At 67.6% G+C, this 115343-nt stretch carries 88 protein-coding genes, 1 pseudogene and 1 riboswitch (1 of these 90 running past the window's edge); of the genes and pseudogenes, 50 read left to right on the forward strand and 39 right to left on the reverse strand.

All coding sequences use genetic code 11. The annotated features are described in order from the left end of the window. A partial coding sequence (locus AC5Y7V_RS22395) for an NAD-dependent epimerase/dehydratase family protein (RefSeq protein WP_499882218.1) occupies positions 1–511 on the forward strand: 511 nt, incomplete at its 5' end. Here AC5Y7V_RS22395 and AC5Y7V_RS22400 read toward each other — a convergent pair. Continuing rightward, positions 508–1170, reverse strand: coding sequence for an FkbM family methyltransferase (locus AC5Y7V_RS22400; RefSeq protein ID WP_499882219.1), 663 nt, complete (start codon positions 1168–1170; stop codon positions 508–510). The two genes, AC5Y7V_RS22395 and AC5Y7V_RS22400, sit on opposite strands and share 4 nt — an antisense overlap. 225 nt (positions 1171–1395) lie before the next feature. Here AC5Y7V_RS22400 and AC5Y7V_RS22405 point away from each other — a divergent pair, with 225 nt between their 5' ends. After that, positions 1396–2367 carry a methyltransferase type 11 gene (locus tag AC5Y7V_RS22405; protein ID WP_499882220.1) on the forward strand — a complete coding sequence of 324 codons (972 nt, stop codon included), beginning with the start codon at positions 1396–1398 and terminating at the stop codon, positions 2365–2367. A 10-nt stretch (positions 2368–2377) separates the two neighbouring features. Here AC5Y7V_RS22405 and AC5Y7V_RS22410 read toward each other — a convergent pair whose 3' ends face one another. Genes AC5Y7V_RS22410 through gmd form a run of 3 tightly spaced genes read right to left on the reverse strand, consistent with a single transcriptional unit; the run spans position 2378 to position 5093 of the window. Beyond that, positions 2378–3109 (reverse strand): glycosyltransferase family 2 protein, encoded by a 732-nt coding sequence (locus AC5Y7V_RS22410; protein WP_499882221.1) that lies wholly within the window; start codon positions 3107–3109, stop codon positions 2378–2380. Beyond that, positions 3106–4074 (reverse strand): GDP-L-fucose synthase family protein, encoded by a 969-nt coding sequence (locus AC5Y7V_RS22415; RefSeq protein WP_499882222.1) that lies wholly within the window; start codon positions 4072–4074, stop codon positions 3106–3108. The genes AC5Y7V_RS22410 and AC5Y7V_RS22415 overlap by 4 nt, the downstream gene beginning before the upstream one ends. Further along, the gene (gene gmd / locus AC5Y7V_RS22420; RefSeq protein ID WP_499882223.1) at positions 4071–5093 is read right to left on the reverse strand and encodes a GDP-mannose 4,6-dehydratase; all 1023 of its coding nucleotides are present in this window, start codon (positions 5091–5093) and stop codon (positions 4071–4073) included. Before gmd ends, AC5Y7V_RS22415 begins: the two co-directional genes overlap by 4 nt. A gap of 194 nt (positions 5094–5287) precedes the next feature. On the opposite strand from gmd, the gene AC5Y7V_RS22425 reads away from it, so the two are divergent. Beyond that, positions 5288–6124, forward strand: coding sequence for a class I SAM-dependent methyltransferase (locus tag AC5Y7V_RS22425; RefSeq protein WP_499882224.1), 837 nt, complete (start codon positions 5288–5290; stop codon positions 6122–6124). A 33-nt stretch (positions 6125–6157) separates the two neighbouring features. Here AC5Y7V_RS22425 and AC5Y7V_RS22430 read toward each other — a convergent pair whose 3' ends face one another. Both AC5Y7V_RS22430 and AC5Y7V_RS22435 read right to left on the reverse strand, forming a co-directional pair. Continuing rightward, complete coding sequence (locus tag AC5Y7V_RS22430; protein ID WP_499882225.1) at positions 6158–7249, reverse strand: glycosyltransferase family 4 protein; 1092 nt, start codon at positions 7247–7249, stop codon at positions 6158–6160. After that, entirely contained in the window at positions 7246–8211 is a 966-nt protein-coding gene (locus AC5Y7V_RS22435; protein WP_499882226.1) for a GDP-mannose 4,6-dehydratase, read from the reverse strand. Before AC5Y7V_RS22435 ends, AC5Y7V_RS22430 begins: the two co-directional genes overlap by 4 nt. A gap of 252 nt (positions 8212–8463) precedes the next feature. Between AC5Y7V_RS22435 and AC5Y7V_RS22440 the strand changes: the two genes are divergently transcribed. Both AC5Y7V_RS22440 and AC5Y7V_RS22445 read left to right on the forward strand, forming a co-directional pair. Continuing rightward, positions 8464–9216, forward strand: coding sequence for a GAP family protein (locus AC5Y7V_RS22440; protein WP_499882227.1), 753 nt, complete (start codon positions 8464–8466; stop codon positions 9214–9216). Between the two features lie 16 nt (positions 9217–9232). Further along, positions 9233–10186 carry a glycosyltransferase family 2 protein gene (locus tag AC5Y7V_RS22445; RefSeq protein WP_499882228.1) on the forward strand — a complete coding sequence of 318 codons (954 nt, stop codon included), beginning with the start codon at positions 9233–9235 and terminating at the stop codon, positions 10184–10186. Here the strand turns inward: AC5Y7V_RS22445 and AC5Y7V_RS22450 are convergent. After that, on the reverse strand, positions 10139–11476 hold the full coding sequence (locus tag AC5Y7V_RS22450) for a hypothetical protein (protein ID WP_499882229.1): 1338 nt from the start codon (positions 11474–11476) through the stop codon (positions 10139–10141). The two genes, AC5Y7V_RS22445 and AC5Y7V_RS22450, sit on opposite strands and share 48 nt — an antisense overlap. A 139-nt stretch (positions 11477–11615) precedes the next feature. Between AC5Y7V_RS22450 and AC5Y7V_RS22455 the strand changes: the two genes are divergently transcribed. Next, positions 11616–13370 carry an AMP-binding protein gene (locus AC5Y7V_RS22455; RefSeq protein WP_499882230.1) on the forward strand — a complete coding sequence of 585 codons (1755 nt, stop codon included), beginning with the start codon at positions 11616–11618 and terminating at the stop codon, positions 13368–13370. A gap of 95 nt (positions 13371–13465) precedes the next feature. Here the strand turns inward: AC5Y7V_RS22455 and AC5Y7V_RS22460 are convergent, their stop codons facing one another. Continuing rightward, the gene (locus AC5Y7V_RS22460) at positions 13466–17185 is read right to left on the reverse strand and encodes an MMPL/RND family transporter (protein WP_499882231.1); all 3720 of its coding nucleotides are present in this window, start codon (positions 17183–17185) and stop codon (positions 13466–13468) included. A gap of 212 nt (positions 17186–17397) precedes the next feature. Here AC5Y7V_RS22460 and AC5Y7V_RS22465 point away from each other — a divergent pair, with 212 nt between their 5' ends. From AC5Y7V_RS22465 to AC5Y7V_RS22475, 3 genes are read left to right on the forward strand one after another with little or no spacing between them, the layout of a single operon-like run. After that, positions 17398–18150 (forward strand): phthiotriol/phenolphthiotriol dimycocerosates methyltransferase, encoded by a 753-nt coding sequence (locus AC5Y7V_RS22465; RefSeq protein WP_499882351.1) that lies wholly within the window; start codon positions 17398–17400, stop codon positions 18148–18150. Positions 18151–18166: 16 nt separating this feature from the next. Then, entirely contained in the window at positions 18167–19414 is a 1248-nt protein-coding gene (locus AC5Y7V_RS22470; RefSeq protein WP_499882232.1) for a glycosyltransferase, read from the forward strand. Beyond that, complete coding sequence (locus tag AC5Y7V_RS22475) at positions 19414–20247, forward strand: glycosyltransferase family protein (protein ID WP_499882233.1); 834 nt, start codon at positions 19414–19416, stop codon at positions 20245–20247. The genes AC5Y7V_RS22470 and AC5Y7V_RS22475 overlap by 1 nt, the downstream gene beginning before the upstream one ends. Before the next feature lie 8 nt (positions 20248–20255). Here the strand turns inward: AC5Y7V_RS22475 and AC5Y7V_RS22480 are convergent, their stop codons facing one another. Genes AC5Y7V_RS22480 through pks2 form a run of 3 tightly spaced genes read right to left on the reverse strand, consistent with a single transcriptional unit; the run spans position 20256 to position 29341 of the window. After that, positions 20256–21506: a glycosyltransferase gene (locus AC5Y7V_RS22480; protein WP_499882234.1), complete on the reverse strand. Its 1251-nt coding sequence runs from the start codon at positions 21504–21506 to the stop codon at positions 20256–20258. Positions 21507–21555: 49 nt separating this feature from the next. After that, positions 21556–23001 (reverse strand): condensation domain-containing protein, encoded by a 1446-nt coding sequence (locus AC5Y7V_RS22485; RefSeq protein WP_499882235.1) that lies wholly within the window; start codon positions 22999–23001, stop codon positions 21556–21558. Between the two features lie 58 nt (positions 23002–23059). Beyond that, positions 23060–29341, reverse strand: a complete 6282-nt coding sequence (gene pks2, locus AC5Y7V_RS22490; protein WP_499882236.1) for a sulfolipid-1 biosynthesis phthioceranic/hydroxyphthioceranic acid synthase — start codon at positions 29339–29341, stop codon at positions 23060–23062. Positions 29342–30331: 990 nt separating this feature from the next. On the opposite strand from pks2, the gene AC5Y7V_RS22495 reads away from it, so the two are divergent. The 6 genes from AC5Y7V_RS22495 (at position 30332) to AC5Y7V_RS22520 (ending at position 37947) form a co-directional block, all read left to right on the forward strand. Beyond that, positions 30332–30895 carry a carboxymuconolactone decarboxylase family protein gene (locus AC5Y7V_RS22495; protein WP_499882352.1) on the forward strand — a complete coding sequence of 188 codons (564 nt, stop codon included), beginning with the start codon at positions 30332–30334 and terminating at the stop codon, positions 30893–30895. 39 nt (positions 30896–30934) lie between these two features. Continuing rightward, positions 30935–32059, forward strand: coding sequence for an NAD(P)H-dependent flavin oxidoreductase (locus AC5Y7V_RS22500; RefSeq protein WP_499882237.1), 1125 nt, complete (start codon positions 30935–30937; stop codon positions 32057–32059). Further along, the gene (locus AC5Y7V_RS22505; protein ID WP_499882238.1) at positions 32056–32694 is read left to right on the forward strand and encodes a TetR/AcrR family transcriptional regulator; all 639 of its coding nucleotides are present in this window, start codon (positions 32056–32058) and stop codon (positions 32692–32694) included. Before AC5Y7V_RS22500 ends, AC5Y7V_RS22505 begins: the two co-directional genes overlap by 4 nt. 113 nt (positions 32695–32807) lie before the next feature. Next, positions 32808–32977: riboswitch (M-box (ykoK) riboswitch) on the forward strand. A gap of 304 nt (positions 32978–33281) precedes the next feature. Next, the gene (locus tag AC5Y7V_RS22510) at positions 33282–33503 is read left to right on the forward strand and encodes an Rv1535 family protein (RefSeq protein WP_499882239.1); all 222 of its coding nucleotides are present in this window, start codon (positions 33282–33284) and stop codon (positions 33501–33503) included. 297 nt (positions 33504–33800) lie between these two features. Continuing rightward, a complete protein-coding gene (gene ileS, locus AC5Y7V_RS22515; protein ID WP_499882240.1) occupies positions 33801–36926 on the forward strand; it encodes an isoleucine--tRNA ligase in 3126 nt (1041 codons plus the stop codon). A gap of 127 nt (positions 36927–37053) precedes the next feature. Continuing rightward, positions 37054–37947: a hypothetical protein gene (locus AC5Y7V_RS22520; RefSeq protein WP_499882241.1), complete on the forward strand. Its 894-nt coding sequence runs from the start codon at positions 37054–37056 to the stop codon at positions 37945–37947. 68 nt (positions 37948–38015) lie between these two features. Here the strand turns inward: AC5Y7V_RS22520 and AC5Y7V_RS22525 are convergent, their stop codons facing one another. Both AC5Y7V_RS22525 and AC5Y7V_RS22530 read right to left on the reverse strand, forming a co-directional pair. Then, the gene (locus tag AC5Y7V_RS22525; protein WP_499882242.1) at positions 38016–38498 is read right to left on the reverse strand and encodes a hypothetical protein; all 483 of its coding nucleotides are present in this window, start codon (positions 38496–38498) and stop codon (positions 38016–38018) included. Next, positions 38498–39067 (reverse strand): class I SAM-dependent methyltransferase, encoded by a 570-nt coding sequence (locus AC5Y7V_RS22530; protein WP_499882243.1) that lies wholly within the window; start codon positions 39065–39067, stop codon positions 38498–38500. Before AC5Y7V_RS22530 ends, AC5Y7V_RS22525 begins: the two co-directional genes overlap by 1 nt. A gap of 34 nt (positions 39068–39101) precedes the next feature. Here AC5Y7V_RS22530 and AC5Y7V_RS22535 point away from each other — a divergent pair, with 34 nt between their 5' ends. Beyond that, positions 39102–40505 carry a DNA polymerase IV gene (locus tag AC5Y7V_RS22535; RefSeq protein ID WP_499882244.1) on the forward strand — a complete coding sequence of 468 codons (1404 nt, stop codon included), beginning with the start codon at positions 39102–39104 and terminating at the stop codon, positions 40503–40505. Here AC5Y7V_RS22535 and AC5Y7V_RS22540 read toward each other — a convergent pair. Beyond that, on the reverse strand, positions 40470–41423 hold the full coding sequence (locus AC5Y7V_RS22540; protein ID WP_499882245.1) for an asparaginase: 954 nt from the start codon (positions 41421–41423) through the stop codon (positions 40470–40472). The genes AC5Y7V_RS22535 and AC5Y7V_RS22540 overlap by 36 nt on opposite strands. Before the next feature lie 43 nt (positions 41424–41466). Between AC5Y7V_RS22540 and lspA the strand changes: the two genes are divergently transcribed. Continuing rightward, positions 41467–42060 carry a signal peptidase II gene (gene lspA, locus AC5Y7V_RS22545; RefSeq protein ID WP_499882246.1) on the forward strand — a complete coding sequence of 198 codons (594 nt, stop codon included), beginning with the start codon at positions 41467–41469 and terminating at the stop codon, positions 42058–42060. After that, entirely contained in the window at positions 42057–42983 is a 927-nt protein-coding gene (locus AC5Y7V_RS22550) for an RluA family pseudouridine synthase (protein ID WP_499882247.1), read from the forward strand. Before lspA ends, AC5Y7V_RS22550 begins: the two co-directional genes overlap by 4 nt. Here the strand turns inward: AC5Y7V_RS22550 and AC5Y7V_RS22555 are convergent, their stop codons facing one another. Next, the gene (locus AC5Y7V_RS22555; protein ID WP_499882248.1) at positions 42984–43742 is read right to left on the reverse strand and encodes a class I SAM-dependent methyltransferase; all 759 of its coding nucleotides are present in this window, start codon (positions 43740–43742) and stop codon (positions 42984–42986) included. 88 nt (positions 43743–43830) lie between these two features. Here AC5Y7V_RS22555 and AC5Y7V_RS22560 point away from each other — a divergent pair, with 88 nt between their 5' ends. Both AC5Y7V_RS22560 and AC5Y7V_RS22565 read left to right on the forward strand, forming a co-directional pair. Further along, the gene (locus AC5Y7V_RS22560; RefSeq protein WP_499882249.1) at positions 43831–44211 is read left to right on the forward strand and encodes a YciI family protein; all 381 of its coding nucleotides are present in this window, start codon (positions 43831–43833) and stop codon (positions 44209–44211) included. 13 nt (positions 44212–44224) lie between these two features. Continuing rightward, the gene (locus tag AC5Y7V_RS22565) at positions 44225–45430 is read left to right on the forward strand and encodes an RNA polymerase sigma factor (RefSeq protein WP_499882250.1); all 1206 of its coding nucleotides are present in this window, start codon (positions 44225–44227) and stop codon (positions 45428–45430) included. Here AC5Y7V_RS22565 and AC5Y7V_RS22570 read toward each other — a convergent pair. Beyond that, positions 45427–45831 carry a group I truncated hemoglobin gene (locus AC5Y7V_RS22570; RefSeq protein ID WP_499882251.1) on the reverse strand — a complete coding sequence of 135 codons (405 nt, stop codon included), beginning with the start codon at positions 45829–45831 and terminating at the stop codon, positions 45427–45429. The genes AC5Y7V_RS22565 and AC5Y7V_RS22570 overlap by 4 nt on opposite strands. A 197-nt stretch (positions 45832–46028) precedes the next feature. Between AC5Y7V_RS22570 and AC5Y7V_RS22575 the strand changes: the two genes are divergently transcribed. Together AC5Y7V_RS22575 and AC5Y7V_RS22580 are read left to right on the forward strand one after the other, a co-directional pair. Continuing rightward, entirely contained in the window at positions 46029–47048 is a 1020-nt protein-coding gene (locus tag AC5Y7V_RS22575; RefSeq protein WP_499882252.1) for an SDR family NAD(P)-dependent oxidoreductase, read from the forward strand. Between the two features lie 4 nt (positions 47049–47052). After that, positions 47053–47856: an SDR family NAD(P)-dependent oxidoreductase gene (locus AC5Y7V_RS22580; RefSeq protein ID WP_499882253.1), complete on the forward strand. Its 804-nt coding sequence runs from the start codon at positions 47053–47055 to the stop codon at positions 47854–47856. Between the two features lie 15 nt (positions 47857–47871). Here AC5Y7V_RS22580 and AC5Y7V_RS22585 read toward each other — a convergent pair whose 3' ends face one another. Continuing rightward, the gene (locus AC5Y7V_RS22585) at positions 47872–48519 is read right to left on the reverse strand and encodes a hypothetical protein (protein WP_499882254.1); all 648 of its coding nucleotides are present in this window, start codon (positions 48517–48519) and stop codon (positions 47872–47874) included. A gap of 115 nt (positions 48520–48634) precedes the next feature. Here AC5Y7V_RS22585 and AC5Y7V_RS22590 point away from each other — a divergent pair, with 115 nt between their 5' ends. Beyond that, positions 48635–49066 (forward strand): type II toxin-antitoxin system Rv0910 family toxin, encoded by a 432-nt coding sequence (locus AC5Y7V_RS22590; protein WP_499882255.1) that lies wholly within the window; start codon positions 48635–48637, stop codon positions 49064–49066. Here AC5Y7V_RS22590 and AC5Y7V_RS22595 read toward each other — a convergent pair. The 3 genes from AC5Y7V_RS22595 to AC5Y7V_RS22605 all read right to left on the reverse strand — a co-directional run bounded on the left by AC5Y7V_RS22595 (position 49014) and on the right by AC5Y7V_RS22605 (position 53126). Further along, entirely contained in the window at positions 49014–51950 is a 2937-nt protein-coding gene (locus AC5Y7V_RS22595) for an MMPL/RND family transporter (protein WP_499882256.1), read from the reverse strand. The two genes, AC5Y7V_RS22590 and AC5Y7V_RS22595, sit on opposite strands and share 53 nt — an antisense overlap. After that, positions 51947–52393 carry an MmpS family transport accessory protein gene (locus AC5Y7V_RS22600; protein WP_499882257.1) on the reverse strand — a complete coding sequence of 149 codons (447 nt, stop codon included), beginning with the start codon at positions 52391–52393 and terminating at the stop codon, positions 51947–51949. The genes AC5Y7V_RS22595 and AC5Y7V_RS22600 overlap by 4 nt, the downstream gene beginning before the upstream one ends. A gap of 127 nt (positions 52394–52520) precedes the next feature. Next, positions 52521–53126, reverse strand: a complete 606-nt coding sequence (locus AC5Y7V_RS22605; protein WP_499882258.1) for a TetR/AcrR family transcriptional regulator — start codon at positions 53124–53126, stop codon at positions 52521–52523. Positions 53127–53227: 101 nt separating this feature from the next. On the opposite strand from AC5Y7V_RS22605, the gene dnaE reads away from it, so the two are divergent. Then, the gene (gene dnaE, locus AC5Y7V_RS22610; RefSeq protein ID WP_499882259.1) at positions 53228–56764 is read left to right on the forward strand and encodes a DNA polymerase III subunit alpha; all 3537 of its coding nucleotides are present in this window, start codon (positions 53228–53230) and stop codon (positions 56762–56764) included. Here dnaE and AC5Y7V_RS22615 read toward each other — a convergent pair. Further along, a complete protein-coding gene (locus tag AC5Y7V_RS22615) occupies positions 56761–57711 on the reverse strand; it encodes an MBL fold metallo-hydrolase (protein ID WP_499882260.1) in 951 nt (316 codons plus the stop codon). The genes dnaE and AC5Y7V_RS22615 overlap by 4 nt on opposite strands. After that, a complete protein-coding gene (locus AC5Y7V_RS22620) occupies positions 57708–58154 on the reverse strand; it encodes a PPOX class F420-dependent oxidoreductase (protein WP_499882261.1) in 447 nt (148 codons plus the stop codon). Before AC5Y7V_RS22620 ends, AC5Y7V_RS22615 begins: the two co-directional genes overlap by 4 nt. Before the next feature lie 61 nt (positions 58155–58215). On the opposite strand from AC5Y7V_RS22620, the gene AC5Y7V_RS22625 reads away from it, so the two are divergent. The 11 genes from AC5Y7V_RS22625 (at position 58216) to AC5Y7V_RS22675 (ending at position 70650) form a co-directional block, all read left to right on the forward strand. After that, positions 58216–58617: a helix-turn-helix domain-containing protein gene (locus AC5Y7V_RS22625; RefSeq protein ID WP_499882262.1), complete on the forward strand. Its 402-nt coding sequence runs from the start codon at positions 58216–58218 to the stop codon at positions 58615–58617. 17 nt (positions 58618–58634) lie between these two features. Next, positions 58635–59108, forward strand: coding sequence for a VOC family protein (locus AC5Y7V_RS22630; protein ID WP_499882263.1), 474 nt, complete (start codon positions 58635–58637; stop codon positions 59106–59108). A 39-nt stretch (positions 59109–59147) separates the two neighbouring features. Further along, positions 59148–60974 (forward strand): fatty acid--CoA ligase FadD11, encoded by a 1827-nt coding sequence (fadD11, locus tag AC5Y7V_RS22635; RefSeq protein WP_499882264.1) that lies wholly within the window; start codon positions 59148–59150, stop codon positions 60972–60974. 14 nt (positions 60975–60988) lie between these two features. After that, positions 60989–62878 carry a lysophospholipid acyltransferase gene (locus AC5Y7V_RS22640; RefSeq protein ID WP_499882265.1) on the forward strand — a complete coding sequence of 630 codons (1890 nt, stop codon included), beginning with the start codon at positions 60989–60991 and terminating at the stop codon, positions 62876–62878. Between the two features lie 252 nt (positions 62879–63130). Then, complete coding sequence (locus AC5Y7V_RS22645) at positions 63131–63952, forward strand: DNA adenine methylase (RefSeq protein ID WP_499882353.1); 822 nt, start codon at positions 63131–63133, stop codon at positions 63950–63952. Beyond that, a complete protein-coding gene (locus AC5Y7V_RS22650; protein WP_499882266.1) occupies positions 63949–65187 on the forward strand; it encodes a metallophosphoesterase family protein in 1239 nt (412 codons plus the stop codon). The genes AC5Y7V_RS22645 and AC5Y7V_RS22650 overlap by 4 nt, the downstream gene beginning before the upstream one ends. Next, positions 65184–66920 (forward strand): ORC-CDC6 family AAA ATPase, encoded by a 1737-nt coding sequence (locus tag AC5Y7V_RS22655; RefSeq protein ID WP_499882267.1) that lies wholly within the window; start codon positions 65184–65186, stop codon positions 66918–66920. The genes AC5Y7V_RS22650 and AC5Y7V_RS22655 overlap by 4 nt, the downstream gene beginning before the upstream one ends. Continuing rightward, positions 66920–67834, forward strand: a complete 915-nt coding sequence (locus tag AC5Y7V_RS22660; protein WP_499882268.1) for a hypothetical protein — start codon at positions 66920–66922, stop codon at positions 67832–67834. The genes AC5Y7V_RS22655 and AC5Y7V_RS22660 overlap by 1 nt, the downstream gene beginning before the upstream one ends. Before the next feature lie 180 nt (positions 67835–68014). Beyond that, entirely contained in the window at positions 68015–68452 is a 438-nt protein-coding gene (locus AC5Y7V_RS22665) for a nitroreductase family deazaflavin-dependent oxidoreductase (RefSeq protein WP_499882269.1), read from the forward strand. Positions 68453–68475: 23 nt separating this feature from the next. Continuing rightward, positions 68476–69756 (forward strand): threonine ammonia-lyase, encoded by a 1281-nt coding sequence (ilvA, locus tag AC5Y7V_RS22670; protein WP_499882270.1) that lies wholly within the window; start codon positions 68476–68478, stop codon positions 69754–69756. A gap of 9 nt (positions 69757–69765) precedes the next feature. Next, positions 69766–70650: a phosphatase PAP2 family protein gene (locus tag AC5Y7V_RS22675; RefSeq protein WP_499882271.1), complete on the forward strand. Its 885-nt coding sequence runs from the start codon at positions 69766–69768 to the stop codon at positions 70648–70650. Here the strand turns inward: AC5Y7V_RS22675 and AC5Y7V_RS22680 are convergent. Next, complete coding sequence (locus AC5Y7V_RS22680; protein WP_499882272.1) at positions 70642–71292, reverse strand: pyridoxamine 5'-phosphate oxidase family protein; 651 nt, start codon at positions 71290–71292, stop codon at positions 70642–70644. The genes AC5Y7V_RS22675 and AC5Y7V_RS22680 overlap by 9 nt on opposite strands. Before the next feature lie 40 nt (positions 71293–71332). Between AC5Y7V_RS22680 and AC5Y7V_RS22685 the strand changes: the two genes are divergently transcribed. Then, positions 71333–72646: an aminotransferase class I/II-fold pyridoxal phosphate-dependent enzyme gene (locus tag AC5Y7V_RS22685; protein WP_499882273.1), complete on the forward strand. Its 1314-nt coding sequence runs from the start codon at positions 71333–71335 to the stop codon at positions 72644–72646. Here the strand turns inward: AC5Y7V_RS22685 and AC5Y7V_RS22690 are convergent. The 4 genes from AC5Y7V_RS22690 to AC5Y7V_RS22705 all read right to left on the reverse strand — a co-directional run bounded on the left by AC5Y7V_RS22690 (position 72624) and on the right by AC5Y7V_RS22705 (position 75228). Continuing rightward, on the reverse strand, positions 72624–73214 hold the full coding sequence (locus AC5Y7V_RS22690) for a mismatch-specific DNA-glycosylase (protein WP_499882274.1): 591 nt from the start codon (positions 73212–73214) through the stop codon (positions 72624–72626). The genes AC5Y7V_RS22685 and AC5Y7V_RS22690 overlap by 23 nt on opposite strands. Further along, on the reverse strand, positions 73215–74510 hold the full coding sequence (locus AC5Y7V_RS22695) for a DUF2786 domain-containing protein (RefSeq protein ID WP_499882275.1): 1296 nt from the start codon (positions 74508–74510) through the stop codon (positions 73215–73217). 66 nt (positions 74511–74576) lie between these two features. Continuing rightward, entirely contained in the window at positions 74577–74999 is a 423-nt protein-coding gene (locus AC5Y7V_RS22700) for a PIN domain-containing protein (RefSeq protein ID WP_499882276.1), read from the reverse strand. Next, positions 74983–75228, reverse strand: a complete 246-nt coding sequence (locus tag AC5Y7V_RS22705) for an AbrB/MazE/SpoVT family DNA-binding domain-containing protein (protein ID WP_499882277.1) — start codon at positions 75226–75228, stop codon at positions 74983–74985. The genes AC5Y7V_RS22700 and AC5Y7V_RS22705 overlap by 17 nt, the downstream gene beginning before the upstream one ends. Before the next feature lie 239 nt (positions 75229–75467). Between AC5Y7V_RS22705 and AC5Y7V_RS22710 the strand changes: the two genes are divergently transcribed. Together AC5Y7V_RS22710 and vapC are read left to right on the forward strand one after the other, a co-directional pair. Further along, a complete protein-coding gene (locus AC5Y7V_RS22710; RefSeq protein ID WP_499882278.1) occupies positions 75468–75677 on the forward strand; it encodes a type II toxin-antitoxin system VapB family antitoxin in 210 nt (69 codons plus the stop codon). Then, complete coding sequence (vapC, locus tag AC5Y7V_RS22715) at positions 75677–76081, forward strand: type II toxin-antitoxin system VapC family toxin (protein ID WP_499882279.1); 405 nt, start codon at positions 75677–75679, stop codon at positions 76079–76081. The genes AC5Y7V_RS22710 and vapC overlap by 1 nt, the downstream gene beginning before the upstream one ends. A 6-nt stretch (positions 76082–76087) precedes the next feature. Here vapC and treZ read toward each other — a convergent pair whose 3' ends face one another. From treZ to ripD, 5 genes are all read right to left on the reverse strand, one after another. Further along, positions 76088–77821 carry a malto-oligosyltrehalose trehalohydrolase gene (gene treZ, locus AC5Y7V_RS22720; RefSeq protein WP_499882280.1) on the reverse strand — a complete coding sequence of 578 codons (1734 nt, stop codon included), beginning with the start codon at positions 77819–77821 and terminating at the stop codon, positions 76088–76090. Further along, a complete protein-coding gene (gene treY, locus AC5Y7V_RS22725; RefSeq protein WP_499882281.1) occupies positions 77814–80114 on the reverse strand; it encodes a malto-oligosyltrehalose synthase in 2301 nt (766 codons plus the stop codon). The genes treZ and treY overlap by 8 nt, the downstream gene beginning before the upstream one ends. A 3-nt stretch (positions 80115–80117) precedes the next feature. Then, positions 80118–82313, reverse strand: coding sequence for a glycogen debranching protein GlgX (gene glgX / locus AC5Y7V_RS22730; protein ID WP_499882282.1), 2196 nt, complete (start codon positions 82311–82313; stop codon positions 80118–80120). Positions 82314–82350: 37 nt separating this feature from the next. Continuing rightward, the gene (gene sucT, locus AC5Y7V_RS22735) at positions 82351–84507 is read right to left on the reverse strand and encodes an acetyltransferase SucT (protein WP_499882283.1); all 2157 of its coding nucleotides are present in this window, start codon (positions 84505–84507) and stop codon (positions 82351–82353) included. Positions 84508–84625: 118 nt separating this feature from the next. Continuing rightward, the gene (gene ripD / locus AC5Y7V_RS22740; RefSeq protein ID WP_499882284.1) at positions 84626–85369 is read right to left on the reverse strand and encodes an NlpC/P60 family peptidoglycan-binding protein RipD; all 744 of its coding nucleotides are present in this window, start codon (positions 85367–85369) and stop codon (positions 84626–84628) included. 417 nt (positions 85370–85786) lie between these two features. Between ripD and AC5Y7V_RS22745 the strand changes: the two are divergent. Next, positions 85787–86626: pseudogene (locus AC5Y7V_RS22745) on the forward strand (type IV toxin-antitoxin system AbiEi family antitoxin); the annotation flags it as partial. Between the two features lie 76 nt (positions 86627–86702). Here AC5Y7V_RS22745 and AC5Y7V_RS22750 read toward each other — a convergent pair. Beyond that, entirely contained in the window at positions 86703–87149 is a 447-nt protein-coding gene (locus AC5Y7V_RS22750; protein WP_499882285.1) for a hypothetical protein, read from the reverse strand. Between the two features lie 63 nt (positions 87150–87212). Here AC5Y7V_RS22750 and AC5Y7V_RS22755 point away from each other — a divergent pair, with 63 nt between their 5' ends. The 3 genes from AC5Y7V_RS22755 (at position 87213) to AC5Y7V_RS22765 (ending at position 89980) form a co-directional block, all read left to right on the forward strand. Continuing rightward, entirely contained in the window at positions 87213–88517 is a 1305-nt protein-coding gene (locus tag AC5Y7V_RS22755) for an adenosylmethionine--8-amino-7-oxononanoate transaminase (RefSeq protein WP_499882286.1), read from the forward strand. Positions 88518–88618: 101 nt separating this feature from the next. After that, complete coding sequence (locus tag AC5Y7V_RS22760) at positions 88619–89086, forward strand: hypothetical protein (protein WP_499882287.1); 468 nt, start codon at positions 88619–88621, stop codon at positions 89084–89086. A 357-nt stretch (positions 89087–89443) separates the two neighbouring features. Next, complete coding sequence (locus tag AC5Y7V_RS22765) at positions 89444–89980, forward strand: PE family protein (RefSeq protein WP_499882288.1); 537 nt, start codon at positions 89444–89446, stop codon at positions 89978–89980. Positions 89981–89998: 18 nt separating this feature from the next. Here the strand turns inward: AC5Y7V_RS22765 and AC5Y7V_RS22770 are convergent, their stop codons facing one another. From AC5Y7V_RS22770 to AC5Y7V_RS22785, 4 genes are all read right to left on the reverse strand, one after another. Then, positions 89999–92914, reverse strand: a complete 2916-nt coding sequence (locus AC5Y7V_RS22770) for an MMPL/RND family transporter (RefSeq protein ID WP_499882289.1) — start codon at positions 92912–92914, stop codon at positions 89999–90001. Between the two features lie 139 nt (positions 92915–93053). Continuing rightward, positions 93054–95924 carry an MMPL/RND family transporter gene (locus AC5Y7V_RS22775; RefSeq protein WP_499882290.1) on the reverse strand — a complete coding sequence of 957 codons (2871 nt, stop codon included), beginning with the start codon at positions 95922–95924 and terminating at the stop codon, positions 93054–93056. Further along, positions 95921–96337: an MmpS family transport accessory protein gene (locus AC5Y7V_RS22780; protein ID WP_499882354.1), complete on the reverse strand. Its 417-nt coding sequence runs from the start codon at positions 96335–96337 to the stop codon at positions 95921–95923. The genes AC5Y7V_RS22775 and AC5Y7V_RS22780 overlap by 4 nt, the downstream gene beginning before the upstream one ends. 320 nt (positions 96338–96657) lie before the next feature. Then, a complete protein-coding gene (locus AC5Y7V_RS22785; protein WP_499882291.1) occupies positions 96658–98046 on the reverse strand; it encodes a hypothetical protein in 1389 nt (462 codons plus the stop codon). A 376-nt stretch (positions 98047–98422) separates the two neighbouring features. Here AC5Y7V_RS22785 and AC5Y7V_RS22790 point away from each other — a divergent pair, with 376 nt between their 5' ends. Then, entirely contained in the window at positions 98423–99691 is a 1269-nt protein-coding gene (locus AC5Y7V_RS22790) for a glycosyltransferase (RefSeq protein WP_499882292.1), read from the forward strand. Between the two features lie 46 nt (positions 99692–99737). Here the strand turns inward: AC5Y7V_RS22790 and AC5Y7V_RS22795 are convergent, their stop codons facing one another. Next, positions 99738–101387, reverse strand: a complete 1650-nt coding sequence (locus AC5Y7V_RS22795; RefSeq protein WP_499882293.1) for a GMC oxidoreductase — start codon at positions 101385–101387, stop codon at positions 99738–99740. 117 nt (positions 101388–101504) lie between these two features. Continuing rightward, positions 101505–102629: a glycosyltransferase family 4 protein gene (locus AC5Y7V_RS22800; RefSeq protein ID WP_499882355.1), complete on the reverse strand. Its 1125-nt coding sequence runs from the start codon at positions 102627–102629 to the stop codon at positions 101505–101507. Between the two features lie 141 nt (positions 102630–102770). On the opposite strand from AC5Y7V_RS22800, the gene AC5Y7V_RS22805 reads away from it, so the two are divergent. The 7 genes from AC5Y7V_RS22805 to AC5Y7V_RS22835 form a co-directional block, all read left to right on the forward strand. Next, a complete protein-coding gene (locus AC5Y7V_RS22805) occupies positions 102771–103766 on the forward strand; it encodes a Gfo/Idh/MocA family protein (protein WP_499882294.1) in 996 nt (331 codons plus the stop codon). 285 nt (positions 103767–104051) lie between these two features. Continuing rightward, positions 104052–107528 (forward strand): PE family protein, encoded by a 3477-nt coding sequence (locus AC5Y7V_RS22810; protein WP_499882295.1) that lies wholly within the window; start codon positions 104052–104054, stop codon positions 107526–107528. A gap of 115 nt (positions 107529–107643) precedes the next feature. Then, complete coding sequence (locus tag AC5Y7V_RS22815) at positions 107644–108573, forward strand: ATP-binding cassette domain-containing protein (RefSeq protein ID WP_499882296.1); 930 nt, start codon at positions 107644–107646, stop codon at positions 108571–108573. Next, positions 108570–109331 carry an ABC transporter permease gene (locus AC5Y7V_RS22820; RefSeq protein ID WP_499882297.1) on the forward strand — a complete coding sequence of 254 codons (762 nt, stop codon included), beginning with the start codon at positions 108570–108572 and terminating at the stop codon, positions 109329–109331. The genes AC5Y7V_RS22815 and AC5Y7V_RS22820 overlap by 4 nt, the downstream gene beginning before the upstream one ends. Then, the gene (locus AC5Y7V_RS22825) at positions 109328–110119 is read left to right on the forward strand and encodes an ABC transporter permease (protein ID WP_499882298.1); all 792 of its coding nucleotides are present in this window, start codon (positions 109328–109330) and stop codon (positions 110117–110119) included. Before AC5Y7V_RS22820 ends, AC5Y7V_RS22825 begins: the two co-directional genes overlap by 4 nt. 25 nt (positions 110120–110144) lie before the next feature. Next, entirely contained in the window at positions 110145–111419 is a 1275-nt protein-coding gene (locus AC5Y7V_RS22830) for a glycosyltransferase (RefSeq protein WP_499882299.1), read from the forward strand. A gap of 31 nt (positions 111420–111450) precedes the next feature. After that, a protein-coding gene (locus AC5Y7V_RS22835; RefSeq protein WP_499882300.1) for a fatty-acid--AMP ligase crosses the window boundary here: on the forward strand, positions 111451–115343 show its 5' portion. It continues 2671 nt past the right edge of the window; only the first 3893 of its 6564 coding nucleotides appear in the window; its start codon is at positions 111451–111453; its stop codon lies beyond the right edge, outside the window.

Genomic DNA, 115343 nt, shown 5'->3' on the forward strand with positions numbered 1-115343 from the left:
CTGCTACGAGGAGGGCAAGCGGGTCGCGGAGACACTGATGCTCGAGTACGCGCGCCGCTACGGCGTCCGAATCAAGGTCGTGCGCGTCTTCAACACCTACGGTCCCAGGATGGACCCCGAGGATGGCCGGATCATCTCCACCTTCATCGTCCAGGCGCTGCGGGGCGAACCGATCACGATTTTCGGGGACGGCACCCAGACCCGTTGCTTCTGCTACGTCGACGACCTCGTCGACGGGCTGGTGCGGATGGCCACGAGCGACCCCTCGTTCACCGGACCCGTCAACCTGGGTAGCCCGGCCGAATTCACTATCGTCGAGGTCGCCGGCGTCATCAAGGAGATGACCGGATCCCCTTCGGACACAGTGTTTTTGCCGCCGCGGCCGGACGACCCGCGCAGGCGCAAGCCGGACATCGGCCTCGCCGAATCCGCGCTCGGCTGGCGCCCACGGCTATCCTTCGAGGAGGGGGTCGCGCGGACCATCGAGCATTTCAAGGCCGGCTTGGGCTAGTCCTCGAGCTGATAGAAGACCGTGTTGGCGGTCTTGGCGATGGGGTGGTAACCGACGGACGCCATGAATGACGCAACGGGCCCCTGCATCACTTCCTCCATGGTCGTCCCAACGCTTTCCGCGAGAACGTAGGTCGGTCGAAAGGTCGACCAATCGTTGGATCTAAGGGCCTCTAGATCCCTGCCTTCGACGTCGACGGTCAAGAAGGACGGTAAAGTCTCGCGAGGCAATCGACCGCGCAGCACTTCTTCGAGCGGCGACACGTGAACATCGATGATCTTTTCGATCCTGTACGGACCGACGTCGCGGCTCTCCGACAGCTCTCGATCGAACGAGTTGAGCGCGGGCTCGTTGAACACATAAAACGGAATCGTGGCCGTCTCAAGCCCGATGCCGGCCTCGATGTTCGTGTCGCGGGGGCGGTACTTGTCGAACAGGCGCATCGAGCCGGGCATGGCGTCGATGTTCACACCGCGCCATCCGCGGCGATAAAACAGAAAGGTGTTGGAGAACCGTATGGGATGGTGGGCGCCGACGTCGACGTAAAAGCCCTTTGGCGCCGACGCCAACAGCCGGTCGAGAATCCGGTCCTCACCTTCCTGGGAGTAGGAGCGCACCCCCTTGATCAATCTCGCCCTGTCCACTGCGTCCGCCACCATCGTTCTCGACGCTCGCAGCGGCCGCCTGAGTGATCCAAATTTCTCTGTCATGGTGCGTCGGAGCCTACCGGGGACATTCCTGACAGGATGCCGATCGGGTCGGGGTCCGGGACGGCGCCTCGGCGACTTCTGTAGGGTCAGCACTCGTTTCGAGGACGGGCGCCTTCCCGGGGAAATAATCCGCATTTGGCTGACGCGTCCCGGAGTCGCCGCAAGGATGGGGCTGTGACAACGACGCTTCCGGTCATCTTCATCATCTTCAACCGGCCGGACACCACGAGGCAGGTCTTCGAGACGATCAGAGCCGCCAAGCCGCGGCAGCTGCTGGTGATCGCCGACGGCCCCAGGGCTGATCGGCCCGGCGAGGCGGAGAAGTGCGCGGCGACGCGCGCAATCATCGACGGAGTCGACTGGGACTGCGAAGTCCACAGGAACTTCTCGGAAACGAACCTGGGCTGCGGCCGCCGGGTCTACACCGGCATAACCTGGGCCTTCGAACTCGTCGAAAAGGCGATCATCGTCGAGGACGACTGCATGCCCTCCGCATCGTTCTTCGACTACTGCGCCGAGTTGCTCGATCGCTACGAGGGCGACGAGCGGGTCATGATGGTCTCCGGGAACAACCACCTACTCGGACGCGCCGAGACCGCGGAGAGCTACTACTTCTCGAGATATCCGCATCTGTGGGGCTGGGCCACCTGGCGGCGAGCCTGGGCGAAGCACGACCCCCACATGACGCACTGGCCCGAGATCAGGGACAGGAAGCTCTTCGACCAGTACCTTCCGGCGCAGAGCGAGCGCTACCGCTGGGAGTCCGCCTTCCAGAGCGTTTATGACGGCAAGATCGACACCTGGGACTATCAATGGGTCTACAGCATATGGGCGAACGCAGGCCTTTGCGCCGCTCCCGCCCGAAACCTGGTGCGAAATATCGGCATGGACCACGCCGAGGCGACCCACACGCAGGGGGAGACCGTTTACTCTTCGCTGGGCGCCGAGGAGCTTGACCTGCCACTGACCCATCCGGCGACCGTTCTGGCGAGCTCGGACAAAGACGAGCTGGACGCACGGCTCTGGCAAGCCCACTTAACGGTTCTGCCTTATTTCCTGACCAACGCGGCCGCCGCGCTCAAGCTCCTCGTCGCAAGGGCGACCCGGCGTGCCCGCAATCGCCTTGCGCGGCGTCGCGCGCCGTAGCGCGAATACGTCAGCGGCCGACCACTTTTCGCCTCGAGGGCAGTTTTCGGCGAATCATCTCCTTGGCCGATGCCCCGATGAACCTCGGCAGCAACTTCTTGAACTCGTCGTCCTCGCGCTTGCTCAGCCCGGACAGGTCGTTGTAGTCCGCGACGACGATGTCCATGTACCGGGTGACCAGCGCCGGATTGGAGAAGCAGCGGATATTGAAGTCCCAGTCGGCCCAGAGCGGGTAGCGCAGGTTATAGGGCCCGATGCCGGCGAATAGTTCGCGGCGGTAGAAGATCGCCTGATGGCAGATGTTCTGCTCGAATAGCAGACGATCCAGGTCGAATGCGCCGGCATAGCGCGACGACTTCGAGCGCAGGATCACGTCGCCGTACACCAGGTCACTGTGCTCGTGCTCACCGATGAACGCGGCCACCCGCGCCAGGGTGTCCGTCTCGTGCAGGGTGTCGTCGGCGCCCAGGAAGAGTAGCCAAGCGCCCGAGGCCAACTCGACGCCGCGGTTCATGGCGTCGTAGGGGCCCTGATCGGGACCGCTATGAATTACCAGACGCCCGTCGAGGCTGGGGGAGTAGCCGCTCGCGATGTCGGGAGTTCCGTCCGTCGAGCCGCCGTCGACCAGCACAAGCTCGTAGTCGTCGCAGGTCTGGGAAGTGATGCTGGCGAGGCAGGCCGGCAGCGTCGTCGCCACGTTGAAGGTCGGGACAACGATCGAAAACTGTCGTGCCGCAGTCATTTCCTTACCGTGGCTGCGTTCTCGCGATACCACGCGACCGTTGCCTCGATGCCGTCGCGCAGTGCGATCGCCGGCTGCCATCCCGTGTCCCGCAAAACCGAAACGTCGAGCAGCTTCCGTGGTGTTCCGTCGGGCTTGGTTGGGTCCCAGCGGGTTTCGCCGGTGTAACCCACCGCCGTGGCGACCATGTCGGCGATCTCGCTGATGGTGTGGTCCACGCCGGTACCCACGTTGACCTGAGTCGGCCCGTCGAAGTGTTCCAGCAGGTACAGACACGCGCTCGCGAGGTCGTCGACGTGCAACAACTCACGCCGGGGGGTTCCGGTGCCCCAGTTCGTCACCTCCGGTGCGCCACCGGCTTTGGCCTCTTCATACCTTTGGATGAGCGCCGGCAGCAGATGCGACCCGGATGGCGAGAAATTGTCGCTGGGTCCATACAAGTTGGTGGGCATCGCCGAGATCCACGGCAGGCCGTATTGGCGCCTGACCGCCTGCACCTGCAGGATGCCGGCGATCTTGGCGATCGCGTAGGCGTCGTTCGTCGGCTCCAGCGGCCCGGTCAGCAGCGCGCTCTCGGTGATGGGTTGCGGGCTGTATTTCGGGTATATGCAAGACGATCCGAGGAACAGCAGCCGCGGCACGCGCGCGGCCACGGCAGCGTCGAGCAGGTTGACCTGAATCTGGAGGTTCTCCGACAGGAAGTCGGCGGGATAGGTGTTGTTCGCCATGATGCCGCCGACCCTCGCCGCGGCGTCGATGACTACCTGGGGCCGTGATTCGAGGATGAAGTCGAAGGTCGCGGCGCGATCCGTCAGGTCGACTTCGGCGCGGGATCGCACCAGGAGATTGGTGAATCCCGCTGCCTGGAAGTGTCGCAGCAGGGCGGACCCGACCAGCCCGCGGTGTCCCGCGATAAATACCGGAATCCCGCGGTCGAGTTCGCCGATTGGTGCGTCCGCGCTCATGTCCGACCGGCGAGCGTCGGCTTGTCGATCCACGGCTTGCCCTCGCATTCCAGCGCCGCGATGTCGGCGTCGACCATGAGCCTGGCCAGGTCGCCGGTGTGAACCGATGCCGTCCAACCAAGCGTTTCGGCCGCCTTCGACGCATCGCCGATGAGCGCATCCACCTCGGTGGGGCGCAGGTAGCGCTCGTCGAACTTGATGTGCTTCTCCCAATCCAGGCCGGCATGCTCGAATGCCGCCTGGGCGAACTCCCGCACCGTGTAGCCGCGTCCCGTCGCGAGAACGAAGTCGTCCGGCTCGGGCGCCTGCAGCATCCGCCACATGCCTTCGACGTACTCCGGCGCGTACCCCCAGTCGCGGACCGCATCCAAATTGCCCATGAACAGCTCGGACTGAACGCCCGCCTTGATGCGGGCCGCGGCCCGGGTGATCTTTCGGGTGACGAATGTTTCACCACGCCTTGGGGATTCGTGGTTGAACAAGATGCCGTTGACGGCGAACAATCCGTACGCTTCCCGGTAATTGCGAGTTGCCCAGTACGAGTAGACCTTTGCCGCACCGTACGGCGAGCGCGGATAGAACGGCGTCAGCTCGTTCTGGGGTGGCGGCGACGCGCCGAACATCTCCGACGAGGACGCCTGGTAGAAGCGGCAGTGCACCTTGGAAAGCCGGACGGCTTCGAGCAGTCGCATGGATCCCATGCCGGTGGTGTCGCCGGTATGCACGGGTTCGTCGAAACTGACGCGCACGTGCGACTGCGCCGCGAGGTTGTACACCTCGTCGGGTTCGATGGTGCTGAGCAACGTGACCAGGCGGGTTCCGTCGATGAGGTCCCCGTAGTGCAGGAACAACCGAGCGTCGGGGTCGTGCGGATCGACGTAGAGGTGATCGATCCGTGAGGTGTTGAACGTGGAGGCTCGACGTATCAGCCCGTGAACCTCGTAGCCTTTGCTGAGCAACAGTTCGGCGAGGTAGGAGCCGTCCTGTCCCGTTATTCCAGTTATGAGCGCTCGCTTCACCAATTTCTCACCTCTGTCGATCCAGACCCCTCCCCGAATCTCATGGATCGTGGGGCCTACTGACCCTACTCCGACGCCACGGGCAGGCACTGCCGTCGCTTCATATTAGAGGCCGAACGCACCGCTAGTTGGTGCTACAGCTGCGTATTCGTCCGGGCAAACGTGCGACGAACGACCGCCCGGTTGGATAGATTATGGAGACGATCGATCGTCGTCGGGCCGGGAGGGAGGGTATGCACGTGCGGTGCCGAATTTGCGATTCCCCTGCCAAGATCGCGTTCGATCACAAGGTGCTCGGCAAGCATGATTGCAATTACTACTATTGCGCCGGCTGCGGCGCTCTGCAGACCGAAGAGCCCTACTGGCTGGACGAGGCCTATGACAGCCCCGTGGCCTCCGCGGACACGGGGATTCTCGTGCGCAACCTCGACCTTGCGCGAGTGACTTCGCTGGTCTTGTTTTTCCTGTTCGACCACCGTGGTCGCTTCCTCGACGCCGCCGGGGGCTACGGCATCTTCACCCGTCTGATGAGGGACATCGGCTTCGACTATTACTGGGCGGACAAATACAGCCCCAACCTGGTCGCGAGGGGCTTCGAGATGGTCGAGGGAGCGGACTCGCCTTACACCGCGGTCACGGCCTTCGAAGTCATGGAGCACCTACCGGACCCGGTGGCCTTCGTCGATGAGATCCTGACCAGCTCGGGTACCGATACGATCATCTTTTCCACCGAACTGTTTGCTGGGGAGCCTCCCGCACCTGATGAGTGGTGGTACTACTGCTTCGCCACGGGGCAGCACATCAGCTTCTATCAGAAGCGCACGCTCGAGCTGATCGGGCAGCGCTTCGGCATGCGGCTGTACAGCTCGGGGGCATATCACATCTGGACACGAGCCAAAATCAACCCGCTGGCCTTGCGTCTCCTGATGTCGCCGCGTGTTTCAGGTGTTCTGCACTGGTTGCCGCGGCGCGCCCTCGCTTCTCGAGTCATGGCTGACCACGAGCGCCTGATGGCGGCCGTCAAGGACTAGAACGTCGCTCGGGAGCCGCGTTTCGAAGGCGGCTTACAGCACGTCGCGATAGATTTCCGCAGTCGCCGCCGCGCAGTCGTCCCACGAGAACGCTTCCAGCCGGGCGTGGCCGCGCGCCCGCAGATCCGCCTGCAATTCGTCACTTGTCACGACGCGCTCCAGGTTTTCCCGCAAGTCCTCGACGCTGTTGGGATCGAAGTACGCGCCGGCGTCCCCAACCACCTCCGGGATCGGGCCCGAATCGCTGCACACGACCGGGCATCCGTAACTCATGGCTTCGAGCGGAGGAATCCCGAACCCCTCGTACTTGGACGGATAGACGAACGCGGTAGCCGACCGGTAGCGAGCGACGAGCTCACGGTCGGACCCGGATTCGAACCGCACCCGGTCGGAAACACCGAGTCTTTCGACCTCTTCGACCTCTTCGGGCGCGACAGGCCTTCCGCCGAACGCGACGAGGTCGAATTCCCGCAGTGTGGGAGAGCTTGCGAACGCCTGCAGCAGCGCCGTGAAGTTCTTGTAGCCGTAGCGATTTCCCACGTAGAGAAGCGACGGCCGGTCGGTGTGTTCGTGCTCGCCGGGCGACTCCACGTCCACCGAATAGCCCAGGTGGACAACGCTCGTGCGCGACGGGTCGATGCCGAAGAGGCGTACCAGATCCGCGCGGGTGTTTTCGGAAATGCAGATCACGTGGTCGGCGCGATTGACGGCCGCTCGCTTGGCGGCGGTCGCCTGCGCGGCATCGGGGAACTCGTCGGAGAACAGCTCGTGGATCATGTCGTAGACCGTCACGACGCGCCGGCGCGCCCTGCCAACAGGTTTGGTGGCGTAATAGGTCTCGTGCAGGATGTCGGGGTTTGCCTTCCGCAATGCGATCGGAGCGGCGAACTTGTTCACGACGCCGACAACACGCGCGGTGTCTTTGAAGGAGTCAGGCACGTACCTGCCACGCGTGAAGCTGCGGGCGGAATCGGCCGTCAGGTATTCGTTGACGTGTAACGGAGCCACGATGGACACCTCCGACACGCCGTGGGCGGGTAGTCGGCGCGCCAGCTCGAAGAAATAGCGCGAGATGCCTCCGTACCGCTGGATAGAGAAGATCTGGTGGTCGAACGCGACCCTCACAGGTGCTCACTCAAAGCCCACTCGGCCTCTACCATCGCCTTGACGACATCCGGCATCCGGTACGTCGGAGACCAGCCGAGGATTTCGCGGGCTCGGGAGGCATCGCCAAGCCCTTCCGCAAGATCCGTTGGCCGCATCAGGGCCTCGGAAAGGTCCGTATGCTCGCGCCAGTCGAGCCCGACCTGGGCGAAAGCCGTCTGGGCAAAGTCTTCGAGCGTGTGGCTCTCGCCAGTGGCGATCACGAAGTCCGACCCGGTGGGCTGCTGCAGTATGCGCCACATTGCGTCCACGTATTCCGGCGCCCACCCCCAATCTCGTTTGATACGAACGTTGCCCAGCGTCAGACGCGAGCGTTCACCTTTAGCGATGCGCACCGCCGCCGCGACGATCTTCTTGGTCACGAAACGTTCAGGGCGCAAGGGGGATTCGTGGTTGAACAGCACGCCGGTGCTCGCGTGCAGCCCGTATGCGTCGCGGTAATTGGCAACGAGCCAATGCGCCGTCGCCTTCGCCACCGCATAGGGGCTACGGGGGTGAAAGGGCGTGTCTTCTTTCGCTGCGCGGCCTCCCGTATCCCCGAAGCACTCACTAGATCCGGCGTTGTAGAAGCGGATCGGCTCGTCGAGAAAACGTATCGCCTCAAGCAGATTTAGCGTCCCCGCGGCGATGCTTTCGAGCGTCTCCACCGGCTGCTCGAAGGAAAGGCCCACTGAGCTCTGCCCGGCCATGTTGTAGACCTCTTGGGGAGCGGTTCTGCGCAGCACGTTCAGCACGCTGCGAAAATCATTCGCTGCCATGGACTCCAGGTGCACGCGGTCCCGGATGCCGAGCCACGCGAGATTCGCGAATCCGCCGATCTGTGCGTCGCGTGATGTGCCCCACACCTCGTAGCCCTTGTCGAGCAGCAGGCGCGCCAGGTACGCGCCGTCCTGGCCTGAGATGCCGCAGATCAGCGCTCTCATGCCGCCCTCCTAATTTCCGGCGTCGGATACCCGTGAGATGGCGGAACGGGCACGGGTATGGCCGCCATGGCCCCTAATTGAACCATCTGGGGCAGCGCAACAAGGGCGACATCTCCTCGGATGACATGAAGTCCCAGGTAGCTTTGGTCAGGCCGGCGTCGGCGCGCCGATCGGTCGCTCAACGAATGAATTCGCCAGTAACGCCACGAGATACGCCGCGGCAAGGTAGCGTCCCAACTGATGTGGGCGATAGTGGTGGTAGCCGGGTTGGGAATGGCGATTGACCCCGTGCGGCTGGGGCTCGCCGTGGTGATGCTGGCCCGGCGGAAACCCATGCTGAATCTTGCCGCGTTCTGGCTGGGTGGCATCGCAGCGGGCATTGCTATCTCGGTGGCAGTGCTGCTGCTGATGCGGGACGTCGCGCTGGTAGCGATCCGAAACCTGGTAACCGCCGTCGGGGAGCTCAGGTCGGGGACCTTCATCCTCGAGGGCCCCCGTCTCATGATCACCGTTGGTGTGGTCTCGCTGGTTGGATTGGCCGTCATGATCGCCCGAACAAAGGCGGCGACACGGGTCGTTGCGGGGCAGGCAGCGGTGGGCGGCGGCAACACCGCGGTCCTCGTGGAGGAGGAGCGCCCGCAGAGCCGATTCGCGCGGATGGGGGCCCGCACGCACGCCATGCTGGACGGCGATTCCCTGTGGCCGGCGTTCGCGGTCGGCGTCATAACGTCGTTTCCGCCCTACGAAGGCGTGGTGGTGCTGGCCTTCATCATGGCATCCGGGACGTCTATGACCACGCAGTTCAGCGCATTCATCATCTTCACCCTCATGGTGCTGGCCGTGATCGAGATCCCCCTGGTGAGCTACCTGGTGGTCCCGGCCAAAACCGAAGCGGTGATGCTGCGGATTCAGCACTGGCTGCGGACGTATCGTGCGCAGATCGCTCAGGTCATCCTCGGCGGCACCGGGGTCACATTTTTGATGCAGGGTATTGCCGCCCTCTGAGCGTGTTGCCGATGACGTGAAATCGGTGAATCCGCTGGTCTCGGTGTGTGTGCCGATGTACAACAACGGCGCCACCATCGAGCGTTGCCTGCGCAGCGTCCTGGACCAGGAGGGCGTCGACTTCGAGATCATCGTGGCTGACGACGACTCGTCGGACGACGGCGCCGCCGTCGCCGCCGCGCTGCTGCGGCCCGGGGACCGGCTGGTCAAGAACCAACCCCGCCTCGGCCTCAACGGGAACCACAACAAATGCCTGGAGCTGGCGCGGGGCACGTGCGTCCAGTTCGTGCACGGCGACGACTGGCTGCTGCCCGGCGCCCTGGCGACGCTGGCGCGGTGCTTCGAGGACCCGGCGGTCGGGCTCGCGTTCGCGCCCCGGCAGGTGGTGGGCGACGACGAGCGGTGGCAGCGCCGATACGGCAAGATGCACTCACGCTTCCGCAACCTGCGCGAACGCAACGACGGGCCCTCGCTGGTGCGCCAGGTCGCGCTGCGCGGCGCGAAGGAAAACTGGGTGGGCGAACCGACCTGTGTGATGTTTCGCCGCCAGCTGGCGCTCGACGCGGGGGGCCTGCGCACCGACATCTACCAGCTCGTCGACGTGGATTTCTGGTTGCGCCTGATGCTGCGGTCGACCGTTTGCTTTGTGCCCCGCGAACTGTCGGTGCGCAGCCACATGAAGGGGACCGAAACCACGCACCTGATGGCGTCCCGCGGCTACGTGCTCGATCAGCTGCGCATTCTGAGTTGGCTGGCCGTCGATCCGGCGTCGCCCCGCTCGATCCGAATCCTGGCGCGGCTGTGGTGGTTTCCCGCGTGGCTGGCGCTGGTCGTGGAGATCGCGGCCTTCGGGCCGCAGCGGGCGCACCATCTGAAGACCTTGGCGCAGGCCACTTTTCGCGAGTTCCCCCGCGCGCGGGCGCTAGCCGTGGATTTCCGCGGTGAGGCCGAATTCGTCGAACGTGCGTGAGACGTCCTCGCGCAGCGCGGCTTGGGAGTTCGTCCGACCGGCGAGGTAGGCGTTGACCGCGAGGAAGATTTTTCCGTGGACCCGCCCCGACGCGACGAACAGCTGGCCACCCATGCGCTCGAGCGCGCGCCGGTTGATGCCCGGTTCGATCAGCCTCCCGCAGGCGTAGTCGGCGTCGGTCCCGTCCGGGCGGTTCGTCGCCGGGGGCAGGTCCCCGACGTTGGAGCAGCCGACGGGAAGGCTGGCGGCGCCCAATCCCATTCCCGCCGCGCGGCGCGCGGCCCATTTGGGAGCCAGCGCCGCGAGCGGCAGCGGCCCCAGCAGCTCCTCGGTGATCTCCGTCAGGTCGGCGAACGCCTGCTTGAACTTGAGACGGACCTCCCCGAGATCGGAGGACAGGTGTGCCGGGTCCACGGAAACGGTGGGGAACACCACCGCATTGCCCCGGGTGTCGTCCTCGGTGCGGTCGCTGACGGGGAACGCCAGCGTGACCGTTCCGTCGTCGCAGGTGCGGCCCATCCGCGCGCCGAGCCGGCCCGCGAATCCCGCCAGCAGCGTGAAGCTGTTCCCGCCAATGCCTTTCGCGCACGCATCCCAGCGCGCCACGTCGACATAGGCCGTCAGGTACGGCACCACGACGGGCCGATCGTGGGCGGCCCGGCGCGGCGACGGCGGTGCGGATGTCATCGAGGCGACGACGTCCTTGCGCCGGTGCCGTGCGATGCGCACCGTGGCCGCCACCGCTCGCGCCAGCTCCGGGGCCGACGCGATCGTTTGCCGGGCGTCGCGTAGCGCCGCGCGCCCGCGGCCGCGCGAACCGGGCCGGGGATAGCCCAGGTGGCGGGTTCGCCCGGCCGCCGCGTCGGAGATCGCCTGCAGGATCCCGAGCCCGTCGACGAGGGTGTGCGACGTCGTCAGGCAGACCGCGGTCCCCCCGTCGTCGAGGGGGAGGACCCCGACATGCCAGCCGGGCCCGCATTCGGGATCCAGGGGCAGGCACGCCCGCTCGTGCAGCCAGGCGTTCAGATCCGCACGGGAGCGCGGTGTTTCGGCGATCTCGATGTCCTCGGGTCCCCGGGAGACGACCCATCGGTCGCGCGCGAACGGCAGCGGCGACGGCTCGACCAGCCGCCCCAGCAACCCGTATCCGAGATTTCGGTGGAAGCGGCGCAATCCGTCAATGTTTGCGGGGCGGTTGTAAATCCAGTTGAACTGGACGTGCGCCCCGTAGCCAAGCGCCCGCAGACCGAGGAAAGACGCCTGGTCCATGTGTGCGAGTCGATTGTCCACCGCGTACACGGTAGTTTATTTGCCAGCAGGGGCGGGGCGCTTTGCGCGCGGGGGAGACCGGGGGCGGCCGCGGGGCCGTGCGGTTGTAACCTGGCCGTTCCGGGCCGGAAACGCTTTCGACGAAGGTAGTGTGTTGTCCGTGGTTCAGTCATCCATACCCGCTGTGCTGCGCGAACGCGCGAGCCTGCAGCCCAACGACGCAGCGTTCACATACCTTGACTACGAGCAGGATTGGGACGGCGTCGCGCACACCCTGACGTGGGCGCAGCTGTACAAGCGCGTTGTCAACCTGGGCGAACAGCTGAGGGTCGGCGCGTCGACCGGCGATCGGGCGCTCATCCTCGCCCCCAATGGACTCGATTACATCCTGGGTTTCCTCGGCGCCCTGCAGGCCGGGCTGGTCGCGGTTCCGCTCTCGGTTCCCTATGGCGGTGCGCACGACGAACGCACCATCTCGGTGCTGGCCGACACCTCGCCCGCCGTCGTCCTGACGACGTCCGGGGTCATCGACAACGTCGCCGCGTCCGTGCAGTCGCAGCAGGGGCAATCCGCGCCCACGATCGTCGAACTCGATTTGCTGGACCTCGAGACTCGGCAGCGGCCCACCGGCCCGCGGCCCCGGCCCGGCGCCAACGACGGATCGGACTTCATCTACCTGCAGTACACGTCAGGATCCACCCGCACGCCCGCGGGTGTCATGGTCTCCAGCAAGAACGTCTTCGCCAACTTCGAGCAGATCATGAGCGACTTCTTCGCGCCCGAGGGTGGGGTGGCGCCCCCCGGCATGACGGTGGTGACCTGGCTGCCGCTCTACCACGACATGGGGCTGCTGCTGGGGATCATCATGCCGATCCTGGCCGGTGTACCGACGGTGCTGTCCAGCCCGGTGGGCTTTTTGCAGCGACCGGCCCGCTGGTTGCACATGATGGCCCAGAACGACTGCTCGATCTCGGCCGGGCCGAACTTCGCCTACGAGCTCGCGGTGCGCAAGACCTCCGACGAGGACATGGTCGGGCACGACCTCGGCGTCGTTCACACGATCCTCAACGGCAGCGAACGGGTGCAGCCGGCCACCCTCAAGCGATTCACGGACCGGTTCGCGCCCTTCAACTTCGACCCCCGGGCGCTGCGGCCCTGCTACGGCATGGCGGAGGCCACGGTGTACATGTCGACGCGCCAGGTGGGCGATCCGCCCGAGATCGGTTACTTCGATTCCGAGAAGCTGCCCGGCGGCGAGGCGGTGCGGTGTGAAACCGGAAGCGGCACACCGCTGGTCAGCTACGGCGACCCCAAGTCGATGCTGCACCGCATCGTCGACCCGGACACCGGTCGCGAGTGCCCGGAGGGGACGGTCGGCGAGATCTGGGTGCACGGCGAGAACGTCGCCGCCGGGTATTGGCAGAAGCCCGAAGAGACCGAGCGCACCTTCGGCGCGAAGATTGTCGAGCCGTCGCCGGGCACACCCGAAGGCCCGTGGCTGCGAACCGGTGACTCGGGCTTCTTCTCCGCCGGCGAGATGTTCATCATCGGCCGGATCAAGGACCTGTTGATCGTCTACGGGCGCAACCATTCCCCCGACGACATCGAGGCGACCATCCAGGAGATCACCGCGGGACGTTGCGCGGCGATCGCGGTGCCCGACAAGGGCGTCGAGAAGCTGGTGGCGATCATCGAGATGAAGAAGCGCGGCGGCTCCGAGGAGGAGGCCGCGGACAAGCTGCGCGGCGTCAAACGCGAAGTCACGTCGGCGATTTCGAAGTCGCATGGGCTGAAGGTGGCGGACCTCGTTCTGGTGTCACCGGGTTCGATCCCCATCACCACCAGCGGCAAGATCAGGCGATCGCAGTGCGTCGAGCTGTACCGCCAGGACGAGTTCGTCCGGTTGGACGGCTGAATTATTTGAACGCCGAGATCGACGCCAGCGTGTAGTTCACTCGCACTTCTTCGCGCCAACGTCAATTTGGACGAAGATTTCGCAGATTCCCGACGCTAGGGCGGTGGGTACTTGCCGTGCCCGTTGCCGTTGCCGGCCTGCTGCGACGGGGCGCTCGTCCCGAACAGCGGCAGCGGATTGCCGAGGTCTTCGTCGGCTGATTGTTCGCCGTGTCCGTTGCCGTTCGAATGCCCATTCCCGTTGGCGCCGACGGTGATTGGTCGCGGCGACAGGGAGTCCTGGCCGAACAGCGGCAGCGAGTGACCCAGGTAGCGGTCGCCCTTGTGCTTGCCGTTGCCGTTTCCGTTGGGGGCCGGGGCGTAGTCCGGCGCCGAATCGCGGAGGTCGTCGGTCAGTTGACCGGACAGGCCGCTGAGGTCGAACAGCGGAAGCGCGTGGTTGGAAATGCGTTGGCGCTTGGACCGTTTCCCGTTCTTGGTGGCGCCCGGCGGCGTCTTGGCAACGCCGGCCGGCCGGGTCCGGCGCGACTTGCTGCGCGGCTTGTGTCCGGGCGGAACGAGTTTCAGCCGAACGAGCAGGTCGTCGGGAATCCACGGTTCATGGGCCCCGTTCGCCGGCGGGGAAGCAGCCGCCGGGCCCAACGCGGCCGGGCTGGGAATCACCTTCATCTTCACCAGCTGGTCGGTCAGCTGGTTGAGCTGGTGCTGCTTCTTCTGGTGGGCCGCGTAAACCTGGGCGGGGGTCTTGCCGAGGTGTGAAGGCCACCAGTTCTTTTGGCCGATCAGCGCGGCCATGGCCGGCACCGTGATCGAGCGCACCAGGAACGTGTCGATCAGGATGCCCATCCCGAGGATGAAGCCGGCCTCGGCCATGGTGTAGATGCTGGCGCTCATCAACCCGAACATCGAGGCGGCAAAGATCAGGCCGGCCGAGGTGATCACGCCCCCGGTCGAACCGACGGTGCGAATGACGCCGACCCGCACGCCGTGCGGGGACTCGTCGCGGATGCGCGAGATGAGCAGCATGTTGTAGTCCGCGCCGACCGCGACGAGCAGGATGAACGACAGCCCGGGCAGGCTCCAGTGCAGGTTCTGCCCGAGCAGCAGCTGGAACACCAAGACGCCCAAGCCCATTGCCGACAGGTAGGACAGCAGCACCGAGCCGATCAGGTACAGCGGCGCGACGACCGCCCGCAGCAAACCGACCAGAATCAGGAACACGATCATAATCGTGGCGAAGACGATGTAGCCGATGTCGTTGTTGTAATAGTCACGCGTGTCGGCAAGCCCGCTCGGCACGCCCGCCACCTGCACCGTGGCGTCCGACAGTTCGGTGTTGGGCTGCGCGGACTGCGCGGCCTTGATGATCTTCGGGATCTGATCCATGGCGTCGGTGGAGAACGGGTTGAGCCCGCTCTGGATCAGGTACCGCGCCGCGTGCCCGTCGGGGGAAAGGAAGATCGCGGCGCCCTGCTTGAACTCGTCCCTCGTCAGGATCTGCGGCGGGATGTTGAAGCCGGACATCGACGGCTTGTTGTCGGTGTCGTGCTTCATGCTCAGCAGGAACTGCGACGCCTCGTTGAGGCCGCTGCCGATCTGTCGGGTCGAATCGACGAGTTGTTTCACCCCACCGGCGATTGCGCGGCTGCCGTCGGCCAGCGCGTTGGCGCCCTGTTGCGCGTTGGCCATGGTGGACTGCAGGTCCCTGATCGTCTTCATGGCCGCAGAGGCCTGCGACAGCGTTTGCTGGGCGGTATTCAGCGTCTGCCCGACCGTCTGTGTTTTACCGGCCGCTTGCAGGTTGTGGGCCATGATCTTGATCGAGTTGAGGGTGCCGTCGTTGTTTGCCTGCACCATCGCGGCCAACCCCGAACGTGAGCTCACGCAGCCCGGGTCGGCGTTGCAATCCGGGCTGTTGTTCAGGGCGTTCAACATGGGGGCGGCCCACGCGGCGATGTTTTCGGTGTTCATGGTGGACATGTTGAGGTTGTCGCCGAGCGTCTTCATCCGCCCGGTCAGGGCGGCGCCCTGGTCGAGCGCGGCGATGGTGCTATCGCCGCCCGCCATCTGCTCCATCGCCGTCAGCGCCGAGACCGCCGGGCCGAGGCTGGTCAGGGCGCCACTGACCTGATCGCGCAGCATCGCCAGGGCGTCGGCCAACTGGTTGGAGCCGTTGACCAGCCGGTCCAGGTCGCTCCCGTGCTCGGTGATCTGGCGGGATCCGTCATCGAGCTTGTTGCCGACCTCACCGGCCTGGAACGAGATCTTGGTCTGCTCCAGCGGTTCGCCGTTGGGCCGGGTCAAGCCGCGGACCATCGTGATGTCGGGCAGCTGGCTCACCCGGGCGGCCATCTGCTCCAGGTCGGCGAGGGCGGCCGGTGTCCTCAAGTCGTGGGATGGCGATTTGATGAACAGCACCATGGGCGTCAGCGCGTTCGCCGGGAAATGGCGATTCATCACGTCATAGCCCTTGGAGCTGTCCACGGACGCCGGCATCGTCTTGAGGTCGTCGTAGTTGAAGCGCATCACGGCCGTGCAACTGGCCAGGCCGATGAGCACGATGAGGCTTCCGACCAGGTGGATGCGGGGCCGGCGCACGACGCGCGTCCCCATGATCCGCCACATCCGGGTGGTCAGGTCGCGCCGGGGCTTGATCCAGCCACGACGCCCGGCGAGCACCAACAGCGCGGGCAACAGGGTGACCGCACACAGGAATGCGACGATGACCGAAATCGAAATCGCCGGACCGACAGTCGAGAACACTTCCAGCTTGGTGAAGACCATCGCGAGGAACGCGACCGCGACGGTGGCCGCCGACGCGGCGATCACCTTGCCGATCGACATCAGCGCCATCTTGACCGATTTGTCGGACGTGTGGCCCTTTCGTACATAGTCGTGATATCGGCTGATCAGGAAGACGGCATAGTCCGTCCCCGCCCCGACCATCACCGCGGTCATCAGCACGAGGGTCTGCAGGGCGAACGGCAGCCCGATCTCGCTCAGCCCGGACAGCACGCCCTGCGACGTTCCGATGGAGGCACCGATGTTGATCAGCGGCACCAGCATGGTGACGATGTTGCGGTAGATCATGAAGAGAATGAGCAGCACCGAGACCACGGTGCCGATCTCAATGAAATGGGCGTCTTCCAGCGCCATTTCGGTCGCGTCGGCGATCGTGGCCAGCGGTCCGCTGACGTGGGCCGTCAGCGAAGTTCCCGCGGTGACCTCTTTGGCGATTTCTTTGACGTGGTGGTAGGCCGCGATCGTCGACGGCGCGGTGCCCGCGCCGGGGAACGAGATCGGCAGGATGAACGCCTTGCCGTCCTTGCTCGCCAGGACCTCGCGCATCTGGGGGTTGGTCAGGAAGTCCTGCACCGTCAGCTTGTCGGCCTTGTCCTGGCGCAGCTTGTCCACCAGCTTGGCGTAGACCGCCTCGTCGGCGGGTGTGATGCCGTTCTCGTCGCTGAGCAGGATCATCAGCAGGGACCCGCCGCCGCCCAGCGGATTGTCGCCGCCCGCCTCCCCGGCGGCGTCCGGGGCCTTCTTGCCGTCTCCGGGGGCTTTGGGGGCGCCGGGCATGGCGAAGGCCTTGGCCATCTCCTGGTTGACGACCACCGTCGGGGCGTTGTCCGGCAGGGCCTTCGGTTCCCGTTTGCTTGCCTGCACCGGCAGCGGGGGAAAGACCAGCGCCAGGGTGACCGCGAACCCGATCCAGGCGGCGATGACAAGCAGGGGCCACCGCACGACGATGTCGCCTATGCGGTCGAAGATTCCCCCAGGCTTGGCTGCCTCGCCCGTGCCAGTCCGGCTCGACACCCAACCCACCCTACAATCCGGCACACACTCGCGTGGGGTAATCAAGATCTACGCGGCGACCGTGACATTGCTGTGATCTTGATGGTGAACACGCTGGTCAGGCCCACAATTGCGGTCCGTGGAGTCCCCAAGGCGGCTATTCGGCGTGTAGCGCCGCGGATCCGTGCAACACTCTCCCCGTGGCTCTCAAATACCGCCTGCAATCCAATCCACTGGTCGGCAAGCTCACCACGAAGTACTTTCTGCCCCTTGGCACCCGCCAGGTCGGCGACGACGTCGTCTTCTTCAACTTCGGCTACGAAGAGGATCCGCCGATGGGCCTGCCGTTGGCGGCGTCCGACGAACCCAACCGGTACTGCATCCAGCTCTATCACGTGACCGCCGCGCAGACCGATCTCACCGGCAAGAAGGTGCTGGAGGTCAGTTGCGGGGCCGGCGGGGGCGCCTCCTACATCGTGCGAAACCTCGGGCCGGCCTCCTACACGGGGCTGGACCTCAACCCCGCCAGCATCGACAAGTGCCGGGAACGCCATCAGCTGCCCGGCCTGGATTTCGTGCAGGGCGATGCGGAAAACCTGCCCTTCCCCGACGGCTCGTTCGACGCGGTGGTCAACGTCGAGGCCTCCCACCAGTACCCCCACTTCACTCGTTTCCTCGAGGAGGTGGCCCGCGTGCTGCGGCCCGGCGGGCATTTCCTGTACACCGATTCCCGCCGCGCGCCCGTCGTCGCCGAGTGGGAGGCGGCGCTGGCCAACGCGCCGCTGCGGAAGGTCTCCGAACGGGACGTCGACGCGGAGGCCAAGCGCGGGCTGAACGCCAACACGCAGCGGACCCAGCAGCAGATCAGCGACCGCCTGCCCGGCTTCATGAACTCCCTGATCCGGTACGGCGTCGGGGTGATGGACTGGGACCTGCGCCGCGCCGGGGGGTTCTCCTACCGCGTCTACCACTTCGTCAAGGATTGATGGGCCCGACTCCGTCATGAAGTTTGCGTTGGCGAGCTACGGAACTCGCGGCGATATCGAGCCGTGCGCCGCCATCGGCCGGGAGCTGCAGCGCCGCGGGCACGACGTGCGGGTGGCGGTGCCGCCCAACCTGATTGGCTTCGTCGAGTCGGCCGGGCTGCCCGCCGTCGCCTACGGGCAACGGGATTCCCAGCAGCAGCTGGACGAGGACTTCCTGCACAACTCGTGGAAGATCCAGAATCCGGTCAAGTTGGCGCGCGAGGCCATGGAGCCGGTCCGGGCGGGCTACGAGGAGCTGGGTGCCGCGCTCAAGCCGCTCGCGGACGGGGTCGACCTGCTGCTGACCGGCCAGCTCTATCAGGAAATCGCCGCCAATGTGGCTGAGCGCTATGACATTCCGTTGGCCGCGTTGCACTTCTACCCGATGCGGCCCAACGGCCAGGTGGCGTTTCCCGCGCGATTGCCCGCGCCGCTGGTGCGCTCGGCGATGAAAACCCTCGACTGGGCGTACTGGCGGTTCACCCGGGGCGCCGAGGACGCGCAGCGCCGGGATTTGGGTTTGCCCAACGCTACTTGCCCTGCGCCGCAACGCATGTCACAACACCGAGCGTTGGAGATCCAGGCGTACGACGAGCTCTGCTTTCCCGGGCTGGCCGCGGAATGGGGTGCCCGGCGGCCGTTCGTCGGTGCGTTGACCATGGAGTCGCCGACCGACGCCGACGACGAGGTCGCGTCGTGGATCACCGCCGGAACGCCGCCGATCTATTTCGGGTTCGGCAGCATGCCCGTCGGGTCGCTCGCGGATCTCGTCACCATGATCGGCGGGGCCTGCGCGGACCTGGGCGAACGGGCCCTGATCTGCTCGCGGGCGCGCGACGGCGGCGTTCCCGATTTCGACCATGTGAAGGTCGTCGCGGCGGTCAATCACGCCGCGATCTTTCCGACCTGCCGCGCCGTCGTGCACCACGGCGGCTCGGGCACGACGGCCGCCGGGTTGCGCGCGGGCGTCCCCACGCTGATCCTCTGGATCACCTCCGATCAGCCGATCTGGGCGGCCCAGATAAAGCAGCTGAATGTCGGCTCGGCCCGTCGCTTCTCCAGCACCACCCGCAAAACGCTGGTCACCGACCTCCGCGCGGTCCTTGCGCCCGCGTACGTCAGCCGGGCGCGCGAGGTCGCCGCGCGAATGACGAAGCCCGCCGAGAGCGTCGCCGGCGCCGCCGATCTGCTGGAAAAAGCCGCCCGACGCGAGGTTTTCGGCTGATGTCGGAACGCCCCGCGGGGTCGCGCGGCCCGGGGTACGCTCCGGTGGTGTCCCTACTGATCACCGTGCCGGTTTACGGGCAGCACGAGTACACACACGCGCTGATAGCCGATTTGGAGCGCGAGGGCGCCGACTACCTGATCGTCGACAATCGCGGCGACTACCCCAAGATCGGCAACGAACGCGTGGCCACGCCGGGCAAGAACCTGGGGTGGGCCGGCGGCAGCGAGTTCGGATTCCGAACTGCGTTCGCGGAGGGCTACTCCCACGCCATGACGCTCAACAACGACACCCGGCTCTCCCGGGGTTTCGTTGCCGCGTTGCTCGACCCGCGCCTGCCCGCGGACGTCGGGATGGTGGGGCCGCTGTTCAACATCGGGTTCCCCTACGCGGTCCTCGAGGGGATACCGGACGCCGCGAGTTACGTTCCGCGACCGCGGTATCGGGTGGTGCCCGCCATCGAGGGGACGGCGCTGGCGATGTCGCGGGAATGCTGGGACGCCATCGGGGGAATGGACCTCGACACCTTCGGGCGCTACGGCTGGGGGCTCGATCTCGACCTGGCGCTGCGGGCACGGAAAGCCGGATTCGGTGTGTATACGACGGAAATGGCCTACGTCCACCATTTCGGGCGCCGGACCGCGAAGGTCCACTTCGGCGGCCTGAAGTACCACTGGGGCTCCAGCCGCGCGATGATCCTGGGGTTGCGCAAGACGCACGGCTGGTTCGCAGCGATGGGAATCCTGCGCGAGATGGGGGCCGCCCACCACCGCAAGTGGTACAAGTCGTTCCCGCTCGTCGGGCGCGACGCCGCCGCCAGCCGGCAGCCCTAGCGGGCGATTCAGACGCCGACGCGGACGGTCTGCTCCAGCAGGTCGGCGGCGGCCACCACGCCGACGGCCGGTTTGGACATCTGCGGTGCGATCTCGCGGGCCCGGGCGACGCAGTCCGGCGCCAGGATCTTGCGCAGCTGGGAGACCAACGATTTGCGGGTAATGCGCGAAAGTTTCTTGGCGGAACCGACTTTGAGCCGTTTGACCTGAGTGGCCCAGATGAACTGGTCGGCCACGTCCCACAGGATGAGCGTCGGGAGTCCGGCCCGCAGGCTGGCCGCCGTCGTGCCCGCCCCGCCGTGGTGCACGGCCGCCCGGCAGGTGGGCAGGATCGTGGAGTAGTTGACATGCCCGACCAGCTTGACCTGGTCGCGGTCCGCGGCGGGCTGCGGACCGTCGGCGCCGGAGTAGATCAGCGCCCGTTCGCCCAACTCGGCGCAGGCGTCGGCGATCATGGCAACGGTCTCGGCGGGGGACCGGACCGGCGTGCTGCCAAAACCGAAGTAAATCGGCGGCTTTCCCGCCGCGATCCAGGATGCGACCTCGTCGTCGGTGTCCGCGGCCAACTCCAGGGTCAGCGAACCCACGAAGGGGCGCTTGCCATCCCATTCCGCCGCGAGCCCCGGGAAGAGCGCCCGGTCGTACGCCTGGATTTCGAGCGTTCCGTTGTCGGCCATCCGCTGCCACGCGGGAACCGTCGTGCGCGGCAGACCCAGCTCGCGGCGTTGCGCGTCCTCGTCGGGCTTGGTGAAACGCGAATACAGCCACCAGCCCGCCGACAGCGTGGTGCGGACGGCCGGCGCCGGCGACGGCAGGAACGGAACGCCGATCTGACCGTTGACCCGCACCGGGAAGTGATGCAGCCCCGCCACCGGAATGTCGTGGTATTCAGCGACATTCGCCACCACCCCGTGGTACGTCTGGCCCGTCAGCAGCAGGTCCGCCCCGTCGGCCAGCGAGGTGAGCGTCCGGCTCATCTCCGCCCAGCCCTCGACGAAAAGCGACCTGAAGGTGCGCATGAAGTCGACCGGGTTCTGGGGCTTCAAGGCGTTGTGGGTGAAGTCGGCGACGGCCTCCACCTGCTCGCGCGTGTCCGGCCCGTAGCTGACGGCGGGCACCCCGGCCGACTCGACGAAGTCAACCAGGTTGGGCGGCACCGCCATTCGGACGTCGTGGCCCCTGCGCCGCAGTTCGACGCCGACGGTGGCGCCGGGCTCGATGTCGCCGCGGGTACCGTGGGCCGCCAAGACAAACTTCATCGACGGAGCTTCGCCTTCCACTTCGCTCGAGGACGAAGCGCTTCGCAGCTTACCTGGCTACGCGAACGGGCATCTCGGCCAGCTTGCCCGCGACGACCCGGTCGAACACCGACTTCAAGGCCTCCGTGTAGCGAATCACGGATTCGCGGGCTACCGGGTTGTTCGGGTAGGACACCATGATCGAGACCTCGTCGAACAGCCGGAACACCGTGGAGTACATGTACGCCGGGCTGCGGCCATCGGTGAACGCGGTCGCGTTCACGCCATCCAGGGCGGTGGCGACGATGCCGGACAGGGGAGGAAGGCCCGCGTCCATGTAGCTCATCATGGTGAACTGGGGTCCGTGCTTGCGTAGCCAGGGCGCCAATTCCAGCACGCGGTCGAACGGCACGTTCGCCAGATCCATGTTCGCGTCGAAGGAGGCCTGCGCGGCGCGGGCCGTTTCCTCGAACGAGTTCGGGTCGACGGGAACGGTGAACGGTACCACGCCGGTGAACCAGCCCACCGTCATGAAGTCCGCCGGGCTCTTCCGCTTGTCGGTGGGGGTGAGTCCGTAATACGTTTCCGCGCCGCTCAATTCGTAGTGAGCCAGGGCGGCGCAGGCGAACAGGCCGCCGCTGAACCGGGCGCCCGCCTGCCGGCACAGCGCCTCGAACTGGGCCGTCTGATCCGGACCCAGCAGCCGCTCCACGTGGGTGTCACCGCCGCAGGGAATCGACTGGTCGCCCAGCGGCAGCGGGAAGTCGGGCAGGGTCCCGCCGTTGGCTTCGGCGAACTCGATCCACTTGCGCACCTCCGGGGACTCCAGCGTCATCCCCGACACGATGTTGTGCTCCCGCATGCAGAAGTCGTCGTAGCTGGCCGCCGGCGGCAGCGAGACCGGCGCCTTGCCCTCGATGAGCGCGGTGTAGTTCATCAGGATCTCGACGTACAGCCCGGCGAGCAACATCGGGTCGCAGTGCAGGTGGTCGACGACCGCATACAGCGCGAAGCGGTCCTCGTGCTGGACGATGCCGAACCGGAAGCAGTCCCACTGCAGCGGATCGGGCGTCGCGAGCACGTGCTCACGCCACTCGAGCTCCGTCATCACGCCGTACTCTTTCGCGACGAAGTTGATGTCGCGCGGGTTCTTCAGCGTGTGCCGGACGATCTCTTTCTCGTCCGTGTACTCGAACCAGCTGTGATACGTCGCGTGGCGGCGTATGTGCGCGTTGATGACGTAGGTCATCGCGCGGATGTCGCAGCGCCCGGGCACGTCCCAGGACCCCATGATCGCTCGCGAATAATCCAGCCCGCGCTCACCGAACTCGACGAACCCGCGAAGGTGACCCGCCTGCATGGAGCTGGGCGGCACCGGACTCACCGGCGCCTGCCGAGCCTTCGCGACGCAGCCGGGCGTGGGCTGCCACGTCACGACCGAACCCGCGCCCGGGTACCAGTCGTACGCGTTGCCCACTCGCAGGCTGTCGTGCTCAGAGCCTCCACCTATGAACACGTTTCCCTCCTTAAATACCGGCCTAAGCAGTGCAGTCGACTTTGACGTAGGACCTATCTCACGCGGGTGCCGCAGCGTCCTCCTTAGGAGCCAGCTTCGAAAACAGGTGATCCGCCAAGCCGCGCACCGTGGTGATGTCGGCTGAGGTGATGCGTACCCCCGTCTGCGCCTCGATGTGCGTGCGCAATTCGAGATTGCCCAGCGAGTCGAGGCCGTACTCGGAAAGCGGGTGGTCCACGTCGATGTTGCGGCGCAGGATCAGGCCGATCTGCTCGGAGAGCAGGCGCCGCAGCCGGGTGGGCCACTCGTCGAGCGGCAGGTCGGACAGCTCGGCGCGCAGTTTGCTTGAGCCCGAACGCTTTTCGCCGGCCGACTTGAACATCTCGAGGAACTTGCTGCGTTCCGCGAAGGACGCGATCCACGGCGTCCCGATGAGCGGGCTGTAGCCCGTGTACGCCCGGTCGTGGCGCAGCAGCGCCTCGAACGCGTAGGCGCCCTCGTCGGGAGCGATCGCGGCGCCGCTGCCCTCGGCGAAGTCCGCACCGCGGCCGATCTCGCCCCAGGCACCCCAGGCGATCGCCGTGGCCGGCAGGCCCTGCGCGCGCCGCCAGTGGGTGAAGGCGTCCAGCCAGCTGTTGGCAGCGGCGTAGGCACCCTGACCCGGCGAGCCCAGCAGGGCCGCCGCCGACGAGAACGAGCAGAACCAGTCCAGGTCCGCGGATGCGGTGGCCTCGTGCAGGTTCCACGCGCCGTACACCTTCGGCGCCCAGTCGCGGTCGATCAGCTCATCGGTGATGTTGGTCAGGGTGGCGTCCTCGACCACCGCGGCCGCGTGCAGCACGCCCCGCAGCGGCAGGCCCGTGGCGGTCGCCGTGGCCACCAATCGCGCGGCGACGTCTGCCTGGGCGATGTCGCCGCACTCCACGGTCACGTCAGAACCTATCGCTCGGACGAGCTCGATCGTTTCAAGCGCCTTCTGCGAGGGCTCGGAACGCGAGGTGAGCACGATCCGGCCCGCCCCGGCCGCGGCCATCTTCTCGGCCAGGAACAGCCCGAGGCCACCGAGGCCACCCGTGATGATGTACGAGCCGTCGCGCCGGAAGACCGGCGCCTGCTCCGGCGGCAACACCACGCTGCTGCTACCGGCCCGCGGGATGTCGAGGATGAGCTTGCCGGTGTGCTCGGCCGCGCTCATCACGCGAATCGCGGTGGCCGCCTCGGAGAGCGGGTAGTGCGTGCTCTCGGGCATCGGCAGCGCGCCCTCGGCGGTCAACCGGTAGACGGTGCTCAGGACCTGGCTGACCTGACTGGGGTGGCTCACGGACATCAGCCCGAGGTCGACGCCCCAGAACGCCAGGTTGCGACGGAACGGGAAGAGACCCAGCTTGGTGTCCCCGTAGATGTCGCGCTTGCCGATCTCGACGAACCGCCCACCCAGCGCGAGCAGTTTGATCCCGGCCAGCTGCGCGGCGCCGGTCACCGAGTTGAGCACGATGTCCACGCCGTAGCCGTCGGTGTCGCGCCGGATCGCGTCGGCGAACTCGACGGAGCGCGAGTCGTAGACATGCTCGATTCCCATGTCCCGCAACAGCTGTCGGCGCTGCTCACTGCCGGCCGTGGCGAAGATCTCGGCCCCCGCGGCGCGGGCGATGGCGATGGCCGCCTGCCCGACCCCGCCGGTGCCGGAGTGGATCAGCACCTTGTCGCCGGCCTGGATGCGGGCCAGTTCGTTCAGCCCGTACCAGGCGGTGGCGTGCGCGGTGGTGACCGCGGCCGCCTGCGCGTCGCTGAGCCCCTCGGGCAGCGTGGTGGCCAGGCGCGCGTCGCAGGTGACGTACGTGGCCCAGCAGCCGTTGGGGGACATGCCGCCGACGTGGTCGCCGACCTTGTGGTTGGTGACGTCGGGTCCGACGGCCGTGACCACGCCCGCGAAGTCCGTGCCCAGCTGGGGCAGGATGTTGTCGAGGCTCTGGTAGCGGCCGAACGCGTTCAGCACGTCGGCGAAGTTGATGCTCGACGCGGTGACCGCCACCTCGATCTGACCCGGTCCCGGCGGAACCCGGTCGAACGCGGCGAACTCCATCGTCTGCAGGTCACCCGGCGTGCGGATCTGCATGCGCATGCCGGCGGTCTCGTGCTCGACGACGGTGGACAGCCGCTCTTCGGGACGCAGCGGGGTGGGGCACAGGCGCGCGCTGTACCACTCGTCGTTGCGCCAGGCCGTCTCGTCCTCTCCGGGGCCCGTCATCAGCAGCTGGCGCACCACCTGCTCGGCGCCGGTCTGCTCGTCGACGTCGATGTGGGTGGTGTGCAGGTGCGGGTGCTCGGCACCGATCACCCGCAGCAGGCCGCGCAGGCCGCCCTGGTCGAGGTTGGGAACGTCCTCCGACAACACCTTTTGGGCGTTGCGGGTGACCACGAACAACCGGGGCGACTCGCCCTGGAGTTCCGGCAGCTCGCGGGCGATGCGCACCACGTGGTGCACCAAATCACCGCCACGCACGGCGCTTTCGTCGTCCGGGTTGCCGTTCTTCGGCTCGGTGACCACGACCACGCCGGCGAATTCGCCCTTTTCGACCTCGTCGCGCAGCCGCCCGGCGATGGCCTGGTGGTCGGCCTGCTGCGGCCAGGACAGCGTCTTGGCTTCCGCGTCGTGCAGCTTCATCGCGTCGGTGAGCGCCGTGGCCACCAGGTCGGCGGCGTCGGAGGTGCTGATCAGCAGCCACGCGCCGGTCTCGGCGGCGGGGGCCTCGGGCAGCTGGCGTTGCTGCCATTCCACGGTCAGTAGGCGCTCGGCCATCACCTTGGCCCGCTCGCCGCTGGGCGAGACGCCGGTGCCCATCTGCAGCCCGCGGACGGTCAGCAGGACGGTTCCGTGCTTGTCCAGCACGTCGAGGTCGGCCTCGATGGCTCCGCCGCTCGCCGCGGTCACCCGCGAGTAGCAGTAGCGGGCGGTGCTGACGGGGCCGTGGACCCGAAGCCGGCGGACGCCGAGCGGCAACAGCAGGCCGCCCAGGCTGGCGTTCGCGACGCTGGGGTGCGCGGCGACCGACTGGAAGCAGGCGTCCAGCAGCGCCGGGTGCACCCCGTAGTTCGTCTGCTGCGTCCGGATCACGCTGGGCAGCCCGATCTCGGCCAGCACCGTGGTGCCGGTTCCCTCGGCGGTGTGCGCGCCGGCCAGCCCGGTGAAGGCCGGGCCGTACTGGATGCCGCACAGGTCCATCGCGTCGCGGAGGTCGCTGCCCTCCAGCCGGCTCGGGTGCGCTTCCAGCAGCTCGTCGATGTCCTGCGCGGCCGGCACGTCTTCGTCGTCGACGTCATGCAACACGGCCGACGCGCGTCGTGCCTGCACGCCGTCCTCGTTGGTTTCCACGGCGAAGGTGAGCGTGCCGGGCGCCTCCGCGGTGGCGGTGAGGCTGATCTGAGTTTCCTCGTCGAGCATCAGCATCTGTTCGAAGCGGACGTCGCGAACCTCGGATGCGTCACCGAAGACGGTGCGCGCCGCGGCCAGCGCCATCTCGCAGTAGGCCGCACCGGGCAGCGTGGCCGTGCCGTGCACCTGGTGGTCGGCCAGCCAGGGCAGCGTCGCCGTGCCGATGTCGGCCTGCCAGACGTGGCGCTCCGGCTCCTCGGGCAGGCGCACGTGCTGGCCCATCAGCGGGTGCACCGCGACGCTGGAGGCCAGCGCGCGCGAGCTGTGACCCTCGCGGCTCAGCAGCAGCGACCGGTGCGTCCACGCGGGCAGCGGGGCGTCGACCAGGTGCCCGCCCGGGTACAGCACGGAGAAGTCGACCGTGGCGCCGGTGGCGTACAGGTCGCCCAGCAAGCCGCGCAGGCCGTGGGGCAGCGGCTGGTCGCGCCGCATCGCGGCGAGCGCGGCCACCGTCATGTCCAGGCTGCGGGCGGTCTGGTCGACCGCGTGGGTCAGCAGCGGGTGGGGCGACAGCTCGCCGAAGACGCGGTAGCCGTCTTCCAGGGCGGCCTGCACCGCGGCCGAGAACCGAACCGTGTGGCGCAGGTTGTCGACCCAGTAGTTGGCGTCGCAGTAGGGCTCCTCGCGCGGGTCGAACGAGGTGGCCGAGTAGTACGGGACCTCCGGGGTCAGCGGCTCGATCTCGGCCAGCACGTCGTAGAGCTCGTCGAGGATCGGGTCGACCTGCGGCGAATGCGACGCCACGTCGACGGCCACCTCGCGGGCCATAACCTCGCGCTGCTCCCACACCGCCACCAGCTCGCGGACCGTCTCGGTCGCGCCGCCGATGACGGTGGACTGCGGCGAGGCGACGACGGCCACCACGGCGTCGTTGACGCCGCGGGCCATCAGCTCCGAAAGCACTTGCTGGGCAGGCAGTTCCACGGACGCCATCGCGCCGGAGCCGGCGATCTTGGTCATCAGCCGCGACCGGCGGCAGATGACCCGCACCCCGTCCTCGAGCGACAGCGCCCCGGCGACCACGGCCGCCGCGGACTCGCCCATCGAGTGGCCGATCACCGCGCCGGGGGTGACCCCGTAGGACTTCATCGTGGCCGCCAGCGCGACCTGCATCGCGAAGATCGTCGGCTGCACCCGGTCGATGCCGGTGACCTTCTCGGGGGCGGTCAGCGCCTCGGTCACGGAGAACCCGGACTCGTGGGCGATCAGCGGCTCGATCTCGGCGATGGCCGCCGCGAACGCGGGCTCGTTGGCCAGCAGGTCGGTGCCCATGGTGGCCCACTGCGAACCCTGGCCGGAGAACACCCACACCGGGCCGCGCTCCTCCTGGCCGACGACCTCCTGGAACAGGGCGTCACCGTTGGCGACGTCACGCAGGGCCGCCAGCAGCTCCGGGGTGTCGCTGGCCAGCACGGTGGTGCGCACCGAGCGGTGCCCGCGCTTGCGGGCGAGCGTGTAGGCCAGGTCCGGCGCCGCCACCTCGGTGACGTGGGCCTCGACCCAGTCCGCCAGCCGGGCGGCGGTTTCGCGCAGACTGTCGTCCGAGGTGGCCGACAGCGGGAACAGCAGGGTGCCGTCGCGGCCCGGGCGGGTCGCCGCGCCGTTGCGCGAAATGGGCTCGGGAGCCTCCTCGACAATGGCGTGCACGTTGGTGCCGGAGATCCCGTACGCCGACACCGCCGCGCGCCGCGGCTGGTCGCCGCTCAGCGGCCACGGCGTAATCTCTTGCGGCACAAACAATCCGGTGTCAATCCGGGCCATTTCGTCGGGCAGGCTCTCGAAGTGCAGGTTCTTGGGGACCACACCGTGCTGGACGGAGAGAACCGCCTTCATCATCCCCAGCGCACCGGCGGCCGCCTGGGTGTGCCCGAAGTTCGTCTTCGAGGCGCCGAGCACGCAGGGGTTGCCGATGCCGTATACCTCGGCCAGGCTGCCGTATTCGATCGGGTCGCCGACGGAAGTGCCCGTGCCGTGCGCCTCGACCATGCCGACGGTGCCGGCGTCGACGCCGGCCGCCGCGAGCGCCGCGCGGTAGACCGCGGCCTGCGCCTCGCCGGACGGCATCGCGATGTTCATGGTGTGGCCGTCCTGGTTGGCGGCCGTGGCGCGGATCACACCGAGGATCCGGTCGCCGTCGCGCTGCGCGTCGGTCAGCCGCTTGAGCAGCAGCACCACGCAGCCCTCGCCGGAGACGAAGCCGTCGGCCTTGACGTCGAACGCGTAGCAGTGCCCGGTGCCCGACAGCATGCCTCCTGCCGAGGCGGACGCGGACCTGCGCGGCTCCATCATCACGTTGACGCCACCGGCGAACGCGAGGTTGCTCTCGCCGTCGTTGAGGCTGCGGCAGGCCTGGTGGATCGCGAACAGGCCGGAAGAGCACGCGGTGTCGATCGTGACCGCGGGACCGTGCAGGCCGAGCGCGTAGGCGATCCGCCCGGAGGCCATGCAGGAGATGGTGCCGGGGTTTCCGTACGGTCCGTCGAAGGCGTCGGTGGCGGCGTGCACGAATTGGTAGTCGCCGTAGTTCAATCCGACGAAAACGCCCGTTTCCTCGGCCATGGTGTCTTTGGTGAGGCCGGCATGTTCCATGGCCTCCCACGCGGTTTCCATCAGCAACCGGTGCTGGGGATCCATCGCGGTGGCTTCTTTTTCGGTGATGCCGAAGAACTCGGGGTCGAAGTCGCCGACGTTGTCCAGGAACGAGCCCCACTTGCAGACGGACCGGCCCGGCACGCCCGGCTCGGGGTCGTAGTAGTAGTCGACGTCCCAGCGTTCGGCGGGAATTTCCTTGACAAGGTCGTCGCCGCGGAGCAACGCTTCCCAAAAGAGGTCAGGTGAGTTGATTCCCCCTGGCAGCCGGCATGCCATCCCGATGACGGCAACCGGAGTCACGCCTGCCTTATCCACTGTCCTTCACCTCTCCTTGCCTATCCACAAGTTCCTATCACTGCTGCTCGCTCTTATCTGGGCTTCGAGAAATCTCGTCGAATTTTTTTGCGCGAGCTGGCAACTCCGTCGTAACGCGCAAAAAACCCACCGACCCCCGGATCGAAGCCCACCCGTAAGAACATGGCGCGATCCGAAGCGTAGCGGCTCCGCTTCTCACGCGTGGAAAAATCGTGCGAACGTACAAAAATTTAACAATGAGCAGGCCAGGGGCGGTCGACACCGGGCTTGGGGAACCGGCCAGACGCATACTTTTTGGACGGTATTCGCCCATTGCGTCGCACCGGCGTCGCCGCCAGAGGCGCTGTCCGACAAGGTCTCCGGCGTTTACCAGGCCGGACCGGCGCCGACGAGGGGCGTTGTCGGGGCCGAGCTTGGCGAGCGGCGTCAACCAGCCCGACCCGCGGGGGCCGAGGCCGAGACCAAAATTGGACGCACCGATGCGCTGCATCGAGGATGCGTAATCACGCCATGGTAGGGGCTATTGCGAAACTCCGCAGGCAAATCGCTGAAATCTTTAAGATTGCAAGTTAAGTCCTGCCGAAATTGTGTCGAGATTCATACTTTGCCGTGATTGCCGTGCCCGGTTCGAGGCGCCGCGTGGCGTCGGGGGAGCGGCGCGGGCGCCGTCCGGGGACCGATCACGGGCCGATCACGGCGGGCGGGGCTTTGAATTCATTCGCTGGCGACGGCCGGGCGGCGCGACCGGGACGAGCCGGCCCGGCGCCGCCGTCGTCGCGGTATCCCTCGGGGCGCCAACGGCATTCGCACACGCCTGCGCGGGGCCCCTTGGGGCGGAACCGCCGTTTTCGTCGGGCGGCCGGGCGTTGCGGTGTTGGGGCTCCGGGCTTTTCGTCCGTGCTTCCGTCGGTCCGACGGCTCCTGACTACCATTGCCGGTGAACGCGAGGTGTCCACCAGTGGACGGAGTGCTCACACCATGACCCCACCCATCGGGCGAGCCCGGGTCCCCAGACTGCCGCTTGACGTGGCCAAGGCCGCCGCCGACGAGGCCGCGGTGCCCGACTACATGGCGGAGCTCAGCATCTTCCAGGTGCTGCTGAACCATCCACCGCTGGCGCGCGGCATCAACGACCTGCTGGCCACCATGCTCTGGCACGGCAGCCTGGACCCGCGGTTGCGCGAGCTGGTCATCATGCGGATCGGCTGGCTCACCGCGTGCGATTACGAGTGGACGCAGCACTGGCGGGTCGCGTCGGGGCTGGGCGTGAGCGCCGACGACCTGCTCGGCGTGCGCGATTGGCGGTCGTATGAGGGCTTCGGGCCGGCCGAGCGCGCGGTGCTGGCGGCCACCGACGACGTGGTGCGCGACGGCGCGGTAAGCGACGAGAGCTGGGCCGCGTGCGAGCGCGAATTGCACAGCGACACAGTGGTTCTCATCGAGCTTGTCACCGCCATCGGCGCGTGGCGAATGGTCTCGTCGGTCCTGCGCAGCCTCCAGGTCCCGTTGGAGGAGGGCGTGTCCAGCTGGCCGCCGGACGGCCGGTCGCCTTAACCGATTGACTTATCAGTCAGTAACTCTTAGCGTCGGGCGATGCGAACCAGGGCCGCCGAGATGCTCGGCGTTGAATTTCCGATCTGCGCCTTCAGTCACTGCCGCGACGTCGTCGCCGCGGTGACCAACGCGGGCGGGCTCGGCATCCTCGGCGCCGTCGCGCACAGTCCCGAGCGCCTGCACAACGAGCTGACCTGGATCGAGGAGCAGACCGGCGGCAAGCCGTACGGCGTCGACCTGCTGTTGCCGCCCAAGTACGTCGGCGCCGAGCAGGGCGGCATCGACGCCAAACAGGCGCGCGAGCTGCTGCCCGAGGAGCACCGCGCGTTCGTCGAGGACATTCTGTCCCGCTACGGCGTCGCGGCCCCCGCCGAGGAGCCCAGGGCGTCGTCCGGCGGCCTCAACATCTCGCCCAAGGGCTACGAGCCGTTGCTCGACGTGACCTTCGAGCACGACATCCGGCTGATCGCCAGCGCCCTCGGGCCGCCGCCCGCCGACCTCGTCCAGCGCGCCCACGACCGGGACGTCGTGGTGGCCGCGCTGGCCGGCACCACGCAGCACGCGCGGCGGCATGCGGCCGCGGGCGTCGACCTGATCGTCGCGCAGGGCACCGAGGCGGGCGGCCACACCGGCGAGGTGGCGACCATGGTGCTGGTGCCCGAGGTGGTGGATGCCGTGGCACCGGTGCCCGTGCTGGCGGCCGGCGGGATCGCGCGCGGCCGCCAGGTCGCCGCCGCCCTGGCACTGGGGGCCGAGGGGGTCTGGTGCGGCTCGGTGTGGCTGACCACCGAGGAGGCCGAGACGGTTCCCGTGGTCAAGGAGAAGTTCCTGGCGGCCAGCTCCTCGGACACGGTGCGCTCCCGATCGATGACCGGCAAACCGGCGCGGATGCTGCGCACCGCCTGGACCGACGAGTGGGCGCGCCCGGACACCCCCGATCCGCTCGGCATGCCGCTGCAGACCGCCCTGGTCACCGGCTCCCAGGTGCGCATCAACCAGGCCGCCACCAATCCGGAGTCAAAGGCGCGCGAGCTGGCGACGTACTTCGTCGGCCAGGTGGTCGGGTCGCTCGACCGGGTCCGCCCCGCCCGCTCGGTGGTGCTCGACATGGTCGAGGAGTTCATCGACACCATCGGCCGGCTCGACGGCCTGGTCGATACGTGACCAGCGCGGCCCGCCGGCGCCGCGCGGTCAGCGACGAGGACAAGTCGCAGCGGCGCGAGCAGATCATGTCGGCCGCCAAGGAAGTGTTCGCGCGCAAGGGGTTTCACGCGACGACGATCGCCGACATCGCCAAGCGGGCCGGCCTGGCCTACGGCTCGGTCTATTGGTACTTCGACTCCAAGGACGAGCTGTTCCACGCGTTGATGGCGGCCGAGGAGAGCGCGCTGCGCACCCATGTCGTTGCGGCGCTGGGGGTTCCGGCCCGCGACGTCGGGCGAGAGGAGTCGCTTCGGGTCGCGGTGCGGGCGACGCTGGAGTTCTTCGAGTCCGACAAGGCGACGGTCAAGCTGCTCCTGCGCGACCCGTGCGCGCTGGGCGAGCGCTTCGAAAGACATCTCGGCGGGATCTATGAGCGGTTCATCGACGACATCGAAAGCTTCATCGTCGCCGCCCAGGAGCGCGGCGAGGTGGTCAGCGCCCCGCCGCGCATGGTGGCGTACACGCTGGCGGCGCTGGTCGGCCAGCTGGCGCAACGGCGGCTGAGCACCGACGACGACGTCACCGCTGCTCAGGTGGCCGATTTCGTGGTGGCGCTGGTCCTGGACGGGCTGCGCCCGCGGGGCGCCGGGGGCTAGCGCGCCCGCAGCTTGTTAACGCCTGTGCGTTCACGTAATGACTGCATAAAGATTCGGCGACACCGACCAGATCACATTGACCGTGTCGTGGCGGTCGTGCATTATCGGTCGCGTATGCACCTCGTTAGGTGAGGCGTCTACACGAATACAGGCCACTGACCCCGAACGTCCAAAGACGCCCCGGGTCAGGACAGCTCCTCCCGGCTTAAGGGTTGAGCCCAGGTGGCTTCCGAGGAATCGGACACGTCGTGTAGTGCCAAAGCTCTGACGAGAGGGGTGCGGATCTCCGGCATTGGCCGGTTCCTGTACTCCTTTTGGTGCGCGTGGATCGCGCGGGCAACCGCACGCGCGTCGTGACCGTCGAGGAGGTGAGGGACGCATGAGTTCCAGCGATAGTCCGGGTCGAAGTCCGGGCTGTGTTCCGTCCCGATCCGACCTCCGGCGCTTCTCGGCTGAGTCGCCGCAACGCTAATAGGCTTACCGGCCAAGCGTTCTCGGATCGGAACCCCAACGGGATGGGACACGTCAGTCCAATCAAAGCTCTTGTTTTGACTCCATCCGCTCGTTTGGATTCCGAGGAGACGATCATGACCGCAGTTCTGCACGACGAAGTGGTAACCGTCGCGCCCAAGCTGACCGTGGTGCGCGACACGACCCCGGCCCCCGCGCCCGCCCCCGCCCCCAAGAAGGGCACGACCGTCGTCATCAGCGATCCGCTGGTGGACGGCGCCGCCCACTTCCTGGCCATCGGCGTGCGTCACGTGTACGCCGCGCTGTGGCGGGTGGGTGTGCTGGAAGTCCGGGCCTGATGGTGCTCTATTTGCTCCAAGGGGCTACCCGGCCGCAGGCCTGCCCTGAGGCCAGGTAGCCCCTTGGAGCGCGGGGTTTGAGTAGAATCGAGCCACTGGCATCGATCCGGCGATCACCGGGGAGCCTTCGGAAGAACGGCCGGCAGGCCCAGTAGAACCGAACGGGTAGGCCCGTCACAGCCCTCATCGAGCGGTCGCGTGAGAGCGCGGCAAGCGGGGTGGTACCGCGGCGCTCGCGCACCTTGCGCGTCGTCGTCCCCGGCCTGAGTATCGAGGCCACAGGAGACGACACAGATCGTGACCGAGAACGCGGACGTCAAGGCGTACCCGAAGCCGGCCGGCGGGGCGCCCGATTTCCCGGCGCTCGAAGGCGAGGTTCTCGACTACTGGGCCCGCGACGACACCTTCCGGGCCAGCATCGCCCGCCGCGACGGCGCCCCGGAGTACGTGTTCTACGACGGGCCGCCGTTCGCCAACGGGCTGCCCCACTACGGTCACCTGCTCACCGGTTATGTCAAAGACATCGTGCCGCGGTATCGCACCATGCGCGGCTACAAGGTGGAGCGCCGGTTCGGCTGGGACACCCACGGGCTGCCCGCGGAACTCGAGGTCGAACGCCAGCTCGGCATCAACGACAAGTCCCAGATCGACGACATGGGGATCGCCGCGTTCAACGAAGCGTGCCGCGAATCGGTGCTGCGCTACACCGACGAGTGGCGGGCGTATGTGACGCGCCAGGCTCGCTGGGTCGACTTCGACAATGACTACAAGACGCTGGATCCCAGCTACATGGAGTCGGTGATCTGGGCGTTCAAACAGCTGTGGGACAAGGGCCTGGCCTACGAGGGCTATCGGGTGTTGCCCTACTGCTGGCGCGACGAAACCCCGTTGTCCAACCACGAATTGCGGATGGACGACGACGTCTACCAGAGTCGCCAGGACCCGGCTCTGACCGTGGGCTTCAAGGTGGTCGGCGGCGAGCTGGACGGCGCCTTCCTGCTGGTGTGGACGACGACGCCGTGGACCCTGCCGTCGAACCTGGCGGTGGCCGTCAACCCGGACGTCGAGTACGTGCAGGTGCGGGTGGGGGAGCGCCGTTTCGTGCTGGCCGGGGCGAGGCTGGCCGCGTATGCCCGCGAGCTGGGCGAAGAGCCCGAGGCGCTGGGCACGTACCGGGGCGCGGACCTGCTGGGCACGCGGTATGTTCCGCCGTTCCCCTACTTCATGGACACGGCCAACGCTTTTCAGGTGCTTCGCGGTGACTTCGTCACCACCGAGGACGGCACCGGGATCGTGCACATGGCGCCGGCCTACGGCGAGGACGACATGACCGTCTGCGACGCGGCCGGCATCGCCCCGGCCACCCCGGTCGACTCCAAGGGCCGCTTCGACTCCACGGTCCCGGATTACCAGGGGCAGCGCGTTTTTGACGCCAACCCGAACATCATCCGCGACCTGAAGAACGGCAGCGGCCCGGTGGCGGCCAACGGCGCGGTGCTGGTCCGCCACGAGACCTACGAACACCCGTATCCGCACTGCTGGCGCTGCCGCAACCCGCTGATCTATCGGGCGGTGTCGTCGTGGTTCGTCGCGGTCACCGAATTCCGCGACCGCATGGTGGAACTGAACCAGCAGATCACCTGGTACCCCGAACACGTCAAGGACGGCCAGTTCGGCAAGTGGCTGCAGGGCGCGCGCGACTGGTCGATCTCCCGAAACCGCTACTGGGGCAGCCCGATTCCGGTGTGGAAGTCCGACGACCCGGCCTACCCCCGCATCGACGTGTACGGCAGCCTCGACGAGCTGGAGCGCGACTTCGGGGTGCGGCCCACCAACCTGCACCGGCCCTACATCGACGAGCTGACCCGGCCCAACCCCGACGACCCCACGGGCCGCAGCACGATGCGGCGCATCCCCGACGTGCTCGACGTGTGGTTCGACTCGGGCTCGATGCCGTATGCCCAGGTGCACTACCCGTTCGAGAACCGCGACTGGTTTGACGGCCACTATCCGGGCGACTTCATCGTCGAATACATCGGGCAGACGCGCGGCTGGTTCTACACCCTGCACGTGCTGGCCACCGCGCTGTTCGATCGTCCCGCGTTCAAAACCTGTGTGGCGCACGGGATTGTGCTGGGTTCCGACGGGCAGAAGATGAGCAAGTCGCTGCGCAACTACCCCGACGTTTCCGAGGTGTTCGACCGCGACGGCTCGGATGCGATGCGGTGGTTCCTGATGGCCTCGCCGATCTTGCGCGGGGGCAACCTGATCGTCACCGAGCAGGGCATCCGCGAAGGCGTGCGCCAGGTGCTGCTGCCATTGTGGAACGCGTACAGCTTCCTGGCCCTCTACGCGCCGAAAGTCGGTAATTGGCGAACGGATTCGGCCAACGTGCTGGACCGCTACATCCTGGCCAAGCTGGCGGAGCTGCGCGACGACCTCACCGAGTCGATGGACGTCTGTGACATCTCGGGGGCCTGCGAGCAGCTGCGCCAGTTCACCGAGGCGCTGACGAATTGGTATGTGCGGCGGTCACGTTCGCGGTTCTGGGAGGAAGACGCCGACGCCATCGACACGCTGCACACGGTGCTGGAGGTGAGCGCCCGCCTGGCCGCACCGTTGCTGCCGTCGGTCACCGAGATCATCTGGCGAGGCCTGACCTTCGGCCGCTCGGTCCACCTGACCGATTGGCCGGACGCGGACGCGGTGCCCGCCGATCCCGGCCTGGTCGCCGCGATGGATCAGGTCCGCGAAGTCTGCTCGGCGGCGTCGTCGCTGCGTAAGGCCAAGAAGCTGCGGGTGCGCCTGCCGTTGCCGAAACTGACCGTGGCCGTGGATGACCCGCAGCGGCTCGAGCCGTTTGTGGACCTGATCGCCGACGAGCTCAACGTCAAGCGGGTCGAACTGACCGACGCGATCGACACATACGGCCGGTTCGAGCTGACGGTCAACGCGCGGGTGGCCGGGCCGCGGCTGGGCAAGGACGTGCAGGCCGCGATCAAGGCGGTCAAGGCCGGCGAGGGCGTCGTCAACCCCGATGGCACCCTGACGGCGGGCCCGGCTGTGCTGCAGGCCGAGGAGTACAGCTCCCGGCTGGTGGCCGCCGACCCCGATTACACGGCGGCGCTGCCCGACGGCTCCGGTCTGGTCGTGCTCGACGGCACGGTGACCCCGGAGCTGGAGGCCGAGGGTTGGGCCAAGGACCGGATCCGCGAGCTGCAGGAGCTGCGCAAGTCGACGGGGCTGGACGTGTCCGACCGCATCAGCGTGGTGATGTCGGTGCCCGGCGAGCGCGCCGACTGGGCGCACACGCACCGCGACCTGATCGCGGGGGAGATCCTGGCCACCAGCTTCGAGTTCGGCGAGCCCGCCGACGGCTCGGAGATCGGCGACGGCGTGCGGGTGAGCATCGCCAAGGCGTGAGCCCGACCGGGCTGGAAAAAAAGTCCGAAAAAAAGTTCCAAAAATGTGTCCGAGGTGACGGGGCTCGCTGCTCCTACCTGTGACGGCGGCCCAACGGGGGCCGCGACCACAGTTAAAGGAACACACCATGAGCACCATCGAAGACTTCCAGTCCGCCACCTTCGCCGCCATCCCGCACGAGGACCTGACGGTCGCCGAGGCGTGGGCGTCGAGCCCGCTGGGTGACCCGGCGATCGAGGACGGATCCCTGTCGGAGCCCGCGAATTTTGCGGACTTCGCGCCCACGACCGTGACCCAGCAGCCGCGCTCGCGGGCAACGACCGTCCTGGCCGCCGCGGCTGTGATCGCCGGACTCGGCGTGGTCGGCGGGCTCGGCATGATGCTCATCGACGGGACCGGTTCGAAGCAGGAGAAGCCGGCCGTCGTCGTGCCGAACTCCAGCGTCAGTGCGGTGACGCCCCAGTCGGCCAGCGCGGTCGCGCCGCCGCCCGTGGCGCCGGCGCCGCCGTCCATCGCCACGCCTCCCGACGCCGCGCAACTGCCGAGCGGACCCGTCGGCGGTGGCAGCGCGCCCGTGTGGACTGCACCGGCGCCGGTCGTCGCCGCGCCCGCCGACCCGGGTACCCCGCCCGCCGCGCCGGCCGACCCCGGCACGCCGCCGCCCCCGCCGAACGTGACGGTCAACATCCCCCCGGTGGTGGTACCCGTGCCCATCCCCGTGCCCGTGCCGACGGACCATGACGGCGGTCAGCCGCAGGGCGGCGGTCAGCAGCAGGGGGGTGGCCAGCAGCAGGGCGGTGGCCAACAGCAGGGCGGTGGCCAGCAGCAGGGTGGTGGCCAGCAGCAGGGCGGTGGCGCTCAGCAGGGTGGCGGCCACGGACCGATCGAATGCCTTGCCTGCCAGCAGCACCCGATCCAGCAGCAGCCGATCCACCCGCAGCCGATTCAGCAGCAGCCCGTGCACCCGCAGCCGGTCCAGCAGCAGCCGCTTCACCCGCAGGTGATCCCCGGAAAGAAGTGAAACGCTGGGCATAGGGCGAGGCCGGAGTCTGTAGCCGGTCTCGCCCTTGTGCGTTCCCGGCTCGATAGCTAGCGGTCGCGCAGCGCGCGGTGGGCGTGCGGCCAGAACGGCATGCCCGCCACGACGGTCGCGCCGGTGGCGATGACCCCGACCGCGACGTCGACGCTCTCGCGGCCCTCCTGAGCCCAGTAGACGTCCTTGAGGTCCAGCAGCAGGGCCAGCTCGTCGACAATCATCGCGTTCGCGGCACCGAATGCGACCGCCGCCGCGGGATGTCGTCGCTGCTTTTCCGTTCCCCGCAGACCGACGCCGGCCACTGTCGCCAGCATCCCGATACCGATGTTGTAGTGGTGAAAGTGCTTGCCGCCCAGGTTCATGCCGCCACCCGACGGGCCGTGGCCCGCGCGGATCCAATGTGTGAGTCCGCGCAGCCCGGCGAACGTGAGGGTGAACGACGCCCAGGCCAGCACGGTGGCCTGCTCACCGGGTTCCAGCCGCTCGGCCCATTGGCGGCGTAGTCGCGCCCATCGCGTTGGCGACGCGTCGTCCATCAGGCGCCCTTGACCGCCCGCCAGCGCTGCCGGCCGCCGCGAACCTCGACCTGCACATCGCGAAAACCCGCCGCCCGCAGGCGATCCGGCAAGGTTTCCGGTGCCACCGTGTTGCAGGTGTCGCGGAAGTGCAGGAGGCGGAACCGCAGCGACGTGACGCTGTCGCTGCCGGCGAAGACGCCGCCGGGTCGAAGCACCCGGAAGGCCTCGGCGAACAACCGGTCCTGCAGCTCGGCGGTCGGGACGTGGTGCAGCATCGTGAACGACACCACCGAGCTGAACTCGTTGTCGGGCAGCCCGGTATTGGTGCCGTCGCCGTTGATGATGCGCGCGCGATCGCCGTAGAGCCGCTGCAGCCGCTGCGCCATCGGGGTGTCGATCTCCACCGAGGTCAGTTTCGGCGTCCTGTCGACCAGCACCCGCAGAATCGCGCCGTAACCGGGTCCGATCTCAAGGGTGTTGTCGCCCAGGTCCACGTCGGCCAGCGCCCACGGCAGCAGCTCGTCTTCCACCTGCTTGGCCCAGCGGTCCGAGCTGCAAATCCGTCGATGCGCGAGGTTCATTGCCATACCCGACGACGGTAGACCAATAGCATTTGAAGGCGTGGAGTCCCGGTGGGTGCTGCACCTGGACATGGACGCGTTTTTCGCCTCCGTCGAACAACTCACCCGACCGACCCTGCGGGGGCGGCCGGTGCTGGTCGGCGGCCTGGGTGGGCGGGGCGTCGTGGCCGGCGCCAGTTACGAGGCCCGCGTGTTCGGCGCCCGGTCGGCCATGCCGATGCATCAGGCGCGCCGGCTGATCGGGGTGACCGCGGTGGTGCTGCCGCCGCGCGGTGTGGTCTACGGGCTGGCCAGCCGCCGGGTCTTCGACGCCGCGCGCGGCCTGGTACCGGTCGTCGAGCAGCTGTCCGTCGACGAGGGTTTCGGCGAGCCGCCGCACCTCGCCGGGGCGCCGGCCGAGGACGTCGAGGCGTTCTGCGAGGAATTGCGGCGGCGCATTCGCGACGAGACCGGCCTGGTCGCGTCGGTCGGGGCGGGCTCGGGCAAGCAGATCGCCAAGATCGCGTCCGGACTGGCCAAACCCGATGGGGTGCGGGTGGTCCGGCGTGCCGAGGAGCAAGCACTGCTGGGCGGGTTGCCGGTGCGGCGGCTGTGGGGGATCGGCCCGGTCGCCGAGGAGAAGCTGAATCGGCTGGGCATCGAGACCATCGGTGAGCTGGCCGCGCTGACCGACGCCGAGGTGGCCAATATCCTGGGCGCGACGGTCGGGCCGGCGCTGCACCGCCTGGCCCGCGGCATCGACGACCGCCCCGTCGCCGAGCGTGCGGTGGCCAAGCAGATCAGCGCCGAGTCGACCTTCGCCGCCGACCTGACCAGCCTCGAGCAACTGCGCGACGCGATCGACCCGATCGCCGAGCACGCGCACCAGCGCCTGCTGCGCGACGGCCGCGGCGCGCGCACGGTCACGGTGAAGCTGAAGAAGTCCGACATGAGCACGCTGACCCGCTCGGCGACGCTGCCCTACGCGACCACCGAGCCCGGCGCGCTCACCGCGGTGGCCCGCCGGCTGCTGCTCGACCCCCGCGAGATCGGGCCGATTCGCCTTCTCGGCGTGGGGTTTTCGGGGTTGAGCGACGTCCGTCAGGAGTCGCTGTTCCCCGACCTCGAGTTGTCGGGGGAGGCCTCCGACCCGCAGCACATCGAGACCGCGACCGAGGCAATGTTCGCGCCGGCGACTGAGGAGGCGTCGCCGTGGCGGATCGGAGATGACATAGCGCACCGCGAACTCGGGCACGGCTGGGTGCAGGGCGCTGGCCACGGTGTGGTGACGGTGCGCTTCGAGACCCGCGGCTCCGGCCCGGGCCAGGCGCGCACGTTTCCCGCCGACACCGACGACCTCACCGGCGCCAACCCGGTCGACTCCCTGGACTGGCCCGACTATCTCGGTGGCCTGCAGGCCGACGCGCTGCTAACCCCAGCGGTCGACGACGTCGGCGACGGGTAGCCCCGCGGCCAGCGCGGCCATCATCAGCACCCGCGCCTGCGGCGGGCGCAGCCGCGGCACCATCACCGCGCCGGCGGCGGCCATGTCGTGGCCGGGACCGTAACTCGCGCCGACCCGCCCGCCCGGGACCCGGGTGGACACCGCGACGACCACACCGTCTCGGCAGTGCCGGCGCACCCCCTCGACGACCGCCGCGCCGGCGTTGCCCGAACCCAGCGCCTCCAGCACGACGCCCCGCGCGCCGGCGGCCACGCAGGCGTCCAGCGCCACCGAGTCACTCCCCAGGTATGCCGCGACGATGTCGACCCGGGGCGCGGCCGCGGCCCCGAGATCGCCGAGAAACGGGCGGGTCTTGGGGCCGGTCAGCGTCACGCCGCGGCCTTCCACCCTGCCGACCAGTTCGCCGGCGAAGCCGCTCAGATCCTCGGTGGCGACCTTGTGCAAGCCCAACGGCTGCAGCACCCGGCCGGCGAAACACACCAGCACCCCCAGGCCGCGGGCGGCCGGGTCCGCCGCGACCGCCAGCGCGTCGCGCAGATTGGCCGGCCCGTCGGCGTCGGGGGCGTCGGCGCTGCGCATGGCGCCGGTGAGCACGACCGGGACGTCCCCCGCGTGGGTGAGGTCCAGCCACAGGGCGCTCTCTTCCATGGTGTCGGTGCCGTGGGTGACGACCACGCCGTCGGCCCCGCCGTCGATCGCCGCGCGCACAGCGGCACCGATGCGGTCCCAATCGGCCGGGGTCAGCTCGGAGCTGTCGAGGGCCAGCAGGTCGACGACGTCGACGTCGAGGCCTTTGCTAACGGGCGCAGTGAGATCGGCGCCGCTGTAGGCCGGTCGGCGCACCCCGTCGGCGCCCTTGCCGGTCGATATCGTGCCTCCGGTGGCGATGACGGTCAGCCGGCCCTTCGAATAAGCCACGGTGGCATCATCGCGCACCTTGGGGTTGGGGGATGATGGTGACGTGTCCGACGAACCCTCAGGACCGGCCCGGGAGGTGGCCGAGCCCGAACCCGCACCCGCCAGGCCGCCACGGCGGCTGCGCCTGCTGCTGTCGGTCGCGGCGGTGGTGCTGACCCTCGACATCGTGACCAAGGTGCTCGCCGTCCGGCTGCTGCCCCCCGGCCAGCCGGTGTCGATCATCGGCGACACCGTGACGTGGACCCTGGTGCGCAATTCGGGCGCGGCGTTCTCGATGGCCACCGGATATACCTGGGTCCTGACGCTGATCGCGACCGGCGTGGTGGCCGGCATCTTCTGGATGGGTCGTCGGCTGGTGTCGCCGTGGTGGGCGGTCGGGCTCGGCATGATCCTCGGCGGCGCGATGGGCAACCTGGTCGATCGGTTCTTCCGGTCGCCCGGCCCGCTGCGCGGGCACGTCGTGGACTTTCTGTCGGTCGGCTGGTGGCCGGTGTTCAACGTCGCCGACCCCTCGGTGGTCGGCGGGGCCATCCTGCTGGTGGTGCTGTCGGTCTTCGGATACGACTTCGACGCCGTGGGCCGCCGGAAGCCCAACGGCGAGGCCGTGGCCCGGCGCAAGGCCGATCAGCACCGATGACGGAGCGTTCGATGCCCGTCCCGGAGGGACTGGCGGGCATGCGCGTCGACGCCGGGCTGTCGCGGCTGCTGGGGCTGTCGCGGACCGCGGCGGCGGCGCTGGCCGAGGACGGCGGCGTGGAACTCGACGGGGTGCAAGCGGGCAAATCCGACCGCCTGGCGGGCGGCGCCTGGTTGCACGTGCGCCTGCCCGACGCGCCGGCGCCGCCGGAAAACACGCCCGTCGACATCGAGGGCATGACCATCCTGTATTCCGACGACGACATCGTCGCGGTCGACAAACCGGCGGCGGTGGCCGCGCACGCGTCGGTCGGGTGGTCCGGGCCCACGGTGCTCGGCGGCCTGGCCGCCGCGGGCTACCGGATCACCACGTCCGGCGTGCCGGAGCGCCAGGGCATCGTGCATCGCCTCGACGTCGGCACCTCCGGGGTGATGGTGGTGGCGCTGTCCGAGCGCGCCTACACGGTGCTCAAGCGCGCGTTCAAGCAGCGCACCGTCGACAAGCGTTACCACGCGCTGGTGCAGGGGCATCCGGATCCGTCCAGCGGGACGATCGACGCGCCGATCGGGCGGCACCGCGGCGGCGAATGGAAGTTCGCGGTCACCAAGGACGGCCGACACAGCCTCACCCACTACGACACCCTGGAAGCCCACGTCGCCGCCAGCCTGCTCGACGTGCACCTGGAGACCGGGCGCACCCACCAGATCCGGGTGCACTTTTCCGCCCTGCATCACCCGTGCTGCGGCGACCTCGTCTACGGCGCCGACCCGAAACTCGCGAAAAGGCTTGGGCTGGAACGGCAATGGCTGCACGCGCGCTCGCTGGCGTTCGCCCACCCTGCGGACGGCCGGCGGATCGAGATCGTCAGCCCCTACCCGGCCGACCTGCAGCACGCGCTGGACGTGCTGCGTGACGAGGGCTGATCAGCCGGGCTTGCGGACGTCGACCAGCACCCGCGTCGGGTGCGCGACGAAGGACCCTTCGGCCTCGATCCGCTCGTGCAGTTCGGCCAGCCGGTCCCGATAGCGTTCGACGGTGAAGTCCGGCACCGTCCACACCACCTTGCGCAGGAAGTAGACGACGGCGCCGATGTCGAAGAACTCGGCGCGCAGCCGCTCCATCCGCAGGTCCACCACCTCCAGGCCGGCTGCCTGCACCTGCGCGCGCACCGCGTCCGGGTGGAACTCGGCCCACTTCTCGGGCTGCGGCCCGATGAAGTACTCGACCAGCTCGCCCATGGTGGCGGGCCCGATGTGCTGCGCGAAGTAGGTGCCGCCGGGCCGGAGCACCCGCAGGATCTCGTTCCACCACACCGAGATCGGATGACGGGTGGTCACCAGGTCGAACGCGTCGTCGGCGAACGGCAGCGGCGGCTCGTCCCGCATCCGCACGAGCACCACGCCGAGCGGATGCAGGCGTTTGGTCGCCAGCGCCGCGTTCGGCGGCCACGTCTCGATGGCCGCCATGGTGGGCGGGAACGGGCCCGCACCCGCCAGCACCTCGCCCCCTCCGGTGTGGATGTCCAGCGCGGCCGACACCGCCGCGAGGCGGCCGCTCAGCAGCCGCTGGAAGCCCCACGACGGCCGTTCCTCCGTCGCGCGGCCGTCGAGCCAGGAGAAGTCCCAGCCGTCGACGTTGACCGCGTCGGCTTCGGCCACCAGATCTTCGAATGTTCGGGGCATGCATTGCATTGTGGTGTCGATCGGACGTGGCCTCAATCGTCATTAGGGGTGAAGCCATCGACGAAAGAGTGAAGAAAGGGGCATCATCATGCAGTACTGCCTGCTCATGCACTACCAGGAGGGCGGCGAACTCGGGCTGACCACCGAGGACATGGCGCCCGCGCGGGCGGCGTTCGCCAAGTACGCCGACGATCTCGACGCTGCCGGCGTGCTGATCGGCACGCAGGTCCTGCAATCGGCCGTCGCGTCGACCACCTTCACCGCGCGCGACGGCGAGCCGAGGATCCAGGACGGGCCGTTCGCCGACACCAAGGAACGCCTCGGCGGGGTCTTCGTCATCGATGTGCCGGACCTGGACGCCGCCCTGTCGTGGGCGAAGCGGTGCCCGGCCGCCGGGTGGGGGTCGATCGAAATCCGGCCTGTTGCAGTCACTTACGCGAGCGGCAAGGGATGGTACAGCCCTGAATGAGGCCCAGGCCCGGGTGGCCGAGCTGGTCCGCGCGTCCTACGGCCGGTTGCTGGCGGTGCTGGCCGCGCCGGGTGCCGACATCGCCGCGGCCGAGGACGCGATCGGTGACGCGCTGGAGCGCGCGCTCGCCCGCTGGCCGGACGAGGGGATACCGGACAACCCGGAAGCCTGGGTCCTTACAGTGGCGCGCAACCGGCTGCGCGACCGGTGGAAGTCGCACGCCTACTACAAGACCGGCCCCCTGCTCGAAACATGGGATATCGCTGGCGATTTCCCGGTCCCGGCGGCGATCCCCGAACGTCGCCTGGAGCTGATGCTGGTCTGCGCGCATCCCGCGATCGCCGCCAATTGCCGCACCGCGTTGATGCTGCAGACGGTGCTGGGCATCGACTCGGCGGCGATCGCGCGGGCGTTCTCGTTGCCACCCGCGACGCTGGCCCAACGGCTGGTCCGAGCCAAACGCCGGATCCGCGACGCGCGCATCCCGTTCGCGGTCCCGGACGACTTCGACGAGCGGCTGCCGGCCGTGCTGGAGGCCGTTTACGGTGCGTGGGCGATCGATTGGCAGCTGGAGCCGCAGGCCGCGCTCATCGAGTCGTTAGCCGCCGAGGCCCTGCACCTGGCGCTGGTGCTGGCCGACCTGTTGCCCGGGGAGCCCGAGGCGCTCGGGCTGGCGGCTCTGATCTGCCTGTCCGAGTCGCGACGGCCGGCGCGGCGCACCGACCGCGGCGTGTTCGTGCCGCTCGACGACCAGGACACCCGGCTATGGGACTTGGCGATGATCGCGCGCGGCGAGGCGCTGCTGCGTCGGGCCCACGCGTTCGGCCGGCCCGGGCGGTACCAATACGAGGCGGCGATCCAGTCGACGCACTGCGCCCGGGCGCACGGCGGGCGGGCGGACTGGGCGGCGTTGCGCAAGCTGCATCGGGCGCTGCTGCGCGTCGCGCCGTCTTTGGGTGCGGCGGTTTCGCTGGCGGTCGTCGACGGCCGGCTCGACGGGCCGGAGGCGGGGCTGGTCGCGCTCGACGGGATCACCGACCCGGCGGTGGCGCGCTTCCAGCCGGCCTGGACGGCGCGTGCGCATTTGCTGGTCGAGGCGGGGCGGCTCGGGGCGGCGGCGGACGCCTACCGCAGAGCCATCGGTCTCACCACCGACCCCGGCGTGAACCGGTATCTGAGTCGGCGGCTCGCCGAGGTCGCTGGGGAGTGGCGCGCTTAGACCGTGGTGGTCTCGGATGACGCGATGTCGGGCGCGAGCGGCGCTATGGCGCCGAGTATTTCGGTTACGGTCGCGGCGGGGACCCCGGCGGCGGCGAGCGCGTCCGCCAGGTGCCCGGCCACCAGGCTGAAGTGGTGCATCGTGATGCCGCGGCCCTGGTGCACCTGTTTCATCGGCGCCCCGGTGTACGGCTCGGGGCCGCCGAGCGCGGCGGCGAAGAACTCGACCTGTTTGCCCTTGAGGCGGTTCATGTTGGTCCCGGTGAAAAAGCCCGCCAGTTGGCTGTCGGCGAGGACGCGAACGTAGAAGTCCTCGACCACCACCTCGATGGCCTCGTGCCCACCGATCCTGTCGTAGATCGTGTTCGGCTCTGGTCTGCGGAACTGCGCCAGAATTTTCATGACACCGATTGGAACATTTGGGCGTTGCCCGTCCGTTAGTGTGCGATCACACGCGGATTACCCTGTGTAACAAGCCGATTGCTCCCCAATGGTCACGATTTGGATGGCTGTGTGAGCAAATCTGCCGCTGCCGGCCGGTTGATGCCCTAGGTTGGTTCTATGACCCACGTCACATTGCCCCGCAGGAGCGAGAGCCGATGAATCTGCTTGGTGACTTGACCCACTTGGTGGAAAAGCCCTTCGCGGCGGTCTCCAACATCATCAACACCCCCAACTCGACCGGGCGATATCGACCGTTCTACCTACGGAACCTGCTGGACGTGGTGCAGGGCCGCACGCTCGGCGACGCGGTGGAGGGCTGCACCGTCCTCATCACCGGGGGATCGTCGGGCATCGGCGCGGCCGCCGCGAAGAGGATCGCGGAGGCGGGCGGCGTGGTGGTGCTGGTGGCCCGGACCCGGGAGAACCTCGAGAAGGTCGCCTCGGAGATCGAGGGCGACGGCGGCACCGCCCACGTGTACCCGTGCGACCTGACCGACATGGACGCCATCGCCGCGATGGCCGACCAGGTGCTCGACGACCTCGGCGGGGTCGACATCCTCATCAACAACGCGGGGCGGTCGATTCGGCGCTCGCTCAAGCTGTCCTACGACCGCATCCACGACTACCAGCGGACCATGCAACTGAACTACCTCGGCGCGGTCCAGCTCATCCTCAAGTTCATCCCCGGCATGCGCGAGCGCGGCTTCGGCCAGATCATCAACGTCTCCTCGGTCGGTGTGCAGACCCGCGCGCCGCGCTTCGGCGCCTACATCGCCAGCAAGGCCGCCCTCGACAGCCTGTGCGACGCGTTGCAGGCCGAGGTCGTCAACGACGACGTCAAGTTCACCACCGTGCACATGGCGCTGGTGCGCACGCCGATGATCAGCCCGACCACCATGTACGACAAGTTCCCGGCGCTGACGCCGGACCAGGCGGCCGGGGTGATCGCGGACGCGATCGTGCACCGGCCCCGGCGGGCGAGCTCGCCGTTCGGGCAATTCGCCGCCGTCGCCGACGCCGTCAACCCGGCGGTGATGGACCGAGTGCGCAACCGCGCGTTCGCCATGTTCAAGGACTCCGACGCGGCCAAGGGCGGCGAATCATCCAGTGAGGCAGAGCCTTTCGACAAGCGGAGCGAGACGTTCGTCCGCGCGACCCGAGGGATACATTGGTGAGACCATGAGCCTTCCGAAACCCGACACCGACACCACCGTCGTCATCACCGGCGCCTCCTCCGGCATCGGCGCCGAGTTGGCCCGCGGCCTGGCCCGCCGCAACTTCCCGCTATTGCTGGTCGCGCGGCGGCGCGACCGCCTCGACGACCTCGCCAACGAGGTGGGCCAGGAGTACTCCGTGGCCGTCGAGGTCCTGCCGCTGGACCTCGGCGACCCCAAGGGCCGCGCGAAGCTCGCGGACCGGCTGCGCAACGAGCCGATCGCCGGCCTGTGCAACAGCGCCGGTTTCGGCACCAGCGGGGTGTTCCACGAGCTGCCGCTGGAACGCGAAAGCGAAGAGATCACTCTCAATGCGCTCGCCCTGATGGAGCTCACCCACGCCGCCCTGCCGGGCATGGTCGAGCGTGGCGCCGGCGCCGTGATGAACATCGCCTCGATCGCCGGGTTCCAGCCGTTGCCGTACATGGCGGTGTATTCGGCCACCAAGGCCTTCGTGCAGACCTTCTCCGAGGCCATCCACGAGGAGCTGCACGGGACGGGGGTGTCGGTCACCGTCCTGTGTCCGGGCCCGGTGCCCACCGAGTGGGCCGAGATCGCCAACGCCGAGCGGTTCAGCATCCCGGTGGCGCAGGTCTCGCCGCGCGACGTCGCCGAGGCGGCCATCGGCGGGATGCTGGCCGGCAAGCGCAGCGTGGTGCCGGGCATCGTGCCCAAGGTCGTCAGCACCGGCGGCAGGTTCGTGCCGCGCACCTTGCTGCTGCCCGGGCTCCGGATCGGCAACCGATTCCGCGGCGGGCCCAGCCACTAGCGCGAATGCGCGGGGCTAACGCCTGCTGTATCTGCGCCGCAGATACCAATACAGGAAGCCACCCGCCGCGATCAGCGCCAACCCCCCGGCGATGAAACAGATATCGACGGCCAGGTTCGGCGGTTGGTAGGCCCGGCGGCCACGCACATGAACGTCCAGCTGCGATCCCACTGCCGGGGGATTTTTGTAGTCCGCTACCCAGTTTCCGCCCCACTTCGCCAGCGGGTACAGCTGGCCGGTCTGCGGCGCTCCGCCGACGGTCCAGCTGGCGTCGCAGCGGTATCCGTCGGTCCCGTGCGGGACGCAGTTGACGACCGTCGCCCTCGCCGGCGTGCCGGGATCCAAGGCCTCGGGCAACACGCCCTGCTCGGCCACGCGCAGTCCGGCCACCGCAACCAGCATGGCGAAGGCGACGCCGAACCAGGCCAGGACGCCGGCGCGCGTGCGACGCGATGGGGGCGGATCCGCGGCCGGTGTTGGTGGCTCTTGGCCGGCCCGGGCGGCTACCAGCAAATCGTGCTGCCGTCTGCCGGCAATGAGCAGGGCGAGCCCACCGACGTAGAACGCCAGACACCACCAGTAGCGCGACCAATCGAGCATCGCGGGGAATCCGGCGCAAAAGAGCAGAAAACCGCCGGCCATCATCAGCCATGCCTTTGTCATGCGTCTCCCCGTTCGTGCCAAATCGCCGGTCGGAATGTAAGGGCGGCGGTTTGCGAGATTCTTGCACCGCCGGTTGCCCTTGCAAACCGGCGGCGGCTTGACGTAGGAGAGAACCATGGCCGCCGTTGAGATGACCGCCGACATGCCGATGACCCCGCAGGAGATGTGGGACCACGTGTCGGACCTCTCGGAATTGGGCGAGTGGCTGGTGCTGCACGAGGCGTGGCGCAGCGAGCTGCCCGACGAGATCGGCGAGGGAACTCAGATCGTCGGCGTGGCGCGTTCCAAGGGCCTGCGCAACCGGGTCACCTGGACGGTGACGAGGTGGGATCCGCCGCACCAGGTGGCGATGTCTGGATCTGGCAAGGGCGGAGCGAAGTACGGCGTCACGCTCTCGGTGCGGGCCGCCGGCGGCGGCTCCACGCTGGGCCTGCGTCTGGAGCTGGGCGGGCGCGCGCTGTTCGGCCCGGTGGGCTCGGCCGCGGCGCGCGCCGTCAGGGGAGACGTGGAGAAGTCGCTGAGGCAGTTTGTGGAGCTGTACGGCTAGGCATCACCGCGGTGTCGTCGTCCTCCCACAGCAGCAGCTGACGCACCGCCGCCCGCGACCCGTAGGGCTGCAGCATCGTGCTGGCCGGGCGGGGGCGCACCAGTTGGGGCCACCAGAACCAGCGCCCAAGAAGCGTTGCGACGGAAGGCGTCATGAAGGAACGCACGATCAAGGTGTCGAACAACAGCCCGAGGCCGATCGTGGTCCCGATCTGGCCGAGCACCTGAAAACCGCTGAACACGAACGCGCACATGGTGATCGCGAAGACCAGGCCGGCGGAGGTGACCACCGAACCCGAGCCGGCCATCGAGCGGATGATGCCGGTTTTGAGGCCGGCGTGGATCTCCTCCTTGAACCGGGAGATCAACAGCAGGTTGTAGTCGGATCCGACCGCCAAGAGCAGGATCACGGCCAGCGCCAGCACGACCCAATACAGTTTGATGCCGAACAGGTACTGCCACACCAGCACCGACAGCCCGAACGAGGCGCCCAGCGAAAGGGCCACCGTCCCAACGATGACGAGCGCGGCGACGAGGCTGCGCGTGATGATCAGCATGATCAGCAGGATGAGGGCCAGCGCGGCGAATCCCACGATCAGCAGGTCGTAGTTGGCGCCCTCTTTGATGTCCTTGTACGTCGCCGCCGTGCCGCCGACATATATTTTCGCGTCGGCCATCGGCGTGCCCTTCAGGGCCTCGTGCGCGGCGTTGACGATCGGGTCGATGTGCGAGATGCCTTGCGGCGTCGCGGGATCGCCATCATGGGTGACGATTATCCGGGCCGCCTCGCCGTCGGGGGACAGGAACAGTTTGAGCCCGCGCTTGAAGTCGGGGTTGTTGAAAACCTCGGGCGGCAGGTAGAAGCTGTCGTCGTTCTTTGCGGTGTCGAAGGCCTTCCCTAGCGCCGTCGCGTTGTCGATCGCGTCCTGCGTCTGGGCGTTGATGCCGGCCTGGGTGGCGTGGCTCGCCAGCGCCAGTTGGCGGTTGGTCTCCTGGCTGTCGATCTGGGGCGGTATCAGCGCCACCAGTTTCGGCTGCAGCGCGTCGAGCTTGTCCAAAGTGGCCGTGAGGTTTTCGAACTTCTCCGTGAGCTGGTCGACGCCGTCGAGCGCGTCCAGGACCGAGCGGATCGCCCAGCAGGCGGGGATGTCGAAGCAGTGCCTCTCCCAATAGAAATAGCTGCGAATCGGCCGAAAGAAGTCGTCGAAGTTCGCGATCTTGTCGCGCAGGTCCCGGATCGTGTCGACGGTGTCGTGAAAGCTCTGGGTCTCGCTGTGCGTGGCCGCGGCGAGCTGCTGCTGCAGGGTGTACTGCTCCTTGAGGATGTTGATCGTCTTCGCCAGCTCGCCGGCCTGCTTTAGCAGGTCGTCCGCCCGATCCCGTTGGTACGACAGGTTTTCCTGTTGGGCGGCGCTCTGATTGCTGATCACGAACGCAAGCGAGCTGTGCACGAGCGGGGTCCCCAACGGCCTGGTGATGGTCTGCACCTGCGCGATGCCGGGGACGTGGAAGACCGCCTTGGCCACCCGGTCCAGGATGAGCATGTCGGCCGGGTTGCGCATGTCGTGATCCGTTTCGACCATGAGCAATTCGGGCTCCAGCCGGGCGCGGGAGAAGTGCCGCTCGGCCGCGGTGTAACCGATGTTGGCCGGGGCGCTGGCGGGCATATACGGCCGGGTGTCGTAGCTCGTCTTGTATCCGGGCAGCGCCAACAGGCCAACGAGGGCCAGCGCGCAGGCGGCGGTGAGCACCGGGGCGGGCCAGCGCACGATGGCGGTGCCGATGCGTCGCCAACCGCGGGTCCGCATCGCGCGTTTCGGCTCGAAGACGCCCAGGGCGGCGCCCAGGGTGAGCACCGCCGGGCCCAGGGTGAGCGAGGCGATGAGCGCGACGAGGATGCCGAGAGCGGCTGGGATGCCCAGGCTTTGGAAGTAGGGCAACCGAGTGAAGCTCAGACAAAACACCGCGCCGGCCACGGTCAGGCCCGAGCCCAAGACGATGTGGGCCGTTCCGCGGTACATCGTGTGATAGGCGGTTTCCTTGTCCTCGCCTGTCCCGCGCGCCTCCTGATACCGGCCGACGAAAAATATCGCGTAGTCCGTGCCGGCGGCGATCACCAGCAACGTGAGGATGTTCGTCGCGTACGTCGACAACCCGATGATCCCGGCGTTGCCCAGGAAGGCGACGATCCCCCGGGCCGCGGACATTTCGATCAGCACGGTGAAAAGGACGAGCAGCATCGTGAACAACGACCGGTAGACGAACAGCAACATCAGGGCGATCACCCCGACGGTGATCGCGGTGACCTTCGCCGTGCCCTTGCTGCCGACGTCGAACTGATCGGAGATGAGCGGCGCCGCACCGGTCACGTAGACCTTGACGCCGGGCGGGGGCTGCATGTGCTCGACGATGTCGCGGACGGCGCCGACGCCCTCGTTGGCCAGCGCCGAGCCCTGATTGCCCGCCAGGAACAGCTGGACGTAGGCGGCCTTGCCGTCGTTGCTCTGCGACCCCGCCGCGGTCAGGGTGTCGCCCCAGAAGTCCTGAACGTGCTCGACGTGCTTCTTGTCCTGCTCGAGCTTGCGAATCATCGCGTCGTAGAACTTGTGCGCGTCCGCGCCGAGCGGCTTGTCGCCCTCCAGGACGATCATCGCCTGGCTGTCGGTATTGAACTCCTGGAACTTCTGACCGATGCGCTTGATCGCCTTCAGCGACGGCGCGTCGGGGGAGTTCAGTGCCACGTTGTGGGTCTTGCCCACCTCTTCCAGCTGCGGCACCGCGATGTTGGTGATGGCGGCGAGCGCGATCCAGAACAGCAGGATCGGCAGCGAGAGCCGCCGGATGATATGCGGCACGCGGGGCCGCATCTCTGGTTGGTTGCTCATCCCGACTTATCCAGGCAGAAGGTGTAGGCGTCGACTTGGTTCACGGTGCGTTCGTCCTTTACCTCACCGTTGACGATGATCCGGCAGCCGAGGGTGTTCCCGGTGCCCTGCGCGACCACGTTGCCGATCACCGCGGGCTCCGTCGTGGTGATGGTGTACGACCAGGGCAGCGGCGCGTTCTTGACTTGCTGCGGTTGAGCGTTGACGTCCAGGTAGTTGATGGTCGCCACGGCGCCCGGCGCGCCGAAGACCTCCAGGACCACCTTCTTGGGGTTGAACGGGACGATTTCGTTGGCCAGGCCGCTGTTGGCCGAGACGTTGGAGTGTGAGCCGAAGATCCCGTGCAGCCGGTAGATGGCGAATCCCGTGAGCGCGACGACGAGCACCGCGACCAGTGGAATCCATCCCCGTCTGACGAGGGACATGATCGAAATCCCCTTCATCCGTCGGCCTTTCGATGCTCGGGCGCCACGGTCACGCGGCCCCTGCGAGCGCCATCGTCGCGTATGACCTTACGGTACTGATGGGTACTGCACAAGAGACGTGACCGTACACTTTGTGCCTCATCCATCAACTCGCCTGATATCCGTGGTGCCGGGTGAGTCCGGGAAGGATGAAGCCGTCGACGAGGGCTTGCACCGTGCGGCGGGTGGGCGGTTTCCCGGGGATGATCGAGCGGTAAATCAGGTAGCCGGGCAACACGTCCCAGAGCTCGTCGGCGGTTGCGTCCTCCGGGATCTCGCCGCGGTCGACGGCCTGGCGCAGCACATGCCGGAGCAGGGCCTTGCGCTGATCGAGGAACTGGTGCTGCAGCGCGTCGCCGAGGGCGGGGTGGCGCGACGCCTCCACCAGCACCGCGCGGATGGTGCTGGCGAGGTGGGGGCCCTGCTGGCAGATCTTCTCCCCGACTTGCAGCAGGTCTCCGCGCAACGTGCCGGTTTCGGGCGGCACCGCGACCTGGCGGACGCCCTCGATGAAGGCGGCCAGCACCAACTCGGCCTTCGAGGGCCAGCGCCGGTATACCGTGGCCTTGCTGGCGCGGGCCTCGCTGGCCACGGCGTCGACCGTCAGCCCGTCGTACCCGTGCTCCTGCAACAGGCGCAGCGCCACCGCGAGCAGCTCGGCCTCTCGCGGTGACCACGGCGGCCCCGCGAACGGGCCGGCGGCCTGGGTCATAGCGCCCACCTTAAATCCGCCGCCGACAAACAGCGGAGTTAAAGACACACGACGCGACACGCCGGGGAAGCGTCGGTGGTCGGTCATACACTGGCGTCCCTATGGACCAGTCGTCATTCGTGCACCTGCACAACCACACCGAGTACTCGATGCTGGACGGTGCCGCGAAGATCGCGCCGATGCTCGCCGAGGTCGATCGGCTGCAGATGCCCGCGGTCGGGATGACTGACCACGGCAACATGTTTGGGGCCAGCGAGTTCTACAACGAGGCGACCAAGGCCGGGATCAAGCCGATCATCGGGGTGGAGGCGTACATCGCGCCGGGCTCGCGCTTCGACACCCGCCGCGTCACCTGGGGAGATCCCAGCCAGAAGGCCGACGACGTCTCCGGCAGCGGCTCCTATACGCACCTGACGATGGTGGCCGAGAACGCCACCGGCCTGCGCAACCTGTTCAGGCTGTCCTCGCTCGCGTCCTTCGAGGGCCAGCTCAGCAAGTGGTCGCGGATGGACGCCGAGCTGATCGCCGAACACGCCGAGGGCATCATCATCACCACCGGGTGCCCGTCGGGCGAGGTGCAGACCCGGCTGCGGCTGGGACACGACCGCGAGGCGCTTCAGTCGGCCGCCAAGTGGCGTGAGATCGTCGGGCCGGACAACTACTTTCTCGAGCTGATGGACCACGGGCTGTCCATCGAACGCCGCGTCCGCGAGGGGCTGCTCGAGATCGGCCGCAAGCTGGGCATTCCGCCGTTGGCGACGAACGACTGCCACTACGTGACCCGCGACGCCGCCCACAACCACGAGGCGCTGTTGTGCGTGCAGACGGGCAAGACGCTCTCGGACCCCAACCGGTTCAAGTTCGACGGCGACGGCTACTACCTGAAGTCGGCCGCCGAGATGCGCCAGATCTGGGACGACGAGGTGCCCGGCGCCTGCGACTCGACCCTGTTGATCGCCGAGCGCGTCCAGCCCTACGACGAGGTGTGGACGCCGCGCGACCGGATGCCGGTCTTCCCGGTGCCCGACGGGCACGACCAGGCGTCCTGGCTGCGCCACGAGGTGGACGCCGGGCTGGCCCGGCGGTTTCCCGCGGGCCCGCCGGACGGCTACGCGCAGCGGGCGGCCTACGAGATCGGGGTCATCTGCGACAAGGGCTTCCCGTCGTACTTCCTGATCGTCGCCGACCTCATCAACTACGCGCGGTCGGTGGGCATCCGGGTCGGGCCCGGCCGCGGCTCGGCCGCCGGATCCCTGGTCGCCTACGCGCTGGGCATCACCGACATCGACCCGATCCCGCACGGGCTGCTGTTCGAGCGGTTCCTCAACCCCGAGCGCACGTCGATGCCCGACATCGACATCGACTTCGACGACCGCCGCCGCGGCGAGATGGTGCGCTACGCCGCCGACAAGTGGGGCTCCGACCGGGTGGCCCAGGTGATCACGTTCGGCACCATCAAAACCAAAGCGGCGCTGAAGGATTCGGCGCGGATTCACTACGGGCAGCCGGGCTTCGCCATCGCCGACCGGATCACCAAGGCGCTGCCGCCGGCGATCATGGCCAAGGACATCCCGCTGTCGGGCATCACCGACCCGAACCACGAGCGCTACAAGGAGGCCGCCGAGGTCCGCGGCCTGATCGAGACCGATCCGGACGTCCGCACCATCTACCAGACCGCGCGCGGCCTGGAGGGCCTGATCCGCAACGCGGGCGTGCACGCCTGCGCGGTGATCATGAGCAGCGAGCCCCTGACGGAGGCGATCCCGCTGTGGAAGCGCCCGCAGGACGGGGCCATCATCACCGGCTGGGACTACCCGTCGTGCGAGGCCATCGGCCTGCTGAAGATGGACTTCCTGGGCCTGCGCAACCTGACGATCATCGGCGACGCGATCGAGAACATCAAGGCCAACAAGGGAATTGACCTCGACCTGGAGTCCGTGCCGCTGGATGATCAGCCCACCTACGAGCTGCTGGGCCGTGGCGACACGCTCGGGGTATTCCAGCTCGACGGCGGGCCCATGCGCGATCTGCTGCGCCGCATGCAACCGACCGGGTTCGAGGACATCGTCGCGGTGCTCGCGCTGTACCGGCCCGGGCCGATGGGCATGAACGCCCACAACGACTACGCCGACCGCAAGAACAACCGGCAGGCGATCAAACCCATCCACCCTGAGCTCGAGGAGCCGCTGCGCGAGATCCTCGCCGAGACCTACGGCCTGATCGTGTATCAGGAGCAGATCATGCGCATCGCGCAGAAGGTGGCCAGCTACTCGCTGGCCCGAGCCGACATCCTGCGCAAGGCCATGGGCAAGAAAAAGCGCGAGGTGCTGGAGAAGGAGTTCGAGGGCTTCTCCGACGGCATGAAGGCCAACGGATTCTCCGCCGGCGCCATCAAGGCGTTGTGGGACACCATCCTTCCGTTCGCCGACTATGCGTTCAACAAGTCGCACGCCGCGGGCTACGGCCTGGTGTCCTACTGGACGGCCTACCTCAAGGCCAACTACGCCGCCGAGTACATGGCCGGCCTGCTGACGTCGGTCGGCGACGACAAGGACAAGGCCGCCGTCTACCTGGCCGACTGCCGCAAGCTGGGCATCACGGTGCTGCCGCCGGACGTCAACGAGTCCGGCCTGAACTTCGCGTCGGTGGGCGCCGACATCCGCTACGGGCTCGGTGCGGTGCGCAACGTCGGCGCGAACGTGGTGAGCTCGCTGATCAGCACCCGCGGCGAGAAGGGCAAGTTCACCGATTTCTCGGACTACCTCAACAAGATCGACGTCTCGGCGTGCAACAAGAAGGTCACCGAGTCGCTGATCAAGGCCGGCGCGTTCGATTCCCTGGGCCACGCCCGCAAGGGCCTGTTCCTGGTCCACACCGACGCCGTCGACTCGGTGCTGGGCACCAAGAAGGCCGAGGCGATGGGGCAGTTCGACCTCTTCGGCGGCGGCGAGGCCGGCACCACCGACTCCGTGTTCACCATCAAGGTGCCCGACGACGAGTGGGAGGACAAACACAAGCTTGCCCTCGAGCGGGAGATGCTGGGGCTGTACGTGTCCGGGCATCCGCTCAACCGGGTGGCGCACCTGCTGACCGCGCAGGTCGACACCGCGATCCCGGCGATCCTCGACGGCGACGTCCCCAACGACACACAGGTGCGCGTGGGCGGCATCCTGGCGTCGGTGAACCGGCGGGTCAACAAGAACGGAATGCCCTGGGCCTCGGCGCAATTGGAGGACCTCACGGGTGGCATCGAGGTGATGTTCTTCCCGCACGCGTACTCCAGCTTCGGCGCCGAGATCGTCGACGACGCCGTGGTGTTGATCAACGCCAAGGTGGCGATCCGCGACGACCGGATCGCGCTGATCGCCAACGAGCTTGTGGTGCCGGACTTTTCCAACGCCCAGCCGGACCGGCCGCTGGCGGTCAGCATGCCGACGCGACAGTGCACCTTCGACAAGGTCAGCGCGCTCAAGCAGGTGCTGGCCCGCCACCCCGGAACCTCGCAGGTGCACCTGCGGCTGATCAGCGGGGACCGGATCACCACGCTGGAGCTGGACGCCTCGCTGCGGGTGACGCCGTCGCCGGCGCTGATGGGCGACCTCAAGGAGCTGCTGGGCCCGGGCTGCCTGGGTCTTTAGGCCGGCAGCTGCTGCGTCGCCGCCCGATGGTCGTGGGTCGGGATGATCGTCACCGCGTGCCGCGCCAGGTGCAGGCGGTGCAGCGTCCGGAAGGTCTCGTCGCGATCCACATCGACCAAAGCTCCCGGGTAGCTTGACTTTTGGCGGACCTTCTCGACCTGCAGCTGGTGCCAGGCGGCGTCGCCGGCGATCAGGATCCACCCCCGGCCGGTGTGCGCGAGCACCCCGACGCTGCCCGGGGTGTGCCCGGCCAGGTCCACCAGCAGGACGGAGTTGTCGCCGAAGAGGTCGTGGCTGCCGGTGAAGGTCAGCACCGGCGGGCCGTCCAGGTCGTATTCGGTGCGGGGCCGATCGCGCAGGGCATCGCGGACCCCGCCCACGGGCGCGACCGGCCCGCCACCGATCCACTCGTTTTCCTTGCGGTGCAACAGCACTGGTAGCTGGGGCAGGTCCAGCAGCCCCGACACGTGGTCCCAATGCGCGTGGGTGGGCAATGCGAAATCCAGGCGCGGTGTTTCGGGCAGCCGCGCCAGAGCGGTGGCGGTGGGGATGGTGTCCGCGGGCGGTCGCACCGCGACGCGCAGCACCGCGGGCAGTTGGGCGATCGCCCGCTGCTCGACGTCGGTGCAGACGGCGGGGTCGACGATGAACGTGGCTTTCGGGTGCGTGACGACGAACGACGTCAGCGAGTTCTCCACGCGCGCAGGGTGGAACGTGCCCTCGACGATCGCGGCGGTCGGCACCGAGCGCGGCACCTGGGGCAGCGCGGTCACCGCGACGGTGCCGCGGGGATCGGGCAGTCCCGCGTCGGCGATGCTGCGGATGAGCCGCCGGTCGAGGCGTCTGGGCCGCACCAGGCCGCGGACGAGTCCGGCTGCGGCGCTGCAGCATTCGAGGACGGTGGGGGAGCGGACGGGTTCGGGCAGTCCGGCCTTCGTGGCGGTCATGGCAGGTCCACCCGCACGATGGCGCTGTCGGCCCAGACGCGGCGGTCGCGGGCGCGGCGCAGCTTTTCCCGGACGCACAGGTCCTGGTGGACGTTGGTCACGCCCGGAACCTTGATCAGCGGGACGACGTTCCACTGCCAGCCGTAGCGCCGGTGCAGGACGCGGTTGGCCCGCTCGGCGTCGGCGCCCGACAGGATCGTCGCCCGGCCGGCGAACGTCGTCGCGCCCGGGCGCACGCGGCCCCGGTAGTCGCAGGCGGCGAGTTCGACGTCGCGGCGCGCCGCCAGCCGCCGGGTCTTCGGCCCCACCTTGGTGCGGAACACCAGGCCGTCGCCGTCCAGCCCGAACCAGATCGGGGTGTCGACGGGGGTGCCGTCGCGGCGGTAGGACCGGAGCAGGGCGTAGCGGGCGTGGCGCAGTTCGTCGAGCGCTGGAGGGTGCATGCCCCCAGTCAACGACTTAGAGTTAGCTCTAAGTCAAGCATCGAGTTTTCGGGAGGCGGCGATGGCCCCAAGCCTGACGATCGGGGAGGTGGCGCGCCGGGCCGGGGTCGCGGCCACGACGCTGCGGTACTACGAGCAGATCGGGCTGGTTTCGGCGCCGGCGCGCCTCGGCGGCCAGCGCCGCTACGACGATTCGGTGCTCGCCCGGCTCGAGGTGATCCGCCTGTGCAAGTCCGCCGGCTTCGCGCTGGACGAGATCCAGTTGCTGTTCGCCGACGACGCGCCCGGACGGCCCGCCAGCCGGGCGCTGGCCAAGGCCAAGCTGGCGGAGATCGACGCGCAGCTGGAGTCGCTGGCCCGGGCGCGTGCCGTCATCGAGTGGGGGATGCGCTGCACGTGTCCGTCGATCGACGCCTGCACCTGTGGGATTCACACCGCGCCGTCGGTGCCGTACGCGATCTAGCGACTTGAGGAGTAGCGATGACCCTCCCGATCGCCGTGCAGAACTTCTCGCACATCTGCATCGGCGTCTCCGACATCGAGGCGTCCGTGGCGTTCTACACCGCGGTGCTGGGCATGGATGTCGTGTTCGACGTCGAGCTCGCGGGGGCCGGGTTGGACTCGGTGACCGGTGGGGCGGCGCAACAGGGCCGCATGGTGGGCGGGCTGATCGGCGCCGCCATGGTCGAGCTGCTGTCGTTGGGCGCGGTGCCGGAGTCGCCGAGCGGCCCGCACCTGGGTTACACCAACATGTCGTTCCGGGTCGACGATCTCGACGCGGCCTACGAGACCGTTCGCGGCCACCACCCCGACGTCCGGGCCGAGCCGCCCGTCGACATCGGCGGCGTGCGGATGTTCTTCATCCACGATCCCGACGGCACCCCCATCGAACTGCTCGAATTGCCCGGCGGCGCGTCGAGCACGGTGCAGCTCTGGCGACCCGATGCCCGGTGATGTGTTCCGCGCCACTGGCCACGGACGTACGCTCACGGAATGACGACAACCGACGGTCCGGCCACCCTCTGTGAGGCCTTCCAGCGCACCGCGTCCATCGACCCCGATGCCGTAGCGCTCCGGACGCCCGGCGGCACCCAGACGCTGACGTGGCGCGAACTCGCGGAGCAGGTGCGCAAGGTCGCCGCCGGCCTGGCGGGCCTGGGGGTGGGGCCGGGCGACACGGTGTCGCTGATGATGGCCAACCGGATCGAGTTCTACCCGTTCGAGATCGGCGCCCAACACCTTGGCGCCGTTTCGTTTTCGGTCTACAACACGCTGCCCGCCGAGCAGCTGACCTACCTGTTCGACAACGCCGGCACCAAGGTCGCGATCTGCGAGGAGCAGTACGTCGACCGCATCCGCGCCAGTGGCGCGCCCATCGAGCACATCGTCTGCATCGACGGCTCGCCGCCGGGCACCATCTCGGTCGACGACCTCTACGCCGCCGCACGCGACGACTTCGACTTCGAATCCACCTGGCGGGCGGTGCAACCCGACGACGTCGTCACGCTGATCTACACGTCCGGGACGACCGGGAACCCCAAGGGCGTGGAGATGACGCACGCCAATCTGCTGTTCGAGATGTTCGCCCTCAACTCGGTCCTGCCGGGCCGGTTCGGCGACCGGGGCACGTCGTTCCTCCCGACGGCTCACATCGCCGACCGGGTGATGGCGCTGTACGGCCTGGAGGTGTTCGGCACCCAGGTCACGGTGGTCTCGGACGCGCGCGCCATCGCCGCCGCGCTGCCCGACGTGCGGCCCACGGTGTGGGGGGCGGTGCCGAGGGTGTGGGAAAAGCTTAAGGCCGCAATCGAATTCGCCGTGGCCCACGAGTCGGACGAAGTCAAGCGGCAGGCGTTGCAGTGGGCGATGTCGGTGGCCGCCCGGCGGGCCACGGCGCTGGTGGCCGGCGAGGAGATGTCGGACGAGCTGGCCGCCGAGTGGGCCAAGGCCGACGAGCTGGTGTTGTCGAAGCTGCGGGAGCGGCTCGGCTTCGGGGAACTGCGCTGGGCGGTGTCCGGTGCGGCGCCGATTCCGATCGAGACGCTGGCCTTCTTTCTCAGCATCGGCATTCCGATCGCCGAGGTCTGGGGCATGTCGGAGCTGAGTTGCGTGGCGACCGTGAGCAATCCGAGTGACGCGCGCCTGGGCACGGTCGGCAAGTTGCTGCCCGGTCTGGAGGGCAAGATCGCCGACGACGGCGAGTTTCTGGTCCGCGGTCCGCTGGTGATGAAGGGCTACCGCAAGGAACCCGCCAAGACCGCCGAGGCGATCGACGAGGACGGCTGGCTGCACACCGGTGACATCTTCGAGGTCGACGCCGAGGGGTATCTGCGGGTGGTCGACCGCAAGAAGGAGTTGATCATCAACGCGGCCGGAAAGAACATGTCGCCGGCCAACATTGAGAACACCGTGCTGGCCGCCTGCCCGATGGTCGGCGTGATGATCACGATCGGGGACGGCCGACCGTACAACGCCGCCCTGATGGTCTTCGATGCCGACTCGGTCGGACCGTACGCGGCCCAGCGTGGCCTCTCGGACGCGTCGCCGGCGGCGCTGGCCGCGCATCCGGAGGTCATCGCGCAGATCGCGGCGGGTGTGGCCGAGGGCAACGCCAAACTGTCCCGGGTGGAACAGATCAAGCGCTTCCGGGTGCTGCCCACCCTGTGGGAGCCGGGCGGGGACGAGATCACGCTCACGATGAAGCTCAAGCGCAAGCCGATCATGGCGAAGTACGCGGGCGAGATCGAGGAACTCTATTCTCCTGATCCGCATCCCGACGTCCACGAGCCGGCCGAAGCCGCGACGGCGCAGCCGGCGTGAGCGGGGGACCGGCGGTGTCAGCGCACGAAATCGGGCGCTCCGGGGTGCGAAAGCTGCTGCAGCGCACCGGAATGGTGGACGAGTCGACGACGCCGCTGCCGACCGACCCCGACGAGGTGGTCGAGCTGTTGGCGGCGCCGTGGTACGACGAGCGGCTGGCCAAGCTGGCGGAGGAACTCGGACGCGACCGGGACGACGTGCGCGCCGAGGCCGCCGGCTACCTGCGCGAGATGGCTCCCTCGCTGGACGAGCGGGCCGTCAGGGCCTGGCGCAGCTTCAGTTGCTGGCTGATGCGGGCCTACGACATCCTCGTCGACGAGGATCAGATCGCCCAACTGCGCAAGCTGGACCGCAAAGCGACTCTGGCGTTTGCCTTTTCGCACCGCTCCTACCTGGACGGCCTGCTGCTGCCCGAATCGATCCAGGCCAACCGGCTCTCGCCCGCGCTCACCTTCGGCGGCGCGAACCTGAACTTCTTCCCGATGGGCGCCTGGGCCAAGCGCACCGGCACGATCTTCATCCGGCGTCAGACCAAGGACATTCCGGTGTACCGGTTCGTGTTGCGCGCCTACGCCGCCCAGCTGGTGCAGAACCACGCCAACCTCACGTGGTCGATCGAAGGGGGCCGCACCCGGACCGGGAAGCTGCGGCCACCGGTGTACGGCATCCTGCGCTACATCAGCGACGCCGTCGACGAAATCGACGGCCCCGAGGTCTATTTGGTGCCGACCTCCATCGTCTACGACCAGCTGCACGAGGTGGAGGCGATGACCACCGAGGCCTACGGTGCGGCCAAGCGGCCGGAGGACTTCCGGTTCCTGGTCCGGCTGGCGCGCCAGCAGGGCGAGCGGCTCGGGCGCGCCTACCTCGACTTCGGCGAACCGCTGCCGCTGCGCAAGCGGCTGGAGGAGTTGCGCGCCCTGGATACCGCGGCGCCCGGGACCGGCACCGAGATCGAGCGCATCGCACTGGACGTCGAGCACCGGATCAACCGCGCGACCCCCGTCACCCCCACCGCGGTGGTCAGCCTCGCGCTGCTGGGCGCGGACCGGTCGTTGTCCATCAGCGAGGTGCTGGCCACCGTGCGTCCGCTGGCGAGCTACATCGCGGCGCGGAACTGGACGGTGGCCGGCGCCGCCGACCTGACCAACCGCTCGACGATCCGCTGGACCCTGCACCAGCTCGTCGCCTCGGGCGTGGTCAGCGTCTACGACGCCGGCACGGAACCGGTCTGGGGCATCGGCGCCGACCAGCACCTGGTGGCGGCGTTTTACCGCAACACCGCCATCCACATCCTGGTCGACCGCGCGATCGCCGAGACCGCGTTGCTGGCCGCCATCGAAGCCGCCGAGAACTCGGTGGACCGGCTGGTGTCACCGGCGGCCGTTCGCGACGAGGCCTTGGCCCTGCGCGAGCTGCTGAAGTTCGAGTTCCTGTTCTCCGCGCGGGCCCAGTTCGAGAAGGAATTGGCCGACGAGGTGCGCCTGATCGGGCGGGTGGAGGACACCAGCAAGGCCGCGCCCGCGGCCGACGTGCGCGGGCTGCTGGAAAAGGCCGACCTGCTGCTGGCGCACCTGGTGTTGCGCCCGTTCCTGGACGCCTACCACATCGTCGCCGACCGGCTGGCCGCCTACGACGACGAATCGTTCGACGAGGACGTCTTTCTCACCGAGTGCCTCGAGGTGGGCAAGCAGTGGGAGCTGCAGCGCCGGATCGCCAACGCCGAGTCGCGGTCGATGGAGCTGTTCAAGACCGCGTTGCGGCTGGCGCGGCACCGCGAGCTGGTGGATGCGTTCGGGGACCCGCAACTCGCCCAGCGACGCCGCGAGTTCGCCGACGAGATCGCCACCGCCATCCGGCGCGTCAACGCCATCGCGGAGCTGGCTCGACTGGCAGTCACCTAGCGCTGATGGAGAGACGCACGTACCCAAATACCGGGGTGGTGGCCGTCACGGCAGCCGACCGCAGGGTCAAGCTACGCCCTCGCGACATGTTGACTCGCCTCGACCACTCTCACCTCTATTGCGCCTATACGGACACAGGACGAAATCCTCCAACGAATGAACGGAAATAACCGAAGCCATCGACCAACGGCGGTAGGCTGCCGTGGGCGATGCGATCGGACGGAAATCGGAGGCATGGGGCAGACAACTGAAATGGCAGCGGCGCCGTTCCTGCGTTGGGCTGGGTCAAAGCGGTGGCTAGTTCGACATCTCCGCGAATATATCCCGCACGAGTTCAACGACTACTACGAGCCGTTCCTTGGATCGGGCGCTATGTTCTTCGATGTCGGGGATGGACATTTCGCATATCTATCAGACACGATCGCGCCCCTCATAGAGACCTATCAAACGATCCGACGAGCGCACAAGCAAGTTCATCGGATCGCGTCGGCCTGGGCGACGGATAAAAGTACGTACTATCGAATACGCAACAGGAGCTATGTATCCGATGCCCACGCTGCTGCCAGATTTATATATCTCAATCGTCTCTGCTTCAATGGGCTATACCGGGAAAACAAGTCCGGCTATTTTAATGTTCCATACGGACGACCACGGTCAACGAACACAATCACAGCGCTTCATCATCTAGCTGCATGCGCGAAGCGACTTCAAAATACCGAGCTCAAAGTTGCGGACTTCGAAGATGCGACTTCTCAATGCAATGCAGGCGACCTGGTGTACCTTGACCCACCATACGTCGCAGGTCACCGTCACAATGGATTCGTCGACTATAACGCGCTCATATTTGACTGGCGAGACCAACGACGACTCGCACATGTTGTTCGGAATCTCGACCAACGTGGCGTGTACATTATCGTGACCAATGCGAATCACGAGAGCGTGCGTGAATTATACCGCGACTTCAAGATTATCGATGTCGATCGGTACTCGAATATGTCGAGTCGGCCTAGCACTCGTGGTCATAGTTCCGAACTAATTATCCTCGGTAATAGTCTCATTACGGAGCGTCGGTGACAGAGTTCCGCTTTGCCATTGTATCAGATATACACGCCGGAGATGAAGGGAGTAAGTGGACGCATGTCCGAGTCGAGCCACCTGTCGCCCGGCGGAACCGCCACCCTCTAAGCGACCTTCGATACCTAATCGAACAGTATGAAATGCGTTGCAACTATCTGATAGCCCCGGGCGATATTACTAACCAAGCTGATGTTAGTGGATTGAACTACGCTTGGCGCCAACTCAACGCCATAGCCAACCAAATGAGTGCACGACTGCTTAGTACACCGGGTAATCACGATGTGGTCACTCACGACGCTGCGGTGGACCCCAGGGCAATGTTAAAAAACCTGCTTCCGTCTTTCCCGACAGGTGACATTGCCGTAGACACAGAATTCTGGAACAACGGATGGTGCGCGATAGAGGAGCCAGATCACCGGCTGCTTATACTCGACTCGACGTGCGGATTTCCTTCATATCCGATTGGCGCTGCTAGATCGTCCAGAAGGTGGAGAGAGTACAAACAGCATATTGATCGCGGCTCCGTCACTGAAGCGGTAGAACGCGGCGTTGAGCAATATGTGGCCAGTCTTTCGCAGCGAAAGTTAAACGTAGCAATAATTCATCATCATCCGCAAGAGCACCAAATGCGCGATTATCTTCAAGACGAGTATGGCCCCATGTTCCGAGGTGGCACCTTACTAGATACTTTTTCCAGGTATCCGAGAGGCGGGCGCTGGATAGTTATACATGGCCACAAGCATATCCCGCAGCTAGTCAACGCAGTAAGTGCTACCAGCAACGGCCCGCTCATCCTGTGTGCCGCAAGTCTGGGTGCACAACTGTGGCAGCCAATTAATACCGTTGCGCGGAATCAATTTCACATACTATCGGTTTCCACCGAAGGGCTTCCGGGTGTTGCAAGTATTTGCGGTACTGTAGACAGTTTTACGTGGGGGTATGGAGACGGATGGTCAATTTCAGAGCGCCGTGGCTCCGGCTTGCCTGGACGAGGAGGGTTTGGGTGTGCCCTGGACTCGGCCACGGTAGGGGCCAATATTGCACTAATCATGGACGAAAATAATCGGCAGTTCATTCCTTATGGCGAACTGATTTCACGTGTGCCGCAACTGCCATATCAGCTGCCGCAGGACTTTGATTCACTCGAAGATGACTTAGAACGCCGCGGCTTTATATTTGAACGAGATAGGTACGATCGTCTGACTCAGCTGTCCAGAAAGGCATCTCGGTGACTGCGCAATCTCCACCGCCATTTGACACGTTCAATGCGAAGAGGTTGTCACCGATCGAGGTCGCTCGGACATTTGTAATGCCATCGTACTTTCCTTCACTGGTAGGTAAAGATCATTCGTATATAGTTGGCCCGCGAGGAAGTGGCAAGACAACTCTGCTACGGATGCTTCATGGTTCAAGCCTGATGAGTTGGAGCGGCCGAGAAGCGGATTCCGTCCGGCAGTCAGTCGATTACTCAACCATCTTTCTTCCCGCCGACGAGCTTTGGGCGCGCCAGTCTGGTGAGAAAACAGCGGCGTTAGCGTTTACCGTTCAAATACTCTATGCATTCCTAGAAACCGCAATATACCGCACTTCGGAAGAAGATGCTTACGGGAACGCGACGCATATGCCGGTACGCATCGGGCACGACAACGAAGTTGATTTTTGCCGCGAATGCGCGTCCGCATGGGGCATGCCGGAAGCGAATCCGAGCTTTCAGGGGCTGCTGAAAGCTCTGGATCTCTTATTGCTGAAAATATCGACTGAGAAGGTGGAATCCAGCCACCCGCTTGCCTCCACCGACCCGATGACTCTATTGGCGTTTAGCATCCGTGCCTTCAACCGAATGAGCGGCGAAAGAGATCATCAGTGGGCATTGCTTCTCGACGAGATGGAGCTAGCACCTCCCGAAGTTCACCGCGCTGTAGTCGCTTTCGTCCGCGGTGGCACGGCCAACTTAATTCTCAAGGTCACGATGAGTCCTTTCGACCGGTATATGCACGGCGCGATTCCCGTCCACGACTTTCAAATTGTTTATCTATCGGGCCAGGGTTATCGTGAGATAAAGGCGCTAACCAGTGGCTTATGGGGTGAGAGCCTCAGGGCGCGGGGGCTTAAGTTGACATCACTTGAGGACGCGCTTCCGACGCAGACATCGCGCGGCCGTCCTGACCCTCGCACCGATCAGAGGGGATTTTTAGCGTACGTTATCGCTCGTGATCGGACTTTTGCGTCGTGGCTGAAAAGCCGCCAAATCGATATCGACAGGCTTGAGGAGATGTCATACAACGAGAAGTCTGCGACTATCCGTAAAGTGATGCCGCTTCTTGTTTTTAGAGATGCGCTTCTCGGCTATAGAGATGGAAAACCCTTCAGAAGATCGAGAAAGAAATCGTTCGAGCCATTTACAGGTCCGGCGCCCGTTACGCGGGCCCTTGAAGGAAATCCTCGCTGGATTAAAGTTGCATTCTCGCATATGCTGAATTATTATGATTCGTCTACTAACACAGTTAGTCCGGGTTTCCAAATCGATGCTATTGTCCAGTTGGCGAACCGATTTGAGGCTCTTCTTAGGGTACTACCGCGGAGAGAGGCCTCGTCCCCCAATGAGACATCCGTCGTATGGCTAGTTAATACGATAGCGGAGTACATGAATTCGGCAAATACTGGGCCATTCCGGCCCGATCCAGTCAATTGTTTCACAATCGATTCTAAAGTACCTGAGTCCGTGCTTGATGCTCTTGTTCTCGGGCTCTACGCCGGTGCATTCGTCCAAGTTCGGCATCGGAGAAGCGATGCGATTTTATCAGATCTAGTCGGCGAACGTTTTAGGTTAGCTTATCTGTTGGGCGTGAGGGAACGGCGAGAGTACCCATTGAGGTTGGGCAAAGACGTCGCCTTATCGGAGATTTTGAAGTTACGACATCGGAATACTTCTTCGGACGCCGAGCAGCTTGGACTGGAACTATGATGCCAGTCGATGTGGTCTTTGATCGGGCCCGGACCTACGAGCTTGTCGTCGCTAGTTGCGGCTATGAAAGGCGGTCGAGCTACCTTTGTCGGCTTGGCGTCGCTGGTGACGAGCGCATTGCTGTCGTCTATCCGGGTACGCAAGGGCCGATTTACGAGGAAAACGTTAGGCTGTACGAGTCGCAACAGTGGAAGCTGCTTTCATTGGATGAGACCTTTGTTTTGCTGAACAGGGTCGTTGCAGGCGGCTCGTTTAAATCGGTAGCGATCGATGTTAGCAGCATGCCGAGATTAGTAATCGCCGACATCGTCCAATGGCTAAGCCTGGTAGAACCGAGCGCGCCATTCGAAGTACATTTCCTGTATTGTCCCGGAGATTTTACCGGGAGCGCGACGGCTGCAAGCTTAGAGGGGCCGATGTGTGCGAATCCAGTTAGCCCTTACTTTGCAGGCGTCCTGCGGCCGCCCTCAATTCCTATAGGGCTGGTTGTTGGGCTTGGGCTCGAACCCTACAGGGCGGCGGGCATTATTGAGCTATTAGAGCCGGCCCGAACATGGTTATTTACCCCGAGTCAAGGTGACGAGCGGTTCCTGGAGGCGTCCTCTCGAGTCCATCAGCCGTTGTTGGCGTTGACTGATCCAAGCGACATCCTCGAATACAGTATTCGCTCTTTGTCTTCCACTTTTTCCGCGTTAGATTCCCTGAATTTCAGCACTGGCCTTCGTTATCGCCTAATCATGGCGCCCTCCGGCCCAAAGCTGTTTTCATTGGCTTGCCTGTTGGTTGGAGCCAAGCGCGATACTGCGAGGCCGGCGGTTTGGCGCGTGGGCAGCGCCACGCGTTGGGAGCCTATAAGCGTAGAAGAGGCTGGTGACGTTTGTGCGAGTGTCGTGGTGGTCGACTCTCGCGAATAGCGAGTGGTTATGTGGGAGCACGCTGCGGTCGTCCCCTGTTCCGCCTCAATCAACCAGGTTCTACGCCCGTTACCCAACCGAACGGCGCTGATCACAAGGCCTCCGCCTTCTAAGCCGTCTAGGGCGCCGGCCGCTGATCGGCATGCGCTCGGCATTCGTGCAAGTCCTAGAGTTGGTGACATGCCGCTTACAGGTGAATACGTACCGTCGCCCTGGGATTGGTCTCGCGAACAGGCCGACAAATACGCCGCGTCCGGTGGGACCGAGGCCGCGGACATGAAGGGGAAACCCATCATCCTGCTGACCACGGTCGGGGCCAAGACCGGCAAAATCCGCAAAACCCCGCTCATGCGCGTCGAGCACGACGGCGAGTACGCCGTCGTCGCCTCGCTCGGCGGGGCCCCGCAGAACCCGGTCTGGTACCACAACATCAAGAAGAACCCGCGCGTCGAGCTGCAGGACGGCGGCGTCACCCGCGACTACGACGCCCGCGAGGTGTTCGGCGACGAGAAGGCCACCTGGTGGGAGCGAGCCGTCGAGGCCTTTCCGGACTACGCCGAATACCAGGAAAAGACCGACCGCCAGATCCCGGTGTTCGTGCTCAGCCCGGTCAGCTGAAGGCGGCATGGGACCATTGATCGGTGTCCGCTGAACTGAGTCAGAGCCCGAGTAGGTCGCCGCTGTCCGCGGCCGACATCGACGCGGCGGCCCAGCGAATCGCCCCGGTGGTCACGCCGACCCCGTTGCAGCCGATTGATCGGCTGTCGGCGATCACCGGCGCGCAGGTCTACCTCAAGCGCGAGGACCTGCAGGTGGTGCGCTCCTACAAGCTGCGCGGCGCCTACAACCTGCTGGTCCAGCTGTCCGAGGAGGAGCTGGCCGCCGGCGTCGTGTGCTCGTCGGCGGGCAACCACGCCCAGGGCTTCGCCTACGCCTGCCGCGCGCTCGGGGTGCACGGCCGCGTCTACGTGCCGGCCAAGACGCCCAAGCAGAAGCGCGACCGGATCCGCTACCACGGCGGGGACTTCATCGAGCTGATCGTGGGCGGGTCGACCTACGACCTGGCCGCCGAGGCGGCGCTCGACGACGTCCAGCGCACCGGCGCCACGCTGGTGCCGCCCTACGACGACCCGCGCACCATGGCCGGGCAGGGCACCATCGCCCTGGAGCTGCTCGACCAACTCGACGCGGAGCCCGACCTGGTCGTGGTCCCGGTGGGCGGCGGCGGCTGCATCTCGGGCATCACCACCTACCTGGCCGAACGGACCACCAACACCGCGGTGCTCGGTGTCGAGCCCGCCGGGGCCGCGGCCATGATGGCAGCCCTGGCCGCCGGCGAGCCGGTGACGCTGGAGCACGTCGACCAGTTCGTCGACGGCGCCGCGGTGAAACGGGCGGGCACGCTGACCTACGCCGCGCTGGCCGCCGCCGGTGACATGGTGTCGATCACCGCGGTCGATGAGGGCGCGGTGTGCACCGCCATGCTGGACCTCTACCAGAACGAGGGCATCATCGCCGAACCGGCGGGCGCGCTGTCGGTCGCGGGCCTGCTGGAGGCTGACGTCGAACCCGGGTCCACGGTGGTGTGCCTCATCTCGGGCGGCAACAACGACGTGTCGCGCTACGGCGAGGTGCTGGAGCGCTCGCTGGTGCACCTCGGCCTCAAGCACTACTTCCTGGTGGACTTCCCGCAGGAGCCGGGCGCCCTGCGCCGGTTCCTCGACGAGGTGCTGGGACCCAACGACGACATCACCCTGTTCGAGTACGTCAAGCGCAACAACCGGGAAACCGGCGAGGCGCTCGTCGGGATCGAACTGGGATCGGCCGCTGGCCTGGACGGGCTGATGGCGCGGATGCGGGCGACGGAAATTCACGTCGAGGCCCTCGAGCCCGGCTCGCCGGCCTACCGCTACCTGCTGTAGCCAGTCGGCATGGGTCAACCCGGCTTCGGCGTCCTCAGCGCCGGCACCGTGCTGTTCCTGCTGCTGCTGGCGGGGTCGGCCATCTGGGTCGGGCGGCGTGGGCCTCAGTTGCGTCGGCTCTGGGCGCGGGTGTCCGGCGCCGAGGTGATCGGCCGGGCGCTGACCCGGGCCCGCGACCAGATCGCCGCGAGGGGATGGCCGTTGGCGCGCCGGTTGCCCGCGGACGAGGTCGCCGGTGTCGCGCTGCTCCTGGGCTTCGTCGCGGTGGGCGCCGTGGCGGTGGGCTTCACCGAGGTGCTCGACGACGTGCTCGAGGGCGACGGCATCGCCGGGCTCGACCAACCGACCGCACGGTGGCTCGCAACCCACCGCGATCTGTGGCTGACCACGACGCTGCGGGTGCTCACCTCCGCCGGCGATCCCCCCTTCCTTGCCGCGCTTGCCCTGTCGATTTCCGCCGTTGCCGGGTGGCGATGCAGGTCGTGGCGGCCGGTGCTGCTCGCCGCGGTGGGAGGCGGCGGGATGGCGCTGGTGCTGTTCACCGCCAAGGCCCTGGTCGGCCGGGAACGCCCGCCCCTTCCGTTCGCCGTGGCCGCCGCGGACGGCTATTCCTTTCCCTCCGGGCACGCGACCGGCGCCGCCACGATCATGATGCTTTGCGCCTGGATGACGACCCGCTGGCTCGTCACCGGGTGGGCGGCGCGGGTGATCGTCTGGACGGTGGCGATCGGCTCGGCGCTGGTGGTCGGATACTCGCGGGTCTATCTGGGCGTGCACTACGTCAGCGACGTGCTGGCCGGCTGGCTACTGGGCGTCGCCTGGGCCGGCATCGTAATGCTGGTCGGATCGTGGTGGACCGACGCGCGGCGGGGCCGTCGCGCAGCGTCAGGCTAGGTACGACGGCACCGGGACAGCGGGATCGAGGTCGGCGGCGGGCACCGGGGTTCCGGCGGTCAAGCGCAGCGGCACCACGCCGGCCCAGTGCGGCAACGCGCGGTCCTCGGGATCGTCGGCCGGGCCGTCGGCGCGCACCTTGGCCGAGACCTCGGCCAGGTCGAGCGCGAGCACCCCGGTCGCGGCGAGTTCGCGCGCGTTGGGATTGCGGCAGTCGTCGGCCCGGCCGGGCCGGATGTGATCGAGCAGGCCGCGCAGCGCGCGCAGCTTCTCCGCGGGATCGTCGACCACCCGCGCGTTGCCCAGCACGACCACCGAGCGGAAGTTCACCGAATGGTGCATGGCCGAGCGCGCCAGCACCAGCCCGTCGACCAGGGTGACGGTGACGCACACGGGCAGGCCCTCCGGCGTCGCTTTGGCGGCGAGCAGTGGGCCGCCGCCGGTGGAACCGTGCAGGTAGAGCGTCTCGCCGAGGCGCGCATGGGTCGTCGGCAACACCACCGGGCCGCCGGCGCCCGGGTAGCCCAGGTGACAGATCAGGGCCTCGTCCAGGATCGCGTGGACCGTGGGGCGGTCGTAGTGGGCGCGCTCGCGGTAGCGGGTGGGCGTGGTTCGGGGTGTGGGGCGGTACGCGGTTTCCAACGGATTGCCTTTAGTTTTGTCCTAGTACATACTTATCCTCGTGCCAGTACAATATACGGGGACGGGCGCGGAATCCATAGCCGCCAACGTGGAGGAGGCCATCTCCCACGGCTCCCTGGCGCCGGGCGAGGCGTTGCCACCGATCCGCGACCTGGCGGGCCGGCTCGGTGTGAACGCCAACACCGTCGCCGCGGCCTACCGCCTGCTGCGCGATCGCGGGGCCGTCGAGACCGCGGGGCGGCGCGGCACCCGGGTGCGGCACCGCCCCGCGACGACACCCCGCTCGCTGCTGGGGCTCGACGTCCCCGCGGGCGTGCGCGACCTGTCGACCGGCAACCCCGACCCGGCGCTGCTCCCGATCGCCTCCGCCCGGGTCCCGCGCCCCCGGCCACTGCTCTACGGCGAGCCGGCGATGTCGCCCGCGTTGGTCGACCACGCCCGCGCCGCGCTCGCCGCGGACGGCGTCCCGGCCGATCACCTGGCGGTGACCAGCGGCGCGCTCGACGGCATCGAGCGGGCGCTGAGCGCGCACCTGCGCCCCGGCGACCGGGTGGCCGTGGAGGACCCGGGATGGGCCAACCTGCTGGATTTGCTTGCCGCCCTTGGCCTTTCGGCCGAGCCGGTGCGGGTCGACGACGACGGCCCGCTGGTCGCCGACCTGTCCCGGGCGCTCGGACGCGGCGCCCGGGCCGTCGTCGTCACCACCCGCGCGCACAACCCGACCGGTGCGGCGCTGTTCGCGGACCGCGCGGACACGCTGCGCGAATTGCTGGCCGCCCGCGCCGACGACGTGCTGCTCGTCGAGGACGACCACTGCGCGGGCATCGCCGGGGCGCCACTGCACACGCTGGCCGGATCGACCGGCCACTGGGCGTTCGTGCGCTCGGCGTCCAAGGCCTACGGTCCGGACCTGCGGGTCGCCGTCCTCGCCGGGGACCGCCGCACCGTCGAGCGCGTGCACGGCCGCCTGCGCCTCGGCCCGGGCTGGGTGAGCCACCTGCTGCAGGATCTCGCCGTGAGCCTGTGGTCCGACGAGGCGGCAGCGCGCCTCGTCGGCGAGGCCGAGAGGCAATACGCCGACAACCGGACGCGACTGCGCGCGGCGCTAGCCGAGCGCGGCGTCGCGGCCCACGGGCGCTCGGGGCTCAACGTGTGGGTCCCGGTGCCCGACGAGACGGTCGCGATCACCCGGCTGCTCGGCGCGGGTTGGGCCGCGGCGCCGGGGGCGCGGTTCCGGATTCGCACCGCGCCAGGAATCCGCGTCACGGTCGCGGATTTGGGCGCGCGCGAGATCGATCCGCTGGCCGACGCGATCGCCGAGGCGGTGCTGGCTACCGGCCGGCCGAGCGTGTAGGGATGCCGGCGGCCCGGGCGACCTCGCCGTAGGCGGCCGCCAGGCCGGACAACGACGCGTGGGCGTTGCGCCCGCTCGGATTCGGCAGCACCCACAGCTCGGCGGCGGGGTAGGGCGACACCTGAATGCCCTGCTTCGCCAGGCGGTCGCCGAAGGCGTCGCGGTAGGCGGTGACCCCCAGGACCGCGACGACCCGTGGGGAGTACTCGCGAACCGTGTTGTCCAGTCTGCTTCTGCCTGCGACGAATTCGGCGACGGTGAGCTCGTCCGCACCCGCGGTGGCTCGCTCGACGAGGCTGGTGATGCCGATCCCGAGATCCAGCAAATATTCTCGGTCGGCGGGCGTGAACCCGGACGAGGCGTCGATCAGATGATCGGTGATGCCGGCCCGGAACAGCGCCGGCCAGAACCGATTGCCGCGCGGAGCGAAATGGGCTTGCACGGCAACGCTTCTCAGGCCCGGGTTGATCCCGACGAACAGCAGCCGGACCCGCTCGGATATCAGGTCCGGCAGTGTCGCACCGGCGAACCGCTTCAGCTGGTCGCGGGTGAACCGGGCGTCGTCCACCTAACCCGCGATCGAACCGCGCGTGTCGAACACGGCCATGTTCGCCGCGGCGCGGCCTGCGCCCCAGCCGGCACCGTCGGAGACTGACACCGCGCGAGGAAGCGTCGACGGGAACAGTCGACAAAGGAGTTCGTCGGCCGCCAGGCTATTGGCCGCCAGCACCGGAAGCAGTCGACCGTCCCCTTTGGCCTCCGCGGCAACCGATGCGCTCGCGCCCTCGAGCCGTTCGCCGATGCGTTGGGCGTAGGCGACAAGAAACGAATGGCGAAACGTCCTGGAACGTGTTTGCGCACTTGCGTTGCGCCCCGCGCCGAGCATGGCTCGGTTGGCTTGTACGAGCAGCGACGTGCTGAGCAGCTCGACCAGGTTGAGATCGGTTTCGCAGCCGATGACAGTGACGAATCCGAGGCGCTCGGCCCACACCGCGCGGCAACGATTGGACCTACTCACCACTTGCACCAACGCCGCCTTGGCGGCGGCGTACGGGTTGTCGATCCAGATCCGTCGCGCGGTCGCGGCCGGCTTCCGGCCGCGGTCGTGACGGGCCAGCGCTTCACTCAGCGCGTACCTGCTCATGAGATCTTGGGCCTTGGCCGAAAGTGCCTCCGCCTCGTCCGCGAACTCAGTGGCTTCGGCTTTGGCCAATAGTGCACGCACCCTGCCGAGAGCCCTTTCGTCAGCATCACTCACCGCTGTTGTCACGTGCCGGTGCGTACCTGGCGGCGGCACGAGCACTTCCAGCACTGGGAGCCTGCCGAGAAGATTCAGGAGTTTGAGGACGACCGCGACGGCCGCGCGTCGGTCGACCGTGTGCGACGCGACCCACCGCCGCATAAGGGGCGGTTGTGCGCTCGAATCGGCTGTGGGTGCGAGGCGGGCGAGATCGGCGCGCCAGGCCGGGTGCAATGTCGCTGGGGCGTAGCGCCGGCATTCACCGACGATGGCCTCATCGAGGTAGCGGACTTCGGCCGGCTTGAGTTTGCGCTGTGCGATTTCATGCAAGTCGGATGGTTGCCATCCGTGCTCCCATGCTGCGCTGATGGCCTCGTTAATGGCGAGGTCAGCCGCAACGTCGAGCTCACGTGCGAAGTCCGCGAACTCGCGTAACAGCTCGCCGGCGTGACGCGGCGCGTGCTCGGGAGCGCACGACGCGGCCGTGCTCAACGCGACGACAAGGCTTTCGAGAAGCAGCGCGCGGTCGGGTCCCGGATTGGGGCCGACGCGCTCTTGCGCGGGCGCCGCCCGGCGCCGGTTCTTGTGCTTGGCCGTGCGCTTCTCACGGTTGCGTCTGCTCATGTTCCGCAGTCTTCCGAACGGGTCCGACACCCTGGGGCAGGCACGCCGGGCCGTGCGGCGAAACGGTCAGTCAACGAACTCGTATTGCACGTTGAGTGAGCGGTAGGTGCGCTCTGCCCGACGATCGCGGGTGAGTAGTGTGCGTCGGTTCGTCGACGCGGCATGGCCGACGAGAGCGTCATAGACGGATCCGCCGACGATGCCGAAGTGGGCAAGTCGCTCGAAAAGATCGCTGGTAGCACTCGCCTCGAGCCAGCACGTTGCTGGAAACGCTCTCACCAGTACCGAGGACGCTTGGGCCGCATTCAGACGTAGCGGAAGTGGAAGTCGGGTCAGCACCGAATACGTCTCGAACATCGCATGGCCCGCGAGCGCGGGGCGACGGTGAACGAGCACTCGACGGCACGCCGAGTGCGCCTCGTGGGTCGAATCGAGAGCGGCGACGGCGACGCTGGTGTCGCACGCCCAAAGTTCACCGCTGGATGTCATCGCGAAGCCGGCGCACGTCGTCGTCCGTCAGCACCGCACCCTCCACATGGCCGAGGACTGGAAGGCCGTCTTGCGTCTCGATCGGGCGGACGCGCTGCTGGACAGGCTCGATCCGCAGACCAGATCCGTCCGGAATCAATTCGAGCTGTGTGTCGGGCGTGATCCCCAGCGCGACCCGTAATGCCTTCGGAATGACCAACCGCCCCAGTCGGTCCACGGTCACGTTCATGGCACTACATTACCATTCGATTGGCAAAACAGTCGTTGACAGGCAGCTCTCTTGGCGCAGCGGGCACGAGGGACCGGCCTGCGGTGTGATCGGCCGTCCGCGGTGAATGCCTCAGTTGTGTCTAGCCGAGGGTCCCGTCGGCAGCCGAATCGCCGCCGAAGGCCGCCCGCACCCGAGTGTTACTTAGGTGATTTAAGTGATTTTGATTGTCTGCCAGAACTGATGTGTACGCTTGGTGTATGTCGCGCACCAACATCGACATCGACGACGAACTCGCTGCCGAGGTAATGCGAAGGTTCGGCCTCTCCACCAAAAAAGCGGCCGTCGACCTCGCCCTGCGACGGCTGGTTGGTCAGCCGTTGACTCGCGAATTCCTGCTGGGGCTCGAAGGGGTCGGCTGGGATGGCGACCTCGATGACTTGCGAAGCGAACGGCCCGCGACGTTTTGATGATCCTCGTTGACACGTCGGCCTGGATCGAATACTTCCGCGCTACCGGCTCGGCCGCCGCGACCGAAGTGCGCCGGCTGATCTCCGAGGAGGAGCGTCAAATCGCGATGTGCGAGCCCATCGCGATGGAAATCCTGAGCGGAGCGGCCAACGACAACGCCTACATCATGCTCGAGCGGCTCGTGAACGGCTTGCCCTCGTTGGTCGTGGACAACGCGATCGATTTTCGGGCCGCCGCCAACATCTATCGCGCGGCCCGGCGCGCGGGGAAGACGATTCGTAGCATCAACGACTGCCTCATCGCGTCGGTCGCGATCCGCCATGGTGCACGCATCGTCCACCGCGATGCGGACTTCGATGTCATCGCGCAAATGACCGGCCTCGAGGCAACGTCGGTGCTCTGAGAGCGCTCAGGTCTGCTCGCGCACTGATAGAACGGCGAACGAATGCGCGGGCAGCTTGGTGGACTCGGCGTCGAGCGTCGGTTCGCCCCAGGCGAGGACCAGCTCGCCGGTCACCGGCACCGTGACCGGCTCGGCGCCCAGGTTGCAGGCGATGCGAAACCGGCCGCGGTGCATGGTGATCCAGCGCTGCGCTTCGTCGTATTCGACGACGAGGTGCTCCAGCCAGGGGTCGGCCAGGTCGGCGTCGCGGCGGCGCAGCGCGATCAGCTCGCGGTAGGTGTCGAGCAGACGGGCGTGCTCGCCGGCGCCGACCTCGCCCCAATCCAGCTTGGAGCGTTGAAATGTCTCCGGGTCCTGCGGGTCGGGGATTTCGTCGGCGTTCCAACCGTGTTCGGCGAATTCGGCCTTGCGGCCCTCGGCCGTGGCCCGCGCCAGCTCCGGTTCGGGATGCGAGCTGAAGAACTGAAACGGCGTCGAGGCGCCCCATTCCTCACCCATGAAAAGCATTGCGGTGTAGGGCGATCCGAGGACGAGGGCGGCCTTGACCGCCAGCTGGCCCACGGTCAGGTTCTGCGAGGGCCGATCGCCGAGCGCCCGGTTGCCGACCTGGTCGTGGGTGCAGGTATAGGCGACCAGCCGGGTGGCGGGGATCGCCGTCGTGTCCAGCGGCCGCCCGTGGCGGCGGTGCCGGAACGACGAGTAGGTGCCGGCGTGGAAGTAGCCCTGCCGCAAGGTTTCCGCCAGCGTGGCCAGCGAACCGAAGTCGGCGTAGTAGCCCTGGCGTTCGCTGGACACGGCGGTGTGGATGGCGTGGTGGATGTCGTCGGCCCACTGCGCGGTCAGCCCGTAGCCGTTGCGGTCGCGCGGGGTGATCAACCGCGGGTCGTTGAGGTCGCTTTCGGCGACAAGCGACAACGGGCGGCCCAGTTGGCTTGACAGCAGGTCGGTTTCGGTGGCGAGCTCCTCGAGAACGTGAACGGCGGTGGTGTCCACCAGCGCGTGCACGGCGTCGAGCCGCAGCCCGTCGGCGTGGAAGTCGCGCATCCAGCGCAGCGCGCAGCCGATGATGTAGCGGCGCACCTCGTCGGAGTCGGCGTCGGCGATGTTGATGCCCTCGCCCCACGGGTTGCTGGCCGACGACAGGTAGGGGCCGAAGCGCGGCAGGTAGTTCCCCGACGGGCCGAGGTGGTTGAACACGGCGTCGATCAGCACGCCCAGGCCGCGGGCGTGGCAGGCGTCGACGAACCGGACCAGGCCGTCGGGGCCGCCGTAGGGTTCGTGCACGCTGTACCACAGCACGCCGTCGTACCCCCAGCCGTGGGTGCCGGCGAAGGAGTTCACCGGCATCAGCTCGACGAAGTCGACGCCGAGATCGACCAAGTGGTCCAGCTTTTCGACGGCCGCGTCGAGGGTGCCGGCAGCCGTGAACGTGCCCAGGTGCAACTCGTAGATCAGCGCCCCTTCGACCGACCGGCCCGCCCAGTCGCCGTCCGTCCAGGCCGCGTCGGCGGACTCCCACAGCTGCGACCGGGCGTGCACGCCGTCGGGCTGCCGGGGCGAGCGGGGGTCGGGCAGTACGGTGGGGTCGTCGTCGAGCAGGTATCCGTACCGGGCCCCCGGCGGGGCGTCGACGTCCGCGTGCCACCAGCCGTCGTCGGAGCGCGTCATCGGGTGCACCGCGCCGTCCAGGTCGAGCCGCACCAGCGCGGGTTTGGGCGCCCAGACCCGGAATTCAGTCATGCCGGCGCTCCAACAGCACGACCGGCAGGTCCGAGAACAGTTGGGCCGCCGAGGTGGCCCCGCTGGCCACGGCGCCGGACAGGGCGTCGGTCCAGGTGCCCTCGGGCAGCGGCAGCACGGTGTTGCCCCAGCCCTTTTCGGCCAGCCGCAAGGTCCAGCGGGTCACCGCGACCAGCACGTCGTCCCCGCGGCGAAACGCCACCACGTGGTCGGCGGCCTCGCCGTCGGCGAGCACCGGCCGGTAGCCGCCGCGCAGGAACGTGTCCGGGCGGGAGCGGCGCACCCGAAGCGCCGCGGCGACGACGCGAATCTTCGGGTGCTGCAGGTCGTTCAGCGCGGCCCGGCGGGCGCCGTAGTCGACGGGGCGCCGGTTGTCGGGGTCGACCAGGCTGTCGTCCCACAGCTCGGTGCCCTGGTAGATGTCTGGGGTCCCGGGCACGGTGAGCGCGAGCAGCTTCTGGCCGAGCGCGTCGCTCGCGGCGTGCGGATTGAGTTGCGCCACAAGCTCGGTCAGCTGGCCGGCCACCGGGCCGTCGAGGATGGTGTCCAGCCAGCGGTGCACCGCGTCCTCGAAGGCGGCGTCCGGGTCGTTCCACGAGGTGTGCCAGGCCGCTTCCCGGACGGCCTTCTCGGCGTAGGCGTGCAGCCGGGCGCGCAGTTCCCGGGTCACCTGGCCGTTCACCGGCCACACCCCGAAGATGTTCTGCCACAGGAACCGTCCGGTCGCGGGGTCCGGGGAGGGGGCCCGGATCTCCCAGCGGGCCAGGAACTCGGTCCACAGCGACGGCACCTGGGACAGCACGCCGATGCGGGCCCGCACGTCCTCGCCGCGCTTGGTGTCGTGGGTGGTCAGCGTCGTCATCGTGTGCGGCCACAACCGCGCGCGGGTGGCGGCGCTGTGGTGGAACTCCGCGAGTCCGACGCCGAAGCGGTGCGGTTCGCCGCCCACCTCGTTGAGCGACACCAGCCGGGCGTCGCGGTAGAACAGGCAGTCCTCGACGGCCTTGGCGGTCACCGCGCCGCAGAGCTGCTGCAGCCGGTTGGCCGGCTCGCCGCCCTCGGCCAGCGCCGCGGCCAGCACTTGCAGCGCGGGCCCCAATTGCGGTGACTGCGCCTGGGTTTCGGCCAGCGCGGTGGGCAGCAGCGCGGCCAGGCCGGGGTAGTCGCTGCGGTAGACGCCGACGTGGGTGAGCAGGGCGGCGATCGCGTCGGGTAGCAGCGGGTGATCGGTGCCCGCCGTCGCCGCGACCGACCGCCGCAGCCGGGCCAACTCGCTCGCCAGGGTCTCGGTGGCCGCGCGGACCTTGAGCTCCGCGAGCAGCCCAGGCATGGTGGCGTAATCCAGCCCCGCGGAGTCGACCAGCGCGGTGAGCGCCTCTTCGCCGGCCGGGTCGACGAAGACGCCGCCCACCTGCCGGAGCACGTCGTAGCCGGTGGTGCCGGCGACCGGCAGCGTCGGCTCGAGGGCCTCGTCGACGGCGAGGATCTTCTCGATCACGATCCACGCGTCGGGCCCGACCAGTTCGCGCAGCCGCGCCAAATATCCGCCGGGATCGGACAATCCGTCGGGGTGGTCGATGCGCACGCCGTCGACGAGTCCCTCGGCGAACCAGCGGGCGATTTCGGCGTGGCTGGCGTCGAACACCGCGCGGTCTTCCTGTCGCAGCCCGGCCAGCGAGGTGATCGAGAAGAAGCGCCGGTAGCCGGTGACCCCGTTTCGCCAGCCCACCAGCCGGTAGTGCTGGCGGTCATGAACCTGCGGGCCGCTTCCCTCAGCGGTGCCCGGGGCGATGGGCAGGGCGAGATCGCCGAGCCGCAGCCGGTCGCCGTCGACCTTCAGCTCGGCCGCGTCGTCGTCGGAACCGAGTATCGGCAGCACAATTCGGCCGTCCTCGTCGAGGTCCCAGTCGATGTCGAAGAACGCCGCGTACGGCGAGCCCCGGCCGTGCCGCAGCACGTCCCACCACCAGGCGTTCTGCTGGGGGTCGTCGACGCCGACGTGGTTGGGGACGATGTCGACGACCAGGCCCATGCCGCGCGCGCGGGCCGCCGCGGACAGCCGCGCCAGGCCGTCGGCGCCGCCCAGCTCCGGCGCGACCGTGGTGGGATCGGTGACGTCGTAGCCGTGGTTGGATCCCCGGGCGGCGGTCAGCACGGGGGAGAGGTAGAGATGGGTCACCCCGAGCTCGTCGAGGTAATCCAGCAGGCCCTCGGCGTCCTCGAAGGTGAACCCGAACCCGCTGGATTCACCACGCAGCTGCAGCCGGTAGGTGGACAGGACGGGAAAGGCCATGCGTCACAAGGTCTTACGAAGTATCAGCAGCGAACGTGCGGGCAGCGAGACCTTCTCCTCGGCGTTGACCACCTGGTCCGCCTCGCCGGCGGGATGGTTGGTGTCGAGCTCCACCGTCCACTCCTGGGCGTAGTCGTCGGGCGGCATCACGAACTCCAGCCGCTCTTCGCCGGCGTTGAAGCACAACAGGAACGAGTCGTCGACCACCCGCTCGCCGCGGGCGTTCGGCGCGGTGATGGCGTCGCCGTTGAGGAACACCGCCACACACTTGTGAATGCTTTCGCCCCAGTCCTCGTGCGTCATCTCGCGGCTACTCGGATTGAGCCAGGCGATGTCGCGAACCTCGTCGCCGCTGCGGATCGGCTCACCGTCGAAGAACCGGCGCCGGCGAAACACCGGATGGTTCTTGCGCAGGGTGGTCACCTTGCGCGCGAAGGCCAGCAGGTCCGCGTTCTTTTCGACGAATGACCAGTCCATCCAGGACAATTCGGAGTCCTGGCAGTAGACGTTGTTGTTGCCGTTCTGGGTGCGGCCGAACTCGTCGCCGTGCGCGATCATCGGCGTGCCCTGACTGAGCAGCAGTGTGGCCCAGAAGTTGCGCATTTGGCGGCGGCGCAGTTCCAGGATGTCGGGGTCGTTGGTGGGGCCTTCGACGCCGCAGTTCCACGACCGGTTGTGGCTTTCGCCGTCGCGGTTGTCCTCGCCGTTGGCCATGTTGTGTTTGTCGTTGTAGGAGACCAGGTCGTTGAGTGTGAACCCGTCGTGGGCGGTGACGAAGTTGATGCTGGCGCTGGGGCGCCGGCCGGTCGCCTCGTAGAGGTCCGACGACCCGGTCAGCCGGGAGGCGAACTCGCCCAGGGTCGCGGGCTCGCCCCGCCAGTAGTCGCGCACAGTATCGCGATACTTCCCGTTCCACTCGGTCCACAAACCCGGGAAGTTTCCGACTTGGTAGCCGCCCTCGCCGACGTCCCACGGCTCGGCGATCAATTTGACCTGGCTGACGATCGGATCCTGCTGGACCAGGTCGAAAAACGCGCTCAATCGGTCGACGTCGTGCAGCTCGCGGGCCAGGGTGGCGGCCAGGTCGAAGCGGAACCCGTCGACGTGCATCTCGAGCACCCAGTAGCGCAGCGAGTCCATGATGAGCTGCAGCACGTGCGGGTGGCGGGGGTTGAGGCTGTTGCCGGTGCCGGTGTAGTCCTTGTACAACCGCAGGTCCGTGTCGACGAGCCGGTAGTAGGCGGCGTTGTCGATGCCGCGGAAGTTGATCGTCGGACCGAGGTGATTGCCCTCGGCGGTGTGGTTGTACACGACGTCGAGGATCACCTCGATGCCGGCGTCGTGGAAGCTGCGCACCATGGATTTGAACTCGGCGACGCTGGCCGTGCGGTTGGCCGCGTACTGGTTGTGCGGGGCGAAAAAGCCAAAGGTGTTGTAGCCCCAGTAATTTCGCAGGCCCAGGTCCAAAAGCCGGTGGTCGTGCATGAACTGGTGAACGGGCATCAGCTCGATGGCGGTGACGTTGAGCGACTTGAGGTGGTCGATGACCACCGGGTGGGCCAGCCCGGCGTAGGTGCCCCGAAGCTGCTCGGGGACGCCGGGATGGGTCTGCGTCATGCCCTTGACGTGGGCCTCGTAGATGACGGTCTCGTGGTACGGGGTGAGCGGGGCGCGGTCGGAGCCCCAGTCGAAGAACGGGTTGCTCACCACGCTGGTCATGGTGTGGCCGAGCGAGTCCACCATGGGGGGAGTCCCGGGGTCGAGCCCGTCGGCGTTCGGGCCGTCCGGGGTGACGGCCGCGAGGTCGTAGGAGAACAGCGCCTGGCCGAAGTCGAAGTCGCCGTGGAAGGCCTTGCCGTACGGGTCCAGCAGCAGCTTGCTGGGGTCACACCGGTGCCCGGCCGCCGGGTCGAAGGGGCCGTGGACGCGAAAGCCGTAGCGCTGACCCGGGACGATGTTCGGCAGATAGGCGTGCCAGACGAACCCGTCGACCTCGTCCAGCGGGACGCGCGATTCGCTGCCGTCGTCGTCGATCAGACACAAGTCGACCTTGTCGGCGATCTCGGAGAACAGCGAAAAGTTGGTGCCCGCCCCGTCATAGGAGGCGCCGAGCGGGTACGGGTTTCCCGGCCAAACGGTGGCCAGCGTGGGCCGTCGGTTACCAGCGCCTGTTTCCGAAGCGGGTCTGTCGGTCGGCATCACATGACCTTATCCGCGCCCACAGGGCCGCGGCTTGTTACCACCAACCGGTGCCGGCCCCGATCTGCCGGCCCAGCTCGGCCGTCATCGTTCGCACGTAGGTGGGCGACAGGTGGTGCGCGCCGTGGTAGATCAGCACGTTTCCTTCGACGGGGCGGCAGATTTCGGCGCGGCAGATCGCGTCCGACATGTCCAGGACCTTCAGCAACGGGAATTGTGTGACGAAGTCGAGCGTCTGGTTGCGGTCGGACAGCACGTCGGAACGCTTGACCGAGCACGAGTCGGGGCTGCCGCCCTTCTTGGCGAGGCAGTCCGCGGGGTCGAACGGCTTGCCGTTCTTGACCAGCCACGGGGTGTCCCGCATGCCGAGGATGGGAATGTTGTTGTCCGACAACGTTTGCCAGATGCCGATGTAGGTCGCCGGCATCACGTCGCCGCTCTTGATGTTCCACGGCCGGGTCGTCGTCGTGAACACGTAGTCGGGCCGGTCGGTGACGAGCTTGGTCATGGTCCGCTGCACCCACTCGCGGCACTGCATGTACGGGGCGTTGTTGCCCATGATCAGCGGGACTTCCTCGGTGGACAGCGGGCAGCCCATCTTCAGGTACGTCACCACCTTGAAGTGGTGCAGTTGGCCGAGCAGGTCCAGCGCGGGCAGCCAGTGCTCCGCGTGCGACCCTCCGGCCAGGGCGATGCTGCGGGTGGCCGCGACGTCGCCGTAAGTGCAGTTGACCAGCGCGGGGTTGACGAAGTCGCTGATGCAGCCGTCCCGGGTCGAGATCGGCAGGTCGTCCTTGACCTCCAGGACGCTGGGCCGCATCGGCAGCGCCGGGACCCGCACGTGTTCGGTGAGGGCGCGCGCGCCGGGGTAGTCCTGCGGGTTGAGGACGCTGAGCTCCTTGCCCGCGGCGCGCAGCACCGTGACGTGCTGACGCCAGGTGAACGACGTCGCAGTGAGCGTGACGGCGAGCAGCACCACCATCGACCCCAGGGCCATCGTCGGCCTGCGCAGGCGCAGCGACCACGGGATCGAGGGGATCTTCGGGGTGGGCGCGCCGGATGCGGCGGACGTCCGGTACCGCAGCGGGTCCTCGACGAGCCGGGTGGTGAGGTAGGCCAGGGCGCCCGAGACCAGCAGCACCGCCGCGCCGTCGACGAAACCGGCGTGGCGGTGGCCGCTGTAGGACAGCCAGAAGATGAGCAGCGGCCAGTGCCACAGGTACAGCGAGTAGGCCATCGTGCCCAGCGCCACCAGCGGCCCCGTCGCCAGGATCCGGTTCGGCAGCGGCAACCGGTTGTCGGCGCCGGCAGGGAGGTTGGCCCCGGCCAGGATCATCAGCATGGTGGCCCCGACGGGGAACAGCGCCCAGGGGCCGGGGAATTCCTTGACACCGTCGATGACGGCCCCGCACGACACGATCGCCGCCAGCGCGGCCGCGGCGAGGGCGGTGCGCAGCCACATCGGCCAGCGGACGTAGGGCACGACGGCGCCGGCCAGCGCGCCCAGCAGCAGCTCCCAGGCACGCGCGAAGCTGTTGTAGTAGGCGATCGCCTGGTCGTCCTGATGGGCGACGGTGGCGTAGACGAACGAGGCCACCGTCAGCGCGACGATCAGCACCAGGAAGACGGTGCGCAGGTGGGCCCGCAGCCGGCCCCGCAACGCGTAGGCGCACCCGGCGACCAGCAACAGGAAGGCGACGTAGAACTGGCCCTGCACCGACATGGACCAGATGTGCTGCAGCGGGGTGACGGCCTCACCCGCGCGCAGGTAGTCCGCCGCGGAGTTGGCCAGCTCCCAGTTCTGGTAGTAGCCGAGGCTCGCCAGGCTCTGGTCGGCGAACGTCTCCCAGCGGGTTTCCGGTTGGACCAGGACGGTCAGCAGCCCGCAGCCGGCCAGGACCACCACCAGCGCGGGAAGCAGGCGGCGGACCAGCCGGGTCACCTCGGCCACCGGGGACAGCGGCAGGTCCGGGTTGAGGGCGGCGCGCAGGATCTTGCCGCCGAAGAAGAACCCGGATAACGCGAGAAACACGTCCACGCCGCCGGAAACCCGCCCGAACCAGACGTGGAAGACTGCGACGAGCGCGATCGCGATGCCACGCAGGCCGTCGAGGTCGTAGCGATAGAACCCGGCCGCGCGCGCCGTCGCCGGTTCGGCGGCAACCGGTGGGCGAGGCGGCGACAGGGTCTGCATGGTCAACCGCCAACTTATCCGAAAACCGCCACCCGCTCCTGCCGGCAGGCCTTGCGGCGAGCCAGCTCAGGGGAGCAGGTGGCGGCTGTTGGGCGGGACGAAATCGCCCCGTCTGGGGCTAGCGGGTGATGCCGTACGGCGACTGTTGCACGGGCGCCTGCGCCGGCTGCTGCAGCAGGGGCAGCTGCTGCACCGGCGCCTGCTGCACCTGCTGCTGCAGGGGTGCCTGTTGCGTCGGGGCCTGCTGGACCGGAGCCTGCTGCAGCGGTGCCTGTTGCGTCGGGACCTGCTGGACCGGCGCCTGCTGCAGCGGCAGTTGCTGCGTGGGCACCTGCTGCAGCGGCGCCTGCTGGAACGGCGTCTGCTGGGCCCCGAGGACCCGGACCAGGTAGGGCGTCATGCCGGTGGAGCGCACCGGCGAGACCTGGACGACGTCGCCCACCTCGAGCATCTGGTTGTTACCCAGGTACATCGCGACGCTCTGCGTGCCCTCCGGGCCGTAGAAGATCAGGTCGCCGCGCTGGGCTTGCTGCGGCAGCACCTTCTGCCCGAGCCGGTACATCTCACCGGAGGAGCGCGGCAGCTTGATCCCCGCGCCCGCGTACGCGTACTGCATCAGGCCCGACGCGTCGAAACCGACGGTCATGGCGCCGGTGCCCTTGCCACGCGAGGGGCCGGTGATGCCGCCGCCGGCCCAGGAGAACGGCACGCCACGCTGCGAAAGGCCGCGCATGACGACGATGTCCGCGGCCTGTTGGTAGTCCATCGACCGGGTGCCGGGGTCGGCGGTCGCGATGCCGGCGGTGGCCAATGGGGCCACCAGCATCGCGAGACCGATCGCGAAAGCCGAGATGCGTTTCATGGGGTTCCCACCTTCTTGGATCCTGGGCCTCCGTCGCGGTGACTTCGCGCGTCGGCCGCTGCTGCAGGAGGCTTGGAGATTGAGGGCCTTCCCCCTCAGGGCCCCGCGCCGCTGCATGACGCTTGGCGACGAACCCGGCCGGCCTGCCCGGATTCACACCAGTCACTAGAGACACTTTTACAACAGAAGTTGCCCGCGGAAAATGCCTGCTGAGCTCCACGAATGATTCTTTGTCGTAACGTGACCGGACGGTGACTGGCGGGCCTAATTCCGTGCCCGCAGTTGTGATTTGGGTCTCAGTGACCGAGTCGCGTCGTCTATGCGCCGAAATCGACGTTAGCGCGGTCTCCACTCGCACTTTTCCGCGCTGGTGTCGATTTCGGTGAGCATGTCGGTAGTCCCGCCCATCATCTCCCCATGGGGGAGGTGTTCTTGGGCAGCGAAGCGGTCGGGGCCGCCGTGCTGACCGAGTATCAGCTGCGCCGGTGGTACCGGACGATCTTTCGTGACGTCTACATCCCGAAGCGGCACGAGCCGTCGCTGGGTGATCGCATGCTTGGCGCGTGGCTGTGGTCGGGCCGGCGGGCCGTCATCGCGGGGGCGGCGGCGTCTGCGCTGCACGGGGCGCGGTGGGTCGACGCGGACACGCCGATCGAGCTCGTGGGGAAAAACGCCCGGCCGCAACGCGGATTGATCGTCCGCAACGAAATGCTCGGCGCCGACGAAGTGACCGCCGTCAAGCGGCTGCCGGTGACATCGGTCGCCCGCACCGCGTTCGACCTCGGCCGCCACCTCGCGCGTGGTCAGGCGCTGGCCCGGCTCGACGCCCTCATGCGTGCCACGCCCTTCTCGTTCGAGGATGTCGGCGTCGTGGCTAAGCGGTACCGCGGCGCTCGCGGCTTGCGACGTCTCGTGGAGGTGCTGCCTCTGGTCGACGGAGGCGCGGCCTCGCCGAAAGAAAGCTGGTTGCGGCTGCTTCTCATCGATGCCGGACTGCCGAAACCGACAACGCAGTTACCGGTCGCCGACGGCTGGCGATTAGTCGGCGTGCTGGACATGGGCTGGGAGGACTACATGGTCGCCGCCGAATACGACGGCGACCAACATCGCCCCGACCGAAGGCAATACGTGAAGGACATTTCCCGACTGGACAAGTTCGCCGAGTTGGGCTGGATCGTGATCCGGGTCGTCGCCGAGCATCGACCCGACGAGATCGTCCGCCGTGTGCGCGAGGCCCTCGTCCGCCGCGGATATCGCCGAGATCGACGTTATCGTCATGCGTACTCGAACTTTTCCGCGCTGCCGTCGATCTGGGTGCGGGCGCCGCGGGCCGTCAGAGCCAGTAGCGCTCGCTGAAGGTGGTCAGGATGAAGCCGGCCGCGGAGGCGACCAGCAGCAGGACGAGCGCCAGCACCGGCCAGAAGGACATGTACCAGCCCTTCAGCAGGGAAACGAACGGGCCGATTCCGGCCGCGGTGATCGCCGCGCCGATGCCGCCCCACACCACCGGGTGAATGTAGTAGTCGATGCCGAAGGGGACCGGTCCGCAGGTGTCCCCCTCGCACAGCCTCCCGAGGTAGCCGAACAGCCGCGCCGGCCAGTCGGTGGCCGTGGCGAGGACCAAGAGCAGCACCAGCAGCGTGACGGTGCAGATGACGTCCCAGGCCGCTAGCCGCAGGCGAAGCACCCGGGGCGCCTGCTGGTCGGATTGCTCGGGCGCCGGCGGGGCGGCGATGTGGTCGCCCGGGTGGGGGCCCTCGGGCGGGTGCGGCGAAGCCATGGCCATAGATGGTCCCCGATGGCCGCGAATTGTGCGAACCGGCTGCCTCTACGCTCGGTTTCTATGCCTGCGGCGAGGGCCGGGTTGACGCCCGAGGAGATCAGCGCGATCGACGCGGCGCACCTGTGGCATCCCTACAGCACCATCGGCAGGGAATCGGTGGCGCCCGTCGTGGCCGTCGCCGCCCGCGGCGCCCGGCTGACGCTGATCCGCGACGGCGAGCCCGTCGAGGCGCTCGACGCGATGAGCTCCTGGTGGACCGCGATCCACGGGCACGGCCACCCCGACCTGGACGCCGCGCTCGCCGCGCAGCTGGCCACGATGAATCACGTCATGTTCGGCGGGCTGACCCACGAGCCCGCGGCCAGGCTGGGGCAACTTCTGGTGGACATCACGCCGGCGGGCTTGGACACGGTCTTCTTCAGCGACTCGGGGTCGGTGTCGGTGGAGGTCGCGGTGAAGATGGCGCTGCAGTACTGGCGCAGCAGAGGCCGGCCCGCCAAGCACCGGCTGATGACCTGGCGCGGCGGCTACCACGGCGACACCTTCACCCCGATGAGCGTCTGCGACCCCGACGGCGGCATGCACTCGCTGTGGTCCGACGTGCTCGTCCCGCAGGTGTTCGCCCCGCAGGTACCCCGCGACTACGACCCCGCCTACGGGGCGGCGTTCGAGGCGCAACTGGCGCAGCACGCCCCGGAGCTGGCGGCCGTGGTCGTCGAGCCCGTCGTGCAGGGTGCGGGCGGGATGCGCTTTCACGACCCGGCGTACCTGCGGGACCTGCGCGAGGCGTGCAGCCGGCACGACGTGCTGCTGATCTTCGACGAGATCGCGACCGGCTTCGGGCGCACCGGTGAGCTGTTCGCCGCCGACCACGCCGGGGTCAGCCCGGACATCATGTGCGTCGGAAAGGCGCTGACCGGTGGATACCTCAGCCTGGCCGCCACCCTGTGCACCACCGAGATCGCGCACACCATCAGCTCGGGGGAGGCCGGCGCGCTGATGCATGGGCCCACGTTCATGGCCAACCCGCTGGCCTGCGCCGTGTCGGTGGCCAGCGTCGAGCTGCTGCTCGGCCAGGACTGGCGATCCAGGGTGAGGGAGATCGCCGCGGGACTGGCGGACGGGCTCGGACCGGCCCGGGCGCTGCCGGGCGTGGCCGACGTCCGGGTGTGCGGGGCCATCGGAGTCATCGAGTGCGACCGGCCCGTCGACCTGGCCGTCGCCACCCCGACCGCTCTGGACCACGGCGTCTGGCTGCGCCCGTTCCGCAACCTCGTGTACGCGATGCCGCCCTACATCTGCATCGGCGCGGAGATCGCACAGATCACGTCGGCGATGGTCGAGGTCGCGCGGCGGGTGGGCTGAAACGGCCCAGGTCGCTCAGCGAATTCTCAGTAGATTCTTCGATGCCGGTTAGCTCGGCTCAAAGGGTCCTCAAAGTCGCCGGCTGCAGGATCTACCTCATGATGAGTGAGTCGCTCTGCGCCAAGATGATCGAACGCTACGTACGCACCTGCGGGCTGCAGTTCCTCAAGGGCGAGCACGACGGCGAATACTTCTGCGTCGCCAACGCCGACGCCGGGCGGCTGCACATCCACCTTGAGGTCTCGCCCTCGTTCGGCGACATGTTGGTCATCGGGGTCGCGCCCGCGCACTCCTTCCGCGCCGCCGACCGACCCTGGCTGACCCGGTTAGCTGACAGATGGAACAAGCAGAACCGCAAAGTCACCGCGATCGTCCACGGTTGCTCAGACCCGCAGCGCGTCGGCCTGGTGGCCCGCAGATCGCGCTGGATCCAGGACGACATCTCCTTCGAGGAGTTCGCCGCCTTCGTCGACCGCACCATCGCGGCGTCGGTCGATTTGTTTGCTGAGGCGACGGTGGCCGTCGAGCTGCCCTCGACCGCGCAGCCGATGCTGCGCGACGCGAGCTGAGATTTTCCACGCGGAGGGCCCCGCAATCCCGCCCGCCGCGGCGGGCCGGGGAGCCCGACCGTCGACGATGGAGTGGCGGCCTATCGAAGCCGACCTGGACGGTTTCGGGAGTGACTCCATCCGCACGCCCCGGTAGCGCCGCAACGACCCGGGGGACCGCATGGTTTTCGGCCCCGTGCCATTAGGTCGGAAGCGGCACTAGCAGCCAGTTTGAGGTGCCGAGAAGTTTTGTTTTCAGGGATCAGCCGAAGCTGCAGCGCGCCGTTGTACTTGTGTGTAATCTCCGTGACGGGCGTGATCCAGTCCTGATTCTTGCTTTGCCGCTGGGTCGTGTCGGTGACCGGCTGGAGGATAGATATGTCGTATGTGATGGCGACGCCGGAGTTGATGGCGGCCGCGGCGACGGATTTGGCTGCTATTGGTTCGACGCTCCGCGCGGCACACCTGGCGGCGGCGGTGCCGACCGTCGGGGTGATACCCGCGGCCGCCGACGAGGTGTCGGCGGGCGTCGCTCAGGTGTTCTCCCAGGCCGCCCAGAGCTTCCAGGGGCTGGTCGGTAAGGCGTCGGCGTATGGCGAGCAGTTCGCGCAGCAGCTGACCGCGGGTGGGGGCGCTTACGCGGCCGCCGAGGCCGTCAATGCCGCATCGGTGGCGTTCGACCCGAACTCGATCCTGCAAGAGCTGATCGACGCGCCGGCCGGCTTCCTCGGGGTTTTCAACAACCTCTACAACAGCGCGTCGGGCGTTTTGAAGTTCATGCTGAGTTTCCTCGAACTACCGGTCTATATCGGTTACGAGGCACTGGTTTTGACGTATTTGACGCTGGCCGGATTGATCGCCTTGGAGCAAACCCTGGCCAAGTTCCTGACCGGCGCGCCCATTCCGATCCCGTAATTCCCGGGCCGGCGCGACCTAGACGGTTAGCCGCGGGAGTTCGACCGTCGAAGCGTCGTCGTCGCGGCGCTCCTCGTGCAGGAGCAAGGACCGCACCACCGCGCGCGGCGGCTCGGACCGCAGCATGAAGCTGGCCGGGCGCGGACGAACCGTCTGTGGCCACCAGAACCAGCGTCCGAGCAACGCGGCGATGGACGGGGTCATGAACGAGCGCACCACCAACGTGTCGAACAACAGGCCCAGGCCGATGGTGGTGCCCAGCTGGCCGATGATCCGCAAATCGCTGAAGATCATCGACGCCATGGTGAAGGCGAACACCAGGCCGGCGTTCGTCACGACCTTCCCGGTGCCGCCCATGGCGCGGATGATGCCGGTGTTTATGCCGGCGGCGATCTCCTCTTTCATGCGGGCCACCAGAAGCAGGTTGTAGTCGGATCCCACCGCCAACAGGACGATGACCGACATGGGCAGCACCATCCAGTGCAATTTGACGCCCAGAATGTACTGCCACACCAATACCGACAGCCCGAACGATGATCCCAGCGAAAGCACCACTGTCCCAACGATAACCAGGGCGGCCACGAAGCTTCGGGTAAGGGCGAGCATGATGACGAAAATGAGGCAGAGCGCGCCGACGAGGGCGATCCATAGGTCGTATTTGGAGCCGTCGTCGAAGTCTTTGTAGGTGGCCGCGGCTCCGGCGATGGAAATCTTGGCGCTCTCCAGCGGAGTTGTTTTCAGCGCCTCTTCGGCCGCCGCCCTGATCGGGTTGATCCGCGCTATGCCTTCGGGGGTCGCGGCGTCGCCCCGGTGCGAAATGATGAATCGCGCCGCCTTCCCGTCCGGAGACACGAACGAACTCATCGCGCGCTGGAAGTCCTGGTTCTGGAAGACGTCGGGCGGCAGATAGAAAGAGTCGTCGTTCTTGGCCGAGTCGAACGCCTGCCCCATTTCCGTCGCGCTACGGCTCGCGTCGTCCAGCTGACCGAAAAGCCCGGACGTGGTGCTGTGGTTCGTCAACAGCGTGACGCGGGTGGCCTCCGCGATCGCGATCAGTGGGGGAGTGAGCTGCAGCAGCTGCGCCGCCAGCTCGTCCGCCTGCACCGCGTCCTTGACGACCATGTGCAATCGGTCGCGAAGCGCGTCGACGCTGTCGAATAGCTGGAATACCGACCTGATCGCAAAACATATCGGGATATCGAAGCAGTGCTTTTCCCAGTAGAAGTAACTCCGAATTGGCCTGAAGAAGTCGTCGAAATCCGCCACGTGGTCTTCGAGCTCGTCCACGATGGTTTCCATCTCTTTCGCGACACCGACCGTCTCGTGGGCGACGGCGGTGAGCTGCTTTTGCAACTCGTACAGGTGCTTCAATATCGCGATCTGCTTGGCGAGCGAGTCGGCCTCCGTGAGCATGTCGTTCATGCGGGCCTTCATGAATGACATGTTCTGCAGCATGGATGCGTTTTGCAGGCTGATCAGGAAAGGTATCGAGGTGTGCTCGATCGGCGTTCCCTCGGGCCGTGTTATGCCCTGTACCCGAGAAATTCCCGGAACCCGGAAAATGGCCTTGGCTATTTTATGTAGCACGAGAAAGTCGGCCGGATTGCGCATGTCGTGGTCGGCCTGGATCATCAAAATGTCGGGCAGCATGCGCGATTGTGAGAAATGGCGATCGGCGGCCGCGTACCCCAAGTTGGCCGGCAGGTCTTTGGGTAGGTAGGACCTGTCGTCGTAGCTGGTTTTGTAGCCCGGCAGCGTCACCAGGCCGACCAGGGCGACCGCCAGCGTCGCCACCAGGATGGGCGCTGGCCAGCGGACGATCGCCGTGCCGATGCCTCGCCATCGCTTTTGCGCGATCCGGCGCTTGGGATCACACAACCCGAAGCGACTTCCGGTGGTGAGAACGGCCGGAACCAGCGTGACCGCCACCGCGACCGCGACAAGCATGCCCACGGCGCAGGGCACGCCGATGGTCTGGAAAATCGGCATCCGGGTGAAGCTCAGGCACAACATCGCCCCGGCGATCGTCAGACCGGAACCCAGGACGACGGGAGCGACGCCGCGGTAGGTGATGTAGTAGGCCGATTCGGGGTCCTCGCCGGCCTGGCGGGCCTCCTGATATCGGCCGAAGAAGAAGATCCCGTAGTCGGTCCCGGCCGCCATGGACAGCGCCACCAGCAGGTTGATGGCGAACGTCGAGAGCACGACGACGTTGTGGTCGGCGAGAAACGCGATAATCCCTCGGGCCGTGCCGACTTCGACGCCGACCCCGATCACCACCAGGATCACGGTGGTGACCGAACGGTAGACGAGCAGCAGCACCACGAAGATGATCGCCCCGGCTATCAGGGTCATCTTCAGCAGCGAGTCGTTGCCGCTGCGCACCATGTCGGGGATGAGCGCCGCCGGGCCGGTGAGATGGACTTCGACGCCGGGCGGCGGTGGCGTCTGCTTGATAATGTGCCGGACCGCCGTCACCGATTCCTGCGCCAGGGTGGTGCCCTGGTTGCCGGCCAGATTCAGCTGCACGTATGCGGCCTTGCCGTCGGGGCTTTCCACGCCCGTCGCAGTGAGCCGATCTCCCCAGAGATCCTGCACGTGCTCGACGTGCCGCGGGTCGTTTCTCAGCTCACGAATCAAGCCCCGGTAATACGCGCGAGCGTCTTCCCCGAGCGGTTGCTGCCCCTCCAGCACGATCATCGCGAAACTGTCCGAATCGGACTCCTTGAAGGCCTTGCCCATGCTCGTCATGGCGCGCACCGAGGGCGCGTCCTGGGGAGCCAACGGCACTGAGTGCTCTTCGCCGACGCGCTCCAACGGCGGGACCCCGAACGTCACCAGCAGCGTCAACGCCACCCACGCCAGGATGACGACCAGCGAAATCCTGCGGATGATCCGAGCAAAGAAGGGTGGCCGAGGCGGTTCGGTGCTCATGCGACCCGCACCGGGACGGCGAGGGCGGCCGCGTCGTGCACGTCGAAGCGGCAGCCACTGCTTGCGCTATCGCCCTGTGCCACAGTGCTCCCCACGGTTGCCGGTCTCGTCCTGAACTGGAAATGCGCCATGGCTGCCGCTATCTCAGCAACAGGGCGCGTACCAGCGGACGGGGTCCCGTGGGCCGAAGCAGGGAACTCGCGGGACGGGGGCGAACCTGCTGCGGCCACCAGAACCACCGCCCGAGCAGGGCGGCGATGGACGGCGTCATGAAGGCGCGCACGACCAGCGTGTCAAACAGCAAACCCAGACCGATCGTGGTGCCCACCTGACCGATGGTGCGCAGGTCGCTGACCAGCATGGACCCCATGGTGAACGCGAAGACCAGCCCCGCGTTCGTCACGACTTTGCCGGTGCCGCCCATCGCTCGGATGATGCCGGTGTTTATCCCGGCGCCGATTTCCTCTTTCATCCGGGCGACGAGCAGCAAATTATAGTCAGAGCCCACGGCCAAAAGGACGATCACCGACATCACCAGCACTGACCAATGTATTTGTATGCCCAGCAAATCCTGCCAGGCGAATACGGAGAGCCCGAAAGAGGCGCCGAGCGACAGCAATACCGTGCCGACGATAACGAGGGCGGCGATAAAGCTTCGCGTCATGATCAGCATGACAATGAAAATCAGGCAGAGCGCGGCGATTCCCGCGATCATGAGGTCGATTGTCGAAGCCCGCACCTGGTCGCGCACCGACGCCGCGGTGCCGGACAGGTAGATCTTCGCGTCTTCCAGCGGAGTCCCCTTGAGCGCCTCCTCGGCCGCGCTCTTGATCGCGTCGACCCGCGACAGGCCCTCGGACGACGACGGGTCGCCCTTCTGCAGGATGAGCATGCGGACGTCCTTGCCGTCCGGCGACACGAAGATGTTCATGATCCGCTGGAAGTCTTTGTTCTTCAACGTTTCCGGCGGCAGGTAGAAGGAATCGTCGTTCTGGGCGGTGTCGAACGCCCTGCCCATGGCGGTCGCGTTGTTGCTGTTGTCGCCCATGTTGCCGAGCACCCCGGACATGGTGCTGTGCATGGTGAGCAGCATGGTCCGCGATTGCTGCATGATCTCGATCGTCGCCGGCAGCTGGGCGAGGATCTGCGGCAGCAGCGCGTCAACCTGATCGAGGTCCGCCACCAACAGGATCAGCTTGTCGCTGACCGCGTCAACGCCGTCGAGCGAATCGAAGATGCTTCTGATCGCGTTGCAGATCGGAATGTCGTAGCAGTGCTTTTCCCAATAGAAGTAGCTGCGAAGGGGACGGAAGAAATCCTCGAAATCCGCGATGTGGTCGCGTAGTTCGCTGGTGAGGGCCTGCATTTCGTGCGTGTTGGCGACGACGTCGTGCGTCGTGGCGACCAATTGCTTCATCACGTCATACATGCGCTGCGTGATGCTGATCGCTTCCGATATCAGATCGGCCTGCTTGAGCAGGTCGTTCATGCGCGCCCGCTGGAAAGTGAGGAATTGCTGCTGGCCGGCGGCTTGCATGCTGAGCAGATACGGGATCGTCGTGTGCTTGATCGGGGTTCCCTCGGGCCGGGTTACGGCCTGCACCGTCGAAATGCCCGGCACGGCGAGGACGGCCTTGGCCAGTTTATCCAGCACCAGGAAATCGGCCGAATCGCGCAGATCGTGGTTGGCCTCGACCAAAAGGATTTCGGGCGCCATCATCGCCGACGGCGGAAAATGCCGCGCCGCCGCCTCGTACCCCAAATTCCCGGGGATATCTTTGGGGATGAATTTCTGGTCGTTGTAGCTGGGGCTGTAGCCCGGCAGCGTCAACAATCCGATCAGCGTTACCGCCAAAGCCGCGGCGAGAATTGGCGCGGGCCAGCGAACGATCGCAGTGCCTACGCGCCGCCATACGCGAAAGCTGATTTTGCGCTTGGGTTCGAACAGGCCGAAGCGGCTTCCGACCGTGAGGACGGCCGGGATCAGGGTGATCGCCACCGCGACGGCGACCACCACGGCCACCGCGCAGGGGACGGCCAGCACGTAGAACGAGGGCAGTCGCGTGAAGACGAGGCAGTAAAGCGCTCCGGCGATCGTCAAACCCGAGGCCACGACGACCTTGGTGACCCCGTGGTAGGTGGTGTAGTACGCCGTTTCTCGGTCCGCTCCGGCCTGGCGGGCCTCCTGATACCGCCCGATGAAAAATATCCCGTAGTCGGTTCCGGCCGCGATCACGAGGGATACCAGCAGATTGACCGCGAGGGTGCTCAGACCGATGATCCCGTGATAGCCGATGAATGCGACAATTCCCCGGGCCACCATTAATTCGATGCCGACCACCAGCAACAACAGAATTACGGTTACGATCGAGCGGTAGACGATAAGCAGCGTAATGAAGATCACCGCGATGCTTACCAGAGTAATTGTGGCAACCGTTCTGTCACCACTGTGGCTCATATCCGAAATGATCGCCGCGGGCCCGGTGACAAACGCCTTGACTCCGGGCGGCGCCGGCGTCCGCGCGACGATATGCTGAACGGCCTCGATCGAGTCGTTGCCCGCGGCGATGATCACCAGGACATACGCGGCCTTACCATCGGCGCTCTGTGCGGCCTGCCGCGTTAATTCATCACCCCAGAAATCGTTGACATGTATCACATGTTTCGGATCGTCTTTTAGCTGAGAAATCAATCGATCGTAAAACCTGTGGGCGTCGTCGCCGAGGGGTTGCTGGCCCTCCAAAACGATCGTCGCCACGCTGGTGGACCCCGATTGACCGGATTGGTCGGCCGCCTTGAAGTCTTCGTTGAGCCGCTGTGACGCGGTGGCGGACGGCGCATTGGTGAGCGTCGGGGAGACGGAATGCTGGTTCTCGACCTGCTCCAGTGGCGGAACGAAGAAATTCAGGACCGCGATGATCGCCAACCACCCCAAGATGATGGCGACCGAAAATCGACGGATCGTCCGCGCTACGAATAGCCGACTGTGCTGTAGCTGGTGGTTGGTCATGAGCCCTTGAGCATGCAGGACGTAAAGGCGCTCACCTCGTTAGTGACCTTCTCGGACTTGACCACGCCGTCCAGCAGGATGCGGCAACCGATGCTGTCGGTGTCACCCTGCGCCGCGACGCTTCCGATTCCCGTCGCCGCGGTGACCGGGAATTCCACCGACCATGGCAGGCTCGCCGCGTCGACATGCTGCGGCGAACCGGTTTCGTCGTAATAGCTGATCAAGGCCACGGTTCCCGGTGGTCCGAAGACCTCGTACCGCAGGTGCTGGGGGTTGTACGGTTTGTTGTCGACCCGGGTGTCGGCGTACGAGAGGCGTTTCTCCGAGCCGAAGAGGCCGTGCAGCCGTGACACCGTGAACCCCCCAACGGCGATCACGACCAGTACGACCAGCGGAATCCACAGCCGCCGCAGGCCCCGGAAGATCGCGGGTCCCGCGTGCCGACGACCGGCTCCAGATCCACCCTGTGCGCGGGGGGCCGACGACGGTTGGCGGGGACCTCGGAAGAGGGCTCGTCGGGGGCCGGGCGGTGGGCCGGCGTCCTGGCCGGTCTCGACGGCGATATCGGACCGCGTCGGCTCAACATCGCGCACACTGCCCCAGACCACCGCACCACCCTAACTGACACGAGTTCAATTACGGATGCAAACCATAATGGAGTACAACAGCGCCTGACCAGGATTTAAGGAACTTCTCAGCATGGCGTCCCGAAGCGGGCGCGGGGAACGAATCCTTAGTCGATGTCGCCGGTCAGGCCGAACTCATCCAGCGTGCGCGCGGCCAGTTCGCGCAGAGCGGCTTTGGTGTTCTCCGCGCCCGGATGGTAGGCCACGACGGTCAGGTAGATCTTTCCGATCCCCGGCGTGCGGCACGACACCACCTGCATGTGTCCGCCCGTCCGCTCGAGCTGCTGCCGCGTCGCGTGCTGCCTCGTCCCGCGCGCCCAGGCGTACTCGCACTGGGTGCCGTCGGCGCAGCTCACCACCGAACCGGCGTCGCCGAGGTTGGAATAGATCACCGGCATGTCGGGGTCGTTGAGCTGCGCCTCGACGCCCCGTTTCCAGGTCCGCTTAGGGGTGAAGGGGGACAGCGCGGCCAATTGCGAGGATTCGTCCGGCGCGCTCTGCAGAGTCTTCAGCGCCTGCTTGATCGCGGCCCGGGTGTCGCGCAGATCGGCCGTCAACCCGGCCGGGTCGAGGCTGACACGGGCAAACGACACCGCGAGCGCGCGCGTGTCGTCCTCGCCGCGGTTCGACATGACGATTTGCAGGGTCACGGCGCCGTCGGAGGCCCGTCGACGCCCCAAATGCTCTGCGAGCTTTGCGGCCATCACGGCGGCCAGCGTCGTGCTCGTCCCGCCGAGAGCCTCGGCACGCGCATCCCATTGATCCAGGTCGACGAGGATTGCGATGCTCGGGACGATGACGGGGTCGGAGCCGCCGTCGTCGCGGCGGGCGACGGGCCGTGACGCCGGCGTCGATCGGTCGGCGTCGCGGCGCTGACGGCGGGTCAGTTGTGCCAACGCGACGAACGCCCGGCCGACGTCGGGCGCGTCCCGAGCGGTTTGGCGGAGATCCTGGGCCACCGCGCGCAGCCGGGGGCGCGAGCGCGGCGGCGGGTAGCCGAGGTCGCGGTTAGTGCCCATGATCGCTTCGGCCACCGCGACGAGACCCCCGACGCCGTCAATTATGTAGTGGGAAATCACCCAGGTGACCGCCGTCGAGCCATCGGTCAGGGGAAGGACGGCCAGATGCCAGCCGGGCCCGGCTTCCGGATCGACGGGAACCTGTGAGCGTTCGTCGGCCCACGCGCTGACGTCGGCGCGGGGACGGGCGCGGTCTTCGAAATGAATCTCCGACGGCCCCCGGTCGACCACCCACCGGTGCCGGCCGAACGGCAGCGGCGACCGTTCGATGAGCCGGCCGGACAACCCGTAGCCGAGATTGTGGTGAAAACGTTTCAGCCCGTCGAAATCGATCGGGTGCTCATAAACCCACACGACCTGCATGACTTCCGTCTGGCCGATGGCGCGCTGTCCGGCAACGAAGCCTTGGTCCACCAACGTCAGCAGATTGTCCGGCGGCGCCTCGCCGTTGGACGCGCGGCGTATCCGGGTTGGCACTGATTAGCCTCCTATGACAGACGATTCGCCGGGACGCCGCCGCGCATGACGGCGGGGACGTACCTGCGGGCGAGCCGATTCATCACAGCAGATTAGCCTCGGGCGCATCCCCGCGGCCGCGCATTGGCGAAGACTTTTCCGTGTTCGGTGCCGCGGGGCGCAAACTCGAGTTGCCGCCCGATGCCTGAAATGCGGTCTGCGCGAGGCCAAATCGCCGTCATTGGCGACGCCCCCGGCGGAGCCGCCAAAACTTTCAGATAGCCGGTTGCTGGCGCCGGCATTGGGGTTATGCTGCTGGGCGGCTGAGCTGGGCACCGGGTCTGCCGCTTTCATTTCGCTTCAACGCGCACGGGAAGTGAAGGACCAGGATCAAGCGATGAAGTTTGTGCTGGCGTTCTATGGGACTCGCGGCGATGTCGAGCCCGGCGTCGCCGTCGGCCGTGAGTTGCGGCGCCGCGGGCACGACGTGTGCGCGGCCGTCCCGCCGGACCTGGCCGGGTTCGCCGAGGCGGCCGGGCTCGCCGCCACCGCCTACGGGCCGGACATTCAGACGTGGCTGGAATCGACGCGCAACTTCTGGGCCTATTTCTTCCGGAACTTCTGGAGAATCCGGGACGTGCGCGCGTTTTTGCGTGAGTCTCGGGAGCCCGGCACGCAGCGGTGGGCGGAGATGAGCACGATGCTGACCTCGCTGACCGACGGGGCCGACCTGCTGTTGACCGGCATGAGTTACCAGGAGCTGGCCGCCAACGTCGCTGAGTACCGCGACATTCCGTTGGCCACTCTCCTGTGGTTCCCGATACGCGTCAACGGCCACCTCGTTCCGACGCTGCCGCCGCCGCTCATCCGCTCGGCGATGCGGGTCTACGACTGGCTGGTGTGGCGCGGGGTGAAAAAGGTCGAGGACGCGCAGCGCCACGAACTGGGCCTACCGAAGGTCACCGGCCCCGCGCCGCGACGGATCGCCGAACGGGGCGCGCTGGAAATCCAGGCCTATGACGAAGTGTGCTTTCCCGGGTTGGCAGGCGAATGGGCGAAATTCGATGGCCAGCGGCCCTTCGTCGGCACGCTGACGCTGGAGTCACCGACGGATGCCGACGACGAGGTCGCCTCGTGGATCGCCGAGGGACCACCGCCGATCTTCTTCGGGTTCGGCAGCATTCCGGTCGAATCCGCCGAGAGCACCATCGCCATGATCGCGAGGGCTTGTGCGCAGCTGGGCGAACGGGCACTGGTGTGCGCGGCGGCGACCGATTTCGGCGACGCCCCCGGTTTCGAGCACGTCAAAGTGGTCGGCGCGATGAACTACGCGGCAATCTTCCCGGCCTGCCGCGCGCTCGTGCACCACGGTGGGGCGGGCACCACCGCCGCGGGGCTGCGCGCGGGGGTCCCGACGCTGATCCTGTGGATGGCCGACGTTCAGCTGATCTGGGGCGCCGCGGTGAAACGGCTGAAGGTGGGCACCGCCCGGCGCTTTTCGACCGCGACCGAGAAAACGTTGGTCGCGGATCTTCGGACCATCCTCGCCCCGCAATACACCGCCCGGGCCCGCGAGGTCGCCGCGCGAATGACCAAACCCGCCCAAAGCGTCGCGGCCGCCGCCGATTTCGTGGAAGACTTCGCCCGCCGCAAGCGCGCCGGCTGATCGACGGACGGGGGATCGGTTCGCGCACAGGCGAATCCAAGGGGCGTCAGCTGGCGAAATGCGCCTGGTTCACGTGGGCGGCCACCCGCAAGGCGTTGGCCGCGACCGTCAAACTTGGGTTCAACCCGGCGCTGGACGGGAAGAACGACGCATCCGCCACGTAGAGGTTGTCCACTTCGTGCGCCCGGTTCTGCGGGTCGAGCACGCTGGTCTTGGGATCGGTGCCGAATCGGCAGGTGCCGCAGACGTGGCCGAGGGTCGAGTTGTTTGCGCCGGTTCGCAGGGTGAGGGTGCGATACGGCTTCAACACCTCTTTTATCTGCCGGATAAACACTGCGCGGCGGTCGACCTCGCTTGGGTGCAAACGGTATCGAAGTCGCAGCCGCTGGCGCCCATCCTCGTCGGGTCGGTCGCTTGGCAGGACCCGGTTGTCCAGATACGGCAGGTCCTCCATGATCGGGGCCAGCACCAGCCCACCATTGAAGAAGCGATCGTAGATCGGCCGCACCGCCGGGCTCACCAGGCGCAGTGCCTTGGGCTGCCAACCGGGCTGGTTGGTGAACATATCCATGGATGCCAGATTGGCCATCGCGCCCGCCGACTGTACCGTGCCGTATTTCTGGCCGTCGGCGAAATAGAAATCGTTGAAACCGATTTCCTTGTTCTCGGCCGTGATCTTGCAGCCGGGCTGCGGCCAGACCTCGATCCAATCCATCAGATGGCGCATCAGGTTGCGCCCCACCATATCTGAGCCGTTGGCCAGCCCGCGCGGCCAGTCGCCGGATCGCGAGTTGAGCAACAAGACGGGGGTGGCCAGCGCGCCGGCCGCCAGCACCACCACCTTGCCTTGCAACGTCAGCATGTCGGAGCCGCGCTGGGCGATCACCCGCTGCACCCGGGTCCGGTCGGCCTCCAGGCGCACCACCCGACACTGGTCCAGCAGCTGCGCCCCGTGCTCGGTGATCGCGGGGAGCACGCCGTTGCGGCCGGCGTCGTTCTTGCACGACCGCTCGCAGAGGTGGGCCTGGCAGGTGGGACAGCCCTCGGTGTAGTCGCAGGCCATCGGCAGGTGGTAGGGGTGCAGGCCGCGGCCGCTCAGGTAGTTGACCAGCGGCTGGTTGTCGGGTGAAAAGGGCGGCGCCGCAGGCAAACCCACGTCGGCGGACTCGGGTCGCAGCGGGTCGGGTTGGCCGCGCACATTGAGGAGCTTTTCGGCCTCGGCGTACCACGGGCTCAGCTGGTCGTAGGTGATCGGCCAGGCCTCGGGCACGGTGGATTCGCCGGGGTCGCGGAAGTTTTGCCGCGGGGTGAAGTCCTGGGCGAAGAATCGCTCGCAGACCATGCCGTAGAGGGCCGAGGAGCCGCCGGTGCCGCTGCCGATGAACGGCACGAACCGCTTCGAGCGTCGCCGGGTGATGTCTTCGATCTCGTCATTGGAGCGCCCGGCCCGGGCGAGGGCGTCGTAGTAGGTCTCCGCCGAACGGGCGGCACGCGGTTCGGCGAGTTCGGGCATGGCCGCGCGAATCGTTCCCGGCGTTCCGGGCAGGGTCGAGCGGCCCTTTTCGACGAACAGCACCCGCCGGCCCGCGCGGGCAAGCGAATAACCCAGCGTCCCGCCGCCCATGCCGGTCCCGACGACGATCACGTCCCACACAACGCGTTCGGCCTCGCGCGGACTCAACTCGCCGACAGCCAAAGTTCAACTCCTCAGCCGATCATGGCTCAACGTTTGGCCCGGTCTCGGCGAAGCGAGATCGTAGCATCGCACGCTGCGGGTGGAAGGGCTTTGTATTGCCCGTTCTTCGGGCCGGGTTCAAGGCAGGCCGAGAATGCTGATGAATTCATCGTCGTGACGGTCGCGTTGGAAGCGCGGCGTTTCCACCGCGCGAACGGCGAGCTTGCGGCGGAGGTCTTCGTCCGATTCCAGCGTCATCAGGTTGGCCGCGAGCGCGTTCGCGTCGCCGGCGGGGCTCAGCAGTCCGTTGACACCCGGATCGATGATCTCCGGCGTGCCACCCGCGTCGGTCCCGCACACCGGCAGTCCGGCCCGCATCGCCTCCACGGTGACGCGGCCGAACGCCTCGCATTGGCTGCACATGAGGCCGACGTGGGCGGCGGACCAGTAGCGGCCGACGTCGCGGGTGCGCCCATGAATGTTGACCAGGTCCTCGACGCCCAGGCGCCGGGCGAGTTCGCGAAGTGGTTTCTGATTGCCGGCGCCGACCAAGGCCAACTCGATGTCGACGCCAGCTGCTCGGGCGATCGCTACCGCCTCGACCGCGATGCGCTGTCCCTTGGCTTCGGAGTAGTAGCCGATCAACACGGCTCGCATCCGTTCGCCGGGCTGCCGCTCCGGCGGTGCGCCGAGCGGGGTGTCGACCACCGGGTAGATCACGTGCGTCGCCATCTTCGGATCGACTGCGAGCAGGGCGTCCTCAACCGCACGCGAATTGCAGATCACCGCGTCCGACAGCCGGCCGATGAGGCGAATGGTGCTGCGATAGCCAAACAGGAACCAGAGCCGATGGTCGTCTTTGCCGAACTCGCGGACCAGCCAGTAATGCGGGATCCCGAGCAGCTTGGCGGCGATCGCGTGCGCGGGGATGACCATCGTGTTGGTGAGCACCATCGTCGGACGCTGCCGAATAAGGAGGAACAGCGCGGGCAGTATGCCGACGATCAGCATCGCGAGGTACGGAACCGTGCCGATGAGCGCCTCGACGCGCGGCGCGCGTGACCGCGCGAGGAAAGCCCAGCCCGGTATCCAGGTGATTTTGGTCGAGATATCGCGCCGGGCGCATTCCGTGACCAGGCTGCCCTTCCACGGGCAGACGGCGACGACGTCTACGTCGGGCCGCTTTTCGCGGATGGCGAAGACCATGTCGCGGAAGTCGAGCGCACCCCCTCCGCCGAAACTGCCCACGTTGGAGATCACCATCACCCGCGGGACAGCGCCGGCCCTGCGCGACGCCGTGATCGCGCGGAGCCGATTTCCCACGCGTCGCAAGGCATCAGCGGCGACCATTGCCAGAGTGTATGTCGGGCGGGCTGGACAGGGTCCACTGCTAGCATCCCGTCCGTGTCTGAAGGCGGCGCACCGGTGCGGATCGGCATCCTGGGGGCGGCGCGCATCACGCCGACGGCGCTCATCAAGCCCGCCCGGGACAACGACGAGGTCGTGGTGGCCGCGGTGGCCGCCCGCGATGTGTCGCGCGCCCGGGCCTTTGCCGCCAAATACGGGATCGCCCGCGTGCACGACAGCTACGAGGCGCTGATCGCCGACCCCGACCTCGACGCCATCTACAACCCCCTGCCAATTGGGTTGCACGGCAGATGGACTCGGGCCGCGCTCGACGCGGGCAAGCACGTGCTGTGCGAAAAGCCGTTCACGGCCAATGCGGCCGAGGCCCGCGCGGTCGCCGACGTTGCCGCCCAGTCGGACCGGGTTGTGATGGAGGCATTTCACTACCGTTACCACCCCTGCGCGGCGCGGGTGGAGGAGATCATCGCCTCGGAAGAGCTCGGCAGGCTGGAGCGCGTCGACGCGCAGTGGTGCTTCTGGATGCCGAAGTTCTCGCACAACCGCTACAACTATGCGCTGGCCGGTGGCGCGCTGATGGACCTCGGCTGCTATGCGGTCGACATGGTGCGCAGGTTCGGCGGTTCGACCCCGGAAGTCGTTGCGGCGCACGCGAAACTGCGCGGCCCCAACGTGGACCGGGCCATGACGGCCGAGCTGCGGTTCGCCGGCGGGCACAGCGGCCGGATCCACTGCTCGATGTGGTCGACGGCTCTACCGCGCCTGACCGTGAAGGTGGTCGGCGAACGCGGCGAGCTGCGGCTCAACCCGCTGATCCCGTTCCAGCGGTTCTCGGTCCGGTCGGCCGCCGGGAAGCGGGTGGAGAACTTCACGGCGGGGCGCTCGACCTACGGGCATCAGCTCGACGCTTTCGCCGCGGCCGTGCTGCGCGGCGAACCGGTGAAGACGACACCGGAGGAGGCGATCGAGAACATGACCGTCATCGACGCGATGTACCGCGCCGCCGGCCTTCCGCTCCGTGAGCCCGCGGCGTGAACCTCGTCCCGACCGCTGGCTGAACCGGCGCCGCACCCGCCCGGCCGACCCCTTCGCCGGTGTTGCAGCGTCGAGAACGCTCATTTGCAACAGACCTGACCCCTAGTCGCTCCTGTCGCATCAGTCACACAGCGCAGGCTGCGCGTTGCTGCGGCGGTCCGGGGTATGCAATTTGAGCTTGGTTCAAACTTTCGGAATCGGATTCCAAACCGTATTAGACACGCGTAACCTACGCCTAAAATCACCCGCGTCCTTGCCGTCCCGTCCCCAGCGAGGGGGAACCCAGTGTCTTCCTATGTGATCGCCACATCGGGAGCTTTGGGGTCCGCATCCGCGGATTTGGCCGGGATCGGGCGGACGATCGGCGCCGCCTACGCGGCGGCGGCGCCGTCGACGATGTCGGTGGCGGCTGCCGCGCAGGACGAGGTATCCGCGGCGATCGCGAAGTTGTTCGGCGTCTTTGCCCAGGAGCAGCAGGCGCTGAGCGCGCAGGCGGAGGCGTTTCACGCGCAGTTCGTGCAGGCGTTGAACGGCGCGGCGGGCGCCTACGCGGCCGCCGAGGCGGCCAACGCCTCGCCGTTGGACCAGGCGCTGGCGGCGATCAACGGGCCGGTCCAGGCGCTGACCGGGCGCCCGCTGATCGGCGACGGCGCCGACGCCACCACGCCGGGCGGCAACGGCGGCGACGGAGGGATCTTGTGGGGCAACGGCGGCAACGGCGCCGCTGGAGCCGCGGGGACCGGGCAAAACGGCGGTAACGGCGGGTCGGCGGGCTTTTTCGGGCACGGCGGCAACGGCGGGGCCGGCGCATCCGCTACCACGGCCGGGGTGAACGGCGGTAACGGCGGGGCCGGCGGCAGGAATGGCCTGTTCGGCGGCGGCGCGGCCGGCAACGGCGGCAACGGCGGGGCCGGTGGCTCCGCCACGCTGGCTGGTCAGCTGGGTGGTGCCGGAGGCGCAGGCGGCGCCGGCGGGGCGAGCGAGTCGCTGTTGGGCGGAGCCGGCGGATCCGGCGGTGCCGGAGGTCAAGGCGGATACAGCAGCGTCGGCGCCACCGGCGCTCCCGGCACCGCAGGGTCGAGTTTCGCGGGCGGTGCCGGCGGCGCCGGTGGCGCTGGCGGCAACGCCGTCGGGTTCCTGAGCGCCGGGGGGCACGGCGGCCTGGGCGGATCCGGCGGAAACGGCGGTGCCGGCGGTGCCGGCGGGGTCGGCGACTTCAGCATCAACAACGGCACCGGTGGCAACGGCGGCGCGGGCGGGCTAGGCGGCGTCGCCGGAGCCGGCGGCGCCGGCGGCACCGCCGGCATCTTCGGCACCCCCGGTACGGGCGGATCCGCCGGCACCACCGGTACCTCGGGCGCCGGCGGCACCGGCGGTCAAGGCGCGGCAGGCACCCTGCTCCATCCCGACGGCGGCAACGGCGGCAACGGCGGAAGCGGGAGCAGCGGCGGCGACGGCGGCGCCGGTGGCACCGCCGCAGGCAATGGTCATGGCGGTAACGGCGGCACCGGGGGCGCTGCGGTTTCGCAGACCGGCACTGGCGGCACCGGCGGCGCCGGCGGCGACGGCGCCGGCAACGGCAACGGCGGCAACGGCGGTAACGGCGGCACTGCCGCTTCGCTGGCAGGCAACGGCGGTAAGGGCGGCAACGCGCCGGGCAGCGGTAACGGCGGCGCCGGCGGCAACGGGGCCGCGGCCATCACTGCCGGCACGGGGGCCGTCACGCCCGGTACGGGCGGCGACGGTGGTACCAGCGTCGGCGGAGTCGGTGGGGCCGGCGGCGCCGGGGGTGCCGTGACTATCACAAACGCCGCCTCTTCCGTCACCGTCACCGGCGGCACCGGCGGTAATGGCGGGAGCGGCGTCTTCGGTGGCACCGGCGGGGCCGGTGGACAGGTCATCACCGCCGGGTCCGGCACCACCACCGGTGGTCACGGCGGCCACGGTGGCACCGCCAGCAACGGCCTCGGTGGGGCCGGCGGGGCCGGCGGGGCCGTGCAGTTCCAGAATGGTGCCTCCGCGGCCGCCGTCACCGGCGGCACCGGTGGTACTGGCGGGCAGGGCAGCTCGGGTGGTACCGGCGGCGCCGGTGGCGTAGTCATCACAAACGGGACGGGAGCGACCACCGGCGGCCACGGCGGCGCCGGTGGTACCGGAACCGCCGACGGTGGTGGCGCCGGCGGGGCCGGCGGCAGCGTGCAATTCCAGAACGCCGCCTCTTCGGCGGCCGTGGCCGGCGGCGATGGCGGCATTGGCGGGGACGGCGTCTCCGGTGGTGCCGGTGGCGCCGGTGGGGTGGTCGTCACGAACGGAACGGGAGTCACCGGCGGCGGCCACGGCGGCGCCGGTGGTTCCGGCACCAGCGGTGTCGGTGGGGCCGGCGGGGCCGGCGGTGGGGTGGCCATCCAGAATGCCGCGTCTTCGGCGGCCGTGGCCGGCGGCGATGGAGGCCACGGCGGAGGCGGCGCCTCCGGCGGGGCCGGTGGGGCCGGTGGACAGGTCATCACCAACGGCACGGGAGCCGTCACAGCCGGCGTGGGCGGCGACGGTGGCGCCGGCACGACGGGTGTCGGTGGCGCCGGCGGGGCCGGCGGTGGGGTGGCCATCCAGAGTGCGTCCTCTTCGGTCGCCGTCACCGGGGGCACCGGTGGTCATGGCGGGAACGGCGCCTCGGGTGGCGCCGGTGGGGTCGGTGGGGCGGTCCTCACGAACGGAACGGGCAACACCGCCGGCGGCCATGGTGGTGCCGGTGGCACCGGCACCACCGGTGTCGGCGGGGCGGGGGGCAACGGCGGTGGCGTGGCCATCCAGAGCACGTCCTCTCCGGCCACCGGCACCGGCGGCGACGGTGGCGACGGCGGAAACGGTGGCTCGGGTGGCGCCGGTGGGGCCGGTGGCGCCGTCCAAACGAACGGAACCGGCAACAGCGCCGGCGGCCATGGCGGTGCCGGTGGTACCGGCGGCGCCGGTGTCGGTGGGGCCGGCGGGGCCGGCGGTGGCGTGGCCATCCAGAGCAGTTCCTCGGCCACCGGCACCGGCGGCGGGGGTGGCAGCGGCGGGGACGGCAGCTCCGGCGGTAAGGGCGGTGCCGGTGGGGCGGTCACCACCAACGGAACGGGACAGGTCACCGGCGGCCATGGCGGCGGCGGTGGCGTTGGCAGCCTGGGCATCGGTGGGGCCGGTGGGGACGGCGGCGGAGTGACCATCCAGACCAGTTCCTCTTCGGCGATCGGCACCGGCGGCGACGCCGGCGGCGGCGGCAACGGCGTCTCCGGTGGTGCCGGTGGGACCGGCGGAGGGGTCCTCACGAACGGATTCGGAAACGTCTTCGGCGGTCATGGCGGCGGCGGTGGCGTTGGCAGCCTCGGCGTCGGTGGGGCCGGTGGGGACGGCGGTGACGTGACCATCCAGACCTCTACCTCTTCGGCGATCGGCACCGGCGGCGACGCCGGCGGCGGCGGGAACGGCGCCTCCGGTGGTGCCGGTGGGATCGGTGGCCAGGTCGTCACGAACGGATTCGGGAACGCCGACGGCGGCCACGGCGGCGCCGGCGGCACCGGCAGTAGCGGCGTCGGTGGCGGCGGTGGCGCCGGTGGCCTTGCGGCGATCACGTCTACCTTCTCCGCGGCCACCGCGACCGGCGGGAACGGCGGGAACGGCGGCGCGGGCACCGTCACCGGCGGTCTCGGTGGGCTCGGTGGTGTGGGCTCCACCCTGGGAATCGGGGCCCACCATAACGGCACTAACGGTAACCCCGGCTGATGACGGCATCGGCGGGCCTGAACGGCCGTCCCCAGTCCTGGCCCGGGGCAGCTTTAAAACCTCAGCAGCCGGTTTCTATTCAACACGCGTCTACCGACGGGTATGGTCTGTCTTCGTGATCGAGCTAGACGGCGTAGCAAAGGCTTTCGACGGAAAAATTCACGCGCTGCAGGACGTGAGTTTTTTCGTTCCGACCGGGTCGGTGTGCGCTCTGCTCGGTCACAACGGTGCCGGGAAGTCGACCGCCATCAAGATCCTCTCGACGTTGCTGCGGCCCACCTCCGGCCGAGCGGTCGTGGCCGGGCACGACGTCGTCCGGGAGGCGGCCCAGGTGCGGGCCAGCATCGGCAGCATCGGGCAGCTGGCCGCGCTCGATTTCGAGCTCACCGGCCGGGAGAACCTGGTGTTGTTCGGCCGGCTGCGGGGAATGCGGCGCAAAGACGCGCGGCTGCGAGCCGACGCGTTGATCAACGAGTTCGACATGTCGCACGCCGCCGACCGGCCGGTGCACACCTATTCCGGTGGCATGGTGCGCCGCATCGACATCGCGGCCGGGCTGATGGTGCCGCCGGAGGTGCTTTTCCTCGACGAGCCGACCACCGGGCTGGACCCGCGTAGTCGCCGCGATGTGTGGAACCTGGTGTCGTCCTTGTCATCCCAGGGCGTGACGATCCTGCTCACGACGCAATATCTCGAAGAAGCCGACGTGCTGAGCGATTCGATCGTCGTTCTGAACAAGGGTTGCGTCGTCGCCGAGGGGACGGCCGAAGAGCTCAAGCGCCGCGTGGGATTGGGCTATTGCACGGTGAGTCCCGTAAACCCGGCCGACCTCGCCAAGATCCTGGAAGCGGTCGCCGACCTCGAAGGCGCCGAAGCCGACTACGAGGCGAACACCGTCTCGGTGCTCTCGCCCGACGGTGTCGCGACCCTCGGCGAGGTGTTCCGCCGGGTCGACCGGCTCGGCGTCGAGCTACTCGATATCGCGCTGCGCAAGCCGTCTTTGGACGAGGCGTTTCTACACCTCACCGCGAAAGTCACCACGTGACCGCGCTCGCCGCGCTCACCGAGCGTGCCGTGCAGAACGCGATGCGCAACGATCTGATATTCGCCGCGGTGTCGCCCGCACTGAACTTCGTCGTCTTCAATTTCATGCTGGGCAACGTGATCGACACCGGTGGCATGAGCTACCCACAGTACGTCCTGCCGGTCGTCGTCATCCAGGTGATCTTTCTCGGCGCGTTGACGACCATCGACCGCGCTGCCCAGGACGAGCGGAGCGACTTCGCGGACCGACTCCGCACGCTTCCCATCTCGGCGGTCACGCCGCTGATGGCCCGCATGTCGTATTGCCTGTTCCGCGGCACCCTCGGCTTGCTTGCGGCGATCGCCATCGGGTACGCGTTCGGCTTCCGAATGTTCGGCGGGCTGATCTATGCGGCCGCCTTCGCCGTCCTCACCCTCCTGTTGACCCTGGCGCTGTCGCTCGCCGCCGACGCGGCCGGGGTTCTTTCCGTCGCCTCGCAGGGCCGGTTCGCGAGCAGCGGGGTGTTGGATCAGTTGCTCCTGGTTCCCCAGATGCTGCTGGTCATGCTCTCCACCGGGATGGCCCCGGCCGACTCGTTCCCCGACTGGCTGCATCCGTTCGTGCGCTACCAGCCCGTGTCGCAGGTGACGCAGACCCTGCGCGGCTTCACCACCGGCCATGTCGCGGTGAGCAATTTGGCGACCAGCATGGCGTGGTGTCTCGGGCTGCTGGTGGTGTTCGGCGCAATCGCGGTGCGGGTTCAGGGGCGCCCGCAATGACCGCGCAAGCACCGCCGCGGAGCTCCCTGGCCAGCGAAACCCTGCTTTTCGCAAGCCATCTCCTGACCCGGTGGCGGCGCCAGCCGATGGTGCTGATCCAGGCTCTGGTGTTCCCGACCTTCCTGCTGATCGCCTACAAACTGTTGGTGGGCAAGTCGATAATCAGGATCACCGGCACGGAAAGTCTCTACGGACTGGTGCCGATGTGTGCCGTCGCCGGTGCGATGTTCGGGGCGCTCGCGACCGGCCGTCGCATGTGGATCGACCGCGACAGCGGCCTGATCGGCCGGCTGTGGGTGTTTCCCGTACACCGGGCCAGCGCGCTCACCGGCAGGCTGCTCGCCGAGGCCGCGCGCACGCTCGTGAGTGCCTCGCTGATCACGGCGGTCGGTGTCGGGCTCGGGCTTCGCTTCAAAGGCGGCCTGCTCAACGTCATTCCGTTCATTCTGGTGCCGGCGCTGGTGGTGGTCGTCTTCTCGATGGCGGTGATCGCGATAGCGGTGCGGGCCCGGACCGGTTCGGCGCTCATGTGGCTGGGGGTGCCGTCCACCGGTGCGGTGTTCGCCAGCTCCGGTGTTGTTCCGACCCAAACGCTGCCTTCGTGGGTGCGCCTGGAGATCCGCCTGCAGCCCATGTGGGCGACGATCGAGTCGATGCGGGGACTGGCCCAGGGCGGTCCCGTGTTGTTTCCGCTCCTGGTGACCGTTGCGTGGGCCCTTGGTCTTGCCGCGGTGCTCGGGCCGCTGGCCGTCCGCGGCTACCGTGCCGCCGCCGAATCGGGGCACTGACACAACTGAAAGGTCAAGACTCGCAATGAAATTTGCGCTGGCGTGCTACGGAGCGCGCGGCGACGTCGAGCCCTCCGTCGTGGTGGGCCGCGAGCTGACGCGCCGGGGGCATGACGTGCACATGGCGGTGCCGCCCAACCTGGTCGGCTTCGCCGAGGCGGCGGGGGTGGCGGCTGTCGGCTACGGCCTCGATTCGCGGGTCATCATGGACGTGCAGCGCGACTACTGGACGCTGCTGTTTCGCAGCCCATGGCGGATGCAGGAGCTGGACCGGTTAGGGCGCGAGATCGCGGAGATCGTGAGCCAATGCTGGACCGAGGAAGCCTTCGACACGCTGAAGTCGCTGGCCGACGGCGCCGACCTGATCATCTCCGGCTACGGGTTCGAGCAGTTTCCCTTCAATGTCGCTGAGTATTACGACATTCCGTTCGCCATGCTGCATTGGTTCCCGATCCGGGCCAACGGCAAAGTCATGCCGCTGCTGCCGGCGCCGTTGGGGCGCGCCGCAATGCGGGGATACGAGCGGCTGACGTGGGGCGGCCCTGCGAAGAAGGCCGAGGACGCGCAACGCCGGCTACTGGGTCTGCCCGATGCGACGCAACCCTGGCCGCGCCGGATCGAAGAGCGCGGATCCCTTGAAATCCAGGGCTACGACCGCCTTTTCGTTCCGGGGTTGGAGGCCGAATGGGCGAAATGGAACGGCAAGCGCCCCCTCGTCGGGACGCTGACGCTGGGGTTCCCGCAGGATGCCGACGACGAGGTCTTGTCCTGGATCGCGGCGGGGACACCGCCGATTTGCTTCGCATTCGGCAGCCTCGCGGTCGAATCCGCCGCCACCGTGCTGGCCATGATCGCCGCGGCGTGCGCGCGGCTGGGGGAGCGGGCGCTGGTGTGCGCCGGCGTCAGCGACTTCAGCGACATCCACCAGTTCGACCACGTCAAGGTGGTGGGTGCGGTGAATTACGAGGCGATTTTTCCGGCCTGCCGCGCGGTCGTGCATCACGGCGGCGCGGCCACCACGGCCACGTGCCTGCGCTCCGGAGTCCCGCAGGTGGTGCTCTGGACGTTCTATGACCAGCCGCTGGAGGGGGCGGCGCTCAAACGCTTGGGAGTGGGCACCGCCCGGCGGCTCTCGACCACCACGGAGGACACGTTGGTCAAGGACCTTCGCCGGATCCTCGCCCCGGAATACCTCGGCCGGGCCCGCGAGCTGGCCCCACGGATGACCAAACCCGCCGAAAGCGTCGCCGCAGCTACCGATCTCGTGGAAAACTTCGCCCGCCTGCAGCGGGTCGGCTGATCGAAAACACTCTCGCGCTAGGAACTCCCCGATGATTCGTGCTGACGCTCCGCAAGGACACGAGTCCTCCGTCCCTGCTCTGCTGCGGGAACGCGCCGGCTTGCGCCCCAGCGAAACCGCGTTCACGTTTGTCGATTACGAGCAGGACTGGGCGGGCGTTCCGGAAACCCTGACGTGGTCGCAGCTGTACCGCCGCACGTGCAACGTCGCGCGCGAACTCGACGGCTGCGGGTCGGTGGGCGATCGCGTGGTGATCGCGGCGCCCCAGGGACTCGGGTACGTCGCCGCATTTTTGGGCGCGTTGCACGCCGGTCGGATCGCCGTTCCGCTATCGGTTCCACTCGGCGGCGTCACCGATGAGCGGTTTATTTCCGTCCTGAGTGACGCGTCGCCGTCGGCGATTCTCACGACCTCCTCCGTCGCGGCCAACATCGCCGCGAACGTCGAGCCGAAGCAGGGCGAATCCGCGCCGTCGGTCATCGAGGTCGATCTGCTCGACCTCGACGCCGACAACGGTCCGGCCGCCGAGACCGAGATCCGGCCGGAAATCGCCTATTTGCAATACACCTCGGGGTCGACCCGCACCCCGAAGGGCGTGGAGATCTCGCACCACAACATCGTGGCGAACTTCGACCAGATCAATGTGGACATCTTCGGCGGCGCCGCCCCGCCCGACACCACGATGGTGTCCTGGCTGCCGTTCTATCACGACATGGGTCTGTATCTGGCCATCATCTTTCCCATCCTGGCGGGATTACCCACCCAGATCACCAGCCCGGCGTCGTTCCTGCAGCGACCCGCCCGATGGGTGCAAGCGCTGGCGAGCAACAGCCACGCATTCTCCGCGGCGCCGAACTTCGCTTTCGAATTGGCGGCGCGCAAAACCTCCGACGACGACATGGCCGGGCTCGACCTCGGCGACGTCCTCGGCATCCTCAACGGCAGCGAGCGAGTGCAACCCGTGACGCTGCAACGCTTTGCCGAGCGGTTCGCCCGCTTCAACTTTCACGCCCGGATGTTGCGGCCCGCGTATGGCATGGCGGAAGCGACGGTGTACATCGCGACGCGCGAACCGGGTCATTCGCCCGAAATCGTTCACTTCGAATCGGAGAAGCTGACCGCCGGGCACGCGAAACGCTGCGGGGACGGGGGCACACCGCTGGTGAGTTACGGCGTGCCGAGGTCGCCGGCGGTGCGCATCGTCGACCCCGATACCACCACCGAGTGCCCGGCGGGAACCGTCGGTGAGATCTGGGTGCAGGGTGGCAATGTCGCGCAAGGCTATTGGGGAAACCCTCCAGGAACCGAGGGCATGTTCGGTGCAACCCTTGCCGGCGCGTCGCCCGGCACCTCCGACGGCCCTTGGCTGCGATCCGGAGATTTGGGCTTCTTCTCCGACGGCGAGCTGTTCATCCTCGGCCGCATCAAGGATCTCTTGATCGTCAACGGGCGCAACCATTCTCCCGACGACATCGAGGCGACGATTCAGGAGATCACCCGGGGCCGCTGCGTGGCGATAGGGGTTCCGGATGACGGCGGCTTCGAGAGCCTGGTCGCCATCGCCGAGCTCAAAAATCGGGACGAACCCGAAGAGGCCGCGATGCAGCGGATGGGCGCCGTCCGGCGCGAAATCGCCACGGCCGTATCGAAGTCGCACGGTCTGAGCGTGGCGGATCTGGTTCTGGTGCCACCTGGTTCGATTCCCATCACCACGAGCGGCAAGGTCCGGCGGAGGGACTGCGTCCAGCTGTATCTGCGCGACGAGTTCACCCGGTTGGACGGGGAGATCCGCCGGCCGGCGCCGCGCGCGGTCGAGGACGCCGACGCGGACGCCGGCACCGACTCGGGATGGACGCAGCGCCTGCGCACGCTCCGCCGCCAGCAGCAGACGCTCCGCCGCCAGGAGCATGACCTGCTGGTGCAGGTGGTGTGCGCGCAGGCGGCGGTGGTGTTGGGGCGTCCCAGCGCCGAGGACGTCGACCCCGAATCCGCTTTTGGCGACCTGGGTTTCGATTCGGTGAAGGCCACGGAGCTGCTGGATCGGCTCAGGACCGAAACCGAGTTGCCGTTGCCGCCGACGCTGGCGTTCGATTATCCGACCCCCGACGAGTTGGCCGCCCACCTGGGCGGCCTGTTGGACGGGTCGGTCGCGGCGGCTCCCGCGGTCGAGTCGCGGGTGGCGGTGGACGAGCCGATTGCGGTGGTGGGCATGGCGTGTCGGTTCCCGGGTGGGGTGGATTCGCCGGAGGCGTTGTGGGATTTGGTGGCGACCGGCACCGACGCCGTCGGGGATTTTCCAGCTGACCGTGGCTGGAACCTGGGGGAATTGTTCGACCCCGACCCGGATGCGGTGGGCAAGACCTACACCCGCTCCGGAGGATTCCTGGCCGACGCGGCCGGGTTCGACGCGGAGTTTTTCGGGATCTCGGGGCGCGAGGCGCTGAGCATGGATCCGCAGCAGCGGTTGCTGTTGGAGGTGTGCTGGGAAGCGTTGGAAGCCGCGCGGATTGATCCGGCGGGCTTGGTGCGTACGGAGACCGGGGTGTTCGTGGGCGCGTGGTCACAGTCTTATGGCGGGGGCAGCTCGGAGGGTGTGGAGGGCTACGCGCTGACGGGTCTGTCCACCAGCGTGGCCTCGGGGCGGGTTGCGTATTCGTTGGGGTTGCAGGGCCCGGCGATCACGCTGGATACGGCGTGTTCGTCGTCGTTGGTGGCCACGCATTTGGCGTGCCAGTCGCTGCGTAACGGGGAGTCGTCTCTTGCTCTGGCCGGTGGGGTGACGGTGATGGCGACGCCGTCGGTGTTCACCGAGTTCGCGCGGCAGCGTGGCCTGGCCGCCGACGGGCGGTGTAAAGCGTTCTCCGCCAACGCCGATGGCACCGGCTGGGGCGAGGGTGCCGCGGTGCTGGTGTTGGAGCGGCTCAGCGATGCCCGGCGCAATGGGCATCCGGTGTTGGCGGTGATCGCGGGTTCGGCGATCAACCAGGACGGCGCCTCGAATGGGTTGACGGCCCCGAACGGGCCCTCTCAACAACGGGTGATCACCCAGGCCGCGGCCAACGCGGGGGTCGGGTTGGATCAGGTCGATGTGGTCGAGGCGCATGGCACCGGCACGACGTTGGGGGATCCGATCGAGGCCGGCGCGTTGATTGCCACCTACGGTGCGGCGCGGGGACCAGAGCATCCACTGTGGTTGGGGTCGATCAAATCCAACATCGGGCACACCCAGGCCGCGGCCGGGGTGGCCGGGTTGATCAAGATGATCGAGGCCCTCAATCACGACAGCCTGCCGCCGACGTTGAACGTGGATCGCCCCAGCCCGCACGTGGATTGGTCGGCGGGCACGGTGCGCCTGCTCACCGAGCCGGTGGCTTGGCCGGACACCGATCATCCCCGCACGGCGGCGGTGTCCTCGTTCGGGATCAGCGGCACCAACGCCCACGTCATCCTGCAACAAGCCCCCGCCGCGCCCATCGAGCCCGAGTCCGAGTCCGCTGAGGGTGTCGACTTCGGGTTGCGGGTGTGGCCGCTGTCGGCGCGCACGCCTGCGGCGTTGCGCGGACAGGCCGACCGGCTGCACCACCACCTGCTCGCTCATCCGGACCTGGATCTGACCGATGTGGCTTACAGCCTGGCCGCTACGCGGACCCATCACCCGTATCGGGCCGTGATCACCGGAGCGCCGGACGGTGTTGACGCGCACGAGGATCTGTTGGCCGCGTTGGATGCGCTGCGCGAGGGGCGCCCGCATCCGCGGCTGCTTCAGCGCCATTTCCTGACGCATCTGCGCGGCAAGACGGTGTTCGTCCTGCCCGGCCAGGGTGGCCAATACGCCGGCATGGGCCGCGAGTTGTATCAACGCCATCCGGTGTTCGCGGCGATGGTCGACGACTGCGACGAGGCGTTGCGCCCGTTCACCGGGTG

The organism is Mycobacterium sp. NGS34 (genome assembly GCF_059812845.1).

What these genes read in the sequence shown, in the direction of transcription:
- AC5Y7V_RS22435 (WP_499882226.1), bottom strand. Translation starts at nt 8,211, where the DNA reads ATGAGAGCGCTGATCTGCGGCATCTCAGGCCAGGACGGCGCGTACCTG.
- AC5Y7V_RS22770 (WP_499882289.1), bottom strand. Translation starts at nt 92,914, where the DNA reads ATGAGCACCGAACCGCCTCGGCCACCCTTCTTTGCTCGGATCATCCGC.
- vapC (WP_499882279.1), top strand. Translation starts at nt 75,677, where the DNA reads ATGATCCTCGTTGACACGTCGGCCTGGATCGAATACTTCCGCGCTACC.
- AC5Y7V_RS22700 (WP_499882276.1), bottom strand. Translation starts at nt 74,999, where the DNA reads ATGACATCCAGCGGTGAACTTTGGGCGTGCGACACCAGCGTCGCCGTC.
- AC5Y7V_RS22415 (WP_499882222.1), bottom strand. Translation starts at nt 4,074, where the DNA reads ATGAGCGCGGACGCACCAATCGGCGAACTCGACCGCGGGATTCCGGTA.
- AC5Y7V_RS22620 (WP_499882261.1), bottom strand. Translation starts at nt 58,154, where the DNA reads ATGCACCCTCCAGCGCTCGACGAACTGCGCCACGCCCGCTACGCCCTG.
- ripD (WP_499882284.1), bottom strand. Translation starts at nt 85,369, where the DNA reads ATGAAACGCATCTCGGCTTTCGCGATCGGTCTCGCGATGCTGGTGGCC.
- AC5Y7V_RS22830 (WP_499882299.1), top strand. Translation starts at nt 110,145, where the DNA reads ATGAAATTTGCGCTGGCGTGCTACGGAGCGCGCGGCGACGTCGAGCCC.
- AC5Y7V_RS22755 (WP_499882286.1), top strand. Translation starts at nt 87,213, where the DNA reads ATGCCTGCGGCGAGGGCCGGGTTGACGCCCGAGGAGATCAGCGCGATC.
- AC5Y7V_RS22585 (WP_499882254.1), bottom strand. Translation starts at nt 48,519, where the DNA reads ATGACAAAGGCATGGCTGATGATGGCCGGCGGTTTTCTGCTCTTTTGC.
- AC5Y7V_RS22695 (WP_499882275.1), bottom strand. Translation starts at nt 74,510, where the DNA reads ATGAGCAGACGCAACCGTGAGAAGCGCACGGCCAAGCACAAGAACCGG.
- AC5Y7V_RS22575 (WP_499882252.1), top strand. Translation starts at nt 46,029, where the DNA reads ATGAATCTGCTTGGTGACTTGACCCACTTGGTGGAAAAGCCCTTCGCG.
- AC5Y7V_RS22765 (WP_499882288.1), top strand. Translation starts at nt 89,444, where the DNA reads ATGTCGTATGTGATGGCGACGCCGGAGTTGATGGCGGCCGCGGCGACG.
- AC5Y7V_RS22580 (WP_499882253.1), top strand. Translation starts at nt 47,053, where the DNA reads ATGAGCCTTCCGAAACCCGACACCGACACCACCGTCGTCATCACCGGC.
- AC5Y7V_RS22630 (WP_499882263.1), top strand. Translation starts at nt 58,635, where the DNA reads ATGACCCTCCCGATCGCCGTGCAGAACTTCTCGCACATCTGCATCGGC.
- AC5Y7V_RS22595 (WP_499882256.1), bottom strand. Translation starts at nt 51,950, where the DNA reads ATGAGCAACCAACCAGAGATGCGGCCCCGCGTGCCGCATATCATCCGG.
- AC5Y7V_RS22710 (WP_499882278.1), top strand. Translation starts at nt 75,468, where the DNA reads ATGTCGCGCACCAACATCGACATCGACGACGAACTCGCTGCCGAGGTA.
- AC5Y7V_RS22555 (WP_499882248.1), bottom strand. Translation starts at nt 43,742, where the DNA reads ATGCCCCGAACATTCGAAGATCTGGTGGCCGAAGCCGACGCGGTCAAC.
- AC5Y7V_RS22480 (WP_499882234.1), bottom strand. Translation starts at nt 21,506, where the DNA reads ATGAAGTTTGTCTTGGCGGCCCACGGTACCCGCGGCGACATCGAGCCC.
- AC5Y7V_RS22645 (WP_499882353.1), top strand. Translation starts at nt 63,131, where the DNA reads ATGGCAGCGGCGCCGTTCCTGCGTTGGGCTGGGTCAAAGCGGTGGCTA.
- AC5Y7V_RS22560 (WP_499882249.1), top strand. Translation starts at nt 43,831, where the DNA reads ATGCAGTACTGCCTGCTCATGCACTACCAGGAGGGCGGCGAACTCGGG.
- AC5Y7V_RS22510 (WP_499882239.1), top strand. Translation starts at nt 33,282, where the DNA reads ATGACCGCAGTTCTGCACGACGAAGTGGTAACCGTCGCGCCCAAGCTG.
- AC5Y7V_RS22475 (WP_499882233.1), top strand. Translation starts at nt 19,414, where the DNA reads ATGTCGGAACGCCCCGCGGGGTCGCGCGGCCCGGGGTACGCTCCGGTG.
- AC5Y7V_RS22825 (WP_499882298.1), top strand. Translation starts at nt 109,328, where the DNA reads ATGACCGCGCAAGCACCGCCGCGGAGCTCCCTGGCCAGCGAAACCCTG.
- AC5Y7V_RS22615 (WP_499882260.1), bottom strand. Translation starts at nt 57,711, where the DNA reads ATGACCGCCACGAAGGCCGGACTGCCCGAACCCGTCCGCTCCCCCACC.
- AC5Y7V_RS22400 (WP_499882219.1), bottom strand. Translation starts at nt 1,170, where the DNA reads ATGGTGGCGGACGCAGTGGACAGGGCGAGATTGATCAAGGGGGTGCGC.
- treY (WP_499882281.1), bottom strand. Translation starts at nt 80,114, where the DNA reads ATGGCCTTTCCCGTCCTGTCCACCTACCGGCTGCAGCTGCGTGGTGAA.
- AC5Y7V_RS22605 (WP_499882258.1), bottom strand. Translation starts at nt 53,126, where the DNA reads ATGACCCAGGCCGCCGGCCCGTTCGCGGGGCCGCCGTGGTCACCGCGA.
- dnaE (WP_499882259.1), top strand. Translation starts at nt 53,228, where the DNA reads ATGGACCAGTCGTCATTCGTGCACCTGCACAACCACACCGAGTACTCG.
- glgX (WP_499882282.1), bottom strand. Translation starts at nt 82,313, where the DNA reads ATGCCGACCGACAGACCCGCTTCGGAAACAGGCGCTGGTAACCGACGG.
- AC5Y7V_RS22500 (WP_499882237.1), top strand. Translation starts at nt 30,935, where the DNA reads ATGCGAACCAGGGCCGCCGAGATGCTCGGCGTTGAATTTCCGATCTGC.
- AC5Y7V_RS22760 (WP_499882287.1), top strand. Translation starts at nt 88,619, where the DNA reads ATGAGTGAGTCGCTCTGCGCCAAGATGATCGAACGCTACGTACGCACC.
- AC5Y7V_RS22625 (WP_499882262.1), top strand. Translation starts at nt 58,216, where the DNA reads ATGGCCCCAAGCCTGACGATCGGGGAGGTGGCGCGCCGGGCCGGGGTC.
- AC5Y7V_RS22800 (WP_499882355.1), bottom strand. Translation starts at nt 102,629, where the DNA reads ATGGTGATCTCCAACGTGGGCAGTTTCGGCGGAGGGGGTGCGCTCGAC.
- AC5Y7V_RS22550 (WP_499882247.1), top strand. Translation starts at nt 42,057, where the DNA reads ATGACGGAGCGTTCGATGCCCGTCCCGGAGGGACTGGCGGGCATGCGC.
- AC5Y7V_RS22520 (WP_499882241.1), top strand. Translation starts at nt 37,054, where the DNA reads ATGAGCACCATCGAAGACTTCCAGTCCGCCACCTTCGCCGCCATCCCG.
- AC5Y7V_RS22470 (WP_499882232.1), top strand. Translation starts at nt 18,167, where the DNA reads ATGAAGTTTGCGTTGGCGAGCTACGGAACTCGCGGCGATATCGAGCCG.
- AC5Y7V_RS22750 (WP_499882285.1), bottom strand. Translation starts at nt 87,149, where the DNA reads ATGGCTTCGCCGCACCCGCCCGAGGGCCCCCACCCGGGCGACCACATC.
- AC5Y7V_RS22590 (WP_499882255.1), top strand. Translation starts at nt 48,635, where the DNA reads ATGGCCGCCGTTGAGATGACCGCCGACATGCCGATGACCCCGCAGGAG.
- AC5Y7V_RS22410 (WP_499882221.1), bottom strand. Translation starts at nt 3,109, where the DNA reads ATGACTGCGGCACGACAGTTTTCGATCGTTGTCCCGACCTTCAACGTG.
- AC5Y7V_RS22600 (WP_499882257.1), bottom strand. Translation starts at nt 52,393, where the DNA reads ATGAAGGGGATTTCGATCATGTCCCTCGTCAGACGGGGATGGATTCCA.
- sucT (WP_499882283.1), bottom strand. Translation starts at nt 84,507, where the DNA reads ATGCAGACCCTGTCGCCGCCTCGCCCACCGGTTGCCGCCGAACCGGCG.
- AC5Y7V_RS22530 (WP_499882243.1), bottom strand. Translation starts at nt 39,067, where the DNA reads ATGGCAATGAACCTCGCGCATCGACGGATTTGCAGCTCGGACCGCTGG.
- AC5Y7V_RS22790 (WP_499882292.1), top strand. Translation starts at nt 98,423, where the DNA reads ATGAAGTTTGTGCTGGCGTTCTATGGGACTCGCGGCGATGTCGAGCCC.
- AC5Y7V_RS22665 (WP_499882269.1), top strand. Translation starts at nt 68,015, where the DNA reads ATGCCGCTTACAGGTGAATACGTACCGTCGCCCTGGGATTGGTCTCGC.
- AC5Y7V_RS22705 (WP_499882277.1), bottom strand. Translation starts at nt 75,228, where the DNA reads ATGAACGTGACCGTGGACCGACTGGGGCGGTTGGTCATTCCGAAGGCA.
- AC5Y7V_RS22525 (WP_499882242.1), bottom strand. Translation starts at nt 38,498, where the DNA reads ATGGACGACGCGTCGCCAACGCGATGGGCGCGACTACGCCGCCAATGG.
- fadD11 (WP_499882264.1), top strand. Translation starts at nt 59,148, where the DNA reads ATGACGACAACCGACGGTCCGGCCACCCTCTGTGAGGCCTTCCAGCGC.
- treZ (WP_499882280.1), bottom strand. Translation starts at nt 77,821, where the DNA reads ATGACTGAATTCCGGGTCTGGGCGCCCAAACCCGCGCTGGTGCGGCTC.
- AC5Y7V_RS22775 (WP_499882290.1), bottom strand. Translation starts at nt 95,924, where the DNA reads ATGACCAACCACCAGCTACAGCACAGTCGGCTATTCGTAGCGCGGACG.
- AC5Y7V_RS22425 (WP_499882224.1), top strand. Translation starts at nt 5,288, where the DNA reads ATGGAGACGATCGATCGTCGTCGGGCCGGGAGGGAGGGTATGCACGTG.
- AC5Y7V_RS22570 (WP_499882251.1), bottom strand. Translation starts at nt 45,831, where the DNA reads ATGAAAATTCTGGCGCAGTTCCGCAGACCAGAGCCGAACACGATCTAC.
- AC5Y7V_RS22660 (WP_499882268.1), top strand. Translation starts at nt 66,920, where the DNA reads ATGCCAGTCGATGTGGTCTTTGATCGGGCCCGGACCTACGAGCTTGTC.
- AC5Y7V_RS22675 (WP_499882271.1), top strand. Translation starts at nt 69,766, where the DNA reads ATGGGTCAACCCGGCTTCGGCGTCCTCAGCGCCGGCACCGTGCTGTTC.